We start from the raw sequence: 93,354 nt of genomic DNA on the forward strand, positions 1-93,354 counted from the left end.
AATTACCGTATTATTTATGAGAATATGAGAAATGAAAATGAAAAATCGTTTGCAGAAGAAAAGAACAAGAGGAATCATTCACCAGGCAGGGAGATGTGTAAATTAAACTATGTATGCTTTATTCTCATTCAATCTCATCGGTCGGTGAACGGCCAGCGCCAAGGAGCAGGACTACCCGTCCCAACGGACGTAAAATTGCAACATTTTAAACCTATCTACAAATTTTATCGCCAGTTGTCGTGCACTAGCTCCCCAGTTAGCCAGTATGACATGGTCCATTTCTTACATATATTGCGATAAGCGAGGTAAAACAGTTTTTTAAGGGCGGTGTTGTTAGGGAACACGCCCTTGTTTTTTTGTCACTTTCCGTATCTGATGATGACAGTCCTCAACTGTATTTATGGTATAAATCATACGATGCATATCCGATGTGAACTGAAAGTATTCAGTAAGTTTTCCCTACGTTCATAATCCTCACATATGACATTCAGTTCTTTCAAAAGCAGAGAAATATTATTCATATTTTCTTTACCTCAAAAATCCATTTTTCGATTAAGACTACAAATAAGTTTTTCACAGTAAAATCAAACGAGAAACACTCCAGCAAAAGATCCTAAAAACAGACTTATCTCTATTATTATTGATATCCCATTTCTTGAATATTTATATTCAAATATCGGCCCAATTTGAGCCGATATTCTTAATTTAAAGGTATACGCAATATCCAACAACCTATCATTCCCAAGATAACTTTAATTGGAATTATATTCTAACCACTTCTTTATAGTTTTTTTGGTTGTTTGTTGTAATCCTTCAAGTTGGTGTGGATCATCGTTCACATATCGTATTATCAGATTAGGATTATCTTGTAGATCTTCATACAATCTTATTGCAAAGAAATTATCCTCTTCTGTTACCATCTTCTCAATCAATAATGGAATGATTTCTTTTCCCATAGCCTTTAAATCGGCATATTGAGGTAAATTTCTTGTAGTAGCAGTGTTATTACTAAGCGAGTAATGCCATGCTTCCTTCCATTCATTAAACAGAGATTCAAACCTTGAACTATCTCTACATGTTTTTACTTTTCTAGCAATCATCATCAACTCATCCGGTGAGAAGATTATATTTTCGTGAATATCCTCACTTATTTCTTTCATTGCATTAGCATCTATTTCACTTAGACTACGGGTAGGAGAAACTGCCCCATAGGTTTCCACAGGAACTCCATACATTCCATTAGAAAACACACTTACAAGGTGCCACAATAGCCACATACGCCCCATCTTAGAATAAGGTGCCTCGCAATGGGGACTACCTCCAAGAGATGCATGCAGAGGGGTATTTCCCCAACCCCAAACTACAGGATAGTATCTTGATATTGAGGTTGCCCCTTTCATGTAATCATAAGCGGCATGATACACGGAACTCGCATTTTCATATCCATATCTTACTTGATCCCAAGTACTAAACTCTATCCACTTATTATTAAACCCCAACGAATAGGCAAAACAATTATATCCAGATGACGGATAATTCATAACAACTGTATTGGAATATTCAACTAAAGGAAACGATTTCCTTAAAGCATTCCTTTCAGCAGAAAAGAGAGGTCGTGGGAAAGAGTTCCTGATCAATTCGCGCTGTTCATCTGTTAATTGAGAATCCCAATTATCAGGAAGAATATACCCTCCCCCTGGTAGATTTGATCGTGTCTTAGCCATCGGTCCAATAATGCTATAAATATAATCCATAATTTCAAGGCTATCAAGCAAATTAACAGTTTGTATAGCCACTTCATTAGCCGGCTTTACAGATTCCTCAACGGTACTTACAATATCTTCGCTACTACAAGCAAAAATACACAACAGAGCGAATACTACAGTTAATTGCTTCATATCACAAGTATTTAAGGTGAATATTATACGAATGTATATATTTTTTTCGAGCATTCCTAACACTTTTCTGTTTTTTTACTCAATAATATTCCATTCTTTTGTTATTAAATGATATAGATGCTAGTGACTTTAAAAACCTTTTGAATATTTTAAAATAGCAGCAGCCAGAGGAGATGCAATCGCATGGTTAAATCTTGGAAATATGTATATGACTGGACAGGAGCATCCTTAAAATAGATGACTTCACCTTATCATTTTCAATAATAAGGTGAAATCAGCATACGATTCAGACTGAAATTATTCAGGTAAAATCTGTTCGATCTCTTTCAACTCATCTGCCGTGAATTCCAAATGATCCAGTGCTTTCAAATTGTCGGCCAACTGGTTGACAGAGCTTGCGCCCACAATCACCGAAGTCATCCGTTCGTCTTTCAATACCCATGCCAGTGCCATTTCAGCAAGTGTTTGTCCACGTCGGAGGGCTATTTCATTCAACTGGCGGGCGGCTTCTACCTTTTCAGGCGTCACTTGCGAAAGCTGGAGAAAACCCGAAGAACGTGCGGCACGAGAACCTTCCGGAATACCATTCAAGTATTTATCTGTCAACAGTCCTTGCGCCAAAGGAGAAAAGGCGATGAAACCGGAACCATATTCTGCTGCCAGCGGAAGTGTTTCCGCCTCCACCTCACGGTCGAACATACTATACCGATACTGGCTGATGAGACAGGGAACACCGGCTTTTGCCATCATTTCATAGGCTATGCGTGCTTGTTCGGGGGGATATTTGGAGATTCCGATATACAGCGCTTTCCCTTGTTTCACGATATCAATCAATGTCTGAATGGTTTCTTCGACCGGAGTAACTCCATCATAACGATGGCTATAAAAGATGTCGAAATACTCCAACCCTGTCCGACGGAGACTTTGGTCAATGCTCGCCATCAGATTTTTACGGGAGCTATTTCCGCCATAAGGACCAGCCCACATGTCATGACCGGCTTTGGAAGAGATGATCATTTCATCCCGATAACCCTGAAAGTTCTCTCGCAAAATTCGTCCGAAATTAATTTCGGCACTTCCGGGAAGAGGGCCGTAATTGTTCGCCAGGTCGAAATGAGTGACACCATGATCGAATGCATACTTAATCATGTCGGTTGCCACATCGAAATTGTCCACACTACCGAAGTTGTGCCACAACCCCAAAGAGATTAAAGGTAACTGCAAGCCGCTCTTGCCACAATATTTATAGGGCATCCGTTCGTAGCGTCCGGCTGCCGGCTGATAACTGAAAGAGTTTTCCATAAAACAGAATGTTTATATTTTCCTTTCACAAAGAAAGGAAAATATATTTTAATAATACTTTTGAACCAGCCTAAATTTTACGGCAGCATTATTTAAATAAAATTTCCATAACAACCCTGACAGTCTCTTTACTTGAGACAATTAAACAAAAATATAAAACCGTTCTACCCCTTACAAAAAACAATAGCCGGTAGTCCACGTTACCTAAAAAAATAGAAAAATATGATAACTATCAAGGTTAAATTCAGAGAATCAACAATTAAGAAAAAGAAAGGAACAATCTATTATCTGTTGACAAGGAATAAAGAATACAGAGAGATAACAACTCCGTATAAGATTCATTCACACGAGTGGAATGAGAAACGTTCGCTAATTGCGATATCAAATGCCGAATATCAGCGCAGATATGAACTGCAACTCATTGAAAACTCCATCATCCGGGATATTCGACACCTTCAGCACATTCTGACAAGTGAAAACAACATTGATACCATCATCAAACTTTTCAAAAAAATTCAAGGTGAAAGCTTATTATCCGTATTCAGCAAGAGTGTCACAAATGATTTGTATATCAAGAACCAACCCCGAACCGCAAAATCATATATAGCTTCGGTAAAAAGTTTCCTCCGGTTCAGAAACGGAGTTGACATTTCTTTCGAAGAACTGACTCCTAAACTTATTTCAGACTATGAAAAATATCTGAAAGAGCAACAGATATGTAATAATACTATTTCATTCTATATGCGAAACCTAAGAGCCATTTATAATAGAGCTGTCGAAGAAAGCTATACAGAACAAAAGCATCCATTTAAAAAAGTATTCGTAGGCAATGATAAAACCATCAAACGGGCAATAGACGAAGATGTCATATCAAGATTTAAAACATTGGATTTATCGTCAAAACCACGATTGGCTTTTTCACGCGATATGTTTATGTTCAGCTTTTATGCACGAGGGATGGCTTTTATTGATCTAGCGTACCTAACCAAAGAGAATATTCAAGGAGAATATATTATTTACCGACGCCATAAGACCGGACAAGAACTTAGCATAAAACTAGAAATATGCTTAAAAACTATTATTGATAGATACTCTCATAACAGTAACGGAACTTTCTTATTTCCTGTTTTATCAGAAAGTACACAGAATTATGATAGTGCCTTGAGACTCCATAATATTCATTTAAAGAAAATCTCCGGCTTCATGGGACTTCCCAAACCTTTGACTTCATACGTGGCGCGCCATAGTTGGGCTACACTAGCCAAGAAAAAAGGTATATCTACACAAATCATCAGTGAAAGTATGGGACATAATAGCGAAAAGACAACCCGAATATATCTCTCATCTCTTGACAGGTCCGTGATTGATGATGCTAATGCCAAACTGATTTCCAGTATATAAGAATATATGCAGGACTGCAAGATGGAATTAAAGTCTATGCATAATCAATTGATTTACACATTATTGTTCACTGCAATTCTTTCTCTTCAAAAGAGACGGAATAAAATATTTATTTGCAAAATAAACAATTTAAATCTTTACTCGCAAGTATTTCTCAAACAATATTTAAGCTATATTCAAAATAATCAACCCACTATGAATTCAAGTTACCGCAAATATATTTACCCATATTTCATAAATAAAAGAAACTTTCCGTCAGCCAAGCGCATAACTATACAGCTAATTATAAGACTATTACGCGCATAGTACAAGTTTTATTCCGTCTCTTTTGAAGAGAAAGAATAGGCAGATATTACATTTTTTTCAATTAACGAAACAAACTGGCAAATAGTACAAGCTTAAAAACACACATACAAAAATAATCAACAAGTAAATATAATGAAAATAAGAAGTATTTTCACCCTCCTCATCCTAACCCTCCTCGTTTCATACTCGAGAGCGCAGGATATAGCCATAAAAACAAATTTACTTTACGGAGGTTATACCTATACCCCGAATCTTAGTCTTGAAATAGGTTTGGGTAAAAGAAGCACACTCGATTTAGGCGGCGGCTATAATCCCTGGAATCTTGACGGAACGGCTGAAAACAACAAAAAACTAGTCCACTGGCTAGGCGAAATAGAATATCGTTACTGGCTATGCCAACGCTTCTCCGGCCACTTTCTCGGAGTGCACGTTCTCGGTAGCCAATATAATATTGCGCAACAGGATTTGCCACTCATATTCGGGAAAGGTTCTAAAGAATACCGCTTCGAAGGCTATGGCTACGGAGGGGGAATTTCATACGGCTACAACTTCTTTCTAGGCATACGATGGAGTATTGAAGCCAATCTAGGAATCGGATATGCACGCTTGCACTATGACAAGTACAAATGCCAAAAGTGCGGCGAAAAAATCGGAACAGAAAGCAGAAATTATTTCGGTCCTACGAAAGCGGGAATATCACTGATATATTACCTTAAATAGACAAACAAACATGAAAAGACAATATATGCTATTCGTCATCGTGTTGTTGTTCTGCACGAACACATCAGCACAGCAAAAAGAGTATTCCGGGAAAATACACGTCACGGCGCTGTCCCTGCAACAGGAAGGGGATTCAGTGTACGTGAAACTCTCTTTCGACATTTCCGGGGTAAACGTAGATTCACGCCGTTCGATCAGCCTGATTCCCGCTCTGGTAGCGGCAGGCGACAGGCTGGACCTGCCCGAAGTAGTCGTCAAAGGACGTGAAAACTATAACGTGTACCGACGGGAAACCGCCTTGATGAGCAACCGGGAAAAAGCGACGTATGCCGCAGAAGCTCCGTATGCAGTCGTCCCCGGATTCAAATCGGAGAACGCAAAAACAATTGCATACAGCGTAGCCGTGAAATACAACCCGTGGATGGCGGACGCAAAGCTGGATATGTATGAAGACCTTTGCGGCTGCGGCAATCCTGTGCGGAGGATAGGCATCACCATGCTTGCCAACCGGATAACGCCAGAGAAAATAATAGAGCCGTACGAAATAACTCCCAGCATGGCATACGTGCAACCTGTCGTCGAACCGGTAAAAAGACGCGAAATCATCAGCGAGGCTTTTCTGGATTTCGTTGTAAACAAGACCGACATCCGCCCCGATTACATGAATAATCCGCAGGAACTGAAGAAAGTCACCGACCTCGTTGCCGGGATAAAAGACGACCCGGACGTCACAGTCCGCGCAATCAACGTAATCGGTTACGCTTCACCGGAAGGCTTGCTGTCCAACAATCAACGGTTGTCCGAAGGCCGGGCCAAAGCACTGACCGGTTATTTGGCTTCACGATTCGATTATCCGCGGAGTTTATACCAAGTCGCTTTCGGGGGTGAGAACTGGGACGGACTCAAAGAATGTGTAGAGGCGTCCCAAATGCCGTATCGTAAAGAAGTTTTAGAGTTCATCGGGTCTTTCCCGGCCGAATGTGGCTACGCTGACCAAGTGAGGCGCAAAAAAACATTGATGAATCTGAAAGGCGGCGAGCCATACAGATACATCATCCGGGAGTTCTGCCCCTTGCTTCGCAAAGCGATTTGTAAGATTGACTTTGACGTCAGAAATTTCAGCATCGAACAGGCTAAAGAGGTATTCAAAAGCCGTCCGCAAAACCTTAGCTTGAATGAGATGTTCCTTGTTGCCAACACCTACGAAAAGGGATCACAAGAGTTTATCGACCTGTTCGAAACTGCCGTGAAGCTATATCCCGACGACGTGACCGCCAATCTGAATGCAGCAGCAGCCGCGTTGTCACGCAAAGATACGGTCTACGCCAAGCGATATTTGAGCAAAATAGAAAAATCACTCGATATCCCCGAATGCCACAACACAATGGGAGTACTGGAAATGCTTTGCGGCAACTATGACAAAGCAGCATCACACCTGAACAAAGCAACGGAAGCCGGACTGCCGGAAGCCAAACAAAATCTGGCAGAAATGGCAAAGAAGCAGGAGAATGCCATTCTTATCAGGCAACAACAGTCAAAGAAAAAACAGCAGAGATAAACAACAAAGATTAATAACAGAGATAAATAACTGATTTATAAACACTTTTAAAAAACAGGAAAGCATAACAAAAAACAACCTCCTACAGGTAAGCATTCACCTATAGTTTGTTTAGGGACCAAACTATCAAACGGGCAAAACAAAAGCTAAAGCAAAAGCTGACGCAATTATTAAACATTTTATTTATAAAAACAATGAAGAAAATTATTTTCATGGCTTTATTCGCCGCCACTCTCTCCGCTTGCTCCAATGAGAACAACGAGGTGACCCAAGAAACAACGAACCTGAAATCACTCGATTTTTCTTTTGATGTCGCTACTCCTAAAACGAGAATGAGCGATGACGAAGTGACCACAGCAATAACAGCGGTCAGAAGCAATATTCAAAACATTACCATCGAGTATTTCAACGCATCCGATGCTTCGCTTGGCACGTATGACTTTACACCCGAGCAGGTAGCTACGGCAAAAGGTGACGACCAGACTGCCGCTGCTGCAGGCCGCAAACCCGTTAATATTAGCAACATTCCCAGCGCTACGACTAAAGTGAACGTTTATATGAACGTTGATAAGAGCGCTGCCGACATCAATGACTTGCAGATAGGATACACGAAGATGGAATATCGTGGTACACCTGAAGATATCACATTGAAAACACCAGGAGGGGAAAGAACAGACGGCAGCACGAACGACCTTTACAGTGTCGAAGTTTCCGTGGCGCCTGTATTGTCACGTTTCGAGTTTCACGGCAAGGCATCAGACATTAAGGTGAATAGTTCAACAAGCGGTACACTACCAACCGGAGTTACAAACGGAACAAAAGACCAGGCTAAAGCCCATGTAAGCGATGCCACAATTGCAGCGGCAGAGAAAGCCGCTCAAGAAGCGTGGAGAAAAGCAAATCCGGGAGTTGCGGATCCTTCGCCATGGAGCTTCACATACACCGTCACGTATGAATACGATGCTGCATACACGATTACAGATATTGACGGATATTATATGAATAATATTCCTCTCACCAAAGGTGGAAATCTGGTCATAAATGCCAACAACGGTACAGGTGACTGGAACGATGCTGCTAAGGATAAATATAAAATAGATGGTGATATGGAAAAAATGTTCGATACCACTGTAGAAGCAGACAAAGTTATCGCATACAATTTATTCCCTCAAACAGCAACAAACGGCACAGGCGCCAGCACTACCGATGTAAAAACAAGTATGCCGCACTTCGTCCTGAAACTTGCCACTAGCGGTACAGCCTCCACCCGATGGCTGACAATCCGTGCATTGAAAGCTGCGGATGCATTGGTTACCTCTTTCGACGCCGGCAAAGTATATGTACTGAATGCCGCCGATATTAATATCAATCAATATTCCGCCAAGCTGAAAGTTACCGCTAACGATACAGCTGGTCCTGAAATACCGGAACCCATAGACCCGACAGACCCGAATCCGGAACCGGTAGGCAAAGACCTCGACGTTCTTGTCAAGATCACCGAGTGGACCATTGTCAACGTGAAACCCGAGTGGTAATTACGACCATTACCGGACGTTAAACGACGCATAAAAAAGGGGGGACGTGGCTGATTACCACTTCCCTTCACGAAGCCGTCTCCCTTCCCCCGGAAAGAATGACGGCAACGGGTGATAACCGCACCCTGTAACGGTTAGTATGAGATTCATTTTTTGATGCAGAATTATGAGAAAAGTCTTTTTCGTAGGGTTGATTGCCATGCTGACAGGTTGTAGCCAGGAGAGCCGCGTTGCTTCGCCGGAAAACTCCGGCATCGAGCTACAAATTAATTTATCGTTAGGCAGCGTCTCCACCAGAGCCGTAGACGCCCCCATCACCGGCAACGACGGCAAAGGATATGTACTGCCTTTTACAGAGGTAAAAACGCTGAAAGTCGATTTATATAAATCTCTTGAAGCCGCTCCTATATTCACCTATACAGCCACCGATGCAGAGATTGCAGGCATCAGGAATACCGCCACCGGAGAGTTGGCAAGACTCTCCATACCCAAGATTCCGGTAACAACCCAATACGTGAAAGTGACGATAAACCGGTTTAAAGAGGAGAATCCGCTTATCAACCAGTTACAGGTGAGCAGTCAGGACGACCCGCCCGCCCCTACCATGAACCGGACAGAGATTCCTTACGAAGGAGTTACCAAAGAAATTATCGTCATCCCCGAGGAATCTGACCCTTTCTCCGTCAAGGTGAAAGCCATCGTGGAAGTGGCTCCCGTATTGAGCCGGTTTGAAATCATACCGGGGGAAATCGTGGTCACCAACCCTGCAACCACAGGCGCTTCATTCGACTGGACGGACGGAACCGCAGGCAGAGACAAAATCAAGAACTTCACCGAAGCCGATATCACCGCAGCCGAAGCAGGCGCGCGGGAGAATTTCAGGAAGAAATACGGAACGAACACTACCGCTGCCGCTATCTATTCCTATCGTGTCCGGCTCATCCGGTCGCCCTTCCCCGACGGCTTCGATATCAACAGCACGCCAACCGGATTCTATTTTTATATGAATTATTTCAAGCCGAGCCTCAACGCCGCCACTATCATAAAGAATACAAACGATGGTATCTCCGACTGGAACATGATCACAGGTTTTGCTGAATACAAGAAAGGAGGACAGCAGTCCAATATGTATGACGCAAGAACATCAGAGACTACAAAGGTGAACGCTTTTCATCTTTTTCCCCAATCGATGGCGGCAGACGCTACTTTGCAACAAATCAAAGACGGAATGCCTCATCTGATTATGGGCTTTAGTACCGATAAGATAAAACGCTGGTTGACGGTCAGGGCATTCAGCGACAAAAGTAATAATGAAATTATCAACGCATTTAAGCCGGGGTATTGCTATTCCCTCGACCTTGATGATGTCGTTATCACCCCATGGTCATTGGGTTTGGACGTTCGCATTACCGATGGCGATAAGGCAACGGAATCTGATCCCATCATCAAAGATTTCGATCAGACGTCTCACGTGCCCGAACCTGAAGGCGCAGATCTCGCACTCGGACTTCGTGTCTCCAAGTGGAGAGACAAAGACTTGGAAGTAGAACTTTAACCGGAGAAAATAAAAGAAAGAATGAATAGAACATACTTCATAGGAATACTCCTGATTACTGCATCTCTTTTCGCAGGATGCACCAAAGAGAACACGGAAGATTGCTTTTCGGGACTCAGACTCGATTTCTACTTCACCCATCATACCGGCAACGGCAATCTCTTTGGCGAAAAGGTGCGGCGGATTCACGTGTACCTGTTTGACACAGACGGCATACTTCAACTCCACGCGACAGACAACGGAGACAAACTGGAATATAGTTACCTGCAAAACGGACAGATACAGACGGTGTCAAAACCGAACCCGTGGGGAAAGCTCTCTGACGAGTATGTGATGAATCTGGATAAAGTGCCGCCGGGAAAATACAGGATTATATCATGGGCGGATAACGGGCAGAAAGACAACACTACTTATCTTCATGGAGAAATGAAAAATCCTGCAAGCCATAATTTAAGGAAAGACGTCACACTGGGAGCGACAATGGCGGACGACCTCTATATGTTCCTAAAATGCCGGACGGCATCCGGACTGCCCGAAGAACTTGTTCCGGAAGCAGAGGAGATAAACGACCTGTGGTATGGCGCGGCAGGATCCCGCCATCCCCAAAGCGATATATATACCTATGAAACCGTGGAAGTTAAAAACAGCGTGGTCACTACACGCCGCATCGAACTAATCCGCAACACCAACCTACTGAAAATCACTTTAAGCGGAACGGAGCATCTCACGCCAGAAGTCCGGGACACGCCCGCCGCGAACCGGGATACGGACTTCAAACTGTGGGCAGTTGCCACCGACGAGAGGTATAAGTCCGACAACACATTTGACGGGTACACCCGCTCCGTCCGCTACTCTCCATTCAAGACATCGATGGACGCGAACACGCTCTCTGCCGACATCAAGGTATTGCGGCTGACAATGGACCGCCCGGTGCTTTTATATATCGAGACACCCGGCGGACGCAGGATTCCGGAACAGCCGATTGACATCGTCAGTATGCTGTTCAAGGCACGTAACCCCGACACGGGAGCGTATATCTACCAATCGCAGAGTGATTTCGACCGGATATACGAACATCCGGTGGAAGTACGCATCGGCGCTAACCTGAACATCAGAATCTTTATCGGAGAATGGGAAATTGTGAACGTAAAACCTGCTGAATAGGATATGAAAATGAGAATAAGATATAGAATACTGGCATTGGCCGCGGCCGCGCTCCTGTCGGGCTGCGCCAAAGAATCCGCTGTGATGAACCTGCCTGAAGCGGAGAAAGTGACCGTACAGATAAAGACCAAAGCCCTTACCGGCAGCGTGGTGGAGGGAGTGACCATAGAGAAAGTGCGTTTCATGCTCTTTCAGAATGAGACATTATTAAATAATTATACCACTTCCAACGGGACGCTGAACATTGACGACAGCGGGTTGTTCAATCTTGCTGTCAGCCCGGGAGTATATTATTTCGCCGCCATCATCAACGAGACGCCCGAACTGACGGAGAAACTGAATGCCGTGACGAAGCGTACTGATATCGACGGCGCCGGATTCGACTGGCAAAACAGCACGCTGACCTCCAGCAATATGCCGTTGGCCAATCTGGGTGAGATAAAGATTCAACCGGGAACGACGTCCGGACAAGGAGTGGTGCAACTGCGCCCCGTATACAATTCGGAAAGCAGCAGATACAAAGGTGGCTTCACGGCTGCATCCGCAACCGCAAGCATCGATATGCCCCGCGTGATGTCGCAAGTATCCGTGTTTTTGCGACAGGACGATGCGGTGACGGAAGAAATAAAAATCAGCAACGTGCAGGTTAGCAATATACCACGCAACAGCTATCTGGTAGACCGGCTGGATGCCGACAATACCAAACAGGATCTCTTCAATGGTTCCGAAATGACCATTTCCGCATCCGAGGGAGACAAAGAGTACAACGGCAAACTGTATCATACCTTTCCAACCGCCATTATTGCGGAAAAATCGTTCTATGAGAATGGAACGGACGACGGAACAAAAGCTACTGACCCGGATAATGCCGCTTATTTGTTTATCAACGCAACTTATGGGGGCGTACCCACTACGTACAAGATACTGCTCCGTGAAGGAGATGCTAATTTCAGACTCCTCCGTAATACCAATTATAATGTCTATGCGACCATTAAACAGATAGGCAGCAAAGGCATCTATGTGGTGATTGAACCTGTCAAGCTGTACAACATCACGGTAAACTGGAAGCCGGTAGAAGGACTGGTCATCGTGAGTGACCGGGAGGCGGACTTCAACAAGAATGTCAATGTGTGGAGTGACTACACGGCTTATTCCGGCATACTTAAAGTATATAAAGGCGACGCCTACCACGATGCCCTGTTCAAATACGGCAGCCTGATAGCGACCGGTAATGATGCGACAGTTACCGAGGAGAAGAATTTCGTCGCGCCAACGGGTGCCACAACAACCAATGACGTAGTCTGGTATCCCGGAAATTTCAATGTGACGGGTATCGGTAGCTGGGATGATGTCCCTTATATCACGGATGCGAGCAATATCCCATCAGGGAATACGCCCGAACTGGTAGCACAGGGTAAGGGAGATCCCTGTCGTCTGGCAGCATTATCCCCTCATCAGATAGGTGTGGAAGGGAAGGTAGACAACCAACAGTGGCACATGGCCAATCCTACCGAATATGCCATATTGATGAAGGCAGCAAACGGGGCAGAAAGTGAAAATAATAATGGATACTGTTCTTTTCATGAACTGCTGATACCCAACGTCAAGTACCGCAATGAAAGCGGAGTGCTGGTTTCCTCCCATAATTACAAGGGAAACTATTGGAGCACGGAAAGCAACAAGGCATTCTCCTTCGACAGCCAGAATCCGACAGCAGCAGTGCTCGGCGCAGCCGCTCCCGGACAAGGATATACCGTTCGTTGCGTAAGAAACAACATTCCTGCAGCCCGTATAACAATCAACCCGCCTACGTCCGTAAACTATAAGGGAGCAGCCATCAACGGACTGCCTTTCTATGTGGACAGTAACGTGCCATATTGGAAAATGGAACTTATCAAGAGCGGAGACCACGTAGGAACTTCCATGAATTTCGATGACTTCTCATTCACACCTTTAGCCACAGGAGTTATGCACGAAATCGAAGGTTCTTATACCCAGACTCCCAAAGCGTACATCGCACGCAGAGAATCAAGGACCGAAGACCGCACCTTTGGAGTGAAGTTCACTTCCATGCACTTCACCGGTGAAGAGACTACTTATTATTTCACGATAACACAGAACAGATATAGCATCAGAGGAATACCAAGTATTAATGGTCTGGGAACCGATAATAGAATAAAAGGAGAGGGAGGCAAGTATACCATACATATCGAACTTACTCCTGACGACGTAGCCATGCCCACAGGAGCTCAACTTAAAGTCCGGTATACTTATCTCAGCGCTCCCCGCGGTGAAGAAAGCACAGTTGCAACCATTACAGATGGAAACCAACATGGATATGACGTGGAACTGAATATTCTCGCTAATGATACGCCGGATGTTATCGGACTTTCTTTTGTTGTATATATGAAAGAGAAAGACGAATCTGGGTATCGCGATATATCATCAAGCTCTTATAGTTATTACCAAAACACGAAGTGACCATGAAAAATAAAACTACAAATATACTGATAGTGCTGACAATAATGGCTCTGACCTCATGCATCAGAGAAGAACTGTTGTCATCTTCCGGCAATGGAGAAGAAGGCGAACGCGTAAAAGTAGCGCTTAGCTTTAAGATACCCCCGGCTTCTATCCCGCAGCAGCTACAATCGAGGAGCGAATCCGCCGGCAGAGGCTTTTCCATTGAATTCTTCAAAGAGACATCTCCGGCCAAAACACGTTCGGGAGAGGTGACGGAACTGTACAATCTATGGTTGTTTCAGTTTCATAGCGACGGCTCCATACATGGCTCGCCCCAGCAGGTTTCCGGCGAGGTGACTATGGTAAACGACATGGCTCTGCTGAATGTCACGCTACGCGTGGGCACTGACCAGACGCTTTACCTGGTAGCTTTAGGCAAAAAAGTAACCGTAGCGGCCAACCTGGCGGAAATACGAAACATCAACGAACTTGAAAACCTGCAACTGGATTATGTTGACAACAGAAACGGGCTCTACTATTCGCGGATAACCAATGAGAGCGAAATTCCATACGCCGGAGCCGCAAAAGGCGTCAGCGTAAGAAAAACCGGAGATAGCGACAACGGTGAAATTGTCTACGGCACACCGGATGGTTTCTCCGGCGGTATAGAAGTTAAACGGCTGGTATCCCGCATCACACTGAAACATAAATTCGATGTCACGGAAAACACGCTCGAAGGTATGAGGTTACTCAAAGTACCCACCAAATTATGTATCAACCCCGCATCGGCAGATAAAGACGTAATAGACAATATCCCAATGGCAGACCTGGAAAGCGACAATGCTTTCGAAGACGCAGACAAGGACACGGACGGCTTCTTCACATCGCAATGGTATGTTGCGCAGAACAAACAAGGAACCGTAGCAGATATAGCATCCGAAAGGGACAGATACCGGAAAGTGACCGACGGAACGGGAAAAGCGCCCGAAGCCGGTACAAATATCGAAGCGTGGTCATACGCCAAAAGCAGTCGAAGTCTTTATACAGTCCACCAGATATATGTTGGAAATAACAACACGGATAATTTTGATGTGGAAATAAACAGCTATTATGATCTCCGAACAATCATCAATTCTGTTGATCTTAATGATGGACGTATCCGTTCATATACGGCCGAACAGAAAGTTTATCTTTCAGCAATATCACGCAAAATTTCCGGTGACGATAAAACGACAACAATAGATGGAGCATCTGGTGTTTATTTTGACGCTCATTATGGATGGCGGCCGGTTATCATCTATGCACAAGGGCGTAAAGTAACTGTCGGCATTTACAAGGATGCAACATGCACACAATTAGTTAACATAGGTTCTCCAACAGAGAACTGGCTGCAACTTTCATCCTACCCCAATTATACGGAAGTGGTGCGCAATGGTAGCGCAAAGACACTCACCAATCAGATAGAAACCAATATTTTCGTGCCAACACGATTCAAACTATACCTATATGCGGACGAGTATATCACCGATGAGAATGGGATGATTGTAACCCCCGAATTCGATAGAAACAAGATTTATAAGGCTGTTACAAACTACACCCCTTCCGATTTCGTATATGAGCGAACTCTCTACGTAAAAGTGACTACCGAAGATATTACCGCCGAAGGAATTTCCAAAAAACGTGAAGGAATATATACCATTAAGCAAAAAAGAGGACATTATGCCGGTCTGTTTGGCGGTGAAATAAAAGATGGGCAATACACAGAGGGGCTCATCATCGATGCATTTAATGAAAACAATAACAGAATTGACGATCAAATAACACCAGCAGAGTACATATACTCCGGATATTATAATGTCCTGACCAATTATACATGGAATCAGAATCAGGATGCCGAAACAAACTACCGCAGTTTTATGAACGGTAAACAAGCAACATTCAATTTAGCAACAAATCCCGATAACTACGTTGTTAATTACAACAAGGAGAGTATCATTCCAACTATGCGAAAAATCAATGGTAATATAGACTTATATCAATATAATTACTATAACAGCTTCCATGCAAGATTCTGTCATGACTTAAATAGAGATAAAAACGGAAACGGTGTGATAGATTATCTCCCGAACGATCCTGATAATAATGAACTGGAATGGTATTTACCATCCACATATCAAGCATTAGGGATACTAGCCTCCGCCGGAACTATTATTTATGACGCCCCGAATGCATTAGCATCGGAACTTAATATTACCAGTGCTCCCGGCTGGTCGATAGAACAGGCAGGCTGGACTTCCGCCAACACAAGTAAAGACAGTTGGAAACGGGTTCGCTGTGTCAGAGACATACCTGTTCCTCCAGAAAGAAAAGCAGGAACCAAAGTAACCACATATATAGACAATGGAGACACCTATGCCATGATAGATTTATCCACTCTGCCTTACGGAATCATAGATAGAACGACTGCCGAAGGGAAATCCGAGCTATATGAGGAATTGGATCTATATAGTTATTCTACAAAAGGTACAGAATACGACCCGACCAATCCTCAAGCAGATACTTCCCAACCATTAGGCAAAAAAGTTTCTCGCGTGAGAAAAAATTATCCGATACTCTACAATAGTACCGTTACCCCCGAAATTTTAGTTTCTTCTTTTTCATCATCCAGATTTATTGTATCGCCTACGGACGTGTACAATGACGGTGATACGCAAAATAATCTTGCCAGTGATATACTCAAAGATACCGAAGGGAATCCGGGAGCAAACAGCATCACTATGACTTGGGCGGAAGCAAACGGTAGACTCAATACTGCCAATAGCCAAAATTGGGATATCCCATCACAAGCCACGAATACCGGATGCTACGCCTATAGAGGAAAGAGTGGAAAAGACGAACCGGGAAGCTGGCGTGTGCCGAATAGTCGGGAACTATCCATGATTTTAATATTCGTTCATGAATTAGAAAAAGACTTTTCTGAAACAGGATTTGAGGCATTAAACAAAAATAAGGCAAAAAGTTATTCCTATGGATATTGGAGTTCCACACAAGCATCTAAAAAAAGTTGGGATTCAACAGAAGCAACAAGTGGTGCTATTGATGCCAATTATGGTCTTACGATATATCATAGATCCAAGGCATCTTATAATAGTTATAATCGGTTACGCTGTATCAAGGACATCCCGTAGATTTAGCAAAATTAAACTTACCAATCAGATTATTGGAAACTTCATTTCCGAATTTTAACCAACAATTTGTTCCTCACCGAGAAACTGTAGTTTCCTCGGTGTGGAAACACTTGTTTCTCGGTGAGAAACGAGTTCTTGGTTTTAAACCAATGTACTGGAGTAAATTTAACTAATTAGAATTGGAAATATATGAACGGCTGAATCTCCGAACTCTTCATCTGAATAACCAGGTAAATCAAAGCTACCATCAAGACAGCTTTTCCTACGAAAGGCAAACGGATCACTCCTCGACAAGCCGCATTTTCCCAACTATCGGGAGCAAAATGAAGCAGGAAGCCAAGCAACATCAACGCAAAGACTTTCCAATATCCTTCAAGTAATTGCGGGAACAGCTGCGGACGGAAAGTAGTGAATATCTGCCCCAGCATATCCATTGAATTCTGGAAATCGGCATTGCGGAAGAATATCCAGCAGAAGCAGACAAAATGGAAAGTGATAATTACTCCAAACACACGGCGCCAACCGTGACTTTCCTCTCCTTTCTTACGCCCGGTGATAGACATCCACATTTTATGTAATGCCAGAGCTACTCCATGAAAAGTTCCCCAAAGAACGAAGTTCCAGGAGGCGCCATGCCACAGACCGCCCAAAAACATGGTAATTATCAAGTTGAGATATTGCCGGAATTTACCTTTTCGGTTTCCTCCCAGAGAAATGTATAAATAATCTTTTAGCCAACTGGATAAAGAGATGTGCCAACGACGCCAAAATTCCGTAATAGAGGCAGACTTATAAGGTGAATTAAAGTTGAGATTGAAATGGAAACCTAATAATAAGGCGATACCGATAGCCATGTCGCTATATCCGGAAAAGTCACAGTAAATCTGTAAAGCATAACCATAGACTCCCATCAGATTCTCAACACCGGAATAAAGAGTAGGGTTATCAAAAATACGTTCCACAAAGTTGATGCTGATATAATCGGATATGATAGCTTTCTTGAAAAGACCGGAAACGATCAGAAAAATTCCGCGTCCGAACATTTCCTGCGAGACGAATAGGGGTTTCCGGATTTGCGGAATAAAGTCGCGGGCACGCACGATAGGTCCTGCCACCAACTGGGGGAAGAAAGATACGTAGAAGGCATAGTCCAAAAGATTGGTCAATGGTTTTATGTCTCTTCGGTAAACGTCGATGGTGTAGCTCAATGACTGGAAAGTGAAAAAGGAGATGCCGACCGGCAGGAATATATCGAGAGCGGTAAATTCTCCTCCCATCAATGACGCAATCACTCCACCCAGAAAATTGGTATATTTGAAATAAGCAAGAAGTCCTAAATTAACTCCCAAACTCAAAGCGACCAATCCTTTACGTTTCCAATAACCCTCTACACGATCCATAAGTTGCGCAAGGAAAAAGTCGGCAACGGTGACTATGGCAAGCAGGAAAAAATAGGTGCCGCTACTCTTATAGTAAAAATAATAGGAGAAGAGAGTAACAAACATGATACGGGCGGTGTATTTGCGTTGTAGCAACACATACACCACCATGAAAGCAGCGAACAACCAAAGGAAGATACCGCTGCTGAATATCATTGGCGCTTGCGGATCGTAGGTAAGTACCTCTTTCAGTCTACTGAAATCTATATCAATGGGAAACATAGTCATTATATGCTTTGATAAGTGCTTGGTATAATAAATTTCCTTGCAGGATGTATCCTTCGGGTAAATAATGTACATGATCGGGCCGCATCAGTTTTGCGTCCGTCCAGTTCGTGCAGGCACGGCGCTTCCCTCCGACTACATCGTACATATCCCACACGAGCAGACGATGGTCTTTTGCATAACGACGAATGGTTTCCGCTGCTGTCGCTGTACGTGGATTGATGGCATACGTGCGTCTACGCCTTCGCTGCCGGAAACTTTCATAAGAACCGGGAGGGGTAGTCAGAAGAATGGGTACGTTAGGAAGACTGTCGCGCAACAGTTTCACCAGTTCATCCATCTGATTGTAGTGCACATTTATATTATAACGCCGGTTATGGCTTTCATTGGTTCCGAAAGAGAGAATCAACAATTCGGGCTTCAGGGCGGCAATTTCGGCAATACGATCCGGATGGGTAAAGGTAAGGCAAGTAGCTCCGTTGACGCCTTTATCTATATAAGAAACAGCACCGAAAGTTTCTGTCAAACGGGCACCGATGGTTTGAGGGTAGATATGTCCACGTACATGGCTGTCGCCAATATGAACGATACGGACTGTATCTTCGGAGAGTCCGGCACGCACCTGGCGAAGATGTTCGAAGACGGGAGCTAGCAGAGCGATACTGTCAATAATCTCATTCCGACCGGTTTCGCGGAAAGCTGAAGGGAAGGATATTTGTACAGTGATCGTATCATTCGCCCAGTTCATTTCCCGTAAAGGCTTTATAAGTTTTGCGGTCTTTCCCAGTGGAGGACATGCAGGGATACGGTCTTGCGCGATTGCTTCTGCAAGGAAACAAGGAACACTCAACATACCGGCGAGAATAAGAATAAAGACAGACTGCAGATTATTCTTGCTCATAAGCACGCCTCCTGTCATATTGTTCCTTACCATAAATCATCGTTTCATAAAGTAGTCCCGCCAAATGCTTGCCGCCACGGAAGTTTATATGCGTATAATCGTAGTTTGCCATAGAAGGTTTGGCATGCACCAGTTTTGCCATACTGCCTTCTCCGCCCATTGCTTCAAACATATTCCAAAATGCGATGCCGCTTTCGGCTGCAATGTTCTGCTGATAACGAATCAGATTCTTCACACCGGGCATGGTACGAAGTTCGCCGTTCTCGTTTTTAGAATCACGGTCACCGACGCTCAACAACAGGATTCCTGCTTGTGGGAAACATTCTTTCAAATGCTCGATAGCTGTGAGCAGTCCTTTTTGATAGTTATCATAATTACGTCCCCGTTCAGTAGCTACATTCAAACCATATTCGAGGATAATGAGGTCGTAAGGACGTTGACGGTTAAACTGTTTCAACATTTGTGGAGGAATGCCCCGCAGAGAAAGACCGGAACTGCCACGCAACGAGAAGTTGTCGAGAATGATACCTTTCTTTCCATCCATTGCCAAACCATAGAACAATGTAGAGTCTGCACGGTCTACTGTCCAACGGATAGAGCCGATGCGTCCGTCTACCTGGATTTGCTGCAATCCGTCGGAAGGGCCTAATGAATAATTCTTGTTTTCTCCTTTGTTCACACGGACAGAAAGGAGGACGGAGTCTCTGCTATGGAAGAAGATGGAGGCACGCTGGCAAGTATCGAGCAGGGAGGCATATTTATTTTGCCCGCGCAGTTCTACATAAGCTCCGTTGCGGGGAACGAAATAATGACCGGATATGCCTTGTTTCTTCTTATCGAAATAGACACTGTCTGTTACCGCATGACTGGACCATCCGCCAAACGTATGTCGCACCGTAGGACGGTAACCGCTTGTCATGGAAGTGATGGTAACAAAACCTACACCACAACCGCCGAATTGTTTCTGAAGCATTTCGCGTAAGTCAGCGGTAAAGATATCCGCTTCGATAAAGGAATCTCCGAATACGGCAATACGTACCTGTTTGTCATCGGAGTCATCGGAAGAGACACGGTCGAGTGCTTTATAAAAAGGAGTCATCCCCCGGAGAGTGGAATCACTGTAATCTTCAATGCAAGTCATACCTGTACGACAGGTATCTACAAAGGCAGGTTTTACAACAGGAGGCAAAGGGATGCTGTCCGAATCAGCTGCGGCAGTCTCTGATTCCGGATAACGAAGGTCGCTCAAAAGGTCTACACGCCTCATCGTGTGCCCGTCAATAGTCAGCGCCGGAAGCCAATGAAGCCCGAGTAAGACTGCAAACACAATCAGTACGAACCACAACGAATATTTCAAATAATTCTTTATTATCTCCATCTTTACAAGTAGATATAGGCACTATTTTAGTTCTTGTTTTTACCCGGTGCCGAGCTACCTCTTCCTCAGTGCCGAACCATCTCCTTATCGGTGCCGGAGGAGGCTTCATCGGTGCCGGACATTTTCAGGCTGCAAAGATAGAGAAAAGCAATAAAAAAGAAGGGAGAATCTACATTATTTATGAGATTCTCCCTTTTTACTTATTTACATGCCGGACATCGGTCAGATCGTCCGTTCAATGTTCCACACAAATGCCCGCAAGCCTAATTGCTCCGTTTCCAAGTCCATCTTATGCAAGGTGTCGAGCAACGGATCGACTTTGCTGTCATCGACTACCGTCAGGATAGCCGAACACATACTTGGCCAGGCATGGCTTCCGAAATGCGGATCGCCTGTCTTTGAACCACGTCCCTGTACTTTTTCGAGGTACGTAAAACCACGGCATCCCAAACGGTCGAGTAACGCCATGATTCGCTCGTAATAAGCCTGATCGAATGTTATCAATACTGATTTCATATTCTTTCTTTATTATTTCTTAATAATACTGTCTTTATTCGCCTGGAAGTAAACATCCAATTCACGTTGACGACGGAGTTTACGACGACGATTCTTGATACCTGTTCCTGCGAATACACAATACAGCGTAGGAATCAGAATCAACGTCAAAACAGTAGATACTGTCAGACCACCGATTACGGCAATCGCCATCGGGCTCCACATTTCAGAACCCTGACCGCCACCGATAGCCATCGGAATCATACCGAGAACGGTAGTGGCAGTAGTCATCAGTACCGGACGGAGACGGCTCTTACCTGCTGTTACCACAGAGTTCAGGACTGCCAGTCCGCGCTCTCGACAAAGAGTGATGTAGTCGATAAGCACAATACCGTTCTTCACCACAATACCAATCAACATGATACCTCCCAACAAACTCATGACACTTAACGTGCTACCCGTAAAGAATAACGCCATCAAGACACCACTGAACGCAAACGGCAGGGAGAACATGATGATGAACGGATAAGTCAGTGACTCGAACTGTGCCGCCATCACGATAAATACGAGCACAACAATCAGGATGGCAAGTGTTCCCAAATCACGGAACGAATCCTGCTGGTCTTCGTACGAACCGGAAATCTGAATGGTGACTTCTCCCGGAAGATCCATTTTATCTATCACTTTATTACCGGCAGCCACTACGTCGCCCAACGGAGCACCGGAGATTACTGCGGAAACGGTCACGATACGTTCGCGGTCTTTACGTTCGATGGTAGGAGGCGCGAAACGTTCGACTACCTTTCCGACGTCTTTCACACGAACGGATTGTCCTTGCGCATTGTAAATGAGGATATTTTCGAGACTTTCCAAACTTGTACGGAATTCGGGCGCATAACGCACTTTGATATCATATTCATCTCCGTCTTCACGATATTTAGACGCTACCGCACCATTGACACGGTTACGCAGGTAGTTACCGGCAGTTGAAAGATTCAAACCATGCATTGCCAGTTTTTCACGGTCAAAGTCTACCTGATATTCCGGCTGATAATCACTACGGCTGATATTTACCTCGGTCACACCTTTCACTTTCAGCAATTCACGTTTCAGACGAGCTGCCACGCTGTCGGTTACCGTCATATCATATCCGTAAACCTCAAAGTCGGCACTAGCCTGTGCGGACATACCTGTGTTGCTACCTCCGAGGATTACCTGTGCTTTACTGAATTCCGGATAGGCTTTCAAATCTTCACGCATCTCATCACAGACTGCTTCCAAAGTGATATCACGATCGCCCGGATCCACCAAACTGATGTTGAACGAAATAATATGCGACCCGTTGTCCTGCATAGATGCCCAGGTATTATCAGAGTCAGCTTGGCCGACTGTATAGTTACAGACTTTCATGATGTCTTTATACTTCGTCAGCCATTGGTTAGTCAACTTCTCTGAAAGTTCCTGCGCTATCTCTTTTCGTGTACCGATCGGCAGCTCCAACTTCACGGCAATACGGGCGTTATCCTGTGCCGGGAAGAACTCCGTACCGATACCCTTTGCACACATTAAACTGATAACGAAGAAAGCAATACATCCCACAATGACAATCGGACGATGACGTACAGCCCAGTTCAGCATCTTCGCATACCAGGTATCGAGCCCGTCGAGTGCTTTCTCTATCGGAGTAAAGAAGAGCTTGAACATCTTCGATGGTTTCTTCTGCAAACGAAGCAACTGGGAACAGAGCATCGGAGTCAAAGATAGTGCAGCGACCGTAGAAATAAACATGATGGCACACATCATCCAACCCAACTGTTTGAAAAGTACACCGGACATACCGCTTACCATTGTCAACGGGAAGAACACGGCAATCATAGTCAGCGTAGAAGCGACTACAGAAATTGCCACCTCATTGGTTCCGTGCACGGCTGCCTGTTTCGGATCGGAGCCACGCTCGATATGGGTCGTTACGTTTTCAAGTACCACAATCGCATCATCCACCACCATACCGATAGCAATAGAAAGTGATGAAAGCGAAATAATATTAATCGTATTTCCACTAACAGCCAGGTAAATGAACGAGGCAATCAACGAAAGCGGAATGGTGATACAGATAATCAATGTTGCGCGCCAACGTCCCAAGAAAAGGAACACGACGATGACAACGAAGAGCAAGGCATAAACAACAGTTTCCGTCAAACTGTCGATGGTGTTCAAAATGTTGTCGGAGGTATCGACAATGACACCAATCTTCACGTCACTCGGCAGGTTCTTCTGAAGCCTCGGCAATGCGTCGGCCACTTTCTTGGAGATTTCTACCGAATTAGCTCCCGACTGTTTCTGAACAACAATCATCGCACCTTGCACACCATTGTTATAGGTTTCCTGTGCACGTTCTTCCACAGTATCGACGATTCGGGCTACATCACGCAAAAAGACATTTGCCCCATTATGCGTACCTACCACTACATCTGCCAACTGTCGGGAATCATCGAACTCACCTTCTACACGCAACGCGTATGTTTCACTACCGATATCGAAGTTACCACCGGGAATGTTCTTGTTCTCGGCACCGATAATGGAACTGATTGTTTCGATAGTCAGGTGATAGGCTTCCAGTTTATTGGGGTCGCAATAGACCTGAATCTCACGTTGCGGCGCACCACTGATAGACACGGTTCCGACTCCCGGAATACGCGCCAGCGGGTTTACCACACGATCGTCCAATATCTTATAAAGGGCTGACTGACTTTCATTGGCCTGTACGGAAAGCAGCACGATCGGAATCATGTCCGTACTAAATTTGAAGATGATCGGATTCTCGACATCATCGGGAAGCTGCGAACTTACCATGTCGAGTTTATCACGCACATCATTGGTCAGAACGTCAATATCGTTACCAAACTCGAACTCCAATGTAATCAATGACATATTCTCGGAAGAACGGGAGGTGATATGTTTCAAGTTGCTCACCGCGTTCAACGTATTTTCGAGCGGGCGAGTCACATTATTTTCTATATCCGAAGCACTTGCTCCGGGATAAGCGGTCATTACCATGATTGTATTCGTGTCAATGTCCGGATACAAGTCGATAGGTAACTTGGACAAAGAGAAAAGACCAAAAATCACCACTGCCAGGAAGCAGAGGGAGGTCATAATCGGTTTCTTAACCGCACCTTCGTATAAACTCATGTTATTTTATTTAAAAGCCTCTCCCTGCTCCTCTCCCCAAAAGAGGGAGCCGGAAGATCGTTTTGAAATCAGGTTAATTAATAAATGCATCGGGCGAAAGGTACTGAACACCTCTTATTTGGAAGAAGGCTGGGAAGAGGCTTCCACCTCTACTTCCATACCGTTCACCAAACGTGACTGTCCGGCAACTACCACCTGTGAGTTATCCGGTACACCGGATTTCAACTCATACTCCGTACCCATGCGTCTACCCAGTTCGACCTTATTATAAGATACTTTACCGTCTTTATAAACGAATACATAACGGTCGCCGGAACCTGCCTGCTTAACGATTGCCAAATCGGGAACAACTACGTTTTCTGCTGTACCGAAGTTCAATGTCGCACGGGCAAACATTCCCGGACGCACACGCTGGTCTTTATTATCCAGTCTGATCTCTACCTGGAATGTACGGGTAGTGGCATCTATGGTAGGGTAAATCAGATTGATGGTTCCTGTAAATACTTCATCGCCATATACATCGAGTTTCACATCGACAGGAGTACCTTTTTTCACTTTCGTGAAGTAAGTTTCGGACACGTTAATCAGGAGTTTCACCGGAGTGATCTGTTCTACTACAAGTACGGGCTCTCCACCGCTGTACATATCGCCATTATCATAGTTGCGTGCAGTGACCACACCATTGATAGGGCTTTGCAAAGAGGTATTCTCCAGCAGATTCTTATAAGCGGTTTGCTTCACATCGAGTTGCATCTTCGAAGCATCCCACTCTGATTTGGACGCACCGCCCACTTTATATAATTCGTCGATACGGTTGAATTCAATTTCCTGATTATCTAGTTGCAGCTTCGTCTGTTTCAGGTTGGCTGCATCCATCTGCACAAGTTTCTGGCCTTTGGATACGCGGTCGCCCACTTCCACAAAAATCTGGTCAATACGTACGGGAGACGAAGGAGCTATATTATTCTTTACTTCGGCTTCCACCGTTGCTGTGTAATCTTGTATTTGATCTACGGGACGGGCTTTTACGTCTGCCAGCTTCACAATGGGCTTCGCGTCCACATGTTCCGCAGCCGCTTTGTCTTTTCCACCTGTACATGAGCCCATAAACACAGTTAACAGCAGGGCTACCAATTGGATACTTCTTTTCATATTCCTTAATTGTATTTTTTTAGTTGTCTATCTTTATTCTTTTCCCAGAACCTGATCGAGGTCTGCCTTAGCAACCAGGTAATCGTATATGGACTGATTATAGGTAAGTTGAGCCTGTGTCAGTGACACTTGGGAACTGTTCAGTTCGAGCACCGTGCCCTTACCTACATCATAACGTTTTTCGGCAATCACTACCGCTTTCTTTGCCTGCATCACATTTTCCTTGTTGCTGACTACCTGTTCTGTGCTGGCACTCATGTTATTGCGACAACTGACAATCTGCATATTCAATTGTCTTTCCGTATCAATACGGTTCCAATCGAGCTGGCGCATCTGTATACGGGCGGATTTCACTTTCGTAAAGTTACTTGCCTTATATAAAGGTATACTAAGATTGAACATCAGGCTGGAACTGTTGCTCCAGTTGTAATTGAAAAAATTGATATTCGGATTATACAGTGATTGATATTGATAGGAGAAACTCATTGAAAGAGTCGGCATAAAGTTTGTCTTTAAAGACTTTACGTTCTTTTCAAGCAACTTCATGTTCAAGTCCAACTGTTTCATGGTGGTATTGTTGTCCAAATTTACATTTTCTTCTCTCAACTGGTTGGCAAACATGGCCGTCTCATAGTTGGTCAGACTATCGTTAATCTTTATCTCCACATCGGCTGTGATCCCCATCAGGACTTTCAACTGCAACTTAGCCAAAGTCACCGCATTAGCTGCCGAAATCAAGTTCGGTTTAATACTGCGCATCTGCACTTCCGCACTAATCTTGTCATATTCGCTCACAGTTCCCTGCTGATATTTGGCATTCACTACATTGTAGTTATCTTCTGCCAGTTTATAACTGCCTTGAAGCACTTCATAGCTGTCCTGCGCAAGCATCAACTGATAATAAGCCTTGCTCACCTGATTCACGAGATCCAGTTTGGAAGCGCGTGACTTCTCTACTGCCAGTTCAATATCCGTCTTTGTCATCGACATGGCACGATAAACGCCCGGCACAAAGAGTGGCAGATTAATACTCAACCCCGCATTGGCGGTATTCGAACCGTCTTGTCCCATCTTGAACGACATATCGTTCAGTTTCATTTCAGCCGCTTTAATGGTATGGTCTACTGAACCGGCAATACTAGCCTCCGGCAACAGACTTTGCCAGGCTTCTTTGCTGGCAACTTTCTTTAATGCGACTTCTTCTGCTGCCACTTTAATTGTCGGATTCTCATCCAATGCAATTTCCAGGGCTTTGTCTAAGGTTAAGGTTAGTATATTCTTCTCCGCTTGTGTATCCTGCGCCTTTGCAAAACCAAATGCACAGAGTGCCACAGCTACCAGAAGAATCTTCTTACCTGCCAATCTTTTCATCTTGTCCATAAACTGAATTTCTAATTTAATCTTACTTGTTTGTCAATAAAACCTCACTCTTGCTCTAATCTGCGATGCGGTTCTTACGATATTCTTGTATAAAGTCTTCCAGTACCTTTGCTCCTTTTTCGGTGGAGATGCCGCGTATATAAGTAAACATGATGGATTCGTACACTTCAATGAAAGGATATTCATTGCAGATATCCGTATTCAGAAGTACGTCAAACTGCTCTCGTACCAGCAAATTAACGATAGCGAAGTTCACATCCGGACGAAAAATGCCCTGCTCTACTCCCGTCTTGAAGAAGGACATCGTTTTCTGCGAATCGCTGTCCTGCCGGTTCTTCATCATCTCATATACCTTCGGATATTTCTTGATGTCTTCAAAAAAGCGTTTATTCGTCTGATGGAACACCTCAATACTTTTCTGAAAGACTGCAAGTATTACCTCTAACACATTATGCGACTGTTCAAAGATTTTCTGCAAGTACTTATCTCTGTCGGCCTGTGCCTTCAGTATACATTCTTTCAACAACGATTCTTTATCCGAAAAGACTTCATAGAGGGTACGTTTGGATATTCCTAATGCTGCTGCAATGTCGTCCATCGTAATACTCTTGATACCTTTTGAAGTAAAAGCTTCTGTTGCTGCCGTTATGATCCGTTCTCTTAACTCTACCCGTTGGGAAGCGTCTTTTCCATGCTCTGCCATCATCCGTTTTTCTATTTTATTAAAATGCAGTTTTCGTTTTCTTTTCATTTCCAAAGGAAAAACGGAACAAAGATATATAGAAAACTCAATTAACAAATCAAGTTTCCATCTATTTATAATGCATTTGGGAATTATTATCATTCAATAGAGTAAAATGAAAACAAGTGTTAATAGGAAATACGGAACAAACATAGGGCAAAGGTAGGAATGAGGAGAATACGAAGTAAAGTTTTATCGCCCGCAGAGGGATTATAATCGACAAATGCCGGATAAATGTCGATAGAATCAACACTTACCCGGCAACAACAGTCGCCATTATTAACGAAAAGCGAAAAAGGGTTGGTTTATGGTCAATAGTCAATTTGTGTCCTCTTCAGGAAGGCGACTGTTTTATGTATCTCCTTGTACATCACGATATCATCTTTCACAAAAGGCACTTCCTTCCGATAGGCATGAAGGAAACGTTCAAGAACGGGAGAAGTTTTCAGCGGACGACGGAAGTCAATGCCTTGTGCAGCATTCATCAGCTCAATGGCAAGGATATGTTCCAGGTTGTCCATCACTTTATAAAGTTTGGTAGCGGCGTTGGCGCCCATACTTACGTGGTCTTCCTGTCCGTTGGAGGAGACGATGGAGTCGCTCGAAGCCGCATAGCAGTACATTTTATTCTGGCTGACCATCGAAGCGGCGGCATATTGCGGAATCATAAAGCCGGAGTTCAGACCGGGGTTGGCAACCAGGAATTCAGGTAGTCCGCGGAGTCCCATAATCAGTTGGGAGACACGGCGTTCGGAGATATTTCCCAATTCGGCCAAAGCGATGGCAAGGAAGTCATAAGAGATGGCAAGCGGTTGCCCGTGGAAGTTTCCGCCGGAGATGATCCGGTCTTCATCGGGGAAGATGGTGGGGTTGTCCGTGACGGAATTGATTTCGGTCAATAGTACGGAGGCAACGTAGCGGATGGCGTCTTTCGTGGCACCGTGTACCTGCGGGATGCAGCGGAAGGAGTAGGGATCTTGAACGTGTTCTTTGTGACGTTCGATAAGTTCGCTACCGGCCAGTAGTTTGCGGAAGGCTTCGCCTGTCTCGATTTGTCCCTGATGGGGGCGGATTTGCTGGATACAGTCCATAAACGGGTCGATACGACCATCAAAGGCTTCGAGGGAAAGGGCGGCTATGAGGTCGGCTTTTTTTGAGAGGCGGAAGGCTTTGAGCATAGCGAATACACCGTTGGCACTCATAAATTGGGTGCCGTTAAGCAGGGCCAGTCCTTCTTTACTCATTAGTTTGACGGGTTCCCAGCCGAATTCGTCGAGTACGCTGATGGCTTCGCACTTTTTCCCTTTATAGTAGACATCGCCGACACCGATCAGGGGGAGGAAAAGATTGGCGAGCGGCGCGAGGTCGCCGGAGGCTCCAAGGGAACCGCGGTCATAGACGATGGGCATGACGTCATTGTTGAAGAAGTCGAGGATGCGCTGTACGGTGATTACTTGCACGCCGCTATGTCCCAATGAGAGGGCGTGGGCTTTGAGAAGCATCATCAATTTGATGATGACGGGGCGGATTTCTTCGCCTACGCTGCAAGCATGGCTTTTTATCAGGTTCTCCTGAAGCGTACCGAGTTCGTCAGGAGAAATATTTTTGGTACATAAAGAGCCGAAACCGGTTGTTATACCGTACAGCGGTTCTTCGGAAGAAGCTATTTTGTGGTCGAGGTAGTCGCGACATTTCTGGATGCGCAACTTGGCTTCGGGAGCTAGTTCCAGTTTTAGGTTTTCGTTGATAATTCGTTCGATGATTTCGAAGGTTAATGCTCCGGAACCGATATGATATACATTCTTACTCATACGCGCAGGTCTTGATTTACGGCATCCAACAATTCTTTTTCTCTCCGGCAGGCGGTTTGCTCGATTGTATCGGCTTCGGTTTGCAGTTGGAGGACAAAATCTCTGTCTTTGAGCGAACCGAGGTTGATACGGACGTTCAGCAAGGCTCCCAATACGGCGGAACGGGCGGACATCATGGCTACACAGGCATCTGTGACGGCATTGCGGTTGCCCAGGCGGGCAACATCTGCTATGACGGACATCATATCCAGTGCTTTGCGAGCTACTTCCAACGGAACGAGGGCGGCTTGTTTGGTTGCTTCCTGAATGGCGGCACTTCGGGCGGTTTTCTCTTCGTCGGTTGTTTTAGGAAGTTTGAAGCAGGCAAAGACTTCGTTGTAGGCAGCGGAATCTTTATCGATAAGTGCAATAAATTCGTCCAGCAAACGGAGGGTGATTGTTTGTGCGTGCTGCATTACTTCTTCACTGGCTTCGTATCCCTTTTTTCCTATGGTGAGCCGTGCTACCATTGTGGAAAGGGCGGAAGCCAGCGCTCCATCCAAAGCGGCAATACTACCTCCACCGGGTACAGGGTCGCTGCAAGCTACTTTATCTAAGAAATCTTTTACGGTTAAATCTGCTAACATGGTATTTTGTTTTAAGTGATTAATTGAGTCAACTATTAAGCAACGGGATACAGCATACCGCCTTTAATAGTCATGATTACACAGTTCATGCCTATATAATAAGGTAGAATATGATAGTTGTCGGAATTGAGAACGATAAAATCGCCTTGTTTGCCTACTTCGATGCTTCCGATCCGGTCGGCTCGCTGAAGGGCGGCAGCTCCGTTCAGGGTCAGGGCGGTGATGGTTTCTTCGATACTCATTTTCATATAGATGCAGGCCAGAGCAATGGTCAGCGGGATAGAACCGGAGAAACAACTGCCGGGGTTCAGGTCAGTAGCAAGTGCTACCGCACAGCCGGAGTCAATCATTTCACGACCGCGTGCGTAGGGTTCTTTCAGAGCAAAAGCGGTCAAAGGTAACAGGGTGGCTACCACTCCGGCATCGGCCATTGCACGGATGCCGGCATCGGAAGCGTACAGGAGGTGGTCGGCAGACAGTGCTCCCAGTTCGGCTGCCAGTTCAGCTCCACCGAGGGAGACGATTTCGTCAGCGTGGAGTTTCAACAGAAAGCCGTGTCCCTTGGCTGCCTGAAGCAGGCGGCGGGACTGTTCGATAGAGAAAACGCCTTGTTCGCAAAAGACATCACAACATTCTGCCAGTTCGCCATCACGGACAAGGGGAAGCATTTCACGAATCAGGAAGTCGATGTATTCGTCGCTTCTTCCTGCATATTCTTCGGGAAGGGCATGGGCACCGAGAAAGGTGGAGACTATATCGACACGTTTATGCTCGGTGTTGTTCAGGCTACGCATTACCTTTAGCTGTAATAGTTCGGTTTCCCGATCCAGTCCGTAGCCGCTTTTACCTTCTACGGTGGTTACGCCCATTGTGCTCATTCTTTTCAGAAAGCCTTCAGCTGCTGAACGAAGTTTCAGGAAGTTCATTTGCCGGGTGGCTTTTACGGTGCTTGCAATTCCGCCTCCCCGCTCCATAATCGACATATAGCTTTCGCCGTTCAGACGCCAGGAGAATTCTTCGGAACGTTCGCCGCCAAACACGAAATGGGTATGGGAATCAACGAAGCCGGGCAAAAGGCAGTGTCCGCGAGCGTTATAATGCCAGTAGTGTTGGTAGTAACCGTCGCGGTCTTCGCCACGGTTTTCACCAACGTAGGTGATGATTCCTTTGGTGACTTCCACGGTTCCGTTCTCTATGACTTGCAGTTGGGACATTTCTTCGCCTTTACGGGCGGAAAAGCCGATGGGAGTTACAATACGGGCATTGAATATGATTAGGTTTTCACTCATAAATTATCCGAATTATCTTGGTTTATTCTTGTTTCATTCATCCTGCTTCTTGATCCGTTGTTTTTTATCAGGACAGGTTCCCCTGTAAACATCCGTTCTGATTTGGATTGAATATTCGCTAACATATTTCTTTACCGGCTATTCCATGATACGGGCTTCCAAGACTTGCTGCATGGAAAAGTTTTCGAGTCCGAGATAGTAGGAAGCTGTATCAATCAGGGCTTCCATCGGTACGAGGCCAATGATTTCACTACCGACAATCGTAACACCATAGCGGCGAGCTTCGATACGTACCAGTTCGAAGGCGCGGTAAAGGGCAGTACGGGTATAGTCGGTCATGTTTATGGATACCTGGGTGATGTTTCTCTCCTTTAGCTCCACTCCCATTGCTTTCACATAACGGAGCCCTCCATTGATATGGCGGATATTCTTTGCTATCTTGGTAGCTATTTCCAGATTGTCCGTACTAAGATTGATATTGTAGGCAACGAGCGGCATACGGGCTCCGATGGCGACTGTACCTGCGGTTGGATGACGTTCGGCAGGTCCGAAATCTGGTTGCCACTCGGGTAGTTTGATTTTTTCGGCCATGCCTTCAAATTCTCCTTTACGAACGGAAGCGAGATTTTCCCGATGCGGTGAAGTTGCGGACTTCTCATACAGGAAGACAGGAAGATGATAGATCTCGGCTACTTTTGCGGCTACTTTCTTGGATAGTTCGATGGCTTCTTCCATGCTGGTATTCTTAATCGGGATGAAAGGGATGACATCGACTGCTCCCATACGGGGATGTTGCCCGGTATGCTGATTCAGGTCTATCAAACGGACAGCGACACCGACGGCTTCAACGATTGCTTCGTACAGAGCTTCCGGCTCGCCGACAAGGGTTACAACCAGACGGTTATGATCTTCATCATTACTGTAATCAAGCAGTTTCACTCCAGCCTTAATACGGAAAGGGGCTACTATCTGATCTATTTTCTCTAAATCACGTCCCTCGCTAAAATTGGGGACGCATTCAATAATTTTATTCCAACTCATATCAAATATCTATTATTATAGAGGTTATATTCAACTGGATAACTATATGTTTTACATTAAACAAGTGCTCTTGCCCAATAGTCCTTATATAATCAGGCACGGTTCACACGAGTTTCATACCGAATCACCGCACGGTTTATACTAAACAGCTATATGTTTAAACAGTTCCATATATTATGGGAATTTATTCTCTTATATTAAGAGAATAAATTCCCATAATATATGATACTATTTTCCCACAATATATGGGACTATCTTCTTTATAAGTTCTTCGTCTGCTACATACGGCATTGTTATCTGATAGTCTCTTGCATGGGAATCATTAAATGCTTCGCTTGTCTCCATCGCATGCGGATTACGCGCCCATGAGCGACGGGCTACTCCGCCCATCACATCCCAGAGCATTGCCGAACGAAGTATTTCATCTACCCGTTCGCTACCGTCGCATACCATACCGAAGCCGCCATTGACTGCTTTGCCAATACCGACTCCCCCACCATTGTGCAAAGCTACCAGACTCATCCCACGGGCACAATTTCCGGCAAAGCATTGCACAGCCATATCTGCCATCACATTGCTTCCGTCTTTGATATTCGATGTCTCCCGGAAAGGGGAATCCGTTCCGCTTACATCGTGATGGTCTCGTCCCAGCATGATAGGACCTACTTCTCCCCGGCGGACCATCTCATTGAAACGGAGGGCTATGTTCATTCTCCCAACTGCATCCTGATACAGAATACGTGCCTGTGTACCCACCACGAGCTGATTCTTTTCTGCATCCCGTATCCAGTTGTAATTGTCAAGATCCTGACCGCGCCGATTGACGTCGATACATTCCATAGCTGCGTGGTCTGTTTTTATCAGATCTTCGTGTTTGCCACTCAAGCAAACCCATCTGAACGGACCGTAGCCATAATCAAAGAGTTGGGGTCCCATAATATCTTCAACATAGCTTGGCCAGATAAATCCGTCCTTTTCATCAACACCATTACGGGAGATTTCTTTTACTCCGGCATCGTATATGGCTTTCATGAAGGAGTTTCCATAATCAAAGAAATAAGTTCCACGGGCTACGAGTTTCTTGATAACTTCGAAATGACGATACAAGGATATATCTACCAAGTGACGGAATTGTTCCGGAGATTCGTGAAGAAGGCGTGTGCGTTCTTCAAAAGTTAGTCCGGCAGGGCAGTAACCGCCTTCGTAAACGGCATGACAGGAGGTTTGATCGGATAATAATTCAATAGGAATTCTCTCACGTTCGGCATATTCGAGCAGATCTACGACATTGCCGTGATAGGCTATCGAGCAGGGTTCACGACGTTGCATTGCTTGAGATGCCATCCGGTATGCTTCGGCTATATCCGCAGTCACGTGTCCCACCCATCCCTGGCGGTGGCGGGTTTCAATACGCGAACTATCTACTTCGGCTATGATGGAGACTGCTCCTGCTATCTCCGCCGCTTTGGGTTGTGCGCCGCTCATTCCTCCCAAGCCGGAAGATACAAATAAATGTCCCCGCAGATCCTGATCTTGGGGAATCCCCAGTTTCAATCGCCCGGCATTGAGGAGGGTATTGAAAGTGCCATGCACAATTCCTTGAGGACCGATATACATCCAGCCGCCGGCAGTCATTTGCCCGTAATTGGCAACTCCCATCTGGGCAGCAATATGCCAATCATGTTGATTGTCGAATTGCCCGATCATCATCGAATTGGTTATTATAACGCGGGGAGCATCGGGACGGGAGCGGAAAAGCCCTAATGGATGTCCGGACTCAATAACCAGCGTCTGTTCTTGGGTAAGTTCTTCGAGGTATTGTTTTATCAGTCGATATTGCATCCAGTTTTGGCAGACTTGTCCGGTTTCACCGTAAGTGACTAGTTCGTAGGGATATAATGCTATATCGAAGCAAAGGTTATTGTCAATCATTACCTGAAAAGCTTTGCCTTCAATGCATTGTCCCCGATATTCGTCAATCGGTTTGGCTTTCAGGTCGCCGGCAGGACGGAAACGGTATCCGTAAATCCGCCCGCGAGTGCGTAGCTCTTCCATCAATTCAGGAGCCAATTGTTCGTGCCACTCGGTAGGAATATAACGCAAAGCGTTTTTTAATGCAGTGATTGTCTGCGCCGGGGTAAGTGTATAACCACGGTCGGGAGCTCTCCGGATACCTTCTACAAAATCCGGATAAGGAGGTAGTGTGTTGCCAAGAGTTATTCTCATAATAAACAGAATTAAGGATTACAAACTGTAAGCAATACAGTCTTATAACTCTTCGCGAGATAGAAAAAAAGAAGATAAAAGACAAGAGATTTGACAGATTTATTATCAGAAAGGTATTATTACATTTACAGTTTGATAGAAGAACAAGACACAAGCGATGTCAAAACTCTCTTATGCTTTTATACAGGCACGAATACAGGCCGTTTTGTCAAAACAGATAGATAACCCTTTCACTGAAGTAGATAGCAGGGTTGGCATTACGTTAAATTGCAAAACTATCATTAAAACGAATGGCGGAGCTTCACTAAAGCTAAAAATAGACTTTTCATTAAAATGAATGGAAGGATCGTTGGTAAAAACCCTTTCATTAAAATAAAAGAGAATCTTTAGTAAAGCAAATAGCAGCCCTTTCTAAAATCAACGCTATGAAATCGGTGGAATTTGTATAACTAGCGTAACCCGCATCTCAATAATATCATTATATAGATGATTGTATTATTGATAGGGCTTTTCATACGATACCAACCGCAATTAATGGAATTATTTCTTTTGTTTATTCTGCAACTCTAACAGATATTTAAAAGTATGCTTTGCCTCCTGACTATCATCTTTCAAATATGCTTGTTTCAGTTCCGGATAATTCTTCAATAATTGCAGCATTCTATCTTTCCCCAGAAAGTCGACTTTTCCCGTTTCCCCATTCAATTCATAGCAAACACGTTTTGTAACCAGACTTGAAGCGGCAAGAGCATCGCCTATATTTCCTCCTAGTTTTACATCATCTTCTTCCACAAAGTTGCCTCCGATGACTGATCCTAAAGGCATCGCACAAAAATAGATGTTTTTGCCTAACTGAACGGCAGGAGCATACCATGCTCCAAAACGCAATTTCTTATAGCGCAACTTACGACAGTTCAAATATAAATTTCCTTTTTCGTCACGCACAGCAAAACAACGCTTCTTCAAACGCCGGCACATCGACTCGTCATCACCGGCCGTTATCCGGTAATCAGCCCCTCCTGTTAATACAATCTGATTTCTGGAACGTTTTTCTACACGCAACACAGCAGTGGTATCGCCATGTTGAGTCAGCAACTCTTTCAGGTTGGAATAAATAATATTCTGCGCAATTAACGGAAGGCTAATCACGCTTATCAGCAAACATAAGATACATCCTTTCTTCATAAGCATCCTCCTTTCCTGTCTAACGCCTTTTCGAGTGGAAAGTTATAAATTTTAGCGGATAAATGCAAGAATGAGAAAAGAAATATTGAAAATTTCTTCCAGCTAACAACAACATTATCAAGACGAGTTATAATCCAAGCCCACACATCTTCCTACTTCCGTTAATAAACAGTAAATCTACTCTTGACAAAAACAAGCTCCTATCCCGACCGTTATGAATTATATTACCTTTGCACAAAAGATTTAAATTTGTCATGGAAAAACTAGAACAGATCATTACCACATATCAGCAAATCATTCAGAAAACAGAACTGGAGTTACAAAATGCACGAAAACGTATCTATTATATAAGTCTTCTTCGACTTATCTTATTCGTAGGAGCCGTAGCAAATGCCATTATTTTTGGGTCTGACGGTTGGCTATGCCTCTCTGCATTCGCTATCCTACCCTTTATCTTATTCATTTGGTTAGTAAAACGCCATAATTTCTGGTTCTACCGAAAAGACTTTCTGAAAAAGAAAATAGAAATCAACGAGCAGGAACTACGTGCCATACAATATGATTTTTCCGATTTTGACGATGGAAAAGAATTCATTAACCCGTCTCACCTCTACACTCTTGATCTGGATGTATTTGGCGAACACTCTCTTTTCCAATATATCAACCGCACCGCAACCCCTATCGGCAAGCAACATCTCGCAAATTGGTTCAATGCACATCTGGAGAATAAAGAAGCTATTGACCACCGCCAGGAAGCCATCCGGGAACTCTCCACCGATTTGGAATATCGCCAACAAATCCGCTTACTCGGATTACTCTATAAAGGAAAACCTGCCGATACCACCGAAATCAAAGAATGGGCAGCCAGTCCGAGTTATTATCGAAAACGTACGCTCCTGCGTATCCTCCCAATAGCAGTTACCGTCATTAATTTCTTATGTATAAGTCTAGCCATTTTAGGCATTATCTCGGCTAACATCGCAGGAGGAGTATTTGTCAGCTTTGTATTATTCAGTACTATTTTCTCTAAAGGAATCACTAAACTGCAAACAACCTACGGAGAAAAGCTGCAGATTCTTTCGACATACGCTGACCAAATTCTGCTCACTGAACAAAAAGAAATGCACAGTCATATACTGCAAGAGTTAAAAACGGACCTTACAAGTCAAAATCAAACCGCTTCTCAAGCAGTCCGCCAGCTTTCTAAACTGATGAACGCACTCGACCAACGAAGCAATCTGCTCATGAGTACTATACTCAACGGACTGATATTTTGGGAGCTACGACAGGTGATGCGAATCGAGAAGTGGAAAGAGATTCATGCATCCGACCTACCCCGATGGATAGAAACAATCGGAGAAATAGATGCCTATTGTTCCCTGGCAACATTCGCATATAACCATCCGGATTATATTTACCCCACTATCGCTGCTCAATCTTTCCACCTACAAGCTGAAGCCTTGGGGCATCCCCTAATGGATCGCAACCAATGTGTGCGTAACGGAATAGACATTGAAAAACGTCCTTTCTTTATTATAATCACAGGCGCCAATATGGCAGGCAAGAGTACTTATTTACGTACTGTAGGAGTAAACTATCTACTGGCATGTATAGGAGCTCCCGTTTGGGCAAAGCAAATGAAAATATATCCGGCCCGTCTCGTTACCAGCCTTCGAACCAGTGATTCCCTAGCTGACAACGAATCTTATTTCTTTGCAGAACTCAAGCGACTTAAATTAATCATAGACAAACTTGAAGCCGGGGAAGAGCTTTTCATCATCCTTGATGAAATACTGAAAGGCACCAACTCCATGGACAAACAGAAAGGCTCTTTCGCCCTTATCAAACAATTCATGCACATGAACGCCAACGGTATCATCGCCACCCATGACTTGTTATTAGGGACTTTAATAGAGTCCTTCCCACAAAATATCCGAAATTACTGTTTCGAAGCCGACATTACCAACAATGAACTCACCTTCTCATATCAAATGAGAAACGGAGTTGCTCAAAACATGAACGCCTGCTTCTTAATGAAAAAAATGGGGATCGCCGTCATTAACGACTAATCCCCATCTTCGTATGAAAATCAAAGTTATCTTTTACAGTAACATCTAAAACCTGTTTTATTTAGTAGCAGCAAACTCAATATAAAGTTTCAAACTGCATAGTTTTAATGTGTCGGAAAAAACAAAGTCAAACAGGTGTTATAGATATATACTTATTGTATTTTACTTTTCGACAAAAAAGCGACTATCGCAGAAGCTTTTTCATTAGTGAAATACTGCACCGATGTTATTGGCTGATACGTGTAAGGTACAAATTGGAATAACTGTACAGCTGCAAACTTTTTATCAGCAGAAAGTATCACATCCATACGTATATTACCACTAGCCTCGCTTTTTATTTTCGAATCAGCGGAGAATGAACCCGAATTTACAAGATTTTTCAAAGCATCCATATGCTTCAAATCAAAGAATACACTATGCTCTTTAGCCACACTTTTTGTTGGTAAATAAACAACCTCCTTTGATTTCCAGAAAAGACGGAAAATTCCGATAAGGAATAAACCTGTCCCCAAAACCATCAAAGCCATACTGGTTGTAGAAGACTTGTCATCCAATTCGAATGTTGAAGCAAAAGCTAAAATACCAATCAATAACATAACAGAAGAGATTAAAACTCCTGAAACACTTATGCGTTTAGCGATATCGGGGTGTGTAGATGCGAATATAGTAGCATCAATCGTTTGAGTAGTTGCCATAATATTTAAAGTTTAATTTATTAGTAAAAATATAAAGATAAAAAGAAGTAGTATCACCAGTATACAGAAGATACCAGTAACCACAAAATAAACAATACCAATAAATATACTGCTAAATAATTATACGCCTCAAGGTGTATACATAGTATTCACTCGATGGCTGGCAATAATAGGAAGTTGTTGTATCATAAATCCGCCCCCAGTGTTGTGATAGTGAGCTATCACGATCAGCACAACCTTGTAGCGCATTCTTTAAAGAAAAGAAATATTCTCCAAGCTGTACACGTTGAATACGTGTCACAGATATTTGATGGCTCTGCAAATTGGTCAATTCAGCCACAGGCTTACCCGGAAGATCGGGTGCACAGATTTCCCCACGCTGCCCCATAGCATATGTAATATCACACCCCTGCTTATCCACCATTCTTTCGGTAGAGACATTGCCTGCTATGCTATGAAAAGCAACTGTCAGCAACAGAAACAATATTACCTTTACAAATTTTGCCATATTCACCTGCAAATATAACAGATTCTCTCTATGAAAAGTTTAATTAGGATATATTTTAATGTATCTTAGTATTAATAAACGGCAGACAAACAAAAAAGGCTACCTTCGAAGGTAGCCTTTTTTATATCTATAAGAATAACTGTAAAATTATTCAGCCGATTCAGCTTTTGGTTCTTCAGCCTTAGGAGCTTCAGTTGCAGGAGCTTCAACAGCAGCAGGAGCAGCTTCAGCAGCTTTTTTCGAACGACGAGTACGAGTAGCTTTCTTAGCAACTTTTTCCTTAGCCATGTTTTCATTGTAGTCAACCAACTCAATAAAGCACATTTCTGCGTTGTCACCCAAACGGTTACCAGTCTTGATAATACGAGTATAACCACCCGGACGATCAGCAATCTTAACAGAGATTTCTTTGAACAACTCTGTTACTGCAATCTTATCTTGCAAGTTGCTAAATACAACACGACGAGAGTTCGTAGTATCTTCTTTAGACTTAGTAATCAAAGGCTCAACAAACTTCTTCAAAGCTTTCGCCTTTGCAACAGTCGTAGTGATTCTTTTGTGCTTGATCAAAGAGCAAGCCATGTTAGATAACATAGCGCTTCTATGAGAAGCAGTACGACCTAAATGATTGAATTTTTTATTATGTCTCATTTTTTATTCTTTATCTAATTTATATTTAGAAATGTCGGTTCCAAACGACAGATTCAGACTTTCCAGCAAATCATCAAGCTCGGTAAGCGATTTCTTTCCGAAGTTTCTGAATTTCAGCAGGTCAGTTTTGTTGAATTGTACCAAGTCGCCGAGAGTTTCTACGTCAGCAGCCTTCAAGCAATTGAGGGCACGAACTGACAAGTCCATATCAACGAGTTTAGTTTTCAACAGCTGACGCATGTGCAAAACTTCTTCATCAAACTCTTCATTGCCGTCAGTATCATTACTTTCAAGCGTGATCTTCTCGTCAGAGAACAACATGAAGTGATAAATCAGAATTTTTGCAGCTTCTTTCAGCGCTTCTTTCGGGTGTATAGAACCGTCGGTACTAATTTCAAGCACTAGCTTTTCGTAGTCAGTCTTCTGTTCTACACGGAAGTTTTCTACAGCATACTTGACATTACGTATCGGTGTATAAATAGAGTCGATTGGAATTACATTAACATCCGTGCAATACTCGCGATTTTCATCAGCAGGTACATAACCACGACCTTTGTTAATGGTAATATCAATCTGCATAGTTGACTTAGAATCTAAATGACAAATAACTAATTCCGGATTTAACACTTCAAATCCAGTCAAATACTTACCTATGTCACCTGCTTTAAATTCACTGGAATTCTCGACAGTGATGCTCACTTTTTCGCTCTCGAACTCTTCAACTACTTGCTTGAATCTCACTTGTTTCAGATTCAAGATAATGTTGGTAACATCCTCTTTTACTCCAGGTACACTAGAAAATTCATGCTCCACACCATCGATTCTGATAGTAGTGATAGCAAAACCCTCTAATGAAGAAAGAAGGATACGGCGTAATGCATTACCTACAGTAATACCAAAACCCGGTTCCAACGGACGGAATTCGAATTTACCGAATCTGGAGTCCGCCTCCAACATTAATACTTTATCAGGTTTTTGAAATGCTAATATCGCCATGAAATTAATTATTATTTAGAATACAATTCAACGATCAAATGTTCTTTAATGTTCTCAGGAATGTCTGCTCTTTCAGGTATGTGCAACATTTTACCAACCTTTGAAGCCTCGTCCCATTCCAACCAAGCATACTTGCTGTGATTGAAACCTGCAAGAGAATTAGCAATTACTTCCAAAGACTTAGATCTTTCACGAACACCAATCAATTGTCCTGGTTTTACTGCAAATGAAGGAATGTTTACTACTTCACCATCTACAGTGATGTGCTTGTGACTAACCAACTGACGAGCAGCAGCACGTGTAGGAGCAATACCCAAACGGAATACTACGTTGTCAAGACGGCCTTCCAGCAATTGAAGAAGTACCTCACCGGTAATACCTTTAGCAGTAGCTGCTTTTTCAAACAAATTGCGGAATTGTTTTTCTAAAACTCCATAGGTGTATTTAGCTTTCTGTTTTTCACGAAGTTGCACACCGTATTCAGAAGTTTTTCTTTTTCTTGAATTACCATGTTGTCCGGGAGGATAGTTCTTCTTTGACAAAACTTTGTCAGCTCCAAAGATTCCTTCACCGAATTTACGGGCGATTCTCGATTTTGGTCCAGTATATCTAGCCATTTCTTTTAAATATTTAATTGTTTATTCATGAACTCAATTTGTTGCAGCCGCGATTACAGAGAGAAATTAATGTAATCCAAAAACAAAATCAAGATCATTGTGTAAGTTAAAGGTAAATTAAACTCTACGTCTTTTCGGAGGACGACAACCATTATGTGGAAGCGGAGTCACGTCAATGATTTCAGTAACTTCGATACCAGCACCGTGGATAGTTCTAATAGCAGACTCACGTCCGTTACCTGGACCCTTCACATATGCTTTTACCTTTCGCAGGCCAAGATCGAATGCAATCTTTGCACAATCCTGGGCAGCCATCTGAGCTGCATAAGGAGTATTCTTTTTAGAACCTCTAAATCCCATTTTACCAGCAGATGACCAAGAGATAATCTGCCCTTCACTATTTGCAAGAGAAACAATAATATTGTTGAAAGATGAATGAACATGCAACTGTCCATTAGCGTCTACTTTCACATTTCTCTTTTTAGCTGCAACTGTTTTTTTTGCCATATCAACAATTATTATTTAGTAGCTTTTTTCTTATTAGCAACGGTTTTCTTTCTACCCTTACGAGTACGTGCATTGTTCTTAGTGCTCTGACCTCTAACAGGCAGACCAATACGGTGACGTACACCACGATAGCAACCAATATCCATTAATCGCTTAATGTTCAATTGGATTTCAGAACGAAGATCACCTTCTACTTTATACTCTGCACCGATAATCTCACGAATCTTAGCAGCTTGATCATCTGTCCAGTCTTTAACCTTCAGATCTTTATCTACACCAGCTTTATCTAAAATTTTTGCTGAACTACTGCGACCTATTCCATATACATAGGTCAACGCAATTTCACCTCTTTTGTTCTGAGGTAAATCTACACCAACTATTCTTATAGCCATATACTAAATTATTTTTTTTGCAAAAATAACAAATTATCCTTGACGTTGTTTATACTTAGGATTTTTCTTGTTAATAACATACAAACGGCCATTACGTCTAACGATCTTACATTCTGGCGTGCGTTTCTTTAATGATGCTCTTACTTTCATATCTTATTTTATTTATATCTAAACACAATTCTTCCTTTCGATAAGTCGTAAGGAGACATTTCGACTCTCACTTTATCTCCCGGCAGGATCTTGATGTAATGCATCCTCATCTTGCCTGAAATATGTGCGGTAATCTCATGTCCGTTTTCTAATTCAACACGAAACATTGCATTTGACAATGCTTCAACTATAACTCCATCTTGTTCTATTGCAGATTGCTTTGCCATATTATATTGCTTTATCTCCTAAAACTTCTTCTATGAATTTGAATGAAGACAAAATATCAGCTTCACCAGCTCCAACAGCTATCGTATGCTCAAAATGTGCAGCACATTTACGATCTCTGGTCCTCACAGTCCATCCGTCACTTTCCATTATCACTTGTCGGTCTCCCAATGTTATCATCGGCTCTATCGCTATGCAAAGGCCTCTTTTCATCAATGGTCCATATCCTCTTTTACCATAGTTAGGAACCTGAGGATCTTCGTGCATCTCTTTACCGATGCCATGGCCAACAAACTCACGCACTACACCATAAGAATGAGACTCACAATATTGCTGAATAGCATATCCGATATCACCAATTCTTTTACCTTGCACTGCGTTCTGGATGCCAATATATAACGCTTCTTTAGTTACCTTCAACAAGTTACGAATCTCTTCGTCTACCTCTCCTACACAAAAAGTATAAGCAGAATCACCACAGAAACCATTCATGTAAGTTCCGCAATCCACTGATACGATATCACCATCTTTCAGTACGATATCCCCTGGGATTCCATGTACCACCTGTTCGTTGACAGAAGTACAAAGAGATGCGGGAAATGGTTCTCCATATTGATTCGGAAATCCTTTGAAAGTTGGAGTTGCCCCATGATCTCTAATGAACTCTTCAGCAACTTTATCCAACTCACGTGTAGTTACACCAGGCTTCACCAGTTTGGCAACCTCTGCAAGAGTTTTACCAACAAGCAGGTTACTCTGACGGAGCAATTCTATTTCATCTTCTGTTTTAAGAAATATCATTTCTAATCTAAAGAATTAATATGCCGCTACACCAGCGCGTCCTTTAATACGACCAGATTTCAACAGACCATCATAGTGTCTCATCAACAAATGACTTTCAACCTGTTGCAGAGTATCAAGAACAACACCTACAAGAATTAACAAAGATGTACCGCCGAAGAATTGAGCGAATCCTGCTTGCACTCCGAATACACCGGCAAAAGCAGGCATAATAGCAACTAAAGCCAAGAAGAAAGAACCCGGCAAAGTGATACGAGACATTATATCATCAATATACTCTGCTGTTTTCTTTCCCGGTTTAATACCAGGGATGAAACCATTATTTCTCTTCATATCCTCAGCCATCTGAGTCGGATTAATTGTAATTGCAGTATAGAAATACGTAAATAATATAATCATTACCGCAAAGACAAAATTATACCAGAAACTTGTATGATCTGTAAACGCATGCAAGAAACCGCCTGCATCATTTACATTTGAAAAACCGATAAATGTAATTGGAATAAACATGATTGCCTGAGCAAAGATGATAGGCATAACACCGGCAGCATTCACCTTTAAAGGGATATACTGTCTAGCACCACCATATTGCTTGTTACCAACGATTCTTTTTGCATACTGTACAGGAATCTTTCTTGTACCTTGCACCAAAAGAATAGCAGCGCCAATCACTAATAATAAGAATACGATTTCAATTATAAACATAATCAGACCACCGCTCTTATTTGCTACTCTGGACACAACTTCTTGCAACAAAGCATCAGGGAAACGAGCGATAATACCAATCAAGATGATAAATGAAATACCGTTACCAATACCTTTATCAGTAATTCTTTCACCAAGCCACAAAATAAACATACTACCTGCTGCCAAAATAATGGTAGAGGTAACCATAAACAGAGTCCAATCTAATGAAGCATTTAAGGAAGGGCCAGCCTGCATTTTAAGATTGAGCAAATAAGAAGGGGCCTGAACTAACAATATAGCAATCGTCAAGTAACGAGTATATTGATTCATTTTTCTTCTGCCGCTCTCACCTTCGCGTTGCAACTTCTGGAAATACGGTACAGCGATTCCCAATAACTGGATTACGATAGATGCAGAGATATAAGGCATGATTCCTAATGCAAAAATAGAGGCATTAGAAAATGCTCCTCCAGAGAACATATTTAACAAGGCTAAAAGGCCTTCACTTGTTTGTTCGTGCAATTTCGCCAGCATCGCCGGATTGATACCCGGTAATACGACATACGATCCGAAACGGTAAATTGCCACGAACAATATGGTGATGAGGATCCGCTGTCTCAGATCCTCAATCTTCCATATATTCTTTAATGTTTCAATAGCTTTTCTCATTGAATCAGAGTTTTACTACAGTTCCACCAGCAGCTTCGATAGCAGCAGTTGCAGTCTTAGAGAATGCATGAGCTTCTACTTCCAGCTTGTTAGTCAGAGTTCCGTTACCCAATACTTTTACCAACTGATTTGAAGAAATAAATCCTGCTTCGATAAAGTCGTTTACACCAACTTTTGTCAAGCTCTTAGCTTCAGCAAGTTTCTGGATAGTATCCAGATTGATAGCTTTATATTCAACACGATTGATATTCTTGAAACCAAATTTAGGAACTCGACGTTGAAGAGGCATCTGACCACCTTCAAAACCGATTTTCTTAGAGTATCCAGATCTTGATTTAGCTCCTTTATGACCTCTTGTAGAAGTACCACCTAAGCCAGAACCAGCACCACGTCCAATTCTTTTTCTTGTCTTAGTAGATCCCTCAGCAGGTTTTAAATTACTTAAGTTCATATTGTAATTTCGTTTTATTATTCAACAAATAATTACTTAACAATGGCAACCAAGTGTTTTACTTTATCTACCATTCCAAGAATTGAAGGAGTGCTTTCGTGTTCAACCACACGGTTCAGTTTACGAAGTCCCAGTGCGTCAAGAGTTCTTTTCTGATCAGCTGGAGCACCAATTCTACTTTTAACTTGTTTAATCTTTATAGTTGACATATCTCCTCCTTATCCTCTAAATACTTTTTCAACACTAATACCTCTGTTCTGAGCAACCATTCTTGCATCACGCATTTCACTCAAAGCTTCAATTGTAGCTTTAACAAGGTTATGCGGATTCGAAGAACCTTTAGATTTAGCCAAAACGTCAGTAACACCAACACTTTCCAATACAGCACGCATAGCACCACCAGCTACAACACCGGTTCCGTGAGATGCAGGTTTGATGAATACTTCAGCACCACCAAATCTAGCTGATTGTTCATGAGGAACAGTACCTTTTAAAATAGGTACTTTCACCAGATTCTTTTTAGCTGACTCAACACCTTTAGCGATAGCAGCTGTTACTTCACCTGCTTTACCAAGTCCCCAACCAATGATACCTTCTTCGTTACCTACAACAACGATTGCAGAGAAACTAAAAGTTCTACCACCTTTGGTAACTTTAGTAACACGATTAATAGCAACTAATCTATCTTTCAGTTCTATATCGTTAGTAATCTTAACTCTATTATTAACTCCTGCCATAATGATTAAAATTTAAGTCCACCGTTACGAGCAGCATCAGCTACTTCTTTTACTCTCCCATGATACAAGTAACCATTACGGTCGAAAACAACAGTAGTTATACCTGCTTCCTGAGCCTTTTTAGCAATCATTTCACCAACTTTAGCAGCTTGTTCTTTTTTAGCGACTTTCTCAGTCAAACCTAAAGAAGAAGCAGCAGCCAGTGTCTTACCAGAAAGATCATCGATAATCTGGACATAAATTTGCTTGTTACTTCTAAATACACTCATACGCGGACATTCAGTAGTACCTGAAATTTTGTTGCGTACTCTATATTTGATCTTAACTCGTCTTTCTATTTTTGTTGTCATAATAATCTAATTTTATATGAATTACTTAGCGCCGGCTGATTTACCAGACTTTCTACGAATTACTTCGCCAACAAACTTAATACCTTTACCCTTGTATGGTTCAGGCTTACGGAAAGAACGTATTTTAGAGCAAACTTGACCAAGCAATTGTTTGTCACACGATTCCAATATAATAAGAGGATTCTTATTTCTTTCAGACTTCGTTTCAACTTTTACCTCAGCAGGTAATTGAATGAAAATATTGTGTGTATAACCTAAAGCCAGCTCAATGATGTTACCTTGGTTTGAAGCACGATAACCTACACCTACAAGTTCCAGTTCTTTCTTGTAACCTTCAGATACGCCCACAACCATGTTGTGAACCAATGAACGATACAAACCGTGGAAAGCATGTTTCTGCTTCGGGTTATCAAGCATTTCTTTATCGTTTTCTGTTAAAGTTACGTGTCCGTCTTCAATAGTAACATTGATAGCAGGATTCACATATTGGCTCATTTCGCCTTTGGGTCCCTTTACGGTAACCACATTATCCTTCAGAGTGATTGTCACTCCAGCAGGGATACTAATGGGTAATTTTCCTATTCTTGACATTCTAATTCCTCCTAATTAATATACATAACACAAGACTTCACCACCGATTTTCAGTTCTGCAGCCTCTTTGTTAGTCATTACACCTTTGGAAGTAGATATTATAGCAATACCCAGCCCATTAATAACACGCGGCATATCTTTGTAACCAGTATACTTACGCATACCCGGAGAAGATATTCTTTCTAACTTTTTGATTGCGTTAACTTTGTTAACAGAATCATACTTCAAGGCAACCTTAATAGTTCCTTGAGGACCATCTTCTACAAACTTATAATTAAGGATGTAGCCTTTTTCAAAAAGAATCTTAGTGATTTCTTTTTTCAAATTCGAAGCGGGAACTTCAACAACTCTGTGCTTTGCACCAATCGCGTTCCGCAACCTCGTTAAATAATCTGCTATTGGATCAGTCATATAAAAATAAATTAAATTAATCAGGACTACCCTGACAATATTTAAACAATAATTACCAGCTTGCTTTTTTTACGCCTGGGATCAGTCCGTTAGATGCCATCTCACGGAATTGAATTCTCGAAATTCCGAATTGACGAATATAACCTTTAGGACGACCAGTCAGTTTGCAACGGTTGTGCATACGAATTGGATTAGAATTCTTTGGCAACTCTTGCAACTTCTGTGCAGCTTCGAAAGCATCAGCAGGATCACCTGTTCTTACGATTTGCTTCAAAGCAGCTCTTTTCTCGGCGTATTTGGCTACTAATTTAGCACGCTTTACTTCACGTGCTTTCATTGATTCCTTTGCCATATCTATTAGTCTTTTTTAGCGTTTTTAAAAGGTAAACCGAATTCCTTCAGCAAAGCATAACCTTCTTCATCTGTTTCCGCAGAGGTTACAAAGGTAATATTCATTCCGAGAATTCTTGTAATACTATCGATATTTATTTCAGGGAAAATGATTTGTTCCTGAATACCAAGGGTATAGTTACCTTTACCATCAAACTTACTTTCGATACCTTTGAAGTCACGAATACGAGGAAGAGCTACACGAACCAATTTTTCAAGGAATTCGTACATTCTTTCACGACGTAAAGTTACCATAACACCAATCGGCATTTTTTTACGCAACTTAAAGTTTGCGATATCTTTACGAGAAATGGTAGCTACAGCTTTTTGACCTGTAATAGCTGTCATTTCATTGATTGCTACTTCGATAATCTTCTTATCAGCAACAGCCATACCTAATCCCTGATTGATTACAATCTTCTTAAGTACGGGTATCTGCATTGTAGAAGAATACTGGAACTGTGATTTCAATGCAGGTGCTATACGCTCTGCATATTCTTTCTTAAGACTAGCAGTATTACTCATTACTTAATCTCCTCTCCTGATTTTTTAGAATAACGCACTAAAGTTCCTTCCGAACTCTTTTTTCTCCCAATACGCGTTGCTTTACCAGTTTTTGGATCAACCGGGTTCAAGTTTGAAATGTGGATAGAAGCTTCTTGCTTCACAATACCACCTTGTGGATTCTTTGCATTCGGCTTTGTGCTTTTAGATACCATATTGATACCTTCAACAAATGCACGTCCTTCTTTAACAAGAACCTTCAATACACGACCAGTTTTGCCCTTATCTTCACCAGCATTTACGTAAACTGTGTCGCCTTTTTTAATATGTAATTTACTCATTACTTAAATCTTTTACAAATTAAAGTACCTCAGGCGCAAGTGACACAACTTTCATGTTTGTAGCACGAAGTTCTCTTGCTACAGGACCGAAAATACGACTACCTCTAATTTCACCTGCATTATTCAACAACACGCAAGCATTATCATCAAAACGTATATAAGAACCATCAGGACGACGGATTTCTTTCTTTGTACGTACAATCAAAGCCTTTGATACTGCACCTTTTTTAACATCACTAGAAGGGATAACGCTCTTCACTGAAACTACAATGACATCCCCCACTGAAGCATAACGACGACCTGTCCCCCCCAAAACGCGGATACACAACGCCTCTTTCGCTCCACTGTTATCACATACTGTAAGTCTGGATTCTACTTGTATCATAATTACTTAGCTCTTTCAATTATTTCTACTAATCTCCATCTTTTAGTCTTGCTCAAAGGACGAGTTTCCATGATGCTTACAGTATCACCGATATTGCATTCATTCTTTTCATCGTGAGCATGGTACTTCTTCGTTTTGCTAACGAACTTACCATATATAGGGTGTTTTTCCTTAAATTTGGCAGCAACTGTGATGGTCTTGTCCATCTTATTGCTCAACACAACCCCTGTTCTTTCTTTTCTTAAATTTCTTGCTTCCATCAAGCTGATCATTTATTGTTAAGTTCTCTTTCGCGCAATTCTGTTTTCATACGCGCAATAGTCCTGCGTAATTGTTTGATTTGAGCAGGATTTTCCAAAGGAGAAATAGAATGATTAATAACCATTTGGTTATAATTAGCTGTTTCCGCCTCTACTCTTTCTACTAAATCATTAGTAGTCATTTCTTTAATTTCTGCAATTTTCATAACACTTACGCATTTTGATTTTGAATATCATAATCACGTCTTACGACAAACTTCGTTGTAATAGGAAGCTTTTGAGCAGCTAAGCGCAATGCTTCTTTCGCGATTTCGTAAGATACTCCTTCAGCTTCAATAATGATTCTACCTGGAGTTACAGGAGCCACAAATCCCTCTGGAGCACCTTTACCTTTACCCATACGTACATCGGCAGGTTTTCTAGTGATCGGTTTATCCGGGAATATACGGATCCAGATCTGTCCTTGACGTTGCATATATCTTGTTACTGCAATACGAGCAGCTTCGATCTGACGGCCTGTAATCCACTTAGTCTCCAAAGCCTTTATGCCAAAAGAACCAAAGGCCAGCTGGTTGCCTCTCTGGGCATTACCTTTCTGACGGCCTTTTTGTTGTCTTCTGAATTTTGTCTTTTTCGGTTGTAACATAGTTTCCTAAAATTCAAATTCGTTTAGCGATTATTTTTCTTTCTTTTGAAGTTCTTTCCGCCGTTGTTTCCACTATTGTTTCCACGACCACTTTCTTTGCTTTGTGTAAAGTTCGGAGCCAATTCTTTCTTACCAAACACTTCACCTCTACAAATCCAAACTTTGATACCAAGAAGACCTACTTTAGTCAATGCTTCTGCATGACAGTAGTCGATATCAGCTCTGAAAGTGTGCAACGGAGTTCTTCCTTCTTTATACATTTCAGAACGAGCCATTTCAGCTCCATTCAAACGTCCTGAAATCTGAATTTTGATACCTTCAGCACCCATACGCATTGTGTTTGCGATAGCCATCTTGATGGCACGGCGATAGGCAATTTTACCTTCAACCTGGCGAGCGATGTTGTTAGCAACAATCACAGCATCCAGTTCCGGTCTCTTCACTTCAAAGATATTGATTTGAATATCTTTGTCGGTAACCTTCTTCAACTCCTCTTTTAACTTATCAACTTCTTGGCCACCTTTACCGATAATAATACCCGGGCGAGCAGTGCAAACAGTAATAGTAACGAGCTTCAGCGTACGTTCAATTACGATTCTTGATACACTTGCTTTTGCAAGTCTTGCATTAAGATATTTACGGATTTTGCTATCTTCCAGCAAAGAATCACCGTAATCATTTCCACCATACCAGTTAGAATCCCATCCTCTGATAATTCCTAAACGGTTGCTTATTGGATTAACTTTTTGTCCCATCTACCTTAATTTTGATCTTCGTTATTACTTTTAGCACCAACGAACAATGTTACGTGATTTGAACGTTTGCGAATTCTATAACCTCTACCCTGTGGTGCCGGTCTCATTCTTTTGAGTGTAGCTCCACCATCAACAAAAATCTGTGTTACGAACAATTCGCCACTTTCTGCTTTACGTTCGTTTTTCTGTTCCCAGTTAGCAATTGCAGAGCGAAGCAATTTTTCCACTCTTGCAGCAGCTTCTTTTGAAGAAAATTTCAAAACACCAAGTGCTCTGTTCACTTCCATACCACGGATCATGTCTGCAACCAGACGCATCTTACGTGGAGAAGTAGGAACATTTTGCAATTTTGCAAAATACATGGTCTTAAGGGCTTCTTTTCTTTTTTCAGCCGATATTTTTTTTCTTGCTCCCATTATTATTTATTACTTTATTATTTCAAATAAATCCTGTTATCTTTTCTTGTTACCAGCGTGTCCTCTGAATGTACGAGTTGGAGCAAATTCGCCCAACTTGTGTCCTACCATATTCTCGGTAACATAAACAGGAATAAATTTATTTCCATTGTGAACTGCAACTGTATGGCCTACAAAATCAGGCGAAATCATTGAAGCTCTGGCCCAAGTCTTTACTACGACTTTCTTACCTGATTCATTCATGGCAAGAATTCTCTTTTCAAGCTTAACGTTAATATATGGACCTTTTTTTAATGAACGACTCATAGTTTACTCAATTAATCAGATTACTTTTTTCTTCTCTCAATAATGTACTTAGACGATTGTTTCTTAGGAGCTCTAGTCTTAAGTCCCTTAGCATACAATCCCTTACGTGATCTTGGGTGACCTCCGGAAGCACGTCCTTCACCACCACCCATCGGGTGATCAACCGGGTTCATTACAACACCACGGTTACGAGGACGACGTCCTTGCCAACGAGAACGTCCTGCTTTACCTGAACTTTCCAATCCATGATCAGAGTTACCTACACTACCGATAGTAGCTTTACAAGTGCTAAGAATCTGTCTAACCTCACCTGAAGGCAACTTAATTACACAATACTTACCCTCACGAGAAGTCAACTGAGCAAAGTTACCAGCTGAACGAACCAGAGCAGCACCCTGTCCCGGACGTAATTCGATATTGTGAATCACAGTACCCACCGGAATGTTTTGAAGAGGAAGAGCATTACCAATCTCTGGCGCTGCTGTTTCACCTGACATCAGAGTCGCACCAACTTGCAATCCATTGGGAGCAATAATATATCTTTTTTCTCCATCAGCATAAAATAACAGAGCGATACGAGCCGAACGATTCGGGTCGTATTCGATTGTTTTAACTACTGCTGGAACACCGTCCTTATTTCTCTTGAAATCAACAATTCTAATCACCTTTCTATGACCGCCACCAATGTAGCGCATAGTCATCTTACCTTCGCTGTTACGACCACCAGATGATTTCTTACCATATACAAGAGACTTTTCTGGTACTGATGCAGTAATTTCTTCGAAAGTACCAATAATTTTATGTCTTTGCCCCGGTGTTGTGGGCTTAAATTTACGTACTGCCATTTTTATTAAATATTGCTATAAAAATCAATAGTATCTCCTTCTTTCAATGTCACGATTGCTTTTTTGAAAGCATTCGTACGACCATTGATGATACCTGCTTTGGTATAACGGCTCTTATTCTTGCCAGCATACTTCACAGTATTCACATCAACTACAGTAACATTATAAAGAGCTTCAATTTCCTTCTTAATTTCCAGTTTGTTAGCTTCAGGACGTACAACAAAGCCGAAACGATTCAGCTTATCTGTGATTGCAGTCATTTTCTCTGTTACCAACGGTTTAATAATAATTCCCATTATTTAAGCCTCCTTTTTAAATTAAGATATTGTCAATAGCCTTCAGAGAGTTTTCTGTAAGCACAACAACCCCAGCATTCAATACTCTGTAAGTATTTAATCCTGAGATAGTCTGTACATTAGCACCCTCAATGTTACGAGCTGACAAATATACGTTTTTATTTGCTTCCGGTAAAATTACAAGTAGCTTTTTATCGGAAACTTTAAGATTTTTTGTCATTGCAACGAAATCTTTTGTCTTAGGAGCTTCAAATGTGAAATCCTCAACGACAATGATTGCATCGTTTTGAGCTTTATAAGACAAAGCTGACTTACGAGCCAATGTCTTAACTTTTTTATTCAATTTGAAGAAGTAGTCTCTTGGTTTCGGACCGAAAACACGAGCACCACCTACAAGAACAGGCGAGTTCATATCACCACGACGTGCTCCACCGCCACCTTTCTGACGACCGATCTTACGAGTTGAACCACTGATTTCACTTCTTTCTTTTGACTTATGAGTACCCTGACGCTGATTAGCCATAAATTGTTTTACGTCCAAATAAATAGCGTGGTCGTTGGGCTCAATTCCGAAGATAGATTCGTTTAACGTAACCTTTCTCCCAGTGTCTTCACCTTTAATGTTATATACGTTAACTTCCATTATTTCTCAATTAATACGATTGAACCTTTGCAACCCGGGATAGAACCTTTAACCAAAAGAAGGTTATGATCCGCGATTACTTTTAATACCTGCAAGTTTTGTACAGTGACTCTGTCACCACCAAGTTGTCCACCCATGCGCATTCCTTTGAATACTTTTGCAGGGTAAGAACAAGCACCGATAGAACCCGGTTTACGAGCGCGATTATGCTGACCGTGAGTAGCTTGACCCACACCACCAAAACCATGTCTTTTTACTACACCCTGAAAACCCTTACCCTTAGAAGTACCAACAACGTCAACAAAGCTAGCGTCGTTAAACATTTCTACAGTAATGGTATCACCCAAATTCAACTCTGTTTCAAATTCTTTGAACTCAGCCAAGTGTCTCTTCGGTGTTACTCCTGCTCTTTTAAAATGTCCCATCAACGGTTTAGTTGTATGTTTTTCCTTTTTGTCCTGGAAACCCAACTGAACAGCTGCATAGCCATCTTTTTCTACAGTTTTAACTTGAGTAACAACACAAGGACCTGCTTCGATAACAGTGCATGGTACATTTTTACCATCGGCACTGAAAACGGATGTCATTCCGATTTTTTTTCCTAATAATCCTGGCATTTCACTAATTTTTAATTATCAAACTTTAATTTCTACTTCCACACCACTTGGCAATTCCAACTTCATCAAAGCATCTACTGTCTTAGCTGTTGAGCTATAGATGTCGATTAATCTCTTATAAGAAGAGAGTTCAAATTGCTCACGAGACTTCTTGTTTACGAAAGTCGAACGGTTCACAGTAAAGATACGTTTGTGCGTAGGCAGAGGTATTGGACCGCTAACGATAGCACCTGTAGCTTTTACAGTTCTTACAATTTTCTCAGCTGACTTGTCAACCAAGTTGTGGTCGTAAGATTTCAATTTAATTCTAATTTTCTGACTCATTATTTTTTTAAATTAATACATTTATAATAAGATAAAGCGGCAGGCTAAGAGTCATTCGCTAGCCTGCTGCTTTAGATATTTTAGAGTAAATCAGCGCGTCCTTTTACTTCTTCCAATACAGCCTTAGCAATAGAAGAAGAAAGCTGAGCGTGATGAGAGTAGGTCATTGACGAGGTTGCACGACCAGAAGTAATAGTACGTAAAGCTGTTACGTAACCAAACATTTCCGCCAGTGGAACCATCGCTTTCACGATACGAGCGCCAGAGCGGCTAGATTCCATACCTTCAACCTGTCCACGACGTTTGTTCAAGTCACCGATAACATCACCCATGTTTTCTTCCGGAGTTACAACTTCCAGTTTCATGATAGGTTCCATCAAAACAGGACCTGCCTTAGCACATGCATTTTTATAAGCCTGCATTGCACAGATTTCAAATGACAACTGATCAGAGTCAACCGGGTGGAATGAACCATCAACCAAAGTCACTTTCAATGAATCCAATGGGTAGCCTGCCAAAACACCACTCTTCATAGCATTTGTAAAGCCTTTCTGAACTGCTGGGATAAATTCCTTAGGAATATTACCACCCTTCACTTCATCAACAAACTGCAAACCACCTAAAGTGAAATCCGCATCAGCCGGACCAATGTTCACAATGATATCAGCAAACTTACCACGTCCACCAGACTGCTTCTTGTACACTTCACGCAAGTTAACTGTCTTCGTGATAGCTTCCTTATAGTTAACCTGAGGCTTACCTTGATTACATTCTACCTTAAATTCACGTTTCAAACGGTCAATGATAATATCCAAGTGAAGCTCACCCATACCAGAAATAACTGTCTGACCTGTCTGTTCGTCTGTTTTCACAGTAAATGTTGGGTCTTCTTCAGCCAATTTAGCCAAACCGTTAGACAGTTTATCCATATCCTTCTGAGTCTTAGGCTCTACAGCGATACCAATAACCGGTTCCGGAAAGTCCATAGACTCAAGTACTATCGGAGCTGTTTCATCACACAAAGTATCCCCAGTACGAATATCTTTAAAGCCTACACCTGCACCAATATCACCAGCACCGATTACTTCAACCGGGTTCTGTTTGTTGGAGTGCATCTGGAACAGACGAGAAACGCGTTCTTTCTTACCAGAACGAGAGTTGTAGATATAAGAACCTGCTTCAATTTTACCAGAATAAACACGGAAGAAAGTCAAACGACCTACATATGGGTCAGTTGCGATCTTAAACGCCAAAGCAGATGTTTTTTCATCATCACTTGGTTTACGATCCTCTTCAGCTCCCGTATTAGGATTTGTACCTATTACGTTCTCTGTATCAAGTGGAGAAGGCAAGAAAGCACAAACATAATCAAGCAATGTCTGAACACCTTTGTTCTTAAAAGAAGATCCGCAAAGCATAGGAACTACAGCCATCTGAACTGTTGCATTACGAAGAGCTCTCAATACTTCTTCTTCAGTAATAGTAGAAGGATCATCGAAATATTTCTCCATCAAAGCATCATCAAATTCTGCTACTTTTTCAAGCATCTTATCTCTCCACTCGTTAGCTTCATCGATAAGTTCTGCAGGGATTTCCTCAATACTGTAGTCAGCCCCCATTGTTTCATCATGCCAATAGATAGCTTTCATTTTGATAAGGTCAACAAGACCTTTGAAAGATTCTTCAGCACCGATAGGAACAACAATCGGACACGGATTAGCTCCAAGAACATCCTTCATCTGACGAACTACTTCAAAGAAGTCAGCACCAGAACGATCCATCTTATTAACATAAGCAATACGAGGAACGTTATATTTATCAGCCTGACGCCATACAGTTTCTGATTGAGGCTCAACACCACCCACAGCACAGTAAGCAGCTACAGCCCCATCAAGGATACGCAATGAACGTTCTACCTCTGCGGTAAAGTCAACGTGTCCCGGAGTGTCAATCAAGTTAATTTTATAAGTATCACCAGCATATTTCCACCTTGTTGTTGTAGCAGCGGATGTAATAGTGATACCACGTTCTTGCTCCTGTTCCATCCAGTCCATAGTAGCAGCACCATCATGAACTTCACCAATTTTGTGAGTCAATCCAGTGTAGAACAGGATACGTTCAGAAGTAGTTGTTTTTCCGGCATCAATGTGAGCCATGATACCGATATTACGAGTTAAATGTAAATCATGTTTAGCCATCTTCTAATTCCTTTACTTTAAGTTTATATTAGGTTTCTTACAGTATTAGAATCTAAAATGAGCAAATGCACGGTTAGCTTCTGCCATTCTGTGCATATCTTCTTTACGCTTGTATGCACCGCCTTGTTCATTGAAGGCATCCATAATTTCAGCAGCCAACTTGTCAGCCATTGATTTACCACCTCTTTTGCGAGCAAACAGAATCAAATTCTTCATAGAGATTGATTCTTTACGATCCGGACGGATTTCAGTAGGAACTTGGAAAGTAGCACCACCTACACGGCGAGACTTTACTTCCACTTGCGGAGTTACATTATCCAAAGCCTTTTTCCAGATTTCGAGAGCTGATTTTTCTTCGTTAGGAAGTTTTGCTTTCACTGTTTCCAAAGCGGCATAAAAGATTTCATAAGATGTATTTTTCTTTCCATCATACATCAAGTGGTTCACGAACTTGGAAACCTTTTGGTCATTAAACACAGGATCCGGAAGAATCAGGCGTTTTTTTGGTTTTGCTTTTCTCATTTGTTTGAAAAATAATGTTTTTGTTCTTGGTTGTCTACTTCTTGACTTCTTCAACTCTCCCTCCGGAGAATTTACTCAACCTTTAGCATTTCCAACAAACTAAAACGTAAGTTATTACTTTAATTTTAATTAGGTCTTAATCCTTATTTTTTCTTACCCTTAGCAGGAGCAGCTGCTTGTCCTGGTTTCGGACGCTTAGCACCATACTTAGAACGTCTTTGAGTACGACCAGCAACACCTGCTGTATCAAGCGTACCACGTACAATGTGATAACGCACACCCGGAAGGTCTTTTACACGACCACCACGTACCAAAACGATTGAGTGTTCCTGCAAGTTGTGTCCTTCTCCCGGAATGTATGAGTTCACCTCTTTTTGGTTAGTCAAACGTACACGAGCTACTTTACGCATTGCAGAGTTCGGCTTCTTCGGAGTAGTAGTGTATACTCTCACGCAAACGCCACGTCTTTGAGGACATGAATCCAAGGCTGGAGATTTACTTTTCTCCACCAGCACTTCGCGTCCTTTTCTTACTAATTGCTGAATTGTAGGCATTTTAATTGTTTTTTGATTTATATTATTGTTATATTAATTTCGTAACTATACATTTTGGGCTGCAAAAATACGAATAATATTTGAATATTCAATGCGCTACAACTTTTTTTTCTTTTTTAATGTTTTTATATCATCCTCACGCTTCGCCTTTTACACCCGTCAAAGGAGAAATAGGGGGTTCATCCGAAGTACGAATCGGACCGAATACGCGCTCATACTTTGCTATATTATCTTCTAATGCCCGCAGCAGACGTTTTGCGTGCTCCGGAGCCACAATAATACGAGATTGCACACCAGCCTTCGGTATGCCCGGCATTACGCGCACGAAGTCAAGGATGAATTCAGAACTCGAATGAGTAATAATAGCAAGATTAGCATAAGTTCCCTGTGCAACCTCTTCTCTCAATTCAATCTGTAATTGTCCGTTGTTATTTTGTTCTTCCATATTTAATATGATTAAAAAGTTATCCTGCAAAATAACACATTTTTCCTGAAACTAATGGTAATACACGCGAGTAAAAAAGAAATAAAAAAAAGGAGCAATTGCCCAATCAGGCAACTGCTCCTTTTCATATAGTCAATTGAATTGTATTTATTCTACTTCATTGTAGTCAAGTACTGTTTTCTTGTTAGCCAAGATACGGTCATACTCTTCTTTTGATCCAACGATGAGCTTTTCGAACTCGCGCTGTCCGGTACCAGCAGGAATCAAGTGACCACAGATCACATTTTCCTTCATACCTTCAAGCTTATCGATCTTACCGTTGATAGCAGCTTCATTCAAGACTTTCGTTGTTTCCTGGAAGGAAGCAGCCGACATAAAGCTTGATGTTTGCAAAGCAGCACGCGTGATACCTTGAAGAATCTGAGTAGAGGTAGCAGCAACAGCGTCACGAACCTCAACCGGTTTCAAGTCACGACGTTTCAACATACTATTCTCATCACGCAACTTGCGGGCAGTTACAATCTGTCCAGCTTGCATATTTTGAGAATCACCAGCATCTACTACGACTTTCTTACCCCAGATACGATCATTTTCTTCCATGAATTCCAGTTTGTCTACGACTTGCTGTTCGAGGAAGCGAGTATCTCCCGGTTCATCAATTTGTACTTTACGCATCATCTGACGAACGATAATCTCAAAGTGCTTATCATTGATCTTCACACCCTGCAAGCGGTATACATCCTGAACTTCATTCACGATATATTCCTGTACAGCTGTAGGACCCTTGATTGCCAAGATATCTGCCGGAGTAGTAGCACCGTCAGACAACGGAGTACCAGCACGTACATAGTCATTTTCCTGTACCAGAATCTGCTTAGACAGTGCAACCAGATACTTCTTAACCTCACCCGTCTTGGAAGTTACGATGATTTCACGGTTACCACGTTTGATCTTACCCATTGTCACCTCACCGTCGATTTCAGAAACGACAGCCGGATTTGACGGGTTACGAGCTTCAAACAATTCAGTAACACGAGGAAGACCACCCGTGATATCACCCGCCTTACCTACGGCACGCGGAATCTTCACGATTACTTCACCGGCTTTTACCTTCTGACCGTTCTCGATGATAACGTGACCACCTACCGGTAAGTTATAAGTACGGATCAAATCACCGTCCTCTGTTAAGATATGAGCGGTAGGAACTTTGGTTTTATCCTTGGATTCAATAATAATAATTTCACGAAGCCCTGTTGCTTCATCCGATTCAACCTTATAAGTAACGTTTTCAATCACGCCCTCAAATTCGATCTTACCGGTTGCTTCTGTGATAATAACAGCATTGAACGGGTCCCACTTAGCAATCAGTTTGCCTTTTTCTACCAAGTCGCCGTCGCTTACATACAGTGTTGAACCATAAGGTACGTTATGAGTAGAAAGAACGATACCGGTATTCACATCCACAAAACGTACTTCGGCCAAACGACCTACTACTACTTTTGCAGATTCACCCATCTCGTCAACGATATCTACTGTACGCAACTCTTCAAATTCAAGACGTGCATTATTTTTAGCAACGATACTGGCGTTAGCTGCAATATTTGCAGCAGTACCACCGGCGTGGAATGTACGCAATGTCAACTGTGTACCCGGCTCACCAATAGACTGAGCAGCGATTACACCGACAGCTTCACCCTTCTGAACCATGCGGCTCGTTGCCAGGTTACGTCCGTAACATTTAGCACAAACACCCTTCTTAGCTTCACAAGTCAATACCGAACGGATTTCAACACTCTCGATCGGAGACTCCTGAATCTTCTTGGCTACTTCTTCTGTGATTTCTTCACCACCGGCAACAAGCAATTCACCTGTGGTAGGATGAATAATATCATGTACAGAAACACGGCCTAAGATACGTTCGTACAGAGTAGCAATAACCTCATCGTTATTCTTAAGGTCCGTACAAACCAATCCGCGGAGTGTACCGCAGTCTTCTTCTGTAATAATCACATCGTGTGATACGTCCACCAGACGACGAGTCAAATAACCAGCATCGGCAGTCTTCAAAGCGGTATCCGCCAAACCTTTACGAGCACCGTGGGTAGAGATAAAGTACTCCAACACCGAAAGTCCTTCTTTAAAGTTCGACAAAATCGGGTTCTCGATGATCTGACCACCTTCAGCACCTGCTTTCTGCGGTTTTGCCATCAAACCACGCATACCTGACAACTGACGAATCTGCTCTTTAGAACCACGGGCACCAGAGTCAAGCATCATATATACAGAATTGAAACCCTGATCGTCCGAAGAAATAGTCTTCATCAGGATATTAGACAACTCGGAGTTCACATGTGTCCAAATATCAATTACCTGATTGTAACGTTCGTTATTGGTAATGAAACCCATGTTATAGTTGTTTACGACTTGTTCAACTTCGTCGTAACCTTTCTGTACCAAAGTTTCTTTTTCCTTCGGAATGATAATATCACCCAAGTTGAATGACAAACCACCCTTGAACGCCATCTGATAACCTAAATTCTTGATTCCATCCAGGAAGTCGGCAGCCTTAGCCACACCACATACCTTAATTACATCACTAATAATATCACGAAGAGATTTCTTAGAGATAATTGTATTGATATAACCAGCTTCAGGTGGAACGATTTCATTCACAATCACACGTCCTACTGAAGTTTCGCGCATTACGTCTACAATGTTACCATTTTCATCAACGTCTTTCACGATAACCTTCACCGGAGCATGAATATCTACCTTACCTTCATTGTAAGCGATCAACGCTTCTTCCGGTCCGTAGAATGTCAAACCTTCACCTTTTGCACCGGCACGCAACTTAGTAATATAGTACAAACCAAGAACCATATCCTGTGCAGGCACAGTAATAGGCGCACCGTTTGCCGGATTCAAGATATTATGTGATTGAAGCATCAACATTTGTGCTTCAAGAATTGCTTCATTACTCAAAGGCAAGTGAACAGCCATCTGGTCACCGTCAAAGTCGGCGTTGAATGCCGTACATGCCAACGGGTGCAACTGGATAGCTTTACCTTCGATCATTTTAGGCTGGAAAGCCTGAATACCCAAACGGTGCAAGGTCGGAGCACGGTTCAACAGTACCGGGTGTCCCTTCATTACATGTTCCAAGATATCCCAAATCACCGGCTCTTTGCGGTCTACGATTTTCTTTGCAGACTTAACAGTCTTAACGATACCACGTTCGATGAGCTTGCGAATAATAAACGGCTTGTATAATTCGGCAGCCATCAATTTAGGAATACCGCATTCACCCATCTTTAATTCCGGACCAACGACGATTACGGAACGAGCAGAGTAGTCAACACGTTTACCCAACAAGTTCTGACGGAAACGTCCCTGTTTACCTTTCAAACTGTCAGACAATGACTTCAACGGACGGTTGGCGTCTGTCTTCACAGCACTTGACTTACGTGAGTTATCAAACAAAGAATCGACAGATTCCTGAAGCATACGTTTTTCATTACGCAAGATTACTTCCGGAGCCTTGATTTCAATCAGTCGTTTCAAACGGTTGTTACGGATAATCACACGACGATAAAGGTCGTTCAAGTCAGATGTAGCAAAACGGCCACCATCCAGCGGAACCAACGGACGAAGTTCGGGCGGAATAACCGGTACGATACGTACGATCATCCATTCCGGTTTGTTACGTCCACGTGATGCGCGGAACGATTCTACTACCTGAAGACGTTTCAAAGCTTCATTCTTACGTTGCTGAGACGCATCGTTTCCGGCGCGGTGACGCAGTTCGTAAGACAAAGCATCCAGATCCAAACGAGCCAGCAAATCATAAATAGCTTCGGCTCCCATCTTTGCAACAAATTTATTCGGATCATTATCTTCAAGATACTGATTGTCTTTCGGAAGCGTATCCAGAATATCCAGATATTCTTCTTCAGAAAGCAAATCATATTCAGCTACGCCATCTTCAGCTTTCACACCCGGCTGAATAACAACATAACGTTCGTAGTATATAATCGAATCCAGTTTCTTTGTCGGCAATCCGAGCAAATAACCGATTTTATTAGGAAGCGAACGGAAATACCAGATGTGAGCCACCGGCACAACCAGCTGGATATGTCCCATACGTTCACGGCGCACTTTCTTTTCAGTAACTTCCACACCACAACGGTCGCAGACGATACCTTTATAACGGATACGCTTGTATTTACCGCAATGACATTCATAATCCTTAATAGGACCAAAAATGCGCTCGCAGAACAAACCGTCACGTTCGGGTTTGTACGTACGGTAATTAATGGTTTCAGGCTTCAAAACTTCACCACTCGAATTCTCAAGGATTTCTTCCGGAGAAGCCAGACCAATTGAGATCTTCGAGAAATTACTTTTCGTCTTATTTTCTTTTCTAAAAGCCATACTCTATATAATTGAGATTTGATAATTGAATCATTGGAAATTGAAAAAAGTGCGGATGCCAACAGACCTTCATCGATACATTGACATCTCACATTCTTTCATTATTTTATTCTAGGTTGATACTCAAACCTAAACCTCTCAACTCGTGCAACAATACGTTCAAGGATTCCGGAATACCAGGTTGTGGCATCGGTTCACCTTTCACAATTGCTTCATAAGCCTTCGAACGTCCTACCACGTCATCAGATTTGATAGTCAGGATTTCCTGCAAGATATGGGCAGCACCGAAACCTTCGAGTGCCCAAACCTCCATTTCTCCGAAACGCTGACCACCGAATTGAGCTTTACCACCAAGAGGTTGCTGAGTAATCAATGAGTACGGACCGATAGAACGAGCATGCATCTTGTCTTCAACCATGTGGCCCAACTTCAACATGTAAGTTACGCCCACAGTAGCTGCCTGGTCAAATTGCTCACCTGTACCACCATCACAAAGATAAGTCTTACAGTAGCGAGGCAATCCTGCCTTGTCTGTCCACTGATCCAGATCTTCCATGGTAGCACCGTCGAAAATAGGAGTCGCGAATTTCACGCCCAACGTTTTTCCGGCACGTCCGAGTACAGCTTCAAAAATCTGACCAATGTTCATACGAGAAGGCACACCCAACGGATTCAACACAATGTCAACCGGAGTACCATCAGCCAAGAACGGCATATCTTCCTGACGAACAACACGGGATACAATACCCTTGTTACCGTGGCGACCAGCCATCTTATCACCCACACCAATCTTACGTTTCTTAGCAATATATACTTTTGCCATCTGGATAATACCAGCAGGAAGTTCATCACCAATTGTAATAGCAAACTTCTTACGTTTCAATTCAGCATCCAGCTCTTTATATTTCTTAATGAAATTCATCACCAGATCACGAATCATACCGTTAATATGATCGTCGCTTGTCCAGTTGCTCAATTGAATAGAAGTAAAGTCAAGTGAATCAAAATCAGAAGCACTGAACTTAGAACCTTTCGCAATAACTTCCGCACCCAAATAGTCTTTCACACCTTGAGAAACCTTACCTTCAGTCAAAGTCATCAGTTTCTTAACCAGGATACGTTTCAAGTCAGCTACCTTAGATTCAAATTCATCATCAATCTTAGGCAACAATGCTTTATCGGCCAGTTTAGAGCTACGATTCTTAATCACACGTGAGAAAAGTTTCTTATCAATCACCACACCTTTCAAAGAAGGAGAAGCTTTCAAAGAAGCATCTTTCACGTCACCTGCCTTATCACCGAAGATAGCCCGAAGCAGTTTTTCTTCCGGAGAAGGATCAGATTCACCCTTCGGCGTAATCTTACCAATCATGATATCACCCGGCTCAATACGAGCACCGATTCTTACGATACCGTTTTCATCCAAGTCTTTGGTAGCTTCTTCACTTACATTCGGGATATCAGAAGTCAACTCTTCCATACCACGTTTTGTTTCACGAACTTCCAGAGAATATTCCTCTACGTGAACTGAAGTCAACAAGTCTTCGCGTACCACACGTTCGTTCAATACGATAGCATCCTCATAGTTGTAACCCTTCCAAGGCATATAAGCTACCAACAGGTTCTTACCCAATGCCAATTCACCCTTTTCAGTAGAATAACCTTCAGTCAAGATATCACCTTTCTTCACACGCTGGCCCTTGTCACAAATCGGACGCAAGTCAATCGTCATGTTCTGGTTAGTCTTACGGAACTTAGGTATTCTATATTCCTTCAAAGCAGGTTCGAAACTTACAAATTCTTCGTCTTCCGTACGGTCATACAAAATACGGATAGTAGTAGCATCCACATAGTCAACCACACCATCGCCTTCTGCGGTAATCTGGGTACGAGAGTCTCTTACCAGCTGACGTTCGATACCTGTACCTACGATTGGAGCTTCACTTCTCAACAAAGGAACCGCCTGGCGCATCATGTTCGATCCCATCAATGCACGGTTAGCATCATCATGTTCCAAGAATGGAATCAAAGAAGCTGCAATAGATGCAATCTGCTGAGGAGCAACGTCCATCAAGTCAACTTCAGATGGTTCAACAACCGGGAAATCTGCATCTTGACGAGACTTAACTCTATTAAGTACGAATGTACCATCGTCATTCAACGGAGCATTTCCCTGCGCAATAACCTTTTCTTCCTCTTCTTCAGCAGTCAGATAAATCAGACCGTTATCAGAAAGATCCACTTTCCCATTTTCCACCTTGCGGTAGGGAGTTTCAATGAATCCTAGCTCATTAATCTTAGCAAATACACACAATGAAGAAATCAAACCGATGTTCGGACCTTCAGGAGTCTCAATCGGACAAAGACGACCATAGTGTGTATAGTGAACGTCACGAACCTCAAATCCGGCACGTTCACGGGAAAGACCACCAGGACCAAGGGCAGACATACGACGTTTGTGCGTAATTTCAGCCAGCGGGTTTGTCTGGTCCATGAACTGCGACAACGCGTTCGTTCCGAAGAATGAGTTGATTACTGAAGAAATAGTCTTCGCATTAATCAAATCAATCGGAGTAAACACTTCATTGTCACGAACGTTCATACGTTCACGAATCGTACGAGACATACGTGCCAGCCCCACAGCAAACTGATTAGAAAGCTGTTCACCAACAGTACGTACACGACGGTTACTCAAGTGGTCAATATCATCCACATCTGCTTTTGAGTTAATCAACTCAATCAGATATTTGATGATTTCAATAATATCTTCCTTCGTGAGGACACGCACGTCCATATCAGTCGTCAGATTCAACTTTTTGTTGATTCTGTAACGGCCTACATCACCAAGGTCATATCGTTTTTCTGAGAAGAACAAGTTGTTGATAACCTCCCTTGCACTTGCGTCATCAGCCGGATCGGCATTACGCAACTGACGGTAGATATACAACACAGCTTCTTTTTCCGAGTTACTCGGGTCCTTCTGCAACGTATTATATATGATAGAGAAATCGGACTGATTCGGTTCATCCTTATGCAAAAGGATGTTCTGAACTCCCGACTCCAAAATTTCATCAATATGCTCCTCTTCCAGTACGGTTTCACGGTCGATAATAACTTCGTTACGTTCAATAGAAACCACTTCACCGGTATCTTCATCAACGAAATCTTCAATCCATGTTTTCAAGACACGTGCAGCCAGTTTACGGCCTAACACCTTTTTCAGATTTGTCTTGTTTACCTTCACATCTTCTGCAAGATCGAAAATCTCAAGAATATCTTTGTCATTCTCGAAGCCAATTGCACGCAACAATGTAGTCACCGGCAATTTCTTCTTACGGTCGATGTATGCATACATCACATTATTGATGTCAGTAGCAAACTCAATCCACGAACCCTTAAACGGAATAATACGAGCCGAATAAAGTTTCGTACCATTGGCATGTACACTCTGACCGAAGAACACACCCGGAGAACGGTGAAGCTGTGACACAACTACGCGTTCGGCACCGTTAATGACGAAAGTAGCCTTATCAGTCATATAAGGAATCGGGCCGAGGAATACGTCCTGAATCACTGTATCAAAATCCTCATGATCGGGGTCCGTACAGTAAAGCTTAAGTTTCGCTTTTAAGGGAACACTATAAGTAAGCCCACGCTCTATACAATCATCAATGGTATAACGCGGCGGATCAATATAATAGTCCAGAAACTCAAGAACAAAATTGTTTCTTGTATCGGCAATAGGGAAGTTTTCAGCAAATACTTTATACAATCCCTCATTCTTACGCTTTTCAGGTGGGGTATCTAATTGTAGAAAGTCTTGGAATGACTTCAATTGTACTTCCAGGAAATCCGGGTATTCTAGCGGATTCTTAGTCGAAGCAAAATTAACTCTTTGATTTACAGTATTTGAAGACATCTGTCAATGAATTTGGAGAACTTAATTTGAAATATATACACAAAAAGGTTAAGAATCCTCTTGTGAAGGATTCCTAACCGAATTACCTGATTACCAGGCCAATGTTATTTAAGTTCAACTTCAGCTCCAGCTTCTTCCAATGTTTTCTTCAATGATTCTGCTTCGTCTTTAGCCAAACCTTCTTTTACTGTGCTAGGAGCACCGTCTACCAAGTCTTTAGCTTCTTTCAAACCAAGACCACAAGCTTCCTTAACGGCCTTAACTACTTGAAGTTTAGCTGCACCAGCGCTCTTCAATACTACGTCGAAAGAAGTTTTTTCTTCTGCGGCAGCAGCACCAGCTGCAGGACCAGCAGCAACAGCTACAGCTGCAGCAGCAGGTTCAATACCGTATTCTTCTTTAAGGATAGTTGCAAGTTCATTAACTTCTTTTACTGTCAAGTTAACTAATTGTTCTGCAAAAGCTTTCAAATCTGCCATTTTTTGTATGATTTTAATTGTTTAAATACTTTGTTGATTTTTGAAAATTATTCGGGACGTTCACCAAGAGTCTTGAGAACTCCGTGAAGGGTGTTACCACCTGATTGAAGAGCAGAAATAACATTCTTGGCCGGAGATTGCAACAGGGCAACGATATCGGCGATAACTTCATTCTTACTCTTGATTGAAACGAGAGCATCCAATTGATCAGCACCAATGTAGAAGCTTTCTTCTGCATATGCAGCTTTCAGTCCGGGAATACCGTCTTTCGCTTTGTCTTTGATTAACTTAGCAGGAACGTTTGCAGTATTGCTAAACATAACAGCAGTAGTACCTTTCAAAGAACCGTAAAGAGGTGAGAAGTCTTCTTCCAAGCTTTCAAGTGCTTTGTGAAGCAGCGTGTTTTTAACCAACATCAATTTGATGTCTGATTTAAAACAATCTCTTCTCAATGCACTGGTAGCAGCAGCGTTCATAGCTGTAACGTCTACCAAGTAGAAGTGACCATATTCCTTTACTGTAGCAGCAATTTGCTCTATAATCGTACTTTTATCTTCCTTTCTCATTATTTCTCTGTTTTATTAGATTTCATCCACTGATTTCGGGTCGATTTTAATACCCGCACTCATTGTACTAGAAAGATAAATACTCTTAATATATGTACCCTTTGCTGCGGTCGGTTTCAGTTTGTTCAGAGTAGAGATGAACTCTTTCGCGTTGTCGCGAATCTGATCAGGACTGAATGATACCTTACCGATAGAAGTGTGAACGATACCGCTCTTATCAACTTTAAAGTCAATCTTACCTTGTTTTACTTCTTTTACAGCCTTAGCAACATCCATAGTTACAGTACCACTCTTAGGGTTCGGCATCAATCCACGAGGACCGAGAACACGACCGAGCGCACCAATTTTACCCATGATAGATGGCATAGTGATGATTACATCAATATCAGTCCATCCACCTTTGATCTTTTCAATATATTCGTCAAGACCAACGTAGTCAGCACCAGCTTCTTTTGCAGCAGCTTCAGCATCCGGTGTACAAAGTACCAATACACGTACTTCTTTACCAGTACCATGAGGAAGTGAAACAACACCTCTCACCATCTGGTTAGCTTTACGTGGATCAACACCTAAACGTACATCAATATCCAGTGAAGCATCAAACTTAGTAAAAGTGATTTCTTTTACCAAAGATGCAGCTTCTTTCAGTGAGTATGCTTTCCCTGCTTCAATCTTTTCTGCAGCTAACTTTTGATTTTTTGTCAGTTTACCCATTACAATTGAAGTTTATTAATTATTAACCGGGAACTCCCCTTTTACAGCGATACCCATACTTCTAGCTGTACCTGCAACCATTCTCATGGCAGCTTCCACAGTAAAACAGTTTAAGTCAACCATTTTGTCCTGAGCAATCGTACGAACCTGTTCCCAAGTAAGCTCGGCAACTTTCTTACGGTTAGGCTCAGCAGAACCACTCTTTACCTTAGCTACTTCAAGTAATTGAATAGCAACAGGAGGAGTCTTGATTACAAAATCGAAAGACTTATCTGCGTAGTAAGTAATGATAACAGGTAAAATCTTACCTGCTTTGTCTTGGGTTCTGGCATTGAATTGCTTGCAAAATTCCATGATATTGATACCCTTAGAACCCAAAGCAGGTCCAACGGGAGGTGATGGATTTGCAGCGCCTCCTTTAATCTGTAACTTGATTAGTCCAGCAACTTCTTTAGCCATTTTTTTATTGATTTATATATAAACATTAAACGAAGAACAACAACAGCGTAACAATTCCGCGTTATTCCTTTTCCACTTGCATAAAGCCCAATTCAAGCGGTGTTTTGCGCCCGAATATCTTCACCATGACCTTTAGTTTCTTTTTTTCACTATTCACTTCTTCAATGATACCACTGAATCCGCTGAAAGGTCCAAAAGTAACTTTTACAGTTTCTCCTACTACGTACGGAATATTGAGTTCTTCACCCGTTTCCTGCAGTTCGTCCACTGTACCAAGTATACGATTCACTTCTGATTGTCTGAGAGGCACCGGTTTTTCGGAGCCGCCTAAAAAGCCTATCACATTCGGAGTATTGCGCAGGTGATGAGCGACCTCACCAACCAAAGCAGCCTCCACTAAAACGTAGCCAGGAAGATAACTTCTTTCCTTCACAATTTTTTTACCATTGCGAACCTGGTAAACTTTTTCAGTAGGAATCAATACCTGAGATACATATTCACCAAGGTCGCTGTTCTTAAGATCAGCTTCAAGATATTCCTTAACCTTAGCTTCTTTACCACTAATAGCACGTAGAACGTACCATTTCTTTTCAATCTCAGCCATTTTCAATTCCTAATTTTTTAATGTGGATAAACGATTTTTTCCATGAAGTTCTGGAAACAGACATCCATACCCCATACTACCAATGCAATAAGCAGGGAAGCATATAAAACAACTACTGCACTGTTAGCAAGTTCAGAATACGTAGGCCACGATACTTTATGTACAAGTTCGTCGTAAGATTCTTTAATATAAGCTATTACCTTTTTCATTTCAATAATATTAGCACGGGAGGAGAGGCTCGAACTCCCGACACCCGGTTTTGGAGACCGGTGCTCTACCAACTGAGCTACTCCCGTGTGTACATAATCAGTTCCCGATGGAAAACCGGGAACTGATTAATTATTGTGTATTAGTCGATAATTTCAGTAATCTGACCAGCACCTACCGTACGTCCACCTTCGCGGATAGCGAAACGAAGACCCGGGTTCAATGCTACTGGGTAGATCAACTCAACTGTAATAGTTACGTTATCACCCGGCATTACCATTTCTGTTCCTTCCGGCAAAGTGATTTCACCTGTACAGTCCATAGTACGCAAGTAGAACTGAGGACGGTATTTGTTGTGGAACGGAGTGTGACGACCACCTTCTTCTTTCTTCAAGATATAAACCTCAGCTTTGAATTTAGAGTGCGGTTTAATCTGACCTGGTTTACAAAGAACCATACCACGTTTGATTTCGTTCTTGTCAATACCACGAAGCAAAAGACCTACGTTGTCACCAGCTTCACCTTGATCCAACAGTTTACGGAACATTTCAACACCAGTTACAACTGATTTCTTATCTTCACCTAAACCAAGGATTTCGATTTCATCACCAACGTGGATAACACCAGTTTCGATACGACCTGTTGCTACAGTACCACGACCTGTGATAGAGAACACGTCTTCAACCGGCATCAAGAATGGTTTATCAACATCGCGCGGAGGCAGTGGAATCCAGTTATCAACTGCATCCATCAGTTCCATAACTTTATCTTCCCATTTTTCAACACCGTTCAATGCGCCAAGAGCAGAACCACGGATGATAGGAGTATTGTCACCATCGAAATCATAGAATGAAAGAAGTTCTCTCATTTCCATTTCAACGAGTTCCAACATTTCTTCGTCGTCTACCATATCGCACTTGTTCAAGAATACAACCAGACGAGGTACGTTTACCTGACGAGCCAACAGGATGTGTTCGCGAGTTTGAGGCATCGGACCATCAGTTGCAGCACAAACGATGATAGCACCGTCCATCTGAGCAGCACCAGTTACCATGTTCTTTACGTAGTCGGCGTGACCCGGACAGTCTACGTGTGCATAGTGACGGTTAGCTGTTTGATATTCAACGTGAGAAGTATTGATAGTAATACCTCTTTCTTTTTCTTCAGGAGCGTTGTCAATAGAATCGAAAGAACGCAATTCTGAAAGACCTTTCTTTGCCAACACAGTAGTGATAGCAGCTGTCAACGTTGTCTTACCGTGGTCTACGTGACCGATTGTACCAATGTTTACGTGCGGTTTGGTACGTTCAAATTTCTCTTTAGCCATAGCTTTACTTGTTATTTATTTGATTAATAATCAGCATTTACATCCTTTATGAGCTGTTACCGGGATTTGAACCCGGGACCTCTTCCTTACCAAGGAAGTGCTCTACCACTGAGCTATAACAGCAAGAAAAGAGAGCGGAAGACGGGGCTCAAACCCGCGACCCTCAGCTTGGAAGGCTAATGCTCTATCAACTGAGCTACTTCCGCATTCTTGCCAAAGTTGTCACTCTGATTGTGGGCAAAGATGGATTCGAACCACCGAAGGCGTAAGCCAGCAGATTTACAGTCTGCCCCATTTGGCCACTCTGGTATTTGCCCTTTTCAAAATCAAGAAATAAAAGAACTATTTTCAAACAATATGATAAAGACAGATGTTCTATCTTTGTTCTTCGGTTTCTTTTTGAGCCTCTTGTCGGATTCGAACCAACGACCCCGAGATTACAAATCACGTGCTCTGGCCAACTGAGCTAAAGAGGCAAACTTACTAAAAAAAGCAACCGTCACGTTCTAACGCGAGCGAAACGGCTGCAAATTTAGTTATTTATTTCTTTCCCGCAAAATATTTGGGATTTTTTTATTTGCTACGTTGCTTTTCCTTGTATTTAACCAGCTGTTTTCCGAGTGCTTCCACATCTAAATCAATCGCTTCTTCAAATGTATCGCATACTTTGCTTGCATAAAACTCTCCATTGGGGATCAATATTTTAATGCCCGCTTCCTTGTTTTCAGCAACTTCTGGTTTAACTACCTTTAATGACACCTCTACTTTCTTTATATCTTCGTAATATTTTTCCAACTTGGACACTTTCTTCTGAATAAATGCCTGCAATTGCTCTGACGCATCAAAGTGAATTGATTGAATTCTAACATCCATACTTACCTCCTTTTTTTAAGCTCTTGGATGAGCTTGTTTATACACTTTTTTAAGTTCTTCAAATGTGGCATGTGTGTAGATCTCGGTAGTTGTTATACTCTCGTGACCCAAAAGTTCTTTTACCGCTCCCAGTTCTGCTTCATTGTTCAGCATTGTGGTAGCAAAAGTATGCCTCAACACGTGAGGGCTCTTTTTCTTCAACGTCGCCACCTTTGACAGGTTCCGTTTCACTAAATTATAGACTAGATTCTTATAAAGCCGTTCACCGTTCTCTCTAATAAAGAAAGCTTCCGACCTTTCCGGAATCGTTTCGTTTCTTACATTAATATATTCAAGCATCAACTCCTGCAGTTCGTCACCGAACGGAATCAGCCGTTGCTTGTTTCTTTTCCCGGTCACTTTCAGAAGAGAAGCCGAAAAATCCACATCCTTATTATCCAGACCTATCAATTCCGAAAGCCTCATGCCGGTAGCATAAAACATTTCAATAATCAACCGATCCCGACAGCCTTTAAACCCTTCGCCAAAGTCCGTTTCATCCAATAACCGATTCATTTCGTTCTCTTTTAAGAACACAGGCAACGGTTTTTTGTTTTTAGGTCCTTTTATTTTACGCAAAGGATCTATAGTCGTTTCTCCCTGCCTCAAGAGATACTTGTAAAACGTTCGGAGCGAACTTAGCTTACGATTTACAGAAGTTGAGGTATACCCTTTATCCATCAATGAAACAATCCATTCACGAATCAGTTCCGCCTCGACTTCTAACGGATTAAATTTTCCATACTCTTCCTGAGCAAACTCCTGCAGTTGCTTTATATCTTCACCGTACGCAAGAACGGTTTTTTCAGAATAGTTCCGCTCATACTGGAGATAATCAAGAAAAGATTCTATCAACATAATATCGCTACATCTAAAATCGTGCAACGAATGTATGAAAAGAATTCAATAATTCAAAGGAAATTACGAATTATTAATCTTCTACTTGCTGAAGTTGTTGTACGTAAACTGCGCGTTCTTTCTTAAGTCTTTTAGTTACAGACGGTTTATCAAACTGTTGTCTGCTTCTCAACTCTTTTACAATGCCAGTCTTTTCAAATTTTCTTTTGAACTTCTTCAGCGCTTTTTCAATGTTTTCGCCTTCTTTTACAGGTACTACAATCATTTTGTTACTATTAATATGTTATGATTAAAAAATTCCGCAGTCAAATTGCGCCGCAAAATTACACATACTTTCTTTATTCACAAAACTTTCGGCAAATATTTCTCAAAAACTATTCATAAACAAGTTATTAAATGCAGAAAGTTAGTACCTTTGAAACACTTACATGTCTATAATAATATAATAAAGTATGAAACAGAGCATAAAAGAGCGAGTGCATGCACTGCGCATGACCTTTCATTCCAATTCTATCAAAGCGTTCATTATTCCCAGCACCGACCCTCACCTTAGTGAATATGTGGCTCCCCACTGGATGTCACGCGAGTGGATTTCCGGTTTTACTGGTTCTGCCGGAACAGCGGTTATCCTGATGGATAAAGCAGGATTATGGACCGACTCACGTTATTTTCTGCAAGCTACGAAGGAATTGGAGGGCAGCGGCATTACCTTATATAAAGAGATGTTGCCGGAGACTCCCAGTATTACAGAATTTCTCTGCCAACACTTAAAACCTGGAGAATCTGTAAGTATCGACGGGAAAATGTTCTCTGTGCAACAGGTCGAACAGATGAAAGAAGAACTGGCAGCACATCAGTTACAGGTCGACATATTTGGAGATCCATTGAGTAGCATTTGGAAAGACCGGCCCGCCATGCCTGATTCTCCTGCCTTTATTTATGATATCAAATATGCAGGGAAAAGCTGCGAAGAGAAAATATCCGCCATCCGTACGGAGTTGAAAAAGAAAGGTGTCTATGCTTTATTCATATCCGCACTCGACGAGATCGCATGGACTCTCAATTTGCGAGGAAACGATGTACATTGCAATCCGGTCATAGTAAGTTACCTGTTAATCACACAGGATGAAGTGACTTATTTTATTTCACCAGAGAAAGTGACGGCAGAGGTAGAGACTTATCTAAAGGAACGGCAGATTGGGATACAGAAGTATGATGAGGTAGAGACATACCTGAATTCTTTTCCGGGAAAAAACATTCTGATTGATCCACGAAAAACGAATTATTCTATCTATTCGTCTATTAATCCGCAATGTTCTATTCTTCGTGGCGAGTCGCCTGTCGCATTATTGAAAGCGATTCGCAATGAGCAGGAGGTCGCCGGCATCCACGCTGCCATGCAACGGGATGGAGTAGCACTCGTCAAATTCCTCAAATGGCTGGAAGAATCCGTATCTACCGGAAAAGAGACAGAATTAAGTATAGATAAAAAGTTGCATGAGTTTAGGGCTGCACAGCCTCTCTACATGGGGGAAAGTTTCGACACGATTGCAGGATATAAAGAACATGGGGCAATCGTACATTATTCGGCTACCCCGGAAAGTGACGTGACTCTTCAGCCCAGAGGGTTCTTACTCTTAGATTCAGGAGCTCAATATCTGGACGGAACCACTGACATCACCCGAACCATTGCCTTAGGCGAACTTACAGAGGAAGAAAAAACGGATTATACCCTTATATTAAAAGGACACATCGCGTTGGCTATGGCCAAATTCCCTACCGGAACCCGTGGAGCCCAGCTCGATGTACTAGCCCGTATGCCTATCTGGAACCACAGAATGAATTTTCTTCATGGCACAGGACATGGCGTCGGACATTTCCTGAGTGTACACGAAGGCCCGCAAAGCATTCGTATGAATGAGAATCCTGTCATTTTGCAGCCCGGCATGGTTACTTCCAATGAGCCTGGTGTTTATAAAGCAGGCAGTCACGGGATACGTACGGAGAACCTGACGTTGGTTTGCAAAGATGGAGAGGGAATGTTTGGAGAATATCTTAAGTTTGAAACTATCACTTTATGCCCAATCTGCAAAAAAGGGATCATCAAGGAGATGCTGACAAATGAAGAAATTGAATGGTTAAACAATTACCATCAGACTGTCTACGAGAAGTTGTCACCGGATCTTAACGAAGAAGAAAAAGTTTGGTTACAAGAGGCGACTGCTTCCCTTTAAACAGAACTTGTCTGACACCCGGGTGTCAAGCATACTGAGACCCGGGTGTCAGACTATCCAAGACCCGGGTCTCAGCCATCACGACACCCGGGTGTCGTACAACATAGAACTGCATTAAATAAAAAACTTTATTAGAAACAAATATTATATGGCTTTAATTAAATCAGTACGGGGTTTTGCTCCCGAAATCGGAGAAAACTGCTTCCTCGCAGATAATGCAACTATTATAGGAGATGTAAAAATAGGAAATGATTGTAGCATTTGGTTTAATACGGTATTAAGAGGTGACGTCAACTCCATACGAATCGGCAATGGTGTCAACATTCAGGATGGAAGTGTCTTGCATACGTTATATCAGAAATCGACTATTGAAATTGGCGATCACGTATCCGTTGGGCATAATGTCACCATTCATGGGGCGACCATCAAAGATTATGCATTGGTAGGGATGGGGTCAACCGTCCTGGATCACGTCGTAGTTGGCGAAGGAGCAATCGTTGCCGCCGGTTCTCTGGTATTAAGCAATACCATCATTGAGCCGGGAAGCATTTGGGGAGGGGTACCCGCGAAATTCATTAAAAAGGTAGATCCTGAACAAGCCAAAGAACTGAATCAGAAGATTGCTCACAATTATTTGATGTATTCGCAATGGTATAAGGAAGATAAATAGCAGACTCTAACAAGTTAATAAAAACAGCGGGACATTCTAATGAAAGAACATCCCGCTGTTTTTATAAGATTTTTTATAAAGCCGTTTTTTTACAAAAAGCGAATTCATTGGATTCATCTCTTTTCGACACTATTTCCTCTAATCAAAAATTAATCATGTGCATTATCTTCTCTGTAGCACCGGCATTACTAGTCACATAATAACCGGCATTTGTTCCGGTTTCACGCAAGAACAATTCATCCGCCAAGAAACGATCCAGCAAAGTTTTCAGTTCATCATAATCTTTGATGGAATAAGCGCCTTTTGCTTCGATCAATTGAACGGCTTCCATAAATTTCTGATACTTCGGTCCGAAAATCACCGGAATACCATATACAGCCGCTTCCAATGTGTTATGAATACCTACTCCGAAACCTCCACCGATATAAGCTATTTCGCCATAACGGTAAATAGAGGACAGCAGTCCGAAGCAGTCTATAATAAGACAATCCGCTTTCAATACATTCCTTTCGTCAGCACGGGTATAGCGCACATACGGACGTTTCAATTTACTGATGATTTCAACCAGGTGATTCTCGTCGATCACATGCGGAGCAATAATCAGTTTCATTTCCGGATGGTTATTGAAATATTCGAGGAATAAATCTTCGTCAGGTCCCCATGAGCTTCCGGCAACAAAAGTAAAGGAATTGGTTCCTTTAAATTTCTCTACCAACGGAAGTTCTTTGGCCTCTTCACGGATTTGCAACACGCGGTCAAAACGGGTATCTCCCACTACTGTCACACGGCTGATACCGATTTTCGACAAGTAACGTTTGGATGCCTCATTCTGAACAAACAGATGATCGAAATCTTTCAATACATTGCGATAAGTTCCACCGTACCATTTAAAGAATATTTGTTCGCGACGGAAGATAGACGATACACTATATACCGGAATACGGCGTTTGTGAAGCTCATCCAGATAATTCTTCCAAAACTCATATTTGATAAAGAACGCCATGCAAGGATTTGCAATATCCAGGAACTTTTTCACATTCCGCGGTTTATCAAACGGCAGATAGCAGACAATATCCGCCCCCCGGTAATGCTTACGCACCTCGTAACCAGAAGGAGAGAAAAATGTCAGCAATATCTTATAATTAGGATACTTCGCACGAATCATTTCTATCAGAGGGCGCCCTTGTTCAAACTCTCCCAGTGAAGCAGCATGAAACCAAATATACTGTTCCCCCTTCTCCACTTGCTGCCGCAGGAGCTCATACACTACCCAATGCCCTTTCATCATCTTTCGGGGCTTACGGCTAAACGGAGCAGCCAAATGGACGATAAAGTCATAAATGACTATTGCCAGGTCGTAAAGCATAGTACTGTGTCGATTACTTCAAAACCTCTATCGCACGTTTCATGCGAGCTATCGTCTCCTCTTTGCCCAATACCCAGGAAATATCGAACATGTGCGGGCCTTTTCCTTCACCCACTAATGTCAGACGGAAAGCATTCATGATATTACCAGTATGATAACCTTTCTCCGCAATCCAGTCCATAACGACTTTTTCCTGTCCTTCAATACTAAAGTCTTCAATGCCGGCAATCACTTCTGCCAATTCGGTCATACATTTTGCAGAATCTTCTTTCCAACGTTTCTTCACCGTCTTTTCATCATATTCGGTAGGAGCAACGAAGAAGAAGCTACATACGTCCCACAGTTCTTTAATGAAACTTACCCGATCTTTCATCATGCCAACCACAGTCACCACCTTTTCGAAAGGAGCTTCTACACCATGTTCTTTCAGGAAAGGCAAGAACAGTTCTGCAATTTCTTCGTTAGGTTTCTGCTGTATATATTGATGGTTGAACCATATTCCTTTTTTATAGTCGAACTTGGCACCCGACTTGCTGCAACGGTGAAGATCAAACAATTTAATCAATTCGTCCATTGACATCACTTCCTGGTCATTGCCCGGATTCCATCCCAACAAAGCCAAGAAATTAATCACTGCTTCCGGCAAATAACCCGATTCACGATAACCTGAAGAGATTTCTCCCGATTTCGGATCGTGCCATTCCAACGGGAATACAGGGAATCCGAGACGGTCACCGTCACGTTTACTTAATTTTCCATTGCCTTCCGGTTTCAGCAATAAAGGCAGGTGGGCAAATTCCGGCATTGTATCTTCCCAGCCGAAAGCACGGTACAACAACACATGCAAAGGAGCGGAAGGCAGCCATTCTTCACCACGAATCACGTGGGAAACTCCCATCAAATGGTCGTCCACGATATTTGCCAGATGGTAAGTCGGCAGTTCATCAGCCGATTTATAAAGCACTTTATCATCCAGAATGGATGAGTTGATAATAACTTCACCACGAATCAGGTCATTCACATGTACGTCTTCATTCGGTTCGATTTTGAAACGAACGACGTATTGTTTGCCTTCAGCAATCAGTGCATCCACTTCTTCCTTCGGCATGGTTAATGAGTTGCGCATCATTCCGCGAGTAGATGCGTCATATTGGAAGTTAGCAATTTCAGCACGCTTAGCGTCCAGTTCCTCCGGAGTATCAAAAGCGATGTATGCTTTTCCATTTTCCAGCAAAACCTGCACATATTTCTTGTAGATTTCGCGGCGCTCCGACTGGCGGTACGGACCACATTCACCACCGAAGCTCACTCCTTCATCAAAGTGGATACCCAACCACTTAAAAGATTCGAGTATATACTCTTCCGCTCCCGGAACGAACCGGTTAGAATCAGTATCTTCAATACGAAATATCAAGTCTCCGCCGTGTTGACGCGCAAATAGATAATTATACAAAGCTGTACGCACACCACCGATGTGCAGTGCTCCCGTAGGACTTGGAGCAAAACGAACTCTTACTTTTCTTTCTGCCATAATTTGGGTTAGTATAGGTAAATCGTGGCAAAATTAAACCTTTTTTTCCACACTATTGTTTTTTTTTGTACTTTTCGCAAAAATTTCAGTGGATATGGAACATTTGAAGAAGAAAAAAAGTTTTTCATGGAGAGATTTACTATATAAATCACTGCTATTTGTGAGCACTGTGACGTTGATTGTCTATTTCCTGCCACGTGACGGAAAATTCAATTACCAGTTTGACATCAATAAGCCCTGGAAATATGGGCAGCTGATCGCTACTTTCGACTTTCCTATTTATAAAGAGGATGCGGTAGTAAAAAGAGAGCAAGACAGTCTGATGGCTTTCTTCCAGCCTTATTACCAATTGGATAAAGACATCGAAAAAAATGCAATCGCCAAGCTGAAAGAGAATTATCACACCAATCTGAAAGGAATTCTTCCTTCCATCGATTATTTGCGGTATATCGAGCGTACCTTAAAAGAAATCTATCAGGCAGGCATCGTATCGACAGAGAATATACAGCAGCTTCAAAAGGACAGCACTTCATCCGTCATGGTGATTGACGATAAACTTGCCAACCCGCAGGCTACCGAAAACATTTACACGGTAAAGAAAGCGTATGAACACCTGCTGACAGCAGACTCGACCCATTTCAACCGAGAAGTATTAAGGCAATGCGCGCTGAACGAATACATTACTCCCAACCTCACTTTTGACGAGGAGCGCACCCAGGCCGCCAAAGAGGAGATATTAAATAATTATTCCTGGGCAAACGGGCTGGTAGTCAGCGGGCAGAAGATTATCGACCGTGGAGAGATCGTTAGTCCGCATACCTATAATATCCTCGAATCATTGCGCAAAGAATCCATCAAACGCAACGAGTCTATGGGACAAAACCGTTTGATTCTCGGTGGTCAGGTTCTGTTTGTGGGTATGCTGATGCTTTGTTTCATGCTCTATCTCGATTTATTCCGGAAAGACTATTATCAACGGAAAGGCAGTCTGTCGTTACTATTCACCCTGATTGTGTTCTACAGTGTCATAACGGCTTTCATGGTGACACATAATATATTTAATGTGTACATCATCCCATACGCGATGCTGCCGATTATCATCCGTGTTTTTCTTGATTCGAGAACCGCTTTTCTGACGCATGTCATCACTATATTGATATGCTCCATCTCCTTGCGCTTCCCTCATGAGTTTATTCTGACGCAGTTGGCAGCGGGATTAGTGGCGATATTCAGCCTAAGGGAACTATCGCAGAGATCCCAGCTTTTCCGAACGGCCTTATTAGTGATACTGACTTATGCAGCCATTTATTTTGCTTTCGAACTGATGACGGAGAATGGTCTTTCCACCGACTTCTCGAAGTTGAACATACGCATGTACACTTACTTCATCATTAACGGAATCCTGCTATTATTCACTTATCCTTTATTATTCTTATTGGAAAAGACTTTCGGATTTACTTCCAATGTTACTTTGGTGGAACTTTCGAATATCAATAACGATCTTTTGCGGCAGATGTCTGAAACGGTTCCCGGAACCTTCCAACATTCCATGCAGGTGGCTAATCTGGCAGCAGAAGCCGCTATCCGCATTGGAGCAAAAAGCCAGTTAGTACGTACGGGGGCTTTGTATCACGATATCGGGAAGATGGAAAATCCGGCTTTCTTTACGGAGAATCAGTCGGGAGGAGTTAATCCGCATAAGAATTTGAATTACGAACAAAGTGCACAGGTCGTTATCAGTCATGTGACGGATGGATTGAAGCTGGCGGATAAACACAATCTGCCTAAAGCAGTCAAAGATTTTATCAGCACTCATCACGGACGGGGAAAAACAAAATATTTCTATATTTCCTGGAAGAACGAGCATCCGGACGAAGAGCCGAATGAAGAATTGTTCACTTATCCCGGACCGAATCCGTTTACCAAAGAGCAGGCTATCCTGATGATGGCGGATGCTGTGGAAGCTGCCTCACGCAGTCTTCCGGAATATACGGAAGAAACAATCAGCAACCTGGTCGACAAAATTATCGACTCACAGGTTACTGAAGGTTACTTTAAGGAATGTCCTATCACTTTCAAGGATATAGCAACTGTGAAAGCTGTATTCAAGGAAAAACTAAAGATTGCTTATCATACCCGGATCAGCTATCCGGAGTTAAAGAAGTAAGCAGGCCAGCGCAAGCGTCTTCCAACACATCGAGTACATATTCAAATCCTTCGGCCCCTCCATAATAGGGGTCGGGGACATGATCTGCAGGAATACGGGTGCAGTACTCCGTCATGCGATGAATCTTCTTCCATTCTTCGGGAGAAGGTGCTTTGTCTTTCAGATCATCTATATTCCGGTCGTCCATACCGATTATCAAATCAAAATGATAGAAATCTTCTATACGGACGGGGCGCGAACGATGCACCAATTGATAACCGCGACGAGCTGCATGAGCACGCATCCGGCTGTCCGGCAGTTCGCCCTGATGATAAGACAAGATTCCGGCGGAATCTATCACAAATTCTTTTTCCAGTCCCGCTTCTTTTATCAAATGAAGCATCACGCCTTCAGCCGTAGAGCTACGGCAGATATTTCCAAGGCAGACAAACAATATCTTTTTCATAATTTCAGTTTTAACAGATTCAAGAATAAGTCAAATGATAATTTTGCGGAGTGCCCTGAAAGAGCTTAATTATATAGCGTAGGGCAACGCCCTACGTAAAAACGACAATCTGAATTTGCGCCCTGAAAGGGCATAATTGTATACAGTTCCGCCCTTTCAGGGCTTGTGGCTGGTGTGTTTTTTTTCGTAGGGCGTTGCCCCACGCTATATAATTAAGCCCTTTCAGGGCACCCCAATAAATATATAATTGTAAGGCTTTCAGCCTAACTGCAAAATTCCCATTTAACCGATAAATTCTCATTTACCGGCGTAGCGCCGGAGCAAGGTTTCCATTCGGTATTCCCTGAAAGAGATACAGTTCCACCCTTTAGGGTATGTCTAAAACGATAACATGCCGAATGGAAACCTTGTTGGGGCGCTACGCCCCTAAATTCCCATTTAACGAACAATCATTTACAATGAGTTCAGTATTTGATTTGCCCGGTTCACGGTTACTGCTGCCGGGGTTTCCGGCATACTACCCAAGTTGAACGGAGCAAGCATTTTCTCTATTTTCTTTAATCCGGCTTTATTTCCCTTTTTCTCAAATTCCTGACGGAGGATATTTATCTTCTCGTGCGCCTGAATTCCTTCAATCAAGCGTTCGAAACGGATACAGCTACGCGCTCCCGGATATACAAGATACGTATCTCCACCTGCCCAACTGCGGAAACGGGAATCGAGCAGCGGTTCCAATGGCCAGCTGTTGTATGCCCAACGCAAATAACCGTCCAGGTGTTTCTTAGAAGAATAATAACTTATCCAGACAGCTTCTGCAGGATCGGAGAAAGTAAATGTATTGGGATGGGCTTCCGTACAGCAGGTGTAATAGTTGGTACGTTTGTTCTCTGCCGCACGGCGGAGACGTACTTCTTCGGGGAAGTTCTGTCCGATTACGATACAGTAATCATATAGATCGGGCTCAATCTCCGCATGGTAATTTCCTGCCAACGAAACTTTAAAATCCGGATCTGCTTTACGAATCACCTTCAAGGTCTTCTGCATCACTTCCATCGGACGTTCATCCATTGCAATAGCGCAGATATCGAACCATCCTTTTTCTTTCAGGTGCTTGGAGAAAGACGAAAGCATTGCTACCCACATTTCTTCGTAAGCCTCCTCGCCCGGTGCTGTTTTCACAAATTTCAGCGAGTTGGTTGCCTGGTCGTAATACTGGAATGACAACTCCCAGGGAACCATTGAATAACAGTTGATCTGTTTGTCAATGCCCACACTCATCATAAATTCTACCCAACGGTCGAAAATGGTATAGTCAAAAGACCATGTGCCGTCCGCCCGTTTCATCCAAGTAACCATTGTATCAAAATAATCTTCCGTCTGACCGTTCCAGGGTTTGTGCATCAAAGTAGCCGTGATAATCTTTTGTCCGGCGTCTGCCAGCATTTTCATCAAAGGACGCATCGCGTCTAAATGCTCCTGACTCCATAGAGGAACCTGATAGTAACGTGCCACTGCATAAGGACTTTGCCACAAATCCAAGTGGTAAGCCCACTCCGAAGGCGCCGGAAGTTCGCGGGAAGAAACCGTAATTTCCAGATTCAGGCGTTGCAACAGACGAGGGCCGTCGTTGATTAGCAACTCCCCTTTATACGTTCCGGGAACAGCCGATTGAGGAATCCAACATTGCACCCAGACAGGTTGAACTGTGCGGGCAGGCAAAGCCATTGCTTTCAGACTGGTATCAATAGGGTCGGCCACCAATAATGAATCATAATCCACCGCTTTCCGATGTCCGCAGGCACCTCTGCCGTCTTTGTTCAATTCGTCCGTCATCACATAACGAACAAAACCGCCGGTGAATGCATCTTGGGGAAGAATGTTTCCTTTCTTGTCTTTGAAATCACCAAAGCTGAAATTCAGGTCTTTCAGTTCTACACCTGTCCATACAACCGCTTGCGCGTTCACACGTTCACCACGCCAGCCTTTCAAAGCAACCGTTTGCTGGTTCTTCAACCGGGGAAGCCCGTGTTTTGCGTACCGGACGTCTGTTGTACCCCAAGACACTTGTGTTGTTGTCACTGCCGCCCATTCTTTATCAGACGGCGCAGCAGGGTCGGGCAATTCCTGATAGGTCAGTAAAGGGAACTTCGGTTGTCCTGTCGGAACACCACATTGAGTGACTCCTTGCTGGGCAAAAACTGCGCCTACGCTAAAGAGACAAGTCAGGGAAAAAATAGTAAGTCGTTTCATGGTTAGTTAATTAAATGATTAAAGGTTTTTATTAGGGGGAAAAATATTCAATCACATGGGGTCTACATCATAGTAGACAATCAAAGATTTATAGCGTTCATCTTCCAACATCTCCCGTTGGATGCGCAACAGCAACTCCCGGGCACGTCCCATCGGAGCGTTCTGCTCAATCTTTACAACAATCTTTTTAATAAACAACGTTTGGATACGGGCAACAGGAGGTTTATCCGGACCCAATACCCGATTGCCAAATACCGCCCGCAGCTTATCCGCCATCACTACCGCCATCTGATCCAGCAATGCTTCATTATGATTTTTCAGATAAACATATACCAACCGGTAATAAGGAGGATAATGGAACATCTGCCGTTCCGCCAACTGCCCGCCTACCATGTCTTCATAATCATTGGCAATGACCTGATGAATGATAGGATGCTCGATGCTCTTGGTTTGCAGCACCACCCTACCCCGCTTGTTCTTACGTCCGGCACGTCCTGCTACCTGCGCCATCAACTGGAAAGCCCGTTCATAGGAACGGAAATCCGGATAATTCAGCATCGTATCGGCATTCAGTATACCTACAATACTGACATGATCGAAATCCAATCCTTTTGAAACCATTTGCGTACCAATCAATATATCCGTCTTTCCCTGTTCGAAATCCGCAATAATCTTTTCATAAGCAGAGCGGGTACGTGTGGTATCCAAGTCCATTCGTGCCACTGCCGCTTCGGGAAAAAGGATTTTAATGTCATCTTCAATCTTTTCCGTACCAAAGCCACGGTTCACCAGTTCCGTACCTTCGCAGGCAGGACAGGATTTCGGCAGTTGGTAGGTATAACCGCAATAATGACAGGTTAGCTGATTGATCCCTTTATGATAGGTAAGGCTTACATCGCAATTCTTACACTTGGGCACCCAACCGCAGATACGACACTCCACCATCGGAGCAAACCCGCGACGGTTCTGAAAGAGAATCACTTGCTCTTCCTGTTCCAAAGCCTCTTTCATGTATTGTATCAAGAGCGGTGAGAATTGTCCCACCATCCTCTTTTTGCGATGCAATTCCTTTATATCCACCGGAATAATCTCCGGCAATTGAATTTCTTTATATCGTTCTTTCAGTTGTACAAAACCATATTTCCCCTCCCCTGCATTCTGCCACGACTCGATGGAAGGAGTAGCTGTTCCCAACAGGGTTTTAGCTCCGTACATGGCAGCCAGCACAATCGCTGCGCTACGGGCATGATAGCGGGGAGCAGGATCTTGTTGCTTATACGTATTTTCGTGCTCTTCGTCCACAATCACCAGTCCCAGATTCCGGAAAGGAAGAAACACGGAAGAGCGAACACCCAGGATAATATCGTACCCGTTCTCTCCCAGTTGTTTCCGCCATATTTCAACCCGTTCGGCATCGGGGAATTTAGAATGGTAGATCCCCAGGCGAGCACCGAAAACCCGTTGCAGACGCTCTGTAATTTGAGTAGTCAAGGCAATCTCCGGCAACAAATATAAGACTTGCTTTCCCTGACGAATCGTTTCTTCGATCAGATGGATATACACTTCCGTCTTCCCACTGGACGTTACTCCATGAAGCAGACACACGTTTTTCTCCTGGAAAGACTGAACGATTTCATCATGTGCCCGTTGCTGAAACTCGTTCAAAGCGTTCAGCTCGACTACCTCTTTCTCCTGTTTATTCAACCGTCCGATTTCGTGATAGTAGATTTCGAAAATCTTCTTATCCACCAGCCCGTTCAGTACCGAAGGAGCCACATTAGCCCGTTGCAACAATTCTTTCTTGGAGACTTCTTTCGGAGTTCCGGTTCCTAAAATACCTGAATACTCTACATACTTCATGAGCAACGCCAGTTGCTTCGGAGCACGAGACAGAATATCAAACAGAATATGGAGTTGCTTTTCATCTGCCGTACCCGCAAGCCGCACCCGTGCCTCTGTCTTAGGCTTATAAGTGCGTTTCAATTCTTCCTTTACAAAAATGGCTTCTTTATCGAGCAGGGACTTGATGGCAGTAAGAATATTTTTTATGCCGCTGTCTTTCTCCAGTTTAGTGACGGACTGCTGCGCATCTACGGCAAGTAAATCCAAAATGCGTTGTTCCCGTTCCGGCAACGGAGCATCCGCCTCAAAATCGGGATTATATTCAACAATCGTTTCACTCTCCAGCTTCAGACCGGAAGGAAGTGCCGCTTTATACACATCTCCCTGTGTACAGAGATAGTAATCGGCTATCCATTCCCAAAATTTGAACTGAACGGGTAGTAAAATGGGAGAAGCATCCAGCAATGCAGATATATCTTTCACTTCGTACTCCGTTGGAGCACAATAATGAACGTTAAGGACGATAGCCGTATAAAACTTCTTTCGCCCGAAAGGAACTACCACACGGCAGCCTATCTTCACATCTTCCGCACATTCGTCCGGCAAAGAGTAAGTGAAACTCTTCGGAAGCGGAAGCGGTAATATGACATCTACATATTTTTTCATTGCAGGTACAAAAATACAATAAAAAAATGGGGAATGAAAAAGAAGGAAGAGAGAACACTCAAAAGAAAAACGCTTCTTAAGGCAGGATTGGGCAGAAACAGTTTCGAGACTGCAACAGGGCAGCCCCCGAACAAAAAAAGAGTTCCCGTTCACCGGAAACTCTTTTTTATATACGATGTAAAATGACAGACTATTTAAAAAATATAGGCAACAGATACCTGCCAAGTCTTAGTCTTATAAGAAGCGTCTGTTCCTTCAATATCCGCAGTGTCGCCCAATGGGATATTGTAATTAGCACCTACCTGCAGATGGTTCAGCAACTTCAAACCGGCACCCACATTAATACCTACTTGCGCTTTCTTCTTATCAATTCCCGACTTCTTTTCAAAATCGAAATAAAAATCAGGACCTGCAGCAAGATAAATACCGGCCATACTTCCCAAACCGATTGTATATTTCAGGTTTACAGGAATATCAATACCGTTTTGCTTGATAGTCAAATCCTCGTTTCCTTCAGAAACCTTTATACCTCTTTGAGCAAAAAGCAAGGCAGCATCTACTCCCAACCCTACGATTGGAATATTAAACTCGGCCATCGGACCAATAAAGAAACCGGTAAAATTATCCTTCTTAAAGTTATCGCCTACATTAGAGAAACTCGCCTTCGACAAGTTCAAACCTCCTTTTACACCAAAGTGTATTTGCGCCTGGGCAGGCATCGCCATACCGATACATACGGCAATCATTAAAGCACCAAAAATCTTTTTCATAAATTTACGTGTTTATAATTCGGGACAAAGATATATAATTAGAATAAATAAACACAATTTATCTGTTTTTTGTTCGCTCAAAGTCGCTGTTGTTCACTTAATCCGACGCCCGTACCTTTATATTTGCTCTTTTGAAGATTGAACTTACAATAGAGCATCAGTTTCATCTAACACTCACAGACTAATAAGAAGTTCTTATTAGTTCAATTTTCATCCTATTTATCATCTATAAATATTGGAAAAATGATAGTTAATCAAATTTACTTCCTAATTATCATACATAACCTTTTCAGCCAACACGTACGGCAAGTGGTCTGCTCCAATGCAAGTTCTTTTTCTAAATGCCGCATCCGGTCACATTGCTTCAACCATTTGCTCTGCAGTGCATCATACAAAAATTTAGCTCCTTTATACATGGTGATTTCCTTATCTTGTTTGCCTAAAAGTGATGCGTATATTGAACAGACTTGAGATTTATCCATGCAATATCGTTCCAACTTTTCGATATACATCAATGTAATCCCCTTTTTATTTCGGTTGATAAAATCCTGAATACTTTCATCGTCGATGATGTCGATGTCAGCTCTTTGGTAGTCCACGGTGATTTCTCTTATCTCTATCAAGACCCAAATATATTCTGTCTCGAATCCGTACTTTGCAGCCGCTTCTTCTATACTAATCCATTGTGCCATAGCGTTTGTTCTTTTATGTGTGATACAATAAGGGATGAATAATGTTTTATTCATGTATATTAGCACAACGAGCATCCACTCTTTTTGCAGTCCGCCGGATGGAGATTGGCTAGGTTAAATTGTGGGGTAATTGATAACCGGCCGAATACAAGAAAGACGCAGATGCTGCTGTACCATTATCCACTTTCAAGGCTAGCTAAACCGACCAGAGAACAATGATAACAGCAGACACCCACGTCAATCGTTTATATATAACACATCTTTTACGAATATGTTGATATACATCCGTTCACGTGGAGTATCTACCGTATCATCTCCCTCTGTTTGAATTAGCTATTTCTGAAAGTGAGAGATAATACGCTTTTACTCCATATAGGAAATAAAAACCGCTTCCTGCCTGTTTCATCACGCTGATGGGCTGAAAGCGTATGACAAAGATATATGTTTTTTTTGAAAGGTAGCAGAAATATGGAAATAAATATAGGAAGTTCTGTATTAAAATGAATTTGATAAAATATAATCCTGTTTCTTATTTCTGATTACTGAAATCCGTCACCAATAAAAATAAATAAGCAATTTTATCTCTCATACTCTCATCAATCGTTTGAAAAGCCTTTATTCATCGGAGTTACAGGTATGAGAGTAAGTATGACAGTAAGATGAGAGTAACTTTTACTCTCACCATGCCTCGCACCAAGACAGAACCATTATCTTCTGACATACAGTACATTATCTACTATTACCAAAAGTATTAACAGCTATAGCATCAAGTATTAACTCCCTAAAAATCATATATTAATAGTTCGAAAATCAGGTATTAATGCATGGGAAACAGTATAATAACACCTATATTAGTAGTGACAATAAAAGCATTATAGATAAACTTATAACCAAGCTACCATCATCTTTCTACCATTTAAGCAGTGAATGTTCGTTAAAACACGAATATAGGATTTGCTTTTTATAGCATTGTTCGTATATTTGCGAACATTAAATAAAAGAGAAACTAATGTATGGAACAGCAGGAACAGATTGCTCGTTTTGCTAAAGCGTTGGGGCATCCCACCAGAATAGCAATACTTAATTTTCTTGCAAGGCAAGAAAGCTGTTATTTTGGGGACATCCACGATGAGTTGCCAATCGCTAAAGCAACCGTTTCCCAGCATCTAAAAGAATTAAAAGACGCTGGACTGATACAGGGTGAAATAGAAACGCCCAAAGTGAAATATTGCATAAACCGTGAAAACTGGGAAATAGCCAGACAGTTGTTCGCCCAATTCTTTTGCGATTGCGCTTCTAAAAAAGGTGCTTGCTGTGAATAGCAGCCCCTTTTTTAGACTTATTGTTCGTTGTTTTGCGAATTACGTTTAATATATAAAATAGAAAATATGGAAATTAAAGTTTTGGGTACAGGCTGCGCAAATTGTAAAGCTCTGTACGTAACAGTAGAACAGGCTGTAAGAGATCTAAATTTAGATGCTACGTTAGTTAAAGAGGAAGATATTTTAAAGATTATGGAGTATAATATCCTTAGTTTGCCGGCATTAGTGATTGACGAAAAGATCGTTTCCGCCGGAAGAAAATTATCCTTAGCCGAAGTAAAAGAACTATTGAAACAATAACTTAGAAACACTGTACCTATGAAACATTTATTTTTGATTGCTATCAGCTTACTCCTGCTTTCTTGTAGCGGGAAGCCAAAAACAGAAAATAAACAAGAGGTTTCCGCACAAGGAGATCGTGTAGAAGTAATCTACTTTCATGGAAAACAACGGTGTGTTACCTGCCGTGCGATTGAGCAACTGACGAATGAAGTGTTGGAAGCCACTTTCAGAAATCAAATCGATAAAGGGGCAGTTGTGTATAAGGTTATAGATATTTCAGATCCGCAAAATGAAGCGATTACGGATAAATATGAGGTGACATGGTCGTCTTTGTATATAAACGGCTGGAAGGGAGGAAAAGAAACTGTTAATAACATGACTGAATTTTCTTTTGCCAACGCAAAGGGGTCACCGGACATATTCAAAGAAGGTATAAAGAACAAAATAAATGAACTGCTAAAATAACTATTATATGGATTTTCTTCAAAATCTTCTGGATAATAGTAATATCCCGGTAATAACCGCTTTCCTGCTCGGTTTGCTTACAGCCATAAGTCCTTGCCCTTTAGCTACCAATATAACTGCGATAGGCTTTATCAGTAAGGATATAGGCAACCGGAACAAGATTTTTTTAGGAGGATTGCTTTATACCTTGGGGCGTGTTGTGGCTTATACGGTTTTAGGGATCATCCTGATTTCTATATTGAAAGAGGGATCAAGCATGTTTTCCTTGCAAAAAGGTATAAGTAAATATGGTGAGATACTAATCGCTCCGGTCTTGATATTTGTAGGGGTATTCATGCTTTTCGGAGATCGTTTGAATTTACCTAAGTTCGGATTTTCGGGAACAGGAAAGGCGGAAAAACTGAAAGGCAATTTAGGCAGCCTTTTGCTTGGAGTGCTTTTCGCTCTGGCATTTTGCCCTACCAGCGGACTGTTTTACTTCGGGATGCTTATACCGATGTCGGCAGCAGAACCGGGAGGCTACCTTTTGCCTATTGTCTATGCGGTAGCCACCGGCCTGCCCGTTATTCTGGTAGCTTGGATTTTGGCGTATAGCGTTGCCGGGATAGGCAAATTCTACAACCGCATACAGGTATTTCAGAAATGGTTTAACAGAGTGGTCGCTGTTTTGTTTATCGCAGTCGGCATTTATTACGCATATATCAATTACTTATAAATTAAATAAAAACAGAATATGAAAAGAATCGAGATTTTTGATCCGGCAATGTGTTGTCCTACCGGATTGTGTGGCCCGAATATCAATCCTGACCTTATGAGGATTGCAGCCGTACTGGAAACCCTCAAAAGACAGGGGATCGTTGTCGAGCGTCATAATTTACGGGACGAGCCGCAGCTTTATGTCAGCAATAAAACGGTTAATGATTATTTGATGAAAGAGGGTGCGGAAGGCTTGCCAATCACCATAGTAGAGGGGGAAATCGTGGTAACAAAAGGTTATCCGACCAATAAGCAGTTGAGCGAGTGGACAGGCATTCAGTTAGACATTATTCCAATTATCAACCAATGAGATTATGAAGAATTTCAATTTATCAGACATACAGTTAACAAAGTATTTGTTTTTTACAGGTAAAGGCGGTGTAGGAAAAACTTCTATCGCTTGCGCTACGGCCGTAGGTCTTGCGGATCTTGGCAAAAAGATATTATTGATAAGTACAGATCCAGCCTCTAATTTGCAAGATGTGTTTGGGCAGGAACTGAACGGGCATGGTACGAATATCTCCGAAGTGCCCGGCCTGACGGTCGTAAATCTTGATCCGGAAAAAGCAGCCGCAGAATACCGGGAAAGCGTAATCTCCCCTTATCGTGGGAAATTGCCGGAAAGTGTGATCCGGAATATGGAAGAACAACTGTCCGGATCTTGCACGGTAGAGATTGCAGCGTTCAATGAGTTTTCGGATTTTATCACCGATAAAACCAAAGAAAAAGAATACGATTATATCATTTTTGATACAGCGCCAACGGGACACACCCTAAGAATGTTACAATTACCATCCGCTTGGAGTACGTTTATCAGTGAAAGTACGCATGGCGCATCCTGCTTAGGCCAGCTGTCGGGACTGGAAGAAAAAAAAGGCATTTATAAACAGGCTGTAAATACCTTGTCCGATGAAAAAGCAACCAGCCTGATACTAGTTGCCCGCCCGGATCTTGCTCCATTAAAGGAGGCTGCACGCTCTTCTCACGAGTTGAATTTGCTTGGCATAAAAAACCAGGTACTTGTCATAAACGGAGTGTTACAACAAGCCGATGATAACGACAAAGTTTCCAAGTTATTAAGCGAAAAACAAACTTCGGCTTTACAGAACATTCCGGAGGAGTTGAAAGATTATCCGGCATATAGCGTTCCGTTACGTTCCTACAATTTATCAACTATAGAAAATATCCGGAAAATGTTATCGAGCGATAACCTTATTCCGGGAGGTGATTACAAGCCTTTGCAGGGTGAAAAGAATCTGGATGATTTGGTAAATGACCTTTTTTCTTCCGGCAAACGGGTTATTTTTACAATGGGAAAAGGGGGCGTAGGAAAAACGACTGTTGCAACCAATATCGCCCTAAAGCTAAAAGAACTTGGCGCAAAAGTGCATTTGACAACAACAGACCCGGCCAATCACTTGAATTATGAACTTGTAATAAAAGCAGGAATCGATGTTAGTAAAATTGACGAAGCGGAGGTTCTGGAGGCTTATAAAAACGAGGTAAGGGCAAAAGCCAGGGAAAACCAAATGACGGCCGAAGATATGGAATATATTGAGGAAGATCTGCGTTCCCCTTGCACACAGGAAATAGCTGTATTCAAGGCATTTGCCGATATAGTGGAAAAGGCTGATACGGAAATTGTAGTAATAGACACAGCACCAACCGGACATACTTTGTTATTGTTGGATGCAACGCAAAGTTATCACAAGGAGGTAGAACGGACGCAGGGAGAAATCAAGGGAGCAGTGGCAAACCTGTTGCCACGTTTGCGCAATCCCAAAGAAACGGAGGTTGTTATCGTAACACTTCCGGAAACAACTCCTGTTTTTGAGGCGGAACGTTTATTACAAGATTTACAACGGGCAGGCATCAAGAACAAATGGTGGGTGATAAACTCCTGTTTATCTCTGGTTGATACCCAAAACCCATTTTTAAAGGCCAAAGCACAAAGTGAGTTGCCATGGATCGACAGAGTAAAGAAATTATCAGACAGTAATACCGCGTTAATCGCATGGAGAGCAAAATAAAAAGAGAGTGATTATGAAACAACTTGCTTTTTTAGACCGTTATTTGACGGTATGGATTTTCTTAGCAATGTTTATCGGTGTAGGATTGGGTTACCTATATCCCGGCATCGTAGACTTTTGGAGTCATTTTGAAGTCGGAACGACGAATATACCCTTGGCAATAGGGCTTATCCTGATGATGTATCCACCTTTGACAAAGGTGAAATATGAAGAATTAGGCAACGTATTCAAAGATAAGAAAATCCTGACTGTATCACTTCTGTTGAATTGGTTGGTAGGGCCGATACTGATGTTCGTTCTCTCAATCATCTTCCTGCATAATTACCCCGAATATATGTACGGATTGATTATGATAGGTCTTGCACGATGTATCGCCATGGTACTGGTTTGGAGCGAACTCGCAGGAGGAAGCAACGAATATACGGCCGGACTGGTCGCTTTTAACAGCATCTTTCAGGTCCTTTTCTTTTCTGTATATGCTTATTTCTTCTTATCTGTGTTCCCTGAATGGGTGGGAATGGAAACAACCGACGCCGTTCAACAAATCACGATGTCCGAGATTGCGAAAAGTGTAGGCATTTATTTAGGAATACCGTTTGTTCTTGGATTTCTGACACGTTTAGTCTTGGTTAAGAATAAAGGCATGGATTGGTATTACCAGAAATTTATCCCTAAAATCAGCCCGGTTACATTGTTGGCCTTGCTGTTTACAATCGTGATAATGTTCTCTTACAAGGGAGAATATATCATAAAATTGCCGTATGATGTGATGATAATAGCAGTACCGTTGGTGTTGTACTTTGGAATCATGTTTTTTGTTTCCTTTTTTATTACCCGAAAAATGGGAACGGATTACCCAAAAGCCGCATCCGTATCATTTACGGCTACCGGAAATAATTTTGAATTGGCTATTGCTGTGGCTATTGCCGTTTTCGGTATCAGTTCGGGAGAGGCTTTCGCCGCGGTAATCGGGCCACTGGTAGAAGTACCCGTATTGATACTATTAGTAAGATATGCGTTAAAGATGCGCCGCAAATTTAAAGCAAAGAACTAGAAACTACAGTTCCGAGGCGGGAAACTACAGTTTCCAAGGCAAGAAACGCCAGTTCCCAAGGCGGGAAACGACAGTATCTAAGGCAGGAAACGAGAGTACCTAAGGCAGGAAACTGAAGTTTCCATATAGAGTTATTATAACTCTCCCGTAAGGATTGTACTGTACTGGATTTAGTTGACAACTTCGTTTGTTATACCTAAGTTAGTTAAC

Annotated in this window: 91 protein-coding genes, 5 tRNA genes and 1 pseudogene; 20 read left to right on the plus strand and 77 right to left on the minus strand. The window is 42.4% G+C overall.

The genetic code is table 11. The features are described from left to right. Positions 1–171: 171 nt before the first annotated feature. From KTR06_RS24505 to KTR06_RS12840, 3 genes and pseudogenes are all read right to left on the minus strand, one after another. A pseudogene (locus KTR06_RS24505) lies at positions 172–456 on the minus strand (transposase); the annotation flags it as partial. Positions 457–752: 296 nt separating this feature from the next. Further along, positions 753–1,952 carry a hypothetical protein gene (locus KTR06_RS12835; protein WP_217290401.1) on the minus strand — a complete coding sequence of 400 codons (1,200 nt, stop codon included), beginning with the start codon at positions 1,950–1,952 and terminating at the stop codon, positions 753–755. A 243-nt stretch (positions 1,953–2,195) separates the two neighbouring features. After that, positions 2,196–3,200 carry an aldo/keto reductase gene (locus KTR06_RS12840; RefSeq protein WP_008645788.1) on the minus strand — a complete coding sequence of 335 codons (1,005 nt, stop codon included), beginning with the start codon at positions 3,198–3,200 and terminating at the stop codon, positions 2,196–2,198. Between the two features lie 222 nt (positions 3,201–3,422). Between KTR06_RS12840 and KTR06_RS12845 the strand changes: the two genes are divergently transcribed. From KTR06_RS12845 to KTR06_RS12880, 8 genes are all read left to right on the plus strand, one after another. Then, the gene (locus KTR06_RS12845) at positions 3,423–4,601 is read left to right on the plus strand and encodes a site-specific integrase (protein ID WP_087323014.1); all 1,179 of its coding nucleotides are present in this window, start codon (positions 3,423–3,425) and stop codon (positions 4,599–4,601) included. 438 nt (positions 4,602–5,039) lie between these two features. Next, complete coding sequence (locus KTR06_RS12850) at positions 5,040–5,627, plus strand: DUF3575 domain-containing protein (protein WP_004313482.1); 588 nt, start codon at positions 5,040–5,042, stop codon at positions 5,625–5,627. A 10-nt stretch (positions 5,628–5,637) separates the two neighbouring features. Then, a complete protein-coding gene (locus KTR06_RS12855) occupies positions 5,638–7,185 on the plus strand; it encodes a DUF3868 domain-containing protein (RefSeq protein WP_217290402.1) in 1,548 nt (515 codons plus the stop codon). 194 nt (positions 7,186–7,379) lie between these two features. Beyond that, positions 7,380–8,720 (plus strand): membrane lipoprotein lipid attachment site-containing protein, encoded by a 1,341-nt coding sequence (locus KTR06_RS12860; protein ID WP_008645776.1) that lies wholly within the window; start codon positions 7,380–7,382, stop codon positions 8,718–8,720. Between the two features lie 166 nt (positions 8,721–8,886). After that, entirely contained in the window at positions 8,887–10,275 is a 1,389-nt protein-coding gene (locus tag KTR06_RS12865; protein ID WP_008645775.1) for a hypothetical protein, read from the plus strand. A gap of 21 nt (positions 10,276–10,296) precedes the next feature. Then, positions 10,297–11,439, plus strand: a complete 1,143-nt coding sequence (locus KTR06_RS12870) for a FimB/Mfa2 family fimbrial subunit (protein WP_087323008.1) — start codon at positions 10,297–10,299, stop codon at positions 11,437–11,439. Positions 11,440–11,448: 9 nt separating this feature from the next. Then, positions 11,449–13,920, plus strand: a complete 2,472-nt coding sequence (locus KTR06_RS12875; protein WP_229127533.1) for a DUF4906 domain-containing protein — start codon at positions 11,449–11,451, stop codon at positions 13,918–13,920. 2 nt (positions 13,921–13,922) lie between these two features. Beyond that, complete coding sequence (locus KTR06_RS12880) at positions 13,923–17,090, plus strand: DUF4906 domain-containing protein (RefSeq protein ID WP_008645770.1); 3,168 nt, start codon at positions 13,923–13,925, stop codon at positions 17,088–17,090. Positions 17,091–17,263: 173 nt separating this feature from the next. Here KTR06_RS12880 and KTR06_RS12885 read toward each other — a convergent pair whose 3' ends face one another. The 14 genes from KTR06_RS12885 to KTR06_RS12950 form a co-directional block, all read right to left on the minus strand. Beyond that, on the minus strand, positions 17,264–18,751 hold the full coding sequence (locus KTR06_RS12885) for an MBOAT family protein (protein WP_217290403.1): 1,488 nt from the start codon (positions 18,749–18,751) through the stop codon (positions 17,264–17,266). Next, positions 18,738–19,688, minus strand: a complete 951-nt coding sequence (locus tag KTR06_RS12890; RefSeq protein WP_050541514.1) for an SGNH/GDSL hydrolase family protein — start codon at positions 19,686–19,688, stop codon at positions 18,738–18,740. Before KTR06_RS12890 ends, KTR06_RS12885 begins: the two co-directional genes overlap by 14 nt. Further along, entirely contained in the window at positions 19,642–21,033 is a 1,392-nt protein-coding gene (locus KTR06_RS12895; RefSeq protein WP_120144853.1) for an SGNH/GDSL hydrolase family protein, read from the minus strand. The genes KTR06_RS12890 and KTR06_RS12895 overlap by 47 nt, the downstream gene beginning before the upstream one ends. A gap of 222 nt (positions 21,034–21,255) precedes the next feature. Further along, positions 21,256–21,549, minus strand: coding sequence for a PG0541 family transporter-associated protein (locus KTR06_RS12900; RefSeq protein ID WP_049701227.1), 294 nt, complete (start codon positions 21,547–21,549; stop codon positions 21,256–21,258). Between the two features lie 12 nt (positions 21,550–21,561). Then, entirely contained in the window at positions 21,562–24,720 is a 3,159-nt protein-coding gene (locus KTR06_RS12905; RefSeq protein ID WP_217290404.1) for an efflux RND transporter permease subunit, read from the minus strand. A 114-nt stretch (positions 24,721–24,834) separates the two neighbouring features. Continuing rightward, complete coding sequence (locus KTR06_RS12910; RefSeq protein ID WP_008023021.1) at positions 24,835–25,872, minus strand: efflux RND transporter periplasmic adaptor subunit; 1,038 nt, start codon at positions 25,870–25,872, stop codon at positions 24,835–24,837. A 33-nt stretch (positions 25,873–25,905) separates the two neighbouring features. Beyond that, the gene (locus KTR06_RS12915) at positions 25,906–27,252 is read right to left on the minus strand and encodes a TolC family protein (RefSeq protein WP_217290405.1); all 1,347 of its coding nucleotides are present in this window, start codon (positions 27,250–27,252) and stop codon (positions 25,906–25,908) included. A gap of 55 nt (positions 27,253–27,307) precedes the next feature. Next, on the minus strand, positions 27,308–27,958 hold the full coding sequence (locus KTR06_RS12920) for a TetR/AcrR family transcriptional regulator (protein ID WP_008023025.1): 651 nt from the start codon (positions 27,956–27,958) through the stop codon (positions 27,308–27,310). Positions 27,959–28,305: 347 nt separating this feature from the next. After that, entirely contained in the window at positions 28,306–29,805 is a 1,500-nt protein-coding gene (gene hutH / locus KTR06_RS12925) for a histidine ammonia-lyase (RefSeq protein WP_004313467.1), read from the minus strand. Beyond that, positions 29,802–30,431 (minus strand): cyclodeaminase/cyclohydrolase family protein, encoded by a 630-nt coding sequence (locus KTR06_RS12930; protein WP_217290406.1) that lies wholly within the window; start codon positions 30,429–30,431, stop codon positions 29,802–29,804. The genes hutH and KTR06_RS12930 overlap by 4 nt, the downstream gene beginning before the upstream one ends. Positions 30,432–30,466: 35 nt before the next feature. Further along, a complete protein-coding gene (hutI, locus tag KTR06_RS12935) occupies positions 30,467–31,720 on the minus strand; it encodes an imidazolonepropionase (RefSeq protein WP_117809751.1) in 1,254 nt (417 codons plus the stop codon). A gap of 138 nt (positions 31,721–31,858) precedes the next feature. After that, entirely contained in the window at positions 31,859–32,761 is a 903-nt protein-coding gene (gene ftcD / locus KTR06_RS12940; protein WP_117683450.1) for a glutamate formimidoyltransferase, read from the minus strand. Between the two features lie 228 nt (positions 32,762–32,989). Next, complete coding sequence (locus KTR06_RS12945; protein ID WP_217290407.1) at positions 32,990–34,987, minus strand: urocanate hydratase; 1,998 nt, start codon at positions 34,985–34,987, stop codon at positions 32,990–32,992. A gap of 540 nt (positions 34,988–35,527) precedes the next feature. Next, the gene (locus KTR06_RS12950) at positions 35,528–36,172 is read right to left on the minus strand and encodes a DUF6563 family protein (protein WP_004313462.1); all 645 of its coding nucleotides are present in this window, start codon (positions 36,170–36,172) and stop codon (positions 35,528–35,530) included. A gap of 254 nt (positions 36,173–36,426) precedes the next feature. Here KTR06_RS12950 and KTR06_RS12955 point away from each other — a divergent pair, with 254 nt between their 5' ends. After that, positions 36,427–38,241 (plus strand): MutS family DNA mismatch repair protein, encoded by a 1,815-nt coding sequence (locus KTR06_RS12955; protein ID WP_217290408.1) that lies wholly within the window; start codon positions 36,427–36,429, stop codon positions 38,239–38,241. 152 nt (positions 38,242–38,393) lie between these two features. Here KTR06_RS12955 and KTR06_RS12960 read toward each other — a convergent pair whose 3' ends face one another. The 53 genes from KTR06_RS12960 to rpsU form a co-directional block, all read right to left on the minus strand. After that, on the minus strand, positions 38,394–38,936 hold the full coding sequence (locus KTR06_RS12960; RefSeq protein ID WP_004313460.1) for a hypothetical protein: 543 nt from the start codon (positions 38,934–38,936) through the stop codon (positions 38,394–38,396). Between the two features lie 112 nt (positions 38,937–39,048). Next, a complete protein-coding gene (locus tag KTR06_RS12965) occupies positions 39,049–39,444 on the minus strand; it encodes a hypothetical protein (RefSeq protein WP_120069630.1) in 396 nt (131 codons plus the stop codon). Between the two features lie 147 nt (positions 39,445–39,591). Further along, positions 39,592–40,095 carry a 50S ribosomal protein L17 gene (rplQ, locus tag KTR06_RS12970; protein WP_004313458.1) on the minus strand — a complete coding sequence of 168 codons (504 nt, stop codon included), beginning with the start codon at positions 40,093–40,095 and terminating at the stop codon, positions 39,592–39,594. Between the two features lie 3 nt (positions 40,096–40,098). After that, on the minus strand, positions 40,099–41,091 hold the full coding sequence (locus KTR06_RS12975; RefSeq protein WP_004296325.1) for a DNA-directed RNA polymerase subunit alpha: 993 nt from the start codon (positions 41,089–41,091) through the stop codon (positions 40,099–40,101). An 11-nt stretch (positions 41,092–41,102) separates the two neighbouring features. Next, positions 41,103–41,708 carry a 30S ribosomal protein S4 gene (rpsD, locus tag KTR06_RS12980; RefSeq protein WP_004296326.1) on the minus strand — a complete coding sequence of 202 codons (606 nt, stop codon included), beginning with the start codon at positions 41,706–41,708 and terminating at the stop codon, positions 41,103–41,105. Between the two features lie 117 nt (positions 41,709–41,825). Next, positions 41,826–42,215, minus strand: a complete 390-nt coding sequence (rpsK, locus tag KTR06_RS12985; RefSeq protein ID WP_004296327.1) for a 30S ribosomal protein S11 — start codon at positions 42,213–42,215, stop codon at positions 41,826–41,828. Between the two features lie 11 nt (positions 42,216–42,226). Further along, on the minus strand, positions 42,227–42,607 hold the full coding sequence (gene rpsM, locus KTR06_RS12990; protein WP_004296328.1) for a 30S ribosomal protein S13: 381 nt from the start codon (positions 42,605–42,607) through the stop codon (positions 42,227–42,229). A 33-nt stretch (positions 42,608–42,640) separates the two neighbouring features. After that, positions 42,641–42,757 (minus strand): type B 50S ribosomal protein L36, encoded by a 117-nt coding sequence (gene ykgO / locus KTR06_RS12995; RefSeq protein ID WP_002558051.1) that lies wholly within the window; start codon positions 42,755–42,757, stop codon positions 42,641–42,643. 8 nt (positions 42,758–42,765) lie between these two features. After that, positions 42,766–42,984, minus strand: a complete 219-nt coding sequence (gene infA, locus KTR06_RS13000; protein ID WP_002558052.1) for a translation initiation factor IF-1 — start codon at positions 42,982–42,984, stop codon at positions 42,766–42,768. A 1-nt stretch (position 42,985) separates the two neighbouring features. Further along, positions 42,986–43,783: a type I methionyl aminopeptidase gene (map, locus tag KTR06_RS13005; protein WP_008023041.1), complete on the minus strand. Its 798-nt coding sequence runs from the start codon at positions 43,781–43,783 to the stop codon at positions 42,986–42,988. A gap of 15 nt (positions 43,784–43,798) precedes the next feature. Continuing rightward, positions 43,799–45,139 carry a preprotein translocase subunit SecY gene (gene secY / locus KTR06_RS13010; protein WP_004310881.1) on the minus strand — a complete coding sequence of 447 codons (1,341 nt, stop codon included), beginning with the start codon at positions 45,137–45,139 and terminating at the stop codon, positions 43,799–43,801. A 4-nt stretch (positions 45,140–45,143) separates the two neighbouring features. Beyond that, positions 45,144–45,590, minus strand: coding sequence for a 50S ribosomal protein L15 (gene rplO, locus KTR06_RS13015; RefSeq protein WP_004310882.1), 447 nt, complete (start codon positions 45,588–45,590; stop codon positions 45,144–45,146). Between the two features lie 32 nt (positions 45,591–45,622). Continuing rightward, complete coding sequence (gene rpmD, locus KTR06_RS13020) at positions 45,623–45,799, minus strand: 50S ribosomal protein L30 (RefSeq protein ID WP_004296332.1); 177 nt, start codon at positions 45,797–45,799, stop codon at positions 45,623–45,625. A 9-nt stretch (positions 45,800–45,808) separates the two neighbouring features. Beyond that, positions 45,809–46,327: a 30S ribosomal protein S5 gene (gene rpsE / locus KTR06_RS13025; protein ID WP_004296333.1), complete on the minus strand. Its 519-nt coding sequence runs from the start codon at positions 46,325–46,327 to the stop codon at positions 45,809–45,811. A gap of 5 nt (positions 46,328–46,332) precedes the next feature. Then, positions 46,333–46,677, minus strand: coding sequence for a 50S ribosomal protein L18 (gene rplR, locus KTR06_RS13030; RefSeq protein WP_004310883.1), 345 nt, complete (start codon positions 46,675–46,677; stop codon positions 46,333–46,335). A 21-nt stretch (positions 46,678–46,698) separates the two neighbouring features. Continuing rightward, complete coding sequence (rplF, locus tag KTR06_RS13035; RefSeq protein WP_004310884.1) at positions 46,699–47,268, minus strand: 50S ribosomal protein L6; 570 nt, start codon at positions 47,266–47,268, stop codon at positions 46,699–46,701. A gap of 15 nt (positions 47,269–47,283) precedes the next feature. Further along, on the minus strand, positions 47,284–47,679 hold the full coding sequence (gene rpsH, locus KTR06_RS13040) for a 30S ribosomal protein S8 (RefSeq protein ID WP_004296336.1): 396 nt from the start codon (positions 47,677–47,679) through the stop codon (positions 47,284–47,286). 52 nt (positions 47,680–47,731) lie between these two features. Next, positions 47,732–48,031, minus strand: a complete 300-nt coding sequence (gene rpsN, locus KTR06_RS13045) for a 30S ribosomal protein S14 (protein WP_004310885.1) — start codon at positions 48,029–48,031, stop codon at positions 47,732–47,734. Between the two features lie 5 nt (positions 48,032–48,036). Next, positions 48,037–48,594 (minus strand): 50S ribosomal protein L5, encoded by a 558-nt coding sequence (rplE, locus tag KTR06_RS13050; protein WP_004310886.1) that lies wholly within the window; start codon positions 48,592–48,594, stop codon positions 48,037–48,039. Beyond that, positions 48,594–48,914 (minus strand): 50S ribosomal protein L24, encoded by a 321-nt coding sequence (gene rplX / locus KTR06_RS13055; RefSeq protein ID WP_004296339.1) that lies wholly within the window; start codon positions 48,912–48,914, stop codon positions 48,594–48,596. Before rplX ends, rplE begins: the two co-directional genes overlap by 1 nt. A 19-nt stretch (positions 48,915–48,933) precedes the next feature. Continuing rightward, positions 48,934–49,299, minus strand: coding sequence for a 50S ribosomal protein L14 (gene rplN / locus KTR06_RS13060; RefSeq protein WP_004296340.1), 366 nt, complete (start codon positions 49,297–49,299; stop codon positions 48,934–48,936). Between the two features lie 2 nt (positions 49,300–49,301). Next, entirely contained in the window at positions 49,302–49,571 is a 270-nt protein-coding gene (rpsQ, locus tag KTR06_RS13065) for a 30S ribosomal protein S17 (protein ID WP_004296341.1), read from the minus strand. Continuing rightward, positions 49,568–49,765 (minus strand): 50S ribosomal protein L29, encoded by a 198-nt coding sequence (gene rpmC / locus KTR06_RS13070; RefSeq protein WP_004296342.1) that lies wholly within the window; start codon positions 49,763–49,765, stop codon positions 49,568–49,570. The genes rpsQ and rpmC overlap by 4 nt, the downstream gene beginning before the upstream one ends. Positions 49,766–49,770: 5 nt before the next feature. Beyond that, positions 49,771–50,205, minus strand: a complete 435-nt coding sequence (gene rplP / locus KTR06_RS13075) for a 50S ribosomal protein L16 (protein WP_004291234.1) — start codon at positions 50,203–50,205, stop codon at positions 49,771–49,773. 23 nt (positions 50,206–50,228) lie between these two features. Beyond that, positions 50,229–50,960, minus strand: a complete 732-nt coding sequence (gene rpsC / locus KTR06_RS13080) for a 30S ribosomal protein S3 (RefSeq protein WP_004296343.1) — start codon at positions 50,958–50,960, stop codon at positions 50,229–50,231. Positions 50,961–50,965: 5 nt separating this feature from the next. Beyond that, positions 50,966–51,376 (minus strand): 50S ribosomal protein L22, encoded by a 411-nt coding sequence (gene rplV / locus KTR06_RS13085; protein WP_004296344.1) that lies wholly within the window; start codon positions 51,374–51,376, stop codon positions 50,966–50,968. A gap of 36 nt (positions 51,377–51,412) precedes the next feature. Beyond that, complete coding sequence (rpsS, locus tag KTR06_RS13090; protein WP_004296345.1) at positions 51,413–51,682, minus strand: 30S ribosomal protein S19; 270 nt, start codon at positions 51,680–51,682, stop codon at positions 51,413–51,415. A 20-nt stretch (positions 51,683–51,702) separates the two neighbouring features. Next, positions 51,703–52,527, minus strand: coding sequence for a 50S ribosomal protein L2 (rplB, locus tag KTR06_RS13095; RefSeq protein ID WP_004296346.1), 825 nt, complete (start codon positions 52,525–52,527; stop codon positions 51,703–51,705). A 5-nt stretch (positions 52,528–52,532) separates the two neighbouring features. Further along, positions 52,533–52,823 carry a 50S ribosomal protein L23 gene (rplW, locus tag KTR06_RS13100; protein ID WP_004296347.1) on the minus strand — a complete coding sequence of 97 codons (291 nt, stop codon included), beginning with the start codon at positions 52,821–52,823 and terminating at the stop codon, positions 52,533–52,535. Positions 52,824–52,839: 16 nt separating this feature from the next. Beyond that, a complete protein-coding gene (gene rplD / locus KTR06_RS13105; RefSeq protein ID WP_008023043.1) occupies positions 52,840–53,466 on the minus strand; it encodes a 50S ribosomal protein L4 in 627 nt (208 codons plus the stop codon). Next, a complete protein-coding gene (gene rplC / locus KTR06_RS13110) occupies positions 53,466–54,083 on the minus strand; it encodes a 50S ribosomal protein L3 (protein ID WP_004313455.1) in 618 nt (205 codons plus the stop codon). The genes rplD and rplC overlap by 1 nt, the downstream gene beginning before the upstream one ends. An 18-nt stretch (positions 54,084–54,101) precedes the next feature. After that, a complete protein-coding gene (gene rpsJ / locus KTR06_RS13115; protein WP_002558075.1) occupies positions 54,102–54,407 on the minus strand; it encodes a 30S ribosomal protein S10 in 306 nt (101 codons plus the stop codon). Between the two features lie 80 nt (positions 54,408–54,487). Next, positions 54,488–56,605, minus strand: coding sequence for an elongation factor G (gene fusA / locus KTR06_RS13120; protein ID WP_004310890.1), 2,118 nt, complete (start codon positions 56,603–56,605; stop codon positions 54,488–54,490). 45 nt (positions 56,606–56,650) lie between these two features. Further along, a complete protein-coding gene (rpsG, locus tag KTR06_RS13125; protein ID WP_004296352.1) occupies positions 56,651–57,127 on the minus strand; it encodes a 30S ribosomal protein S7 in 477 nt (158 codons plus the stop codon). Between the two features lie 143 nt (positions 57,128–57,270). Beyond that, positions 57,271–57,681 carry a 30S ribosomal protein S12 gene (rpsL, locus tag KTR06_RS13130; protein ID WP_002558078.1) on the minus strand — a complete coding sequence of 137 codons (411 nt, stop codon included), beginning with the start codon at positions 57,679–57,681 and terminating at the stop codon, positions 57,271–57,273. Between the two features lie 136 nt (positions 57,682–57,817). Next, complete coding sequence (locus KTR06_RS13135; protein ID WP_004296354.1) at positions 57,818–58,126, minus strand: DUF3467 domain-containing protein; 309 nt, start codon at positions 58,124–58,126, stop codon at positions 57,818–57,820. 147 nt (positions 58,127–58,273) lie between these two features. Further along, positions 58,274–62,557, minus strand: a complete 4,284-nt coding sequence (gene rpoC, locus KTR06_RS13140) for a DNA-directed RNA polymerase subunit beta' (protein ID WP_004310891.1) — start codon at positions 62,555–62,557, stop codon at positions 58,274–58,276. 106 nt (positions 62,558–62,663) lie between these two features. Continuing rightward, a complete protein-coding gene (gene rpoB / locus KTR06_RS13145; RefSeq protein WP_004310892.1) occupies positions 62,664–66,476 on the minus strand; it encodes a DNA-directed RNA polymerase subunit beta in 3,813 nt (1,270 codons plus the stop codon). 104 nt (positions 66,477–66,580) lie between these two features. Beyond that, the gene (gene rplL, locus KTR06_RS13150) at positions 66,581–66,955 is read right to left on the minus strand and encodes a 50S ribosomal protein L7/L12 (RefSeq protein WP_004296358.1); all 375 of its coding nucleotides are present in this window, start codon (positions 66,953–66,955) and stop codon (positions 66,581–66,583) included. Between the two features lie 47 nt (positions 66,956–67,002). After that, complete coding sequence (rplJ, locus tag KTR06_RS13155) at positions 67,003–67,521, minus strand: 50S ribosomal protein L10 (protein WP_004310893.1); 519 nt, start codon at positions 67,519–67,521, stop codon at positions 67,003–67,005. A 15-nt stretch (positions 67,522–67,536) separates the two neighbouring features. Next, a complete protein-coding gene (gene rplA, locus KTR06_RS13160) occupies positions 67,537–68,235 on the minus strand; it encodes a 50S ribosomal protein L1 (RefSeq protein ID WP_004310894.1) in 699 nt (232 codons plus the stop codon). A 15-nt stretch (positions 68,236–68,250) separates the two neighbouring features. After that, a complete protein-coding gene (gene rplK / locus KTR06_RS13165) occupies positions 68,251–68,694 on the minus strand; it encodes a 50S ribosomal protein L11 (protein WP_004296361.1) in 444 nt (147 codons plus the stop codon). A 61-nt stretch (positions 68,695–68,755) separates the two neighbouring features. Further along, the gene (gene nusG / locus KTR06_RS13170) at positions 68,756–69,298 is read right to left on the minus strand and encodes a transcription termination/antitermination protein NusG (protein ID WP_004296362.1); all 543 of its coding nucleotides are present in this window, start codon (positions 69,296–69,298) and stop codon (positions 68,756–68,758) included. 17 nt (positions 69,299–69,315) lie between these two features. After that, the gene (secE, locus tag KTR06_RS13175) at positions 69,316–69,507 is read right to left on the minus strand and encodes a preprotein translocase subunit SecE (RefSeq protein ID WP_004296363.1); all 192 of its coding nucleotides are present in this window, start codon (positions 69,505–69,507) and stop codon (positions 69,316–69,318) included. A gap of 14 nt (positions 69,508–69,521) precedes the next feature. Beyond that, positions 69,522–69,594, minus strand: a tRNA-Trp gene (locus tag KTR06_RS13180). Between the two features lie 53 nt (positions 69,595–69,647). Next, positions 69,648–70,832 carry an elongation factor Tu gene (tuf, locus tag KTR06_RS13185; protein WP_004307553.1) on the minus strand — a complete coding sequence of 395 codons (1,185 nt, stop codon included), beginning with the start codon at positions 70,830–70,832 and terminating at the stop codon, positions 69,648–69,650. Positions 70,833–70,883: 51 nt separating this feature from the next. Next, positions 70,884–70,955, minus strand: a tRNA-Thr gene (locus KTR06_RS13190). A 10-nt stretch (positions 70,956–70,965) separates the two neighbouring features. After that, positions 70,966–71,038 (minus strand) — tRNA-Gly (locus KTR06_RS13195). 28 nt (positions 71,039–71,066) lie between these two features. Beyond that, positions 71,067–71,149: transfer RNA gene (locus KTR06_RS13200), tRNA-Tyr, on the minus strand. Positions 71,150–71,234: 85 nt separating this feature from the next. Continuing rightward, positions 71,235–71,308: transfer RNA gene (locus KTR06_RS13205), tRNA-Thr, on the minus strand. Between the two features lie 97 nt (positions 71,309–71,405). After that, positions 71,406–71,705: a ribosome hibernation-promoting factor, HPF/YfiA family gene (gene hpf, locus KTR06_RS13210; RefSeq protein WP_004310895.1), complete on the minus strand. Its 300-nt coding sequence runs from the start codon at positions 71,703–71,705 to the stop codon at positions 71,406–71,408. Between the two features lie 15 nt (positions 71,706–71,720). Further along, positions 71,721–72,602 carry a tyrosine recombinase XerC gene (gene xerC / locus KTR06_RS13215; protein WP_004313453.1) on the minus strand — a complete coding sequence of 294 codons (882 nt, stop codon included), beginning with the start codon at positions 72,600–72,602 and terminating at the stop codon, positions 71,721–71,723. A gap of 73 nt (positions 72,603–72,675) precedes the next feature. Then, the gene (gene rpsU / locus KTR06_RS13220) at positions 72,676–72,867 is read right to left on the minus strand and encodes a 30S ribosomal protein S21 (protein ID WP_002558090.1); all 192 of its coding nucleotides are present in this window, start codon (positions 72,865–72,867) and stop codon (positions 72,676–72,678) included. Positions 72,868–73,054: 187 nt separating this feature from the next. Here rpsU and KTR06_RS13225 point away from each other — a divergent pair, with 187 nt between their 5' ends. Together KTR06_RS13225 and KTR06_RS13230 are read left to right on the plus strand one after the other, a co-directional pair. Further along, a complete protein-coding gene (locus KTR06_RS13225; protein WP_217290409.1) occupies positions 73,055–74,836 on the plus strand; it encodes an aminopeptidase P family protein in 1,782 nt (593 codons plus the stop codon). Positions 74,837–74,984: 148 nt separating this feature from the next. Next, entirely contained in the window at positions 74,985–75,506 is a 522-nt protein-coding gene (locus KTR06_RS13230) for a gamma carbonic anhydrase family protein (RefSeq protein WP_118407974.1), read from the plus strand. A 142-nt stretch (positions 75,507–75,648) separates the two neighbouring features. Here KTR06_RS13230 and KTR06_RS13235 read toward each other — a convergent pair whose 3' ends face one another. After that, positions 75,649–76,872 (minus strand): 3-deoxy-D-manno-octulosonic acid transferase, encoded by a 1,224-nt coding sequence (locus tag KTR06_RS13235; RefSeq protein WP_004313450.1) that lies wholly within the window; start codon positions 76,870–76,872, stop codon positions 75,649–75,651. Positions 76,873–76,885: 13 nt separating this feature from the next. Beyond that, positions 76,886–78,403: a glutamate--tRNA ligase gene (gene gltX, locus KTR06_RS13240; RefSeq protein ID WP_120069640.1), complete on the minus strand. Its 1,518-nt coding sequence runs from the start codon at positions 78,401–78,403 to the stop codon at positions 76,886–76,888. A gap of 94 nt (positions 78,404–78,497) precedes the next feature. On the opposite strand from gltX, the gene KTR06_RS13245 reads away from it, so the two are divergent. Then, the gene (locus KTR06_RS13245) at positions 78,498–80,570 is read left to right on the plus strand and encodes an HD family phosphohydrolase (protein ID WP_055236010.1); all 2,073 of its coding nucleotides are present in this window, start codon (positions 78,498–78,500) and stop codon (positions 80,568–80,570) included. Here KTR06_RS13245 and KTR06_RS13250 read toward each other — a convergent pair. The 3 genes from KTR06_RS13250 to priA all read right to left on the minus strand — a co-directional run bounded on the left by KTR06_RS13250 (position 80,545) and on the right by priA (position 85,773). Further along, positions 80,545–81,015, minus strand: a complete 471-nt coding sequence (locus tag KTR06_RS13250) for a low molecular weight protein-tyrosine-phosphatase (RefSeq protein WP_004313447.1) — start codon at positions 81,013–81,015, stop codon at positions 80,545–80,547. The genes KTR06_RS13245 and KTR06_RS13250 overlap by 26 nt on opposite strands. Before the next feature lie 453 nt (positions 81,016–81,468). Then, entirely contained in the window at positions 81,469–83,265 is a 1,797-nt protein-coding gene (locus KTR06_RS13255; RefSeq protein WP_217290410.1) for a DUF4091 domain-containing protein, read from the minus strand. A gap of 51 nt (positions 83,266–83,316) precedes the next feature. Then, a complete protein-coding gene (gene priA / locus KTR06_RS13260) occupies positions 83,317–85,773 on the minus strand; it encodes a primosomal protein N' (RefSeq protein ID WP_217290411.1) in 2,457 nt (818 codons plus the stop codon). Between the two features lie 33 nt (positions 85,774–85,806). On the opposite strand from priA, the gene KTR06_RS13265 reads away from it, so the two are divergent. Next, positions 85,807–85,959, plus strand: coding sequence for a hypothetical protein (locus tag KTR06_RS13265; protein WP_153882643.1), 153 nt, complete (start codon positions 85,807–85,809; stop codon positions 85,957–85,959). A gap of 8 nt (positions 85,960–85,967) precedes the next feature. Here the strand turns inward: KTR06_RS13265 and KTR06_RS13270 are convergent, their stop codons facing one another. After that, positions 85,968–86,543 carry a porin family protein gene (locus KTR06_RS13270; protein ID WP_004313444.1) on the minus strand — a complete coding sequence of 192 codons (576 nt, stop codon included), beginning with the start codon at positions 86,541–86,543 and terminating at the stop codon, positions 85,968–85,970. Positions 86,544–86,803: 260 nt separating this feature from the next. Continuing rightward, the gene (locus KTR06_RS13275; protein WP_117683472.1) at positions 86,804–87,235 is read right to left on the minus strand and encodes a hypothetical protein; all 432 of its coding nucleotides are present in this window, start codon (positions 87,233–87,235) and stop codon (positions 86,804–86,806) included. 1,013 nt (positions 87,236–88,248) lie between these two features. On the opposite strand from KTR06_RS13275, the gene KTR06_RS13280 reads away from it, so the two are divergent. The 7 genes from KTR06_RS13280 (at position 88,249) to arsB (ending at position 93,144) form a co-directional block, all read left to right on the plus strand. After that, positions 88,249–88,557: a helix-turn-helix transcriptional regulator gene (locus tag KTR06_RS13280; RefSeq protein WP_008023058.1), complete on the plus strand. Its 309-nt coding sequence runs from the start codon at positions 88,249–88,251 to the stop codon at positions 88,555–88,557. 66 nt (positions 88,558–88,623) lie between these two features. Next, positions 88,624–88,857 carry a thioredoxin family protein gene (locus KTR06_RS13285; protein WP_008023059.1) on the plus strand — a complete coding sequence of 78 codons (234 nt, stop codon included), beginning with the start codon at positions 88,624–88,626 and terminating at the stop codon, positions 88,855–88,857. A gap of 18 nt (positions 88,858–88,875) precedes the next feature. Next, positions 88,876–89,304 (plus strand): nitrophenyl compound nitroreductase subunit ArsF family protein, encoded by a 429-nt coding sequence (locus tag KTR06_RS13290; RefSeq protein WP_217290412.1) that lies wholly within the window; start codon positions 88,876–88,878, stop codon positions 89,302–89,304. Positions 89,305–89,311: 7 nt separating this feature from the next. After that, the gene (locus KTR06_RS13295; RefSeq protein ID WP_008023061.1) at positions 89,312–90,019 is read left to right on the plus strand and encodes an aromatic aminobenezylarsenical efflux permease ArsG family transporter; all 708 of its coding nucleotides are present in this window, start codon (positions 89,312–89,314) and stop codon (positions 90,017–90,019) included. A gap of 18 nt (positions 90,020–90,037) precedes the next feature. Next, positions 90,038–90,370 carry an arsenite efflux transporter metallochaperone ArsD gene (arsD, locus tag KTR06_RS13300; RefSeq protein ID WP_008023063.1) on the plus strand — a complete coding sequence of 111 codons (333 nt, stop codon included), beginning with the start codon at positions 90,038–90,040 and terminating at the stop codon, positions 90,368–90,370. A gap of 4 nt (positions 90,371–90,374) precedes the next feature. Continuing rightward, positions 90,375–92,090: an arsenical pump-driving ATPase gene (arsA, locus tag KTR06_RS13305; protein ID WP_128859372.1), complete on the plus strand. Its 1,716-nt coding sequence runs from the start codon at positions 90,375–90,377 to the stop codon at positions 92,088–92,090. A 13-nt stretch (positions 92,091–92,103) separates the two neighbouring features. Beyond that, positions 92,104–93,144: an ACR3 family arsenite efflux transporter gene (gene arsB, locus KTR06_RS13310; RefSeq protein WP_217290413.1), complete on the plus strand. Its 1,041-nt coding sequence runs from the start codon at positions 92,104–92,106 to the stop codon at positions 93,142–93,144. Positions 93,145–93,354: the final 210 nt, after the last annotated feature.

Origin of the sequence: Bacteroides sp. MSK.20.12, assembly GCF_019052435.1 — a bacterium.
Classification (GTDB): Bacteria; Bacteroidota; Bacteroidia; order Bacteroidales; family Bacteroidaceae; genus Bacteroides; species Bacteroides xylanisolvens.

Coding starts and splice junctions, on each gene's coding strand:
- KTR06_RS12835 (WP_217290401.1), bottom strand. CDS start 1,952: ATGCTCGAAAAAAATATATACATTCGTATAATATTCACCTTAAATACT.
- KTR06_RS12840 (WP_008645788.1), bottom strand. CDS start 3,200: ATGGAAAACTCTTTCAGTTATCAGCCGGCAGCCGGACGCTACGAACGG.
- KTR06_RS12845 (WP_087323014.1), top strand. CDS start 3,423: ATGATAACTATCAAGGTTAAATTCAGAGAATCAACAATTAAGAAAAAG.
- KTR06_RS12850 (WP_004313482.1), top strand. CDS start 5,040: ATGAAAATAAGAAGTATTTTCACCCTCCTCATCCTAACCCTCCTCGTT.
- KTR06_RS12855 (WP_217290402.1), top strand. CDS start 5,638: ATGAAAAGACAATATATGCTATTCGTCATCGTGTTGTTGTTCTGCACG.
- KTR06_RS12860 (WP_008645776.1), top strand. CDS start 7,380: ATGAAGAAAATTATTTTCATGGCTTTATTCGCCGCCACTCTCTCCGCT.
- KTR06_RS12865 (WP_008645775.1), top strand. CDS start 8,887: ATGAGAAAAGTCTTTTTCGTAGGGTTGATTGCCATGCTGACAGGTTGT.
- KTR06_RS12870 (WP_087323008.1), top strand. CDS start 10,297: ATGAATAGAACATACTTCATAGGAATACTCCTGATTACTGCATCTCTT.
- KTR06_RS12875 (WP_229127533.1), top strand. CDS start 11,449: ATGAGAATAAGATATAGAATACTGGCATTGGCCGCGGCCGCGCTCCTG.
- KTR06_RS12880 (WP_008645770.1), top strand. CDS start 13,923: ATGAAAAATAAAACTACAAATATACTGATAGTGCTGACAATAATGGCT.
- KTR06_RS12885 (WP_217290403.1), bottom strand. CDS start 18,751: ATGTTTCCCATTGATATAGATTTCAGTAGACTGAAAGAGGTACTTACC.
- KTR06_RS12890 (WP_050541514.1), bottom strand. CDS start 19,688: ATGGTAAGGAACAATATGACAGGAGGCGTGCTTATGAGCAAGAATAAT.
- KTR06_RS12895 (WP_120144853.1), bottom strand. CDS start 21,033: ATGGAGATAATAAAGAATTATTTGAAATATTCGTTGTGGTTCGTACTG.
- KTR06_RS12900 (WP_049701227.1), bottom strand. CDS start 21,549: ATGAAATCAGTATTGATAACATTCGATCAGGCTTATTACGAGCGAATC.
- KTR06_RS12905 (WP_217290404.1), bottom strand. CDS start 24,720: ATGAGTTTATACGAAGGTGCGGTTAAGAAACCGATTATGACCTCCCTC.
- KTR06_RS12910 (WP_008023021.1), bottom strand. CDS start 25,872: ATGAAAAGAAGTATCCAATTGGTAGCCCTGCTGTTAACTGTGTTTATG.
- KTR06_RS12915 (WP_217290405.1), bottom strand. CDS start 27,252: ATGGACAAGATGAAAAGATTGGCAGGTAAGAAGATTCTTCTGGTAGCT.
- KTR06_RS12920 (WP_008023025.1), bottom strand. CDS start 27,958: ATGATGGCAGAGCATGGAAAAGACGCTTCCCAACGGGTAGAGTTAAGA.
- hutH (WP_004313467.1), bottom strand. CDS start 29,805: ATGAGTAAGAATGTATATCATATCGGTTCCGGAGCATTAACCTTCGAA.
- KTR06_RS12930 (WP_217290406.1), bottom strand. CDS start 30,431: ATGTTAGCAGATTTAACCGTAAAAGATTTCTTAGATAAAGTAGCTTGC.
- hutI (WP_117809751.1), bottom strand. CDS start 31,720: ATGAGTGAAAACCTAATCATATTCAATGCCCGTATTGTAACTCCCATC.
- ftcD (WP_117683450.1), bottom strand. CDS start 32,761: ATGAGTTGGAATAAAATTATTGAATGCGTCCCCAATTTTAGCGAGGGA.
- KTR06_RS12945 (WP_217290407.1), bottom strand. CDS start 34,987: ATGAGAATAACTCTTGGCAACACACTACCTCCTTATCCGGATTTTGTA.
- KTR06_RS12950 (WP_004313462.1), bottom strand. CDS start 36,172: ATGAAGAAAGGATGTATCTTATGTTTGCTGATAAGCGTGATTAGCCTT.
- KTR06_RS12955 (WP_217290408.1), top strand. CDS start 36,427: ATGGAAAAACTAGAACAGATCATTACCACATATCAGCAAATCATTCAG.
- KTR06_RS12960 (WP_004313460.1), bottom strand. CDS start 38,936: ATGGCAACTACTCAAACGATTGATGCTACTATATTCGCATCTACACAC.
- KTR06_RS12965 (WP_120069630.1), bottom strand. CDS start 39,444: ATGGCAAAATTTGTAAAGGTAATATTGTTTCTGTTGCTGACAGTTGCT.
- rplQ (WP_004313458.1), bottom strand. CDS start 40,095: ATGAGACATAATAAAAAATTCAATCATTTAGGTCGTACTGCTTCTCAT.
- KTR06_RS12975 (WP_004296325.1), bottom strand. CDS start 41,091: ATGGCGATATTAGCATTTCAAAAACCTGATAAAGTATTAATGTTGGAG.
- rpsD (WP_004296326.1), bottom strand. CDS start 41,708: ATGGCTAGATATACTGGACCAAAATCGAGAATCGCCCGTAAATTCGGT.
- rpsK (WP_004296327.1), bottom strand. CDS start 42,215: ATGGCAAAAAAAACAGTTGCAGCTAAAAAGAGAAATGTGAAAGTAGAC.
- rpsM (WP_004296328.1), bottom strand. CDS start 42,607: ATGGCTATAAGAATAGTTGGTGTAGATTTACCTCAGAACAAAAGAGGT.
- ykgO (WP_002558051.1), bottom strand. CDS start 42,757: ATGAAAGTAAGAGCATCATTAAAGAAACGCACGCCAGAATGTAAGATC.
- infA (WP_002558052.1), bottom strand. CDS start 42,984: ATGGCAAAGCAATCTGCAATAGAACAAGATGGAGTTATAGTTGAAGCA.
- map (WP_008023041.1), bottom strand. CDS start 43,783: ATGATATTTCTTAAAACAGAAGATGAAATAGAATTGCTCCGTCAGAGT.
- secY (WP_004310881.1), bottom strand. CDS start 45,139: ATGAGAAAAGCTATTGAAACATTAAAGAATATATGGAAGATTGAGGAT.
- rplO (WP_004310882.1), bottom strand. CDS start 45,590: ATGAACTTAAGTAATTTAAAACCTGCTGAGGGATCTACTAAGACAAGA.
- rpmD (WP_004296332.1), bottom strand. CDS start 45,799: ATGTCAACTATAAAGATTAAACAAGTTAAAAGTAGAATTGGTGCTCCA.
- rpsE (WP_004296333.1), bottom strand. CDS start 46,327: ATGGCAGGAGTTAATAATAGAGTTAAGATTACTAACGATATAGAACTG.
- rplR (WP_004310883.1), bottom strand. CDS start 46,677: ATGACAACAAAAATAGAAAGACGAGTTAAGATCAAATATAGAGTACGC.
- rplF (WP_004310884.1), bottom strand. CDS start 47,268: ATGTCAAGAATAGGAAAATTACCCATTAGTATCCCTGCTGGAGTGACA.
- rpsH (WP_004296336.1), bottom strand. CDS start 47,679: ATGACTGATCCAATAGCAGATTATTTAACGAGGTTGCGGAACGCGATT.
- rpsN (WP_004310885.1), bottom strand. CDS start 48,031: ATGGCAAAGGAATCAATGAAAGCACGTGAAGTAAAGCGTGCTAAATTA.
- rplE (WP_004310886.1), bottom strand. CDS start 48,594: ATGAGTAATACTGCTAGTCTTAAGAAAGAATATGCAGAGCGTATAGCA.
- rplX (WP_004296339.1), bottom strand. CDS start 48,914: ATGAGTAAATTACATATTAAAAAAGGCGACACAGTTTACGTAAATGCT.
- rplN (WP_004296340.1), bottom strand. CDS start 49,299: ATGATACAAGTAGAATCCAGACTTACAGTATGTGATAACAGTGGAGCG.
- rpsQ (WP_004296341.1), bottom strand. CDS start 49,571: ATGATCAGCTTGATGGAAGCAAGAAATTTAAGAAAAGAAAGAACAGGG.
- rpmC (WP_004296342.1), bottom strand. CDS start 49,765: ATGAAAATTGCAGAAATTAAAGAAATGACTACTAATGATTTAGTAGAA.
- rplP (WP_004291234.1), bottom strand. CDS start 50,205: ATGTTACAACCGAAAAAGACAAAATTCAGAAGACAACAAAAAGGCCGT.
- rpsC (WP_004296343.1), bottom strand. CDS start 50,960: ATGGGACAAAAAGTTAATCCAATAAGCAACCGTTTAGGAATTATCAGA.
- rplV (WP_004296344.1), bottom strand. CDS start 51,376: ATGGGAGCAAGAAAAAAAATATCGGCTGAAAAAAGAAAAGAAGCCCTT.
- rpsS (WP_004296345.1), bottom strand. CDS start 51,682: ATGAGTCGTTCATTAAAAAAAGGTCCATATATTAACGTTAAGCTTGAA.
- rplB (WP_004296346.1), bottom strand. CDS start 52,527: ATGGCAGTACGTAAATTTAAGCCCACAACACCGGGGCAAAGACATAAA.
- rplW (WP_004296347.1), bottom strand. CDS start 52,823: ATGGGAATTATTATTAAACCGTTGGTAACAGAGAAAATGACTGCAATC.
- rplD (WP_008023043.1), bottom strand. CDS start 53,466: ATGGAAGTTAACGTATATAACATTAAAGGTGAAGACACTGGGAGAAAG.
- rplC (WP_004313455.1), bottom strand. CDS start 54,083: ATGCCAGGATTATTAGGAAAAAAAATCGGAATGACATCCGTTTTCAGT.
- rpsJ (WP_002558075.1), bottom strand. CDS start 54,407: ATGAGTCAGAAAATTAGAATTAAATTGAAATCTTACGACCACAACTTG.
- fusA (WP_004310890.1), bottom strand. CDS start 56,605: ATGGCTAAACATGATTTACATTTAACTCGTAATATCGGTATCATGGCT.
- rpsG (WP_004296352.1), bottom strand. CDS start 57,127: ATGAGAAAAGCAAAACCAAAAAAACGCCTGATTCTTCCGGATCCTGTG.
- rpsL (WP_002558078.1), bottom strand. CDS start 57,681: ATGCCTACAATTCAGCAATTAGTAAGAAAAGGACGCGAAGTGCTGGTG.
- KTR06_RS13135 (WP_004296354.1), bottom strand. CDS start 58,126: ATGGAAGAACAAAATAACAACGGACAATTACAGATTGAATTGAGAGAA.
- rpoC (WP_004310891.1), bottom strand. CDS start 62,557: ATGGCTTTTAGAAAAGAAAATAAGACGAAAAGTAATTTCTCGAAGATC.
- rpoB (WP_004310892.1), bottom strand. CDS start 66,476: ATGTCTTCAAATACTGTAAATCAAAGAGTTAATTTTGCTTCGACTAAG.
- rplL (WP_004296358.1), bottom strand. CDS start 66,955: ATGGCAGATTTGAAAGCTTTTGCAGAACAATTAGTTAACTTGACAGTA.
- rplJ (WP_004310893.1), bottom strand. CDS start 67,521: ATGAGAAAGGAAGATAAAAGTACGATTATAGAGCAAATTGCTGCTACA.
- rplA (WP_004310894.1), bottom strand. CDS start 68,235: ATGGGTAAACTGACAAAAAATCAAAAGTTAGCTGCAGAAAAGATTGAA.
- rplK (WP_004296361.1), bottom strand. CDS start 68,694: ATGGCTAAAGAAGTTGCTGGACTAATCAAGTTACAGATTAAAGGAGGC.
- nusG (WP_004296362.1), bottom strand. CDS start 69,298: ATGGCTGAGATTGAAAAGAAATGGTACGTTCTACGTGCTATTAGTGGT.
- secE (WP_004296363.1), bottom strand. CDS start 69,507: ATGAAAAAGGTAATAGCTTATATTAAAGAATCTTACGACGAACTTGTA.
- tuf (WP_004307553.1), bottom strand. CDS start 70,832: ATGGCTAAAGAGAAATTTGAACGTACCAAACCGCACGTAAACATTGGT.
- hpf (WP_004310895.1), bottom strand. CDS start 71,705: ATGGATGTTAGAATTCAATCAATTCACTTTGATGCGTCAGAGCAATTG.
- xerC (WP_004313453.1), bottom strand. CDS start 72,602: ATGTTGATAGAATCTTTTCTTGATTATCTCCAGTATGAGCGGAACTAT.
- rpsU (WP_002558090.1), bottom strand. CDS start 72,867: ATGATTGTAGTACCTGTAAAAGAAGGCGAAAACATTGAAAAAGCGCTG.
- KTR06_RS13225 (WP_217290409.1), top strand. CDS start 73,055: ATGAAACAGAGCATAAAAGAGCGAGTGCATGCACTGCGCATGACCTTT.
- KTR06_RS13230 (WP_118407974.1), top strand. CDS start 74,985: ATGGCTTTAATTAAATCAGTACGGGGTTTTGCTCCCGAAATCGGAGAA.
- KTR06_RS13235 (WP_004313450.1), bottom strand. CDS start 76,872: ATGCTTTACGACCTGGCAATAGTCATTTATGACTTTATCGTCCATTTG.
- gltX (WP_120069640.1), bottom strand. CDS start 78,403: ATGGCAGAAAGAAAAGTAAGAGTTCGTTTTGCTCCAAGTCCTACGGGA.
- KTR06_RS13245 (WP_055236010.1), top strand. CDS start 78,498: ATGGAACATTTGAAGAAGAAAAAAAGTTTTTCATGGAGAGATTTACTA.
- KTR06_RS13250 (WP_004313447.1), bottom strand. CDS start 81,015: ATGAAAAAGATATTGTTTGTCTGCCTTGGAAATATCTGCCGTAGCTCT.
- KTR06_RS13255 (WP_217290410.1), bottom strand. CDS start 83,265: ATGAAACGACTTACTATTTTTTCCCTGACTTGTCTCTTTAGCGTAGGC.
- priA (WP_217290411.1), bottom strand. CDS start 85,773: ATGAAAAAATATGTAGATGTCATATTACCGCTTCCGCTTCCGAAGAGT.
- KTR06_RS13265 (WP_153882643.1), top strand. CDS start 85,807: ATGAAAAAGAAGGAAGAGAGAACACTCAAAAGAAAAACGCTTCTTAAG.
- KTR06_RS13270 (WP_004313444.1), bottom strand. CDS start 86,543: ATGAAAAAGATTTTTGGTGCTTTAATGATTGCCGTATGTATCGGTATG.
- KTR06_RS13275 (WP_117683472.1), bottom strand. CDS start 87,235: ATGGCACAATGGATTAGTATAGAAGAAGCGGCTGCAAAGTACGGATTC.
- KTR06_RS13280 (WP_008023058.1), top strand. CDS start 88,249: ATGGAACAGCAGGAACAGATTGCTCGTTTTGCTAAAGCGTTGGGGCAT.
- KTR06_RS13285 (WP_008023059.1), top strand. CDS start 88,624: ATGGAAATTAAAGTTTTGGGTACAGGCTGCGCAAATTGTAAAGCTCTG.
- KTR06_RS13290 (WP_217290412.1), top strand. CDS start 88,876: ATGAAACATTTATTTTTGATTGCTATCAGCTTACTCCTGCTTTCTTGT.
- KTR06_RS13295 (WP_008023061.1), top strand. CDS start 89,312: ATGGATTTTCTTCAAAATCTTCTGGATAATAGTAATATCCCGGTAATA.
- arsD (WP_008023063.1), top strand. CDS start 90,038: ATGAAAAGAATCGAGATTTTTGATCCGGCAATGTGTTGTCCTACCGGA.
- arsA (WP_128859372.1), top strand. CDS start 90,375: ATGAAGAATTTCAATTTATCAGACATACAGTTAACAAAGTATTTGTTT.
- arsB (WP_217290413.1), top strand. CDS start 92,104: ATGAAACAACTTGCTTTTTTAGACCGTTATTTGACGGTATGGATTTTC.